92 protein-coding genes (2 of these 92 only partly in view) are annotated in these 115343 nt (G+C 71.8%); 33 read left to right on the top strand and 59 right to left on the bottom strand.

The window, feature by feature from the left end:
• Nucleotides 1-741 carry the 5' portion of an ArsR/SmtB family transcription factor gene (locus ACNNMR_RS31020; RefSeq protein WP_419997991.1) on the bottom strand. It extends 285 nt beyond the left edge of the window, so 741 of the gene's 1026 nt are visible here — the first part of the coding sequence; its start codon is at nt 739-741; the stop codon falls past the left edge of the window.
• A 199-nt stretch (nt 742-940) separates the two neighbouring features.
• On the opposite strand from ACNNMR_RS31020, the gene ACNNMR_RS31015 reads away from it, so the two are divergent.
• Nucleotides 941-2566, top strand: a complete 1626-nt coding sequence (locus ACNNMR_RS31015) for a helix-turn-helix domain-containing protein (RefSeq protein ID WP_419997990.1) — start codon at nt 941-943, stop codon at nt 2564-2566.
• A 12-nt stretch (nt 2567-2578) separates the two neighbouring features.
• Here ACNNMR_RS31015 and ACNNMR_RS31010 read toward each other — a convergent pair whose 3' ends face one another.
• The 3 genes from ACNNMR_RS31010 to ACNNMR_RS31000 are packed head-to-tail and all read right to left on the bottom strand — an operon-like array spanning nt 2579 to nt 4515.
• Nucleotides 2579-3058 carry a hypothetical protein gene (locus ACNNMR_RS31010; RefSeq protein ID WP_419997989.1) on the bottom strand — a complete coding sequence of 160 codons (480 nt, stop codon included), beginning with the start codon at nt 3056-3058 and terminating at the stop codon, nt 2579-2581.
• Between the two features lie 39 nt (nt 3059-3097).
• On the bottom strand, nt 3098-3559 hold the full coding sequence (locus tag ACNNMR_RS31005; protein ID WP_419997988.1) for a hypothetical protein: 462 nt from the start codon (nt 3557-3559) through the stop codon (nt 3098-3100).
• 32 nt (nt 3560-3591) lie between these two features.
• A complete protein-coding gene (locus ACNNMR_RS31000; RefSeq protein WP_419997987.1) occupies nt 3592-4515 on the bottom strand; it encodes a hypothetical protein in 924 nt (307 codons plus the stop codon).
• A gap of 234 nt (nt 4516-4749) precedes the next feature.
• On the opposite strand from ACNNMR_RS31000, the gene ACNNMR_RS30995 reads away from it, so the two are divergent.
• Genes ACNNMR_RS30995 through ACNNMR_RS30985 form a run of 3 tightly spaced genes read left to right on the top strand, consistent with a single transcriptional unit; the run spans nt 4750 to nt 14041 of the window.
• The gene (locus ACNNMR_RS30995) at nt 4750-5574 is read left to right on the top strand and encodes a hypothetical protein (protein ID WP_419997986.1); all 825 of its coding nucleotides are present in this window, start codon (nt 4750-4752) and stop codon (nt 5572-5574) included.
• Nucleotides 5571-7646 carry a CHAT domain-containing protein gene (locus tag ACNNMR_RS30990; protein WP_419997985.1) on the top strand — a complete coding sequence of 692 codons (2076 nt, stop codon included), beginning with the start codon at nt 5571-5573 and terminating at the stop codon, nt 7644-7646. The genes ACNNMR_RS30995 and ACNNMR_RS30990 overlap by 4 nt, the downstream gene beginning before the upstream one ends.
• A 26-nt stretch (nt 7647-7672) precedes the next feature.
• Entirely contained in the window at nt 7673-14041 is a 6369-nt protein-coding gene (locus ACNNMR_RS30985; RefSeq protein WP_419997984.1) for a hypothetical protein, read from the top strand.
• 6 nt (nt 14042-14047) lie between these two features.
• Here ACNNMR_RS30985 and ACNNMR_RS30980 read toward each other — a convergent pair whose 3' ends face one another.
• The 8 genes from ACNNMR_RS30980 to ACNNMR_RS30945 all read right to left on the bottom strand — a co-directional run bounded on the left by ACNNMR_RS30980 (nt 14048) and on the right by ACNNMR_RS30945 (nt 24888).
• Nucleotides 14048-15037 (bottom strand): twin-arginine translocation signal domain-containing protein, encoded by a 990-nt coding sequence (locus tag ACNNMR_RS30980; RefSeq protein WP_419997983.1) that lies wholly within the window; start codon nt 15035-15037, stop codon nt 14048-14050.
• Nucleotides 15038-15087: 50 nt separating this feature from the next.
• Nucleotides 15088-16371: a TRAP transporter large permease subunit gene (locus ACNNMR_RS30975; RefSeq protein ID WP_419997982.1), complete on the bottom strand. Its 1284-nt coding sequence runs from the start codon at nt 16369-16371 to the stop codon at nt 15088-15090.
• An 8-nt stretch (nt 16372-16379) separates the two neighbouring features.
• Nucleotides 16380-17039, bottom strand: a complete 660-nt coding sequence (locus ACNNMR_RS30970) for a hypothetical protein (RefSeq protein WP_419997981.1) — start codon at nt 17037-17039, stop codon at nt 16380-16382.
• Nucleotides 17036-19165: a hydantoinase/oxoprolinase family protein gene (locus ACNNMR_RS30965; RefSeq protein WP_419997980.1), complete on the bottom strand. Its 2130-nt coding sequence runs from the start codon at nt 19163-19165 to the stop codon at nt 17036-17038. The genes ACNNMR_RS30970 and ACNNMR_RS30965 overlap by 4 nt, the downstream gene beginning before the upstream one ends.
• A 105-nt stretch (nt 19166-19270) precedes the next feature.
• On the bottom strand, nt 19271-20899 hold the full coding sequence (locus tag ACNNMR_RS30960) for an FAD-dependent oxidoreductase (RefSeq protein ID WP_419997979.1): 1629 nt from the start codon (nt 20897-20899) through the stop codon (nt 19271-19273).
• Between the two features lie 124 nt (nt 20900-21023).
• The gene (locus ACNNMR_RS30955; protein WP_419997978.1) at nt 21024-22211 is read right to left on the bottom strand and encodes a LacI family DNA-binding transcriptional regulator; all 1188 of its coding nucleotides are present in this window, start codon (nt 22209-22211) and stop codon (nt 21024-21026) included.
• Between the two features lie 132 nt (nt 22212-22343).
• Nucleotides 22344-23603, bottom strand: coding sequence for an MFS transporter (locus ACNNMR_RS30950; protein ID WP_419997977.1), 1260 nt, complete (start codon nt 23601-23603; stop codon nt 22344-22346).
• Nucleotides 23604-23619: 16 nt separating this feature from the next.
• Entirely contained in the window at nt 23620-24888 is a 1269-nt protein-coding gene (locus ACNNMR_RS30945) for an MFS transporter (RefSeq protein ID WP_419997976.1), read from the bottom strand.
• A 26-nt stretch (nt 24889-24914) separates the two neighbouring features.
• Between ACNNMR_RS30945 and ACNNMR_RS30940 the strand changes: the two genes are divergently transcribed.
• Nucleotides 24915-25436 (top strand): CGNR zinc finger domain-containing protein, encoded by a 522-nt coding sequence (locus tag ACNNMR_RS30940; protein WP_419997975.1) that lies wholly within the window; start codon nt 24915-24917, stop codon nt 25434-25436.
• A gap of 1 nt (nt 25437) precedes the next feature.
• On the opposite strand, the gene mnhG is transcribed toward ACNNMR_RS30940, so the two are convergent.
• Genes mnhG through ACNNMR_RS30910 form a run of 6 tightly spaced genes read right to left on the bottom strand, consistent with a single transcriptional unit; the run spans nt 25438 to nt 31738 of the window.
• A complete protein-coding gene (mnhG, locus tag ACNNMR_RS30935) occupies nt 25438-25782 on the bottom strand; it encodes a monovalent cation/H(+) antiporter subunit G (protein WP_419997974.1) in 345 nt (114 codons plus the stop codon).
• Entirely contained in the window at nt 25779-26072 is a 294-nt protein-coding gene (locus ACNNMR_RS30930; RefSeq protein ID WP_419997973.1) for a monovalent cation/H+ antiporter complex subunit F, read from the bottom strand. The genes mnhG and ACNNMR_RS30930 overlap by 4 nt, the downstream gene beginning before the upstream one ends.
• Nucleotides 26069-26659: a Na+/H+ antiporter subunit E gene (locus tag ACNNMR_RS30925; protein ID WP_419997972.1), complete on the bottom strand. Its 591-nt coding sequence runs from the start codon at nt 26657-26659 to the stop codon at nt 26069-26071. Before ACNNMR_RS30925 ends, ACNNMR_RS30930 begins: the two co-directional genes overlap by 4 nt.
• 8 nt (nt 26660-26667) lie before the next feature.
• Complete coding sequence (locus tag ACNNMR_RS30920; RefSeq protein ID WP_419997971.1) at nt 26668-28287, bottom strand: Na+/H+ antiporter subunit D; 1620 nt, start codon at nt 28285-28287, stop codon at nt 26668-26670.
• Entirely contained in the window at nt 28284-28841 is a 558-nt protein-coding gene (locus tag ACNNMR_RS30915) for a Na(+)/H(+) antiporter subunit C (protein WP_419997970.1), read from the bottom strand. The genes ACNNMR_RS30920 and ACNNMR_RS30915 overlap by 4 nt, the downstream gene beginning before the upstream one ends.
• On the bottom strand, nt 28838-31738 hold the full coding sequence (locus ACNNMR_RS30910; RefSeq protein WP_419997969.1) for a Na+/H+ antiporter subunit A: 2901 nt from the start codon (nt 31736-31738) through the stop codon (nt 28838-28840). Before ACNNMR_RS30910 ends, ACNNMR_RS30915 begins: the two co-directional genes overlap by 4 nt.
• Nucleotides 31739-31799: 61 nt before the next feature.
• On the opposite strand from ACNNMR_RS30910, the gene ACNNMR_RS30905 reads away from it, so the two are divergent.
• Nucleotides 31800-32240 (top strand): SRPBCC family protein, encoded by a 441-nt coding sequence (locus ACNNMR_RS30905; RefSeq protein ID WP_419997968.1) that lies wholly within the window; start codon nt 31800-31802, stop codon nt 32238-32240.
• Nucleotides 32241-32330: 90 nt separating this feature from the next.
• Here the strand turns inward: ACNNMR_RS30905 and ACNNMR_RS30900 are convergent, their stop codons facing one another.
• Nucleotides 32331-33974: a GMC oxidoreductase gene (locus ACNNMR_RS30900; protein ID WP_419997967.1), complete on the bottom strand. Its 1644-nt coding sequence runs from the start codon at nt 33972-33974 to the stop codon at nt 32331-32333.
• Between the two features lie 224 nt (nt 33975-34198).
• On the opposite strand from ACNNMR_RS30900, the gene ACNNMR_RS30895 reads away from it, so the two are divergent.
• Nucleotides 34199-35062, top strand: a complete 864-nt coding sequence (locus ACNNMR_RS30895) for an AurF N-oxygenase family protein (RefSeq protein WP_419997966.1) — start codon at nt 34199-34201, stop codon at nt 35060-35062.
• Between the two features lie 24 nt (nt 35063-35086).
• Complete coding sequence (locus ACNNMR_RS30890) at nt 35087-36811, top strand: FAD-dependent oxidoreductase (protein ID WP_419997965.1); 1725 nt, start codon at nt 35087-35089, stop codon at nt 36809-36811.
• A gap of 1 nt (nt 36812) precedes the next feature.
• Here ACNNMR_RS30890 and ACNNMR_RS30885 read toward each other — a convergent pair whose 3' ends face one another.
• Nucleotides 36813-37388 carry a maltokinase N-terminal cap-like domain-containing protein gene (locus ACNNMR_RS30885; protein ID WP_419997964.1) on the bottom strand — a complete coding sequence of 192 codons (576 nt, stop codon included), beginning with the start codon at nt 37386-37388 and terminating at the stop codon, nt 36813-36815.
• A gap of 9 nt (nt 37389-37397) precedes the next feature.
• Nucleotides 37398-37952: an AAA family ATPase gene (locus ACNNMR_RS30880; protein ID WP_419997963.1), complete on the bottom strand. Its 555-nt coding sequence runs from the start codon at nt 37950-37952 to the stop codon at nt 37398-37400.
• 68 nt (nt 37953-38020) lie between these two features.
• Between ACNNMR_RS30880 and ACNNMR_RS30875 the strand changes: the two genes are divergently transcribed.
• The 3 genes from ACNNMR_RS30875 (at nt 38021) to ACNNMR_RS30865 (ending at nt 42679) form a co-directional block, all read left to right on the top strand.
• Nucleotides 38021-38467, top strand: a complete 447-nt coding sequence (locus ACNNMR_RS30875; RefSeq protein ID WP_419997962.1) for a GNAT family N-acetyltransferase — start codon at nt 38021-38023, stop codon at nt 38465-38467.
• Between the two features lie 18 nt (nt 38468-38485).
• A complete protein-coding gene (locus ACNNMR_RS30870) occupies nt 38486-41167 on the top strand; it encodes an ATP-binding protein (RefSeq protein ID WP_419997961.1) in 2682 nt (893 codons plus the stop codon).
• Between the two features lie 117 nt (nt 41168-41284).
• Nucleotides 41285-42679, top strand: a complete 1395-nt coding sequence (locus ACNNMR_RS30865) for an FAD-binding oxidoreductase (protein WP_419997960.1) — start codon at nt 41285-41287, stop codon at nt 42677-42679.
• 12 nt (nt 42680-42691) lie between these two features.
• Here the strand turns inward: ACNNMR_RS30865 and ACNNMR_RS30860 are convergent, their stop codons facing one another.
• The 8 genes from ACNNMR_RS30860 to ACNNMR_RS30825 form a co-directional block, all read right to left on the bottom strand.
• Nucleotides 42692-43549, bottom strand: coding sequence for an amidohydrolase family protein (locus ACNNMR_RS30860; protein WP_419997959.1), 858 nt, complete (start codon nt 43547-43549; stop codon nt 42692-42694).
• The gene (locus ACNNMR_RS30855; RefSeq protein WP_419997958.1) at nt 43546-44502 is read right to left on the bottom strand and encodes a LutC/YkgG family protein; all 957 of its coding nucleotides are present in this window, start codon (nt 44500-44502) and stop codon (nt 43546-43548) included. The genes ACNNMR_RS30860 and ACNNMR_RS30855 overlap by 4 nt, the downstream gene beginning before the upstream one ends.
• Nucleotides 44499-45971 (bottom strand): LutB/LldF family L-lactate oxidation iron-sulfur protein, encoded by a 1473-nt coding sequence (locus ACNNMR_RS30850; RefSeq protein WP_419997957.1) that lies wholly within the window; start codon nt 45969-45971, stop codon nt 44499-44501. The genes ACNNMR_RS30855 and ACNNMR_RS30850 overlap by 4 nt, the downstream gene beginning before the upstream one ends.
• The gene (locus ACNNMR_RS30845) at nt 45971-46675 is read right to left on the bottom strand and encodes a (Fe-S)-binding protein (protein ID WP_419997956.1); all 705 of its coding nucleotides are present in this window, start codon (nt 46673-46675) and stop codon (nt 45971-45973) included. Before ACNNMR_RS30845 ends, ACNNMR_RS30850 begins: the two co-directional genes overlap by 1 nt.
• 4 nt (nt 46676-46679) lie before the next feature.
• Complete coding sequence (locus ACNNMR_RS30840) at nt 46680-47669, bottom strand: aldo/keto reductase (protein ID WP_420000543.1); 990 nt, start codon at nt 47667-47669, stop codon at nt 46680-46682.
• A 29-nt stretch (nt 47670-47698) separates the two neighbouring features.
• Nucleotides 47699-48472, bottom strand: coding sequence for an SDR family NAD(P)-dependent oxidoreductase (locus ACNNMR_RS30835; RefSeq protein ID WP_419997955.1), 774 nt, complete (start codon nt 48470-48472; stop codon nt 47699-47701).
• A complete protein-coding gene (locus ACNNMR_RS30830; protein WP_419997954.1) occupies nt 48469-49812 on the bottom strand; it encodes an L-fuconate dehydratase in 1344 nt (447 codons plus the stop codon). Before ACNNMR_RS30830 ends, ACNNMR_RS30835 begins: the two co-directional genes overlap by 4 nt.
• Before the next feature lie 390 nt (nt 49813-50202).
• Nucleotides 50203-51426 carry an MFS transporter gene (locus ACNNMR_RS30825; RefSeq protein ID WP_419997953.1) on the bottom strand — a complete coding sequence of 408 codons (1224 nt, stop codon included), beginning with the start codon at nt 51424-51426 and terminating at the stop codon, nt 50203-50205.
• A gap of 58 nt (nt 51427-51484) precedes the next feature.
• Here ACNNMR_RS30825 and ACNNMR_RS30820 point away from each other — a divergent pair, with 58 nt between their 5' ends.
• Nucleotides 51485-51889 (top strand): MerR family transcriptional regulator, encoded by a 405-nt coding sequence (locus ACNNMR_RS30820; protein ID WP_419997952.1) that lies wholly within the window; start codon nt 51485-51487, stop codon nt 51887-51889.
• Here ACNNMR_RS30820 and ACNNMR_RS30815 read toward each other — a convergent pair.
• The 9 genes from ACNNMR_RS30815 to glgP form a co-directional block, all read right to left on the bottom strand.
• The gene (locus ACNNMR_RS30815; protein ID WP_419997951.1) at nt 51886-52467 is read right to left on the bottom strand and encodes a hypothetical protein; all 582 of its coding nucleotides are present in this window, start codon (nt 52465-52467) and stop codon (nt 51886-51888) included. The genes ACNNMR_RS30820 and ACNNMR_RS30815 overlap by 4 nt on opposite strands.
• A 64-nt stretch (nt 52468-52531) precedes the next feature.
• Nucleotides 52532-54229: a GAF domain-containing protein gene (locus ACNNMR_RS30810; RefSeq protein ID WP_419997950.1), complete on the bottom strand. Its 1698-nt coding sequence runs from the start codon at nt 54227-54229 to the stop codon at nt 52532-52534.
• A gap of 66 nt (nt 54230-54295) precedes the next feature.
• Complete coding sequence (locus tag ACNNMR_RS30805) at nt 54296-54799, bottom strand: ATP-binding protein (RefSeq protein WP_419997949.1); 504 nt, start codon at nt 54797-54799, stop codon at nt 54296-54298.
• Nucleotides 54800-55001: 202 nt separating this feature from the next.
• Nucleotides 55002-55775 carry an enoyl-CoA hydratase/isomerase family protein gene (locus ACNNMR_RS30800; protein WP_419997948.1) on the bottom strand — a complete coding sequence of 258 codons (774 nt, stop codon included), beginning with the start codon at nt 55773-55775 and terminating at the stop codon, nt 55002-55004.
• Between the two features lie 46 nt (nt 55776-55821).
• Nucleotides 55822-57018, bottom strand: coding sequence for a L,D-transpeptidase (locus ACNNMR_RS30795; protein WP_420000542.1), 1197 nt, complete (start codon nt 57016-57018; stop codon nt 55822-55824).
• Between the two features lie 165 nt (nt 57019-57183).
• The gene (locus tag ACNNMR_RS30790; protein ID WP_419997947.1) at nt 57184-59121 is read right to left on the bottom strand and encodes an ABC transporter ATP-binding protein; all 1938 of its coding nucleotides are present in this window, start codon (nt 59119-59121) and stop codon (nt 57184-57186) included.
• The gene (locus tag ACNNMR_RS30785) at nt 59118-60980 is read right to left on the bottom strand and encodes an ABC transporter ATP-binding protein (protein WP_419997946.1); all 1863 of its coding nucleotides are present in this window, start codon (nt 60978-60980) and stop codon (nt 59118-59120) included. Before ACNNMR_RS30785 ends, ACNNMR_RS30790 begins: the two co-directional genes overlap by 4 nt.
• A 35-nt stretch (nt 60981-61015) precedes the next feature.
• A complete protein-coding gene (glgX, locus tag ACNNMR_RS30780; RefSeq protein ID WP_419997945.1) occupies nt 61016-63250 on the bottom strand; it encodes a glycogen debranching protein GlgX in 2235 nt (744 codons plus the stop codon).
• A 175-nt stretch (nt 63251-63425) separates the two neighbouring features.
• The gene (glgP, locus tag ACNNMR_RS30775) at nt 63426-66086 is read right to left on the bottom strand and encodes an alpha-glucan family phosphorylase (protein WP_419997944.1); all 2661 of its coding nucleotides are present in this window, start codon (nt 66084-66086) and stop codon (nt 63426-63428) included.
• 95 nt (nt 66087-66181) lie between these two features.
• Between glgP and ACNNMR_RS30770 the strand changes: the two genes are divergently transcribed.
• From ACNNMR_RS30770 to glgB, 8 genes are all read left to right on the top strand, one after another.
• Nucleotides 66182-68287, top strand: coding sequence for a right-handed parallel beta-helix repeat-containing protein (locus tag ACNNMR_RS30770; protein ID WP_419997943.1), 2106 nt, complete (start codon nt 66182-66184; stop codon nt 68285-68287).
• A 239-nt stretch (nt 68288-68526) separates the two neighbouring features.
• Nucleotides 68527-68820, top strand: coding sequence for a hypothetical protein (locus tag ACNNMR_RS30765; RefSeq protein ID WP_419997942.1), 294 nt, complete (start codon nt 68527-68529; stop codon nt 68818-68820).
• On the top strand, nt 68820-70109 hold the full coding sequence (locus ACNNMR_RS30760) for a hypothetical protein (RefSeq protein WP_420000541.1): 1290 nt from the start codon (nt 68820-68822) through the stop codon (nt 70107-70109). Before ACNNMR_RS30765 ends, ACNNMR_RS30760 begins: the two co-directional genes overlap by 1 nt.
• Before the next feature lie 15 nt (nt 70110-70124).
• Nucleotides 70125-70742, top strand: a complete 618-nt coding sequence (locus ACNNMR_RS30755) for a TetR/AcrR family transcriptional regulator (protein ID WP_420000540.1) — start codon at nt 70125-70127, stop codon at nt 70740-70742.
• A gap of 280 nt (nt 70743-71022) precedes the next feature.
• The gene (locus ACNNMR_RS30750; RefSeq protein WP_419997941.1) at nt 71023-73002 is read left to right on the top strand and encodes an alpha-1,4-glucan--maltose-1-phosphate maltosyltransferase; all 1980 of its coding nucleotides are present in this window, start codon (nt 71023-71025) and stop codon (nt 73000-73002) included.
• The gene (gene treS / locus ACNNMR_RS30745; protein ID WP_420000539.1) at nt 72999-74711 is read left to right on the top strand and encodes a maltose alpha-D-glucosyltransferase; all 1713 of its coding nucleotides are present in this window, start codon (nt 72999-73001) and stop codon (nt 74709-74711) included. Before ACNNMR_RS30750 ends, treS begins: the two co-directional genes overlap by 4 nt.
• Nucleotides 74712-74740: 29 nt before the next feature.
• The gene (locus tag ACNNMR_RS30740; RefSeq protein ID WP_420000538.1) at nt 74741-76168 is read left to right on the top strand and encodes a maltokinase N-terminal cap-like domain-containing protein; all 1428 of its coding nucleotides are present in this window, start codon (nt 74741-74743) and stop codon (nt 76166-76168) included.
• 22 nt (nt 76169-76190) lie between these two features.
• The gene (glgB, locus tag ACNNMR_RS30735; RefSeq protein WP_419997940.1) at nt 76191-78620 is read left to right on the top strand and encodes a 1,4-alpha-glucan branching enzyme; all 2430 of its coding nucleotides are present in this window, start codon (nt 76191-76193) and stop codon (nt 78618-78620) included.
• Here glgB and bla read toward each other — a convergent pair.
• Entirely contained in the window at nt 78617-79540 is a 924-nt protein-coding gene (gene bla / locus ACNNMR_RS30730) for a class A beta-lactamase (protein WP_419997939.1), read from the bottom strand. The genes glgB and bla overlap by 4 nt on opposite strands.
• An 83-nt stretch (nt 79541-79623) precedes the next feature.
• Between bla and ACNNMR_RS30725 the strand changes: the two genes are divergently transcribed.
• Together ACNNMR_RS30725 and ACNNMR_RS30720 are read left to right on the top strand one after the other, a co-directional pair.
• Nucleotides 79624-80520, top strand: a complete 897-nt coding sequence (locus ACNNMR_RS30725) for a LysR family transcriptional regulator (protein WP_419997938.1) — start codon at nt 79624-79626, stop codon at nt 80518-80520.
• The gene (locus ACNNMR_RS30720) at nt 80517-81425 is read left to right on the top strand and encodes a serine hydrolase (protein WP_419997937.1); all 909 of its coding nucleotides are present in this window, start codon (nt 80517-80519) and stop codon (nt 81423-81425) included. Before ACNNMR_RS30725 ends, ACNNMR_RS30720 begins: the two co-directional genes overlap by 4 nt.
• On the opposite strand, the gene ACNNMR_RS30715 is transcribed toward ACNNMR_RS30720, so the two are convergent.
• Genes ACNNMR_RS30715 through ACNNMR_RS30705 form a run of 3 tightly spaced genes read right to left on the bottom strand, consistent with a single transcriptional unit; the run spans nt 81422 to nt 84524 of the window.
• Nucleotides 81422-82246, bottom strand: a complete 825-nt coding sequence (locus ACNNMR_RS30715; RefSeq protein ID WP_419997936.1) for a carbohydrate ABC transporter permease — start codon at nt 82244-82246, stop codon at nt 81422-81424. The genes ACNNMR_RS30720 and ACNNMR_RS30715 overlap by 4 nt on opposite strands.
• Before the next feature lies 1 nt (nt 82247).
• Nucleotides 82248-83186: a carbohydrate ABC transporter permease gene (locus ACNNMR_RS30710; RefSeq protein WP_419997935.1), complete on the bottom strand. Its 939-nt coding sequence runs from the start codon at nt 83184-83186 to the stop codon at nt 82248-82250.
• Between the two features lie 9 nt (nt 83187-83195).
• The gene (locus ACNNMR_RS30705) at nt 83196-84524 is read right to left on the bottom strand and encodes an extracellular solute-binding protein (protein ID WP_420000537.1); all 1329 of its coding nucleotides are present in this window, start codon (nt 84522-84524) and stop codon (nt 83196-83198) included.
• A 248-nt stretch (nt 84525-84772) separates the two neighbouring features.
• On the opposite strand from ACNNMR_RS30705, the gene ACNNMR_RS30700 reads away from it, so the two are divergent.
• From ACNNMR_RS30700 to ACNNMR_RS30690, 3 genes are all read left to right on the top strand, one after another.
• A complete protein-coding gene (locus ACNNMR_RS30700) occupies nt 84773-86170 on the top strand; it encodes a cation:dicarboxylate symporter family transporter (protein ID WP_419997934.1) in 1398 nt (465 codons plus the stop codon).
• A 933-nt stretch (nt 86171-87103) separates the two neighbouring features.
• Nucleotides 87104-87526, top strand: coding sequence for a pyridoxamine 5'-phosphate oxidase family protein (locus tag ACNNMR_RS30695; protein WP_419997933.1), 423 nt, complete (start codon nt 87104-87106; stop codon nt 87524-87526).
• Nucleotides 87527-87787: 261 nt separating this feature from the next.
• Nucleotides 87788-88903: a hypothetical protein gene (locus ACNNMR_RS30690; protein WP_419997932.1), complete on the top strand. Its 1116-nt coding sequence runs from the start codon at nt 87788-87790 to the stop codon at nt 88901-88903.
• 7 nt (nt 88904-88910) lie between these two features.
• Here ACNNMR_RS30690 and pyk read toward each other — a convergent pair whose 3' ends face one another.
• Genes pyk through pta form a run of 3 tightly spaced genes read right to left on the bottom strand, consistent with a single transcriptional unit; the run spans nt 88911 to nt 93681 of the window.
• Complete coding sequence (gene pyk, locus ACNNMR_RS30685; RefSeq protein ID WP_419997931.1) at nt 88911-90338, bottom strand: pyruvate kinase; 1428 nt, start codon at nt 90336-90338, stop codon at nt 88911-88913.
• 44 nt (nt 90339-90382) lie between these two features.
• On the bottom strand, nt 90383-91567 hold the full coding sequence (locus ACNNMR_RS30680; RefSeq protein ID WP_419997930.1) for an acetate kinase: 1185 nt from the start codon (nt 91565-91567) through the stop codon (nt 90383-90385).
• A complete protein-coding gene (gene pta, locus ACNNMR_RS30675) occupies nt 91564-93681 on the bottom strand; it encodes a phosphate acetyltransferase (RefSeq protein ID WP_419997929.1) in 2118 nt (705 codons plus the stop codon). Before pta ends, ACNNMR_RS30680 begins: the two co-directional genes overlap by 4 nt.
• Nucleotides 93682-93814: 133 nt before the next feature.
• On the opposite strand from pta, the gene ACNNMR_RS30670 reads away from it, so the two are divergent.
• Nucleotides 93815-94840 (top strand): 6-phosphofructokinase, encoded by a 1026-nt coding sequence (locus ACNNMR_RS30670; protein WP_419997928.1) that lies wholly within the window; start codon nt 93815-93817, stop codon nt 94838-94840.
• A 117-nt stretch (nt 94841-94957) separates the two neighbouring features.
• On the opposite strand, the gene ACNNMR_RS30665 is transcribed toward ACNNMR_RS30670, so the two are convergent.
• Together ACNNMR_RS30665 and ACNNMR_RS30660 are read right to left on the bottom strand one after the other, a co-directional pair.
• Nucleotides 94958-95134: an acyl-CoA carboxylase subunit epsilon gene (locus ACNNMR_RS30665; RefSeq protein WP_420000536.1), complete on the bottom strand. Its 177-nt coding sequence runs from the start codon at nt 95132-95134 to the stop codon at nt 94958-94960.
• Nucleotides 95135-95212: 78 nt separating this feature from the next.
• On the bottom strand, nt 95213-96823 hold the full coding sequence (locus ACNNMR_RS30660) for an acyl-CoA carboxylase subunit beta (protein WP_419997927.1): 1611 nt from the start codon (nt 96821-96823) through the stop codon (nt 95213-95215).
• A 277-nt stretch (nt 96824-97100) separates the two neighbouring features.
• Between ACNNMR_RS30660 and ACNNMR_RS30655 the strand changes: the two genes are divergently transcribed.
• From ACNNMR_RS30655 to ACNNMR_RS30640, 4 genes are all read left to right on the top strand, one after another.
• Nucleotides 97101-98147, top strand: a complete 1047-nt coding sequence (locus tag ACNNMR_RS30655; protein ID WP_419997926.1) for a type III polyketide synthase — start codon at nt 97101-97103, stop codon at nt 98145-98147.
• Entirely contained in the window at nt 98144-99373 is a 1230-nt protein-coding gene (locus ACNNMR_RS30650) for a cytochrome P450 (protein ID WP_419997925.1), read from the top strand. The genes ACNNMR_RS30655 and ACNNMR_RS30650 overlap by 4 nt, the downstream gene beginning before the upstream one ends.
• A 60-nt stretch (nt 99374-99433) precedes the next feature.
• Entirely contained in the window at nt 99434-100120 is a 687-nt protein-coding gene (locus ACNNMR_RS30645) for a TetR/AcrR family transcriptional regulator (RefSeq protein WP_419997924.1), read from the top strand.
• A 103-nt stretch (nt 100121-100223) separates the two neighbouring features.
• On the top strand, nt 100224-101372 hold the full coding sequence (locus tag ACNNMR_RS30640; RefSeq protein ID WP_419997923.1) for an FAD-dependent oxidoreductase: 1149 nt from the start codon (nt 100224-100226) through the stop codon (nt 101370-101372).
• 62 nt (nt 101373-101434) lie between these two features.
• Here the strand turns inward: ACNNMR_RS30640 and ACNNMR_RS30635 are convergent, their stop codons facing one another.
• From ACNNMR_RS30635 to ACNNMR_RS30615, 5 genes are all read right to left on the bottom strand, one after another.
• Nucleotides 101435-102136, bottom strand: a complete 702-nt coding sequence (locus ACNNMR_RS30635; RefSeq protein WP_419997922.1) for a helix-turn-helix domain-containing protein — start codon at nt 102134-102136, stop codon at nt 101435-101437.
• Nucleotides 102137-102277: 141 nt separating this feature from the next.
• The gene (locus tag ACNNMR_RS30630) at nt 102278-103522 is read right to left on the bottom strand and encodes a hypothetical protein (RefSeq protein ID WP_419997921.1); all 1245 of its coding nucleotides are present in this window, start codon (nt 103520-103522) and stop codon (nt 102278-102280) included.
• A complete protein-coding gene (locus ACNNMR_RS30625; RefSeq protein ID WP_419997920.1) occupies nt 103515-104078 on the bottom strand; it encodes a DUF6114 domain-containing protein in 564 nt (187 codons plus the stop codon). Before ACNNMR_RS30625 ends, ACNNMR_RS30630 begins: the two co-directional genes overlap by 8 nt.
• Before the next feature lie 124 nt (nt 104079-104202).
• Nucleotides 104203-104826 carry a DUF6230 family protein gene (locus ACNNMR_RS30620; protein WP_419997919.1) on the bottom strand — a complete coding sequence of 208 codons (624 nt, stop codon included), beginning with the start codon at nt 104824-104826 and terminating at the stop codon, nt 104203-104205.
• 558 nt (nt 104827-105384) lie between these two features.
• Nucleotides 105385-106362, bottom strand: coding sequence for a tetratricopeptide repeat protein (locus tag ACNNMR_RS30615; protein WP_419997918.1), 978 nt, complete (start codon nt 106360-106362; stop codon nt 105385-105387).
• Between the two features lie 205 nt (nt 106363-106567).
• Between ACNNMR_RS30615 and ACNNMR_RS30610 the strand changes: the two genes are divergently transcribed.
• Nucleotides 106568-107191 carry a TetR/AcrR family transcriptional regulator gene (locus tag ACNNMR_RS30610; RefSeq protein WP_419997917.1) on the top strand — a complete coding sequence of 208 codons (624 nt, stop codon included), beginning with the start codon at nt 106568-106570 and terminating at the stop codon, nt 107189-107191.
• Nucleotides 107192-107916: 725 nt separating this feature from the next.
• Here the strand turns inward: ACNNMR_RS30610 and ACNNMR_RS30605 are convergent.
• Together ACNNMR_RS30605 and ACNNMR_RS30600 are read right to left on the bottom strand one after the other, a co-directional pair.
• Nucleotides 107917-109617, bottom strand: a complete 1701-nt coding sequence (locus ACNNMR_RS30605; protein ID WP_419997916.1) for an acyl-CoA mutase large subunit family protein — start codon at nt 109615-109617, stop codon at nt 107917-107919.
• Between the two features lie 100 nt (nt 109618-109717).
• Entirely contained in the window at nt 109718-110446 is a 729-nt protein-coding gene (locus tag ACNNMR_RS30600) for a PP2C family protein-serine/threonine phosphatase (RefSeq protein WP_420000535.1), read from the bottom strand.
• A gap of 428 nt (nt 110447-110874) precedes the next feature.
• On the opposite strand from ACNNMR_RS30600, the gene ACNNMR_RS30595 reads away from it, so the two are divergent.
• On the top strand, nt 110875-111396 hold the full coding sequence (locus tag ACNNMR_RS30595; protein WP_419997915.1) for a hypothetical protein: 522 nt from the start codon (nt 110875-110877) through the stop codon (nt 111394-111396).
• 47 nt (nt 111397-111443) lie between these two features.
• On the opposite strand, the gene ACNNMR_RS30590 is transcribed toward ACNNMR_RS30595, so the two are convergent.
• The 3 genes from ACNNMR_RS30590 to ACNNMR_RS30580 are packed head-to-tail and all read right to left on the bottom strand — an operon-like array spanning nt 111444 to nt 113593.
• Nucleotides 111444-111782: a DUF3817 domain-containing protein gene (locus tag ACNNMR_RS30590; RefSeq protein ID WP_419997914.1), complete on the bottom strand. Its 339-nt coding sequence runs from the start codon at nt 111780-111782 to the stop codon at nt 111444-111446.
• Nucleotides 111783-111805: 23 nt separating this feature from the next.
• Nucleotides 111806-112315, bottom strand: coding sequence for a MarR family winged helix-turn-helix transcriptional regulator (locus ACNNMR_RS30585; protein WP_419997913.1), 510 nt, complete (start codon nt 112313-112315; stop codon nt 111806-111808).
• 21 nt (nt 112316-112336) lie between these two features.
• Nucleotides 112337-113593 (bottom strand): MFS transporter, encoded by a 1257-nt coding sequence (locus tag ACNNMR_RS30580; protein ID WP_419997912.1) that lies wholly within the window; start codon nt 113591-113593, stop codon nt 112337-112339.
• Nucleotides 113594-113664: 71 nt separating this feature from the next.
• Here ACNNMR_RS30580 and ACNNMR_RS30575 point away from each other — a divergent pair, with 71 nt between their 5' ends.
• The gene (locus tag ACNNMR_RS30575) at nt 113665-114666 is read left to right on the top strand and encodes a DUF5937 family protein (protein ID WP_419997911.1); all 1002 of its coding nucleotides are present in this window, start codon (nt 113665-113667) and stop codon (nt 114664-114666) included.
• Nucleotides 114667-114678: 12 nt separating this feature from the next.
• On the opposite strand, the gene ACNNMR_RS30570 is transcribed toward ACNNMR_RS30575, so the two are convergent.
• Together ACNNMR_RS30570 and ACNNMR_RS30565 are read right to left on the bottom strand one after the other, a co-directional pair.
• Nucleotides 114679-115137, bottom strand: coding sequence for a MarR family winged helix-turn-helix transcriptional regulator (locus ACNNMR_RS30570; RefSeq protein WP_419997910.1), 459 nt, complete (start codon nt 115135-115137; stop codon nt 114679-114681).
• Between the two features lie 56 nt (nt 115138-115193).
• Nucleotides 115194-115343 carry the 3' portion of an AIM24 family protein gene (locus ACNNMR_RS30565; RefSeq protein ID WP_419997909.1) on the bottom strand. It continues 576 nt past the right edge of the window, so 150 of the gene's 726 nt are visible here — the last part of the coding sequence; its start codon lies off the right edge, out of view; its stop codon occupies nt 115194-115196.

Genomic DNA, 115343 nt, shown 5'->3' with positions numbered 1-115343 from the left:
CGCGTCGCCGGGCGGCGGCCCGGGCGGCGCGGGGCGGTTGCGCGGCACCGGGTAGACCAGCGTCGGCGCCAGCGACGGGTCGGCGAGCGCGACCGGGCCGCGGCGGCAGAAGTACGACGGGACCAGCAGCAGTCCGCGGCCGTCCAGGTAGATGTCCTTGTCCACCGGATAGTCCGCCTCCAGCACCGGCGCCCGCCAGCGAATGCCGGGCCCGAAGGTGCGCAGCATGGCCTCCGTGCCGCCGTACCACTGGATGCGGGCGCGCCACGCCCGGTCGGGCTCGGTCCTGCTGCGGACCCGCTGCCAGGACCTGCCGAAGGCGATGCGGTGGTACTCGCGCAGCGCGTCACCGAGCCGCCGCAGCGTCGGCGCCCGGCCCTCCCCCACCGAACGCGCCCAGCCGCACGCCGGCGACCCGTCCGCCGCCAGCCGCCCGACCTGGCGGCGCAGTTCGCGCCGCGGCGTGGACAGCAGCGCTTCCAGCCCCGCCTCGAAGCCCTCGGCGCCGGCCGCGGGCGTCAGGAAGTCGGGGAAGTAGCCGCGGGCGGGCACCAGCGGCAGCAGCAGGCTGAGCGGCGCCTGCGCGTTTCTGACCACGCGCCCGCGCCAGCCGGTCAGGTCGGGCTGGGCGCGCCGCTCGCGCACCCGGTGCAGGCTCAGTACCGATTCCCACAAGAGGTCGGGCCCGTCCGCGATTCGCGTACGGGCGAGATCCCCCGCGCTGAAGTGCATGCGCAGCATGTTTGTCGTTTCCCCCGATGTGACGTGCAGGTGCGACACCACTCCCCCGTTTCCGAGTGGTGTACTGGCGACTCTGCGCTCCCCACTGGTTCCGTGGCAAGGACTTCTGGGGAGATGGGACGGTGGGACGGCGGTACGGGTTCCAGCTGCGGCTTTCCGCGAGCGTGGGACGTCCCGTACGCGAGGAGACAGGGGTGCGATGGCGGCCGAACTGGCGGAACTGCTGGAGGAGCTGAGGCTGCGCAGCGGACGCAGCTATGCGGCACTGGCCCATCGCACCGGCCTGAGCAGATCCACCCTGCACCGCTACTGCCAAGGCACCACCGTGCCGCCGACGTTCGGCGTGATCGAGCAAGTGGCACGGGTCAGCGGCGCGAGCCCGGCCGAGCTCGACCGGCTCTACCGCGCCTGGTGCCGGGCGACGGCCGGCGATACGGAGCCGGACGAGCCGCCGCGGCCGGCCGCCGACATGGTGCAGCGCGGGCACGAGCCGTCCCCCCGGCCGCCGTGGTGGCGCCGCCGCTGGGTCCGGCCCGCGGCGCTGCTGACCGTCCTCGTCCTCACCGCGGGCGGCGGCGCCCTCGCGTACGACGACAGCCCCAGCGCCCCTGAAGGCCGCCCGCCCGCCGCCGAGCAGCGCCCGGAGGGACCGGACTGGCACGAGTCCCCGCGCCGCATATCCCCCGAGTTCTTCGGCATGACGATCAATAGCGACACCGGCCTGATGCCCGGCTTCCGCACCGGCTCCGCGCGCCTGTGGAACAGCGAGACGCGCTGGGGCAACATCGAGCCGAAGCCGAACAAGTACCGCTGGCAGACCCTGGACCGGCTGGTGGAAGGCGCGGAACGGGACCGGCTGCCGGTCCTGTTCACCTTCGGCGGCACCCCCTGGTGGGCGGCCCCCGACGGCAAGAAGTCCGGCTTCGCCGACTCCTCCGCCTCGCCGCCCGACGACCTGAAGGTGTGGGAACGCTTCGTAAAAGAGGTGGCCACCCGCTATCGCGACCGCATCGAGTCGTACGAGCTGTGGGACTACCCGAGCCATCCGCTGATGTACGCGGGGAGCATGAAGTCGCTCGGCGAGATGGTCGAGCGGGCCGCGAAGATCATCCGCCGCATTGCCCCGGAGGCGCGGATCGCCTGCCCGTCGTTCGGGTCGCTGTGGAGCCGCGAGGGCCGGGAGCTGCTGCGGGAGTTCGCCGGGACGGGCGCGTACGAATGGTGTCACGCCGCCGCCCTGAAGATGCCGCCGCGCAAGGGGAACGGCCCGCCCGAGGACATCATCGAGCTCTCCCGGAACATGCGGAACCTCCTCCACGACGAGAACGTCAACGACGTCGAACTCTGGAACACGGGCCCGGAGTGGGACATCAACTCGGTGCCCCGCCTCGACGCCCGCCGCGCCCGCGACTACGCCGCCCGCTTCTATCTGGCCGGGCTCTACAGCAGGAAACACGGCGTGCGCCGGATGTACTTCTACAACTGGGGCAGCACCCATATCCCGATCATCGTGCAGGCCGTCGGCGGCCCCCCGGCCGAGCCGGGCAAGGCCGTCGGCCGGCTGACCGGATGGCTGGCCGGCGCCCGGATCAGCTCCTGCGGACAGGGCCCGCGCCTGGATCTGCCGCCGGGCGTGCACTCCTGCACCTTCGAGCGGGACGGCAAGCCCTTCACCGTCGACTGGTCCACCCGCGGCCGGGCCGAGGTGTCACCGGCCGCGGGCGCGTACCGGCTGCGTCACCTGGACGGCAGCACGGCACGCGCCCGGCCCGGCGACCCGATCAGCGTCGGAGGGGAGCCGGTGCTGATCGAGTACCGCGGGTGACCGCGCGGCGGGTCAGGTCAGGTAGGCGCCGCACCTGTCGGTGTTCTTGATCCAGCGGTGGGCGCTGATGGTGTCGTTGGCCTTCCTGCCGTTGGAGAGCTTGTTGTCGATGAGGTTGTCGGCGTACTTTTCGCCCTGCGACAGGCAGGCCGTGCCGCCGCGCCCGGGTAGGTCCGAGTTCCCCGGCAGCTGGTAGAACTTCACCTTGCTGTACGAGCCGACCCCCCTGTTGACGAGCGAGGACGCCTTGTTGTCGGACTTCGAGCTCCAGTTGCGGTCGTTGTCCTTGTCCCGGCCGATGAAGGTCCCGCAGTTCCAGTTCTTGAACGCGTAGACGTATCCGGACGGGATCAGTGGGTAGAGCCGGTCGCAGTTCGCGCTCCGCGCGCCCGCGTCGTCCGCGGGAGCCGCAGGCTCCGCGACGGCCGAAGGGGCGAAGGCCCCGAGGCTCAGGACGGCGGCCGTGGCGGCGGCCGCGAGTGACTTGCGCATGATGTTTCTCCCCGTAGTTGGTTCGGTTGCTCAGCCGCGTCAGGTCAGGTAGGCGCCGCACCTGTCGGTGTTCTTGATCCAGCGGTGGGCGCTGATGGTGTTGTTGGCCGTCCTGCCGTTCGAGAGGTAGTTGTCGCCGAGCTTGTCCGCATACTTCTCGCCCTGCGACAGACAGGCCGTGCCGCCGCGTCCGGGCGTGTTCGCGTTCCCCGGCAGCTGGTAGAACTTCACCTTGCTGTACTGCCCCACGCCCTTGTTGATCAGCGAGGACGCCAGGTTGTCGGTCCGCGAGCTCCAGTTGCGGTCGTTGTCCTTGTCCCTGCCGATGTAGTGATTGCAGAAGTAGCTCTTGTACGCCTCCACATAGCCGGCGTCGGCCTTCCGGTAGGCCTCGTCGCACTGCGCGTCCGCGGGAGCCGCAGGCTCCGCGACGGCCGAAGGGGCGAAGGCCCCGAGGCTCAGGACGGCGGCCGTGGCGGCGGCCGCGAGTGACTTGCGCATGGTGTTTCTCTCCCCCTGGTTGGTTCGGTTGCTCAGCCGCGCCCTTTGGTCACCGCCCGGGCCTTCGTGAGCGCCCGGTGCTGAAGCCGCAGATGGGTGTCGACCTCGTCCCGGTAGCGGGTGCCGATGGTCTTGTCGCGGTATTCCTGCTCCAGCCGGCGCGCGGTGTCCCCGAGGCCGCTGGAGCGGGCGCACTGCGCTTCGGCTACGGCGAGCCGTACCTCTGCGTCGTGTGCGCGATCCGGAGCCAGTCGTTCGGTCAGCTCCGGAAGCCGGTTACGGATTGCGGCGGGGGTGGCGTAGTCGTGCCCCTTGCCGCGCATGCAACGGGACCAGGTGCGCACCGCGCCCTTGAACCGCGGGTCATTCTTGAGGTCCTTGGCGTACAGGGGCGCGAGATTCTCGGCGGTCTTGCTCGCTCGGAACCATTGCGCGAGATCCCCGTACAGGGTGTCCCGCGCCTGTGCGACGCAGCCGTCGAGGCTGACGCCCGCCCGGCCGCCCGAGGGCAGCGTCACGCTGACGGTGCGGCCGTTCCCGCCGCCGAAGAAGGCCCGGTCCCAGCGGGTGTGCTCGCGCTTCGAAAGCCCGGCCAGGTAGGCGGAGTTCGGGTCCTTCCTCCGCTCCCGGTCCGCCTTGCGCTCGAATTCGCTGCCGTAGCCGTGCTCCCGGGCCCAGCGCACGTCGTCGAGGAACAACGTGGTGTTCTTGAGCTCGTCCGGATCCGCCGGCCGCCCCGGCCAGTACTTCAGGCCCTCGCGCTTCATGCACCGCTGCATGAGCAGCTGCTCGGCCCAGGCGAGCCTGGCTTCCTCTGCGTCCGTGAGCCGATCGAGCCCGGCTGCCCCGGCCGTCATCCGGTCCTGCGGTGCCCTGTCCGCCTGCGGTGCGCCGCAGGCGGACAGGGCGGCCAGGGCGGCGGTCACCGTCCCCAGCCGTGCGATGGTCCTGTGCATCAGGCCTTCCCCCGTACTTCATGGCCTCGTGATGTTGACCAAGCCAAGCAGGGTGGGGTGATGCACCGTGAGCTGTTCCGGCCGAGCCCGAAAGATCCGGGCCCGGCGGAACCGCTGCGACCAGCCGCGGGGCGGCGCGACAGCCGATGCCCTTTGGCCCTAACGGCCCACGTCGCGGGCCCGCTTGTGGAATTACGCTCCGTGTACCGGTCACGGCGAGCGGGGGGAGCTGCCATGAGCGACGGAGCTTACGAGGCGTACCGGGCAGCGCTGCGGGATGTCTTCGCCGGGTGGTGGCTGGCCTGGCCGCCGTCGCAGACGGTGAGCGTCGGCGAGGTGCGCAAGCTGCACAGCAAGGGGGCGGCGACGGCCGGCGACCTCGGCAAGTGGGGCATCGCGGTCGCGGCGGCGACCGGCGGGGCGCCGGGCGATGTCACGTACGACGCCGGGGGTTCGGTGTCCGTGCGCTTCAAGGCAGCGGGGAGCGCGCTGCCCGGCATCGACACGCTGCAGCTCGCGGAGGCGGGCGCGCTGGTGGAGTTCAAGAACGAGCGCAGCGCCCTCGTCGTCTACTCGGGTCTTGAGCAGCACGGGCTGCCGGATGTCGCCGGGCTCGCCGACGGGCTGATCCGGCGGATCTGGCGCGGGGAGTGGGATCCCGGGCTGCTCGTCGTCACGGATGTGATCCAGGCGCGGGCCGGGACCGCCATCACCTCCCAGCAGGCGGGAGCCGCCGCCGAGTTGCGGATGACCGCGGGCGGCGGCGGGCCGCTGCGGCTGATCGACCTCGCCGGCAGCGTCGCCTTCAGCCGGGCCAGCCACCTCGGGCTGAACTGGAGCGGCACCGACGTGACCCCGGTCTACAAGGTGCTGCGGATCCGTAAGCGCTGGTGGCGCGGCTTCAAGGCCGAGTACGGGACGCCCCAGCCCGGCCGCGGCGCGGCGGCGGAGCCCGTACCGCAGCTGCTGCTCGAGGAGGCGCGGGAGGATCCGGGGGCCGTGGTCGAGCAGGTGGACGGCGGCGAGCAGCCGCCCCCGGAGGCCGCGGAGGAGGCATGACCGACGTCGTCGTCACCATCACCGCGACCCAAGTGAGCCTGCAGAACGGCGACCGTACCGTCGACTGGCCGCTGGGCGCCGAGCTCGCCGCGGTCGCGCAGGATCCGGCGGGCGCCGGCGCCGCCGAGTTCCACCGGGCGCTGGAGCCGGAGGCGGACAGCGGGCAGCGGCGGGCCGTCGGACGGCGGCTGTACGACGCGGTGTTCGGCGGCGCGCCGGACGACAGCTGGCGGGCACTGGTCGCCGCCGCCACGCCCGAGAACCTGCTCCGGGTGATGGTCGACATCCAGGACCCGGTGCTCGACACGCTCCCCTGGGAGCTGATGCACGACGAAGGGCAGCACGCGCTGTGGCGCAACGGGCGGGTGCTGCTGCGCCGCGGGCGCGCGACAGGCAACCAGGTCTCGGCGGAGAAGGGACCGCTGCGGGCCCTGCTGGTCGTCTGCAACCCCGCCGACCACACGCTCCTCGCCGACCAGGAACTCGCCAAGATCGGCGCGGCGCTGGCCCGGCTGCCCGGCCGGATCCACACCGAGGTGGTCAACGGACCAAGCTCCACCGACCTGCGCGCCGAACTCATAGCCGTGAGGCCGCACATACTCCACTTCATCGGCCACGGCATGCGCGCCGTCGAGGGCGACGGCCCCGGCATCGACTTCAACCTGGAGCCCGAGAACGGGGCCAAGAACGGGGACGGCAACGGCCGCCCGCAGTGGGGCGGCCCGCCGAAGGGCCAGTGGACCCTGGACCGGGACGCCCTGGAGATCCTCCTCAGCGACGGCCGGGCGCCGCGGCTGGTGCTGTTCAACGTCTGCCGGCAGACCGGGGCCCCCTCGGCCGACTTCGGCAGCCTCGTCACCGCCTGCCTCGACCAGGGCGCGGGCGCGGTCGTCGCCATGCAGGGGGACATCGAATCGCCGGCGGCCGTCGAGTTCTCGTACGAGCTCTACCGGAATCTGTCCCGCGCCAGGCCGATAGACAAGGTCGTCACCGAGGTACGCAAGCATCTCTACCTCACCGACCCGGCCCGCTCCTCCTGGGCGCTGCCCGTACTGAAGTGCGCGGTGCCCGACCCGGACGCGGTGACCCGGCAGATCTGGGGGCATGCGGAGCCGGAGCTGTCCAGCCGGAACCGGCAGTGGCCGTTCGACGAACTGCCCATGTTCCTGGGCCGGGCCAAGGAGCGGCGCACCGGCTGGTGGCACCTGTGCGAGGGGGACAGCCCGGAGGCGGGCACCGGCGAGCGGCTGCTGGCGATCACCTCGGAGCAGGCGGGCTCCGGGAAGACCTGGCAGGCCAAGTGGTGCCTGCTCACCTGCATGCTGCTCGGCGAGGACGTCACGTACTGCGACCTCGCCGCTCACGCCGGGCGCGGCGACGCGGACGACCACATGACCCTCGACTGGCTGGCGGTGCTGCGCGCCCTGTGCAAGGCGTGCACCGACCCGCGGCAGCCCGATCCGATGACCGACGCCGACTTCGCCCGCTTCCACCAGATGCTGAACCGGGCCACCAGGGGCGGGCCCGAGTTCAGCCGCGGCCTGGAGGTGTCCGACGCCGACCAGAACTACCGCTTCGACGTGGAGGAGGGCCGCGCCGACGACCGGCACAAGGCGATCTTCCAGGAGTTCCTGAGCACGCTGAAGAACCGGGCCGCCGCCCGGCAGCGGCCGCATCTGCTGGCCCTCGACCACGCCGAGTGGATCATCGATTCGGATGTCGGCGGGGTGCTGAAGCCGCTGCTGTTCGACCCGGTCCGCAAGGTGCCGGAGCCGCCGGAGGAGTATCCGGTACGGATGCTGCTGGTGGCGTCGCAGAGCTGGCGGGGGTTCCGGCATCTGCAGGACGTGATGCCGGTCAGCCCCGTCGTGCTCGGCGACTTCCCGCCGCACGAATACCTGCGGCTGACCCGGGAGTTCTGGGAGCGCACCATCCAGGAGAAGCCCGCGCTGCGGGAGCTGCCGTACGAGGCGTTCGAGGGCGTCGCGCTGGCGGCCCGCCGCAACCGCGAAGGGCCCTTCCGGATCACCCTCTTCAAGATGATGCTGGAGCTGCTGCTCGCCTCGCAGTAGCGCCCTGACGCGTACCAGGAGCGCGCATGCCCGACCCCAAAGCGCTGGCCCAGGCGGCGGCGGAGCTGACCGCGAAGCTCAACCGCGGCGAGGCCCTCGACGACATCCGCCGCCAGCTGCTGCCCGACCACTGGACGGCGGCGCTGCAGGCCGCGTCGGTGGCGCGCTACTTCGACGCCAAGACGTACCGCTCGGTCATCGCGGAGTTCGCCGGCGACCGGCCCCCGGCGCTGTCCGAGCTGATCAAGGCGCAGGCGGTGGTGGAGCTCCCCCGCGGCCTGCTCCAGGTCCCGGACGCGCACCGGCTCGCGTACTTCCTGTCCTGGCTGGGCGAGAAGGGCGGCACCGGGCTCCCGGACCGGCTCGTCGGCCTGGAGCGGCGGCTGAGCGAGCACTGGCATGCCCGCGGCCGCCCGGCCGAGCGGCTGCGGCATCTGATCCTCGCCGACCCGGAGGCCGCGGGCGCCTACTTCGAGCGGCAGTTCGCGGCCGGCGACGCCCGCCGGGACTTCGGCCGCTGCCAGGACCTCATCCTCGTACTCGCCGACCCGGACCGGGCCCCCCTCGCCAAGCGCACCCTGCTCCGCCGGGCCGAGACCCGGGCCGGCTATCTGCGCGCCCGCACCCACTGGGCGCCGGACTACGCCCGCTCCGCGCAGTTCCTGGAGCCGGACGGGCTGTGGGGGCGCGCGAAGGAGCTTTTGTACGGGCCCGGGCCACGGGTGTGGCAGATGCACGGCCCGGCCGGGTCCGGGAAGACCATGCAGCTGCGCTGGCTGGTCGCCCGCCGGCTGGTCACCCCGGACCTGGACGTCACCTGCGCCCGCATCGACTTCGACCACGTCGATCCGCTGAACGGCGCCCGCTGGCCGTGGCTGCTGCTCCTCGAACTCGCCGACCAGCTGGAACTGCGGCTGCCCGCCCGCGCGTTCACCGGCCTCGACGAATACGCCGCCTACCGATCGCTGCTCTCCGACCCCAGCTCCCCGGCCGCCGCCGAGGCCGCCCGCGGCATCCGCACCCAGCACGAGCAGCGCATCCGCGACGAGGTGGTGGAGGCGTTCATCAGCCGCTTCAACCAGTCCTTCGCCGCCGACCTGCCCGTCCTCGTCGTCGTCGACACGATGGAGGAGGTGCTGCTGCGCAGCCCCTCGCACGCGGACGGGCTGCTGCGGCTGCTCGGCGAGGTCCTCGAACGCTGCCCGGCGATCCGGCTGATCGTCGCGGGCCGGGCGCCGCTGGCGGGCGGCCGGCACGACGCCGCGTTCGCCGCGCTGGGCCCGTACCGGGACGTGCCGGTGCTGCCGTTCAGCGAGGCGGAGGCGCGCCGCTATCTGCGCGAGATCCGCTCCATCAGCGACCCCGAACTGCTGCGCGTCGTCATCGAGCGCAGCGCGGGCATGCCCTTCCACCTGGCGCTCTTCGCCGACGACGTGGACCAGAACCCGGACGTCTCCCCCGAGGAGCTGCGCACCCTGCGCACCCCGCTGCTCAGCTATCTGGTCAACCGGGTGGTCCGCCGCATCGAGGACCCGGTGGTGCGCTGGCTGCTGCGGTACGGCGTGATCCCGCGCCGGCTGCGCCAGGAGCACGTGGAGTCCATCCTGCGCCCGCACCTGGAGCAGGTCACCGCCGACGACAGCCCGGAGCACGACGCGCACCATCTCCGCGGCCAGGAGGACGTGTTCCCCGCCATCGACCCGCCCAGCACCGAACAGCTGGAGACCGCCTGGCGCAAGCTCCTCGACTACGCCGCCACCTCCTCATGGATCACCGAGGTCACCGAGGACGAGCGGTCCGTCGTCTTCCACAGCGCCGTGCTGCAGCCGATGCGCGACCTCATCTCCGACCTGTCGGTCTTCGCGCGGCTGCACCGGGACTTCGCCGTGCAGTTCGAGCGGCTGGCCGCGGAGACCACCCAGCCGGAGCGCCGCATCCGCTTCCTGCGCGAGGCGCTCTACCACCGCTTCCAGATGCGCGACCCCCAGGCGCCGCGGCGCTGGCGGGAGGAGCTGGAGCACGCCTGGGCGGCCGGCGACACCCAGGGGCTGCGCGGGCTCGCCGAGGAGATCCTGGGCGACGAGTACGTGGAGCGGGACAGCCCGCGGCGGACCCCCGGCGGCGCCACCCTGATCACGTACGAGCTGATGGCCGAGGCGCAGCTGAACCTCGGCTACGCGCTGTTCCGCGAGGGCATGGCCGACGGGGTGCCGTCGGCGGCGCACGACCACATGTGGTCCGACGTCGAGCTGTGCCTCGCCAAGGCCGACGACCTGTTCAAGCAGGCCGGCGTCACCGAGCGCACCTATGCCGTACGGGAAGAGGTGCTGCGCGCCACCCTGCAGGCGCTGTACGGATCGCCCGGCGAGGCGGTGCTGCGGATCGAGCGCAAGGTGCTCGCCGACCGCGAGCTGCCCGAGCTGGAGCGGCTGTGGGGGCTGAGCATCCGGGCCGCGTCGCTGCGGCTGCTGCACTCCGCGGCCGCCGCGCAGGCGTATCAGGAGGTCGTGGCCTTCGCCCGTACCGTGAACCGCCCGGACATCGCCGCCACCGCGGCCGCCACCGGCGCGGGCGAGCACCGGCTGCTCGGCGAGGTCGACCAGGCGACGGAGCTGTACGCGCTGGCCGCCGGGTTGCGCGCCACCGCCGGGCTGCCGGTCTTCCCGGCCGTCGCCCAGCAGGCCGGGCTGCTGCTGCGCTGCCGCCGCCCCGCCGAGGCGCTCGCGATCCTCGACGCCGTCTCCCCCACCCCGCCCGCCGACCAGGCCGCGCTCGCCCGGCTGCAGGCCAAGGCGCAGCTGCAGCTGGGCCGGGAGGCCGAGGCGCTCGCCGCGCTGCAGCGCGCCGACGCGGTCGCCGAGCGGCTGCACGGCGCCCAGCGCTACCGGCAGCTGGCGCTCACCGCCCAGCTGCGCGGCGTCGCCCTCGGCGAACTGCAGGACATCGGCGCCGCCGACGACTGCTTCACCCGGGCCACCGGGCTGTGGACGGAGCTGGGCTATCTGGCGGGCGAGCCGGAGAGCCACTACCTGTACGCCCGCTTCCTGCTGCGCGACAGCCAGGACCTGCCGGCCGCCCGCCGGGTCCTCGAACCGCACGAAGCCCCCGGCCAGGAGCCGGAGTTCGCGCTGCGGCTGCAGCTGCTCATCCAGGAGTGGGCGGTCAGGTCGGGCGTCCCGCGCTCCGGCCAGGCGCCGCCGCTCCCGTACGAGACGCTGCCCGGTCTCGTACGGCCGCTGCACGCACTCTGCCGCATCGCCGCCGACGACTCCCCGGCCGCGCACCCGGACGCGGTACGGGAGCTGACGGGCGCCCTCGGCGGCATCCAGCCGGTGCAGGCCCGCCTCGCCACCCTGCGCGACCTGGCGGACAACCCGGCGCTGCAGGGCCGGGTGGACTGGGCCGACCTGGAGCCGTACTTCGGCGCCTGCGTCCCCGACCCCGGTGCGTACGGCCCCGACGACGCCCTCGCGCAGCTGCTGATCGCGCAGGTGCGCGGCCACGCCGACGCGGCCGGGGTGGACCGCGCCGCCCGCATCCTGATCGACGGTGCCGCCGGCAACCGTCTGACCGTCTGGCGCTGCGCCCGCACCGCCGCCCGGCTCGGCCATCCAGGGCTCGCCTGCACGTGGCTGGCCGAGGTGCCGTGGACGCAGCCGCCGCAGGCGGCCGGCGGTGCCCCGCGGCCCCCGCACGTGCGGCTCGCGCTGGCCGCGCTGGTGCTGGACGCGGGCGTGAACCCGCGCCCGCAGGCGGCCGAGCAGGCGCTGCTGCGGGCCATTCAACTGGCCGAGTCCGGCGGCGTGGTGCGGCACAGCGTGCCCGTGACGCTGCTGGACGTCGCCCGCCGGGTGCAGGTTCCCGGCGTCGCCGAGCGGGTGGCGGAGCTGCTGCGGCAGCTGCAGCGGCCGGCTTTCGACGGCCCCGACGCGGACGGCCAGCGGCTGTTCGTGGACTGGCCCGGCGAGCAGGCGCTGCAGCTGCACCGGCAGCCCGGCATCGACCCGGTCGACGACGCCGCCCCGCCGCGCCCCGCCAAGCTCGCCGACTGGCATGCCGGACAGCAGTCGCTGCGCGCCGAGTTGGCGGGGCCCGCGCTGCGCCGGCCCCGGTACGTACGCCTGGACTCCGAGGATCCGGAGGCGCACGCGCTGCCGTGGGAGATGACGCTGCAGCCGGCGCTCGACCTGGCGGGCAAGGACGAGCAGCCGGTCCTGTACCGGACGCTGCCGGGTGCCGCCCGGCAGGTCGACGTGTGCTGGCTGCAGCATCGGCTGAACCGGCTGTACCGGCTGAACCTCGACGTCGACGGCATCGTGGGCCCGGAGACCCGGCAGGCCCTCGACCGGCTGCAGCCGGGGGCGCTGACGGCCGGCTGGCCGCTCGTCGCGCCCGAGACCCGGCGCGAGCTGCAGCGGCTGCAGCCGCACGACCCGGGCCGGCACCGGGTGCTGGTGGTGTCCACCAAGCACGACGACCCCGCCTCCGGCGGCGCGGCCCCGCTGGCGTACTGGCTGCGCGGCCGGCGCCCCTCGCTGGGCGGCTATCCGGCGCGGCTGCTGACCTTCGAGCCGGACGCCGACCTGGCCGCGCAGCTCGGCCCGCCCCCCGAAGGCCTGGACGTGCTGCACCTGTCGGCGCCGCTGCGGCAGCGCGGCGGGATGCCGTACCTGGAGTTCGCGCCCGCCGGGCACGCCCGCCGGCTGGCCGGGAAGGCGCGCGGCTCCGACCTCTTCCCGCTGCATCTCTCCCGCTGGCTCGCCGACTTCGCGCCCGGCCGCACCCCCGTCGTCGTCCTCGACCCGCCGTACCCCGGCTCCGAGGTGGATACGACGGTGCAGCTGACGCTGCGCAATCTGTTCGCCGCGCACCTCTTCAGCCACGGCGGCTGCGCGGCCGTGGTGTGCACGGGCCTGTTCCCCGAGGGCGGCCTGGAGTATCTGCTCGGCTTCTACGCCGACCTCGACGGGCACGCGACCGTGGCCGACGCGACCCGCAGGCTGCGCGCCACCGCCCGCGGCTCCGGCACCACCGCCTTTACGGACGACGACGACGCCCGCCGCGCGACCGCCCTGTACGCGGCCGCGTCCTCGCTGCTGCACCGGCCGAAGGGCCCGCCGCCGGTCACGCCGGTGACGCCGGTGCGCACCACCGTCCGGCAGGCCGGCTTCCGCAATGTGACGGACGGGCTGAACCGCGAACTCGACACCTGGGTAGGGCTGTCGGTGGGCAAGGACGCGGTCCTGGAGAAGCACCACAGCCAGCTGCTGGCGGTGACCCGGATGCTCGGCTCCGGCCTCGACCGGGCCCGGGAGAGCCAGGAGCTGCCGCTGGTGCTCGACCTGCACCACGTGTGGGACTACTTCCGCGGCAAGTTCGCGCTGCGCCGGCTGCCGGAGTCCCGCGACTTCCTGGCCGCCGCCGACGAGCTGGCGTGGGCCTGCTACCGGCCGTCGCTGGAGGCGGCCGGGGCCGCGGCGGCCGGCCGTCCCGGGCTGCCGCCCGCGAAGGAGCCGCCGCTGGTGTCCTTCAGCCGCACCGCGGCGCCCCGCGCGCACCGGCGCGGCGACCAGTACCGGGAGCTGCTGCCGCGCGGCGGCATCCACACCGGGGAGGGCGCGCGGGCGGCCCGCAACCTGCCGTTCCCGGTGATCGACATCCCCTGGTACTACGCCTCCCACCTGCCCGCCCTGCTGACGGTGGCGCACGAGGTGGGCCACCACATAGAGGACGACTTCGGCCTCACCGACGAGATCACGGCCCGGCTGGCCGGCTGCGGCCTGCCCGCGGCCGAACTGCCGCGCTGGCAGGGCTGGCTCGGCGAGGTCTTCGCCGACGTGTGCGCGACGCTGGCGTGCGGGGTCGCGTATCCGCAGGTGCTCGGGGACGTACTGACGGCGCTCGAACCGCCGGAGGACGCGGGCACCGACGACGACGAAACGGCCGCCCACCCGCCGCCCGCGATCCGGCTGCGGGTGTGCAGGGCGACGCTGGCGGCGGCCGGGCAGCCGGCGGTGGACCTGGGAACCGACGAGGACGGCGCACCCGAGCAGGTGACGGAGGCACTGGTCGGGCCCGGCTATCCGCAGTTCGGCGGCAAACGCCTGCCCGAACTGCTGCCGTTCCCCGGCGACCTGCGCCTCCTGCGCGACCGCCTCCTCGCCGGCCGGGACACCGGCAGCCGCCAGGTCCCCGCCGTCCTCGCCGCGGCCGCCCTGGCCTTCGCCGCCGACCCGGACGGCTACGCCGCCCGCCGCGTCGCCGGACGCGCGGTCGCCGAGGTCAACGCCCTGCGCCCGAAGGGCCGCCGCACCACCACTCCCCCGGCGCCGGGGGCGACGGAGGAGCGGGACGCGGAGGCGGCCAGGCAGCTGCTGCTGGCCCTGGGCAGTTGAGGCTGGTCAGCCGCGGGCCAGCGCGATCGATCCGCCGAGGCGCTCGCCGGCCTCGTAGATCATGTACGGGACGCCGCCGTCGGTGCCGAAGACCGGCGCCGCGGCGCGGCCGTTCTCCGGGGCGGCGCTGCCCGAGTCGTAGAAGACGCCGAGGTGCTTGCGCTTGCTGAAGTCGTTGCCGACCTCGGTGATGAGGATGTTGCCGCCGCTCTCCTTGTCGGTGTGGTAGACGACGTAGGTGGTGCCGTTGCGGGAGAGCAGGTGCCCGCCGGAGATGTTCACCGCGCCCACGTCGGAGTGCTTGATCAGCGACTCCTGGGCGAAGGTCCAGTTGCGGCCGTCCTTCGACCAGCCCCAACCGATGTCCCGGTTGTTCGAGGTGTGGTTGCGCATGAAGACCATGACGTAGTGCGCGCCGCGGCTGCGCAGCTCGTGCGGGAAGACCCGGGCGTACGACGCCTCGGTGACGTTGTCCGGCAGCATCGCCGTCGTCAGCACCGTCTTGTCGTACGTGAAGTGGATGCCGTCCTTGGAGCGGGCCAGCCGGGTCGTGGTGTTCTCGCCGTGAAAGTACATCCACAGCTCCTTCTTGCCCTCATGCCACATCACATGCGGCGAGGCGACATGGCTGACGTCGTAGTGCGGCGCCCACTTGTTCTTGACGATCGGATTGTGCGGGTACTCCGTGAACGGCCCCTCCAGGCTGTCCCCGTAGGCGAGGCAGATGCCGCCGGGCGCGTCGTGCGGCCCGTAGTAGAGGTAGTAGCGGCCGAGCGGGTTGGCGAGCTTGTCGTAGACCCCCCGTATGGACGGGAAGATGATCTCGCCGGTGGGGTTGTACTTGAGGTTTTCCGGGGTCAGCAGGGTGCGTACGTACGTGTAGTCCGGGAATCCGCCGGGCGCGGCGAGCGCCTGCCGGGTGCCGAGGCCGCCGAGGGTGAGCGCGGCGCCGCCGGCGGTGGCGGTGCGCAGGAAGGCACGTCGGTTGAACTCCATGAGGTTGCGGCTCCTTATGGGGTGTGGGATGTGCGGTGTGGGGTGGTGGATTACAGGTACTGCGCGGCCGTCACGCACATGCCGCCGAGGCAGACGCACCACACGTACGGCATGGTGCGGATCATGACCTGCTGCGGGCTGACGCCTGAGTACTGCGCCGCCCACACGGTCTGGGTGCTGGTCGGGTCGGCGACGCCGAAGACCTGGTTGTACGAGGTGGTCATGCCGAGCACCGCGACGGCCGGGTAGATGCCGGCGGCGATGAGCACGCCGGCGATTCCGGCACCCAGCCCGTAGATGTTCAGCGGCCCGCGGTAGAGGCACAGCGGGGCGAGCAGGGTGAAGACCACGACGAAGACGATCGGGTTCTGCGGGGCGATGCCCTTCACGAGCGGTTCGAGCGCCTTGACGGAGTCGGGCAGCTGGACCGCGGCGAGCAGGATGCCGATCGCGATGAAGAGCACGATGGGTGCGGCCGCGACCTCGAAGGAGGCGTAAAGCGTGCGCAGCATCCGCTTGTTCATCGCGCGCGGCCTGGTCGTGGTGACGAGCGCGTAGAGCACGCCCGCCAGCATCGACGGGATGATCGCCAGCTCGAAGCCGAGCGCGAGGATCAGCGGAATGGCGGGGGCGAAGAGCGAGTACCAGGGCGCGTCGCCGAGCCGCTGCCGCTTGCTGGGGGTCTTGGGCCTGGCGGCGGCCGACAGCGACCAGGCGTGCTCAACGCCCTTGCGGCGGGTCTCGATGAGGACGTACGCGACGCCGGCGACGAGTGCGAAGGGGAACAGCTTCAGCATGAAGCTCTTGACGGTGTCGATCGGCAGGTCGAGCGCGGTGGAGAAGAACTGCCACACCGGCAGCTCGAACGGCACCCCGACCGCGATGCCCATCAGGATCGTCCCGGCCGCGGTCACCTTCGGCACGCCGACCGCGATCATCGCGGGGATCCCGATGATGCCGGCGAGCATGGCGGCGGGCGCGGAGCCGGTGACGGTGCCGACGAGCGCGGAGACGGCAAGGACACCGAGCGCGACGATCGTCGGCCGGTCACCGCCGAATTCGACGATCTTACGGACGAGCGTCCCGGCGATCCCGGTCTCTTCGAGCAGCTTCCCCAGCCACGAGCCCATCAGCACGGCGAGCATGGTGGCCGCGAGCATCACCGAGCCCTCCTGGAGCACGGTGTCGATGATGCTGTTCTTGCCCTTGAACGGGGCGCCCGTGACGACCGCGATGGCGAGGCCGATCAGCACCAGCGCAAACGCCGTCGGCAGCTTGCGGGCGAGGATCAGCCCGACCCCGGCCAGCATGAGCAGGAGTATGACGATTCCCATGGCGGGCCTCAGTTCTCTCTTACTATCTCGGCGGCGCGGGCGAGCGCGGCGGTGAGGAGGAGTGGCGAACGTTGCAGGCCGAGGGCCTGCTGGGCGGCGGCGTGCGCGGCGAGCTCATCGGCCCCGGCGACGTAGGCGGCCAGCCGGCCGCGCAGCACCCGATGCCCGACTCGCTGCTTCAGCGCCGCACGCAGCGCCTTGTCGTGGTGCAGCCGCTCGTGTGCTTCCTCGTGCACGATGGCCGCCTGCCGGGTGCTGCCCGGCGGGAACCAGGCCTGCCAGCCGAGGAGTTCGACGAGCTCGTCGGCGAGGGCGAGGGTGTCGGTGAAGAGCTCGACGGTGGGGGTGGGGCGGGAGCGGAAGCGGGCGAGGAGGAGCTGGTCGGGGTCGAGACCGCCGGTGAGCTCACGGATCGCGACTCCGTCGCGTGCACTCGCTGCCACTTCCGGACGGAGGGCTTCGGCGCCGAACTCCGTCGCCGCGGAAGCCCAGCGCCGCAGCACGGCCGGATCCCGGCCCTCATGCGTCGGAGTGTTGGCCAGCAGCCGTACGCCGAACTCGACATCATCCAGCGCCGCCAGGCTCCCGCACTCCGCGCGCAGCGCCTCCCGCTGCTCAGCGCTGAGCCTGCCCAGGCTCCCCGTGCGCGTACGAGCGACGGCCCTCATGCCCGTACCTCCACCACAGCCACCACCGGCTCATCCGCCGCCCGCGAGCGCAGCTCGCTCCGGGCCAAAGCCAGCAGCGGCTCTGCCTCCAGGACGCCGGACAGGTCCGCGATCCGGGAGCCCAGCAGCAGGCGCAGTGCCGGCGCGCGTACGCCGCCGTCGCCGTACGACGTGGACTGGCGCACCAGCTCCGACAGCAGCTCCGGCGCCGCGCCTACCGTCGTCGTCTCCACTCGCGCGTCCGACGCGTGCAGCCGTACGACGCCGTCCGCGTCGAGGACTCGCACCGGGTGCTGCGGCTTGCGGAAGCGGCGCCGCCGCTCCGCCCCGTAGACGGTGTGCGCCGGCGTCGACGCCAGCACCGAGACCGACGACTCCGGGGACTTCAGGCTCGCGGCGGCCGCCGTCAGGCGCTCCGCGTCGTCCGTGCGGTGCGCCCGGTCCTGGGTACGCAACTCCGTCGCCCCCGTGGCGATCGCGCGCACCGTATTCGTCTGCGGATCGACCGTGACCTCGACCTCGACCGCACCGGGCGCCGCGCCCTGCTCGACCACAGCCGCCTCCGCGTCATTCCGTACGCCGAGAATCTGCTCCTGCGTGGCCCCCGGAATGATCCGCTCGATCTGCTCCCGGACCAGCGCGAGCGCAACCCCGATCGGGCTGATCACCTCGGCATTGGCCGCGATCCGCCCGGTGAGCCCGGACACCACCGCCAGGTGCGGAGTCACCGACGCGGCGCCACCGCCGCCCCCGACCAACACCGCCGCGTCCTCGTCGAGCCGATAGTCGCGAATCATCGCGTCCACCGTCTTACGCACCTCGCGCACCCCCGCATCGAGCACCTGCGTCGCGGCCCCCGCGACATCCGTGCCGAGCGCCGCGGCGAGGGGCTCCAGCGCCAGCCGCGCCGACTCCGGGTCGCAGGCGGCGAAGTCGCCCTCCGGGACGCGGCCGAGGGCGTTTGCGGCGCAGGTCATCGTGACCGCGTAGCGGCCGCCGGCGGCGTCGATGACCGCGTAGTCCTGGGGGTCGCCGGCGAGCGGGCTGACGCTCGCCAGCTTTGCGTCCGCGAGGTCGGCCGCCGGTGCGAAGCACGCGTACGGCAGGCCCGCGATGTGCGCGCTGCGCGGCCCGGCGGCGATGACCTTGCCGCCGTCGATACGGACCATGGAGCCGCCGCCGACGCCTACCGTGCGCACGTCCAGCGCCGAGAGATAAGACGACTTGCCGAGAATCGTGGCGTGCCGGACGGCGACCTTGCCGCGCCGGATCACGCTGATGTCGGTCGACGTGCCACCGGTCTCCAGGAAGACCCCCTCGCTGACCCGCTCCTGCATCAGCGCCCCCGCGACCCCGGCCGCCGGTCCGGAAAGGACCGTGAGCAGCGGCCGCCGCCGCATCTCGTCCAGCGACATGACGCCGCCGTCGCAGCGCATCACCATCAGCGGCGAGGTGACGCCGGCGGACGCGATGGACGAGTCCACGAGATCGGCGGTGGCCAGCATCTTCGGCAGGATGGCCGCGTTGACGACCGCGGTGCGCGTCCGCTTGCGCAGCCCGTACAGCGAGGTGATCTGGTGCGCGGCGGTCATCGGCAGCCCGAAGTCCTCGGCGGTCGCGAGCACCGCCTCCTCCCCCTCGGGCGCATCCACGCTGAACGGCTCGCTGGCGACCAGCACCTCCGCCCCCTGCGCCCGCACCTGCTCCACGGCCGAGCGCACCGCCGGTGCGTTGTCCGGCTCGGCGATGTGCGCGTAGTGCAGCGGCAGCCGCTTGCCCGGGGTGAGCTCCAGGTTCGCGAGTCCCGCGAGCTTGCGGGTGGGTACGGCGCCGGGGCCGGTGCCGATGCCCAGCAGCCCGACGGGCGCGACATCGCCTTCGAGGAGGGCGTTCGTGGCCTGGGTGGTGCCGTGCGCCAGGAACGCGACATCCTCGGCCGCCCGGCCGGTCTCCTTCAGCAGCCGGTCGAGCGCCTCGACGATGCCGTGCGCGACGCCGTCCTCGTGGTGGTGGCTGGTGGGCACCTTCACCTGGCCGACGATCTCCAGGGTCGCGGAGTCGACCGCCACGGCGTCGGTGAAGGTACCGCCCACGTCGATGCCGACGCGGATGCGGGGTGGGGTCATGATGGGGACACCTCCTTGTGTCGTACGCAAGTCAGAGCGGGTGACGCGGGGGTGGTGCGCCGGGCGGGGCGGGTGCGACCGTCCCGCCCGGGTCTTGCTCTCGTGCTAGTAACCGCGGACGTCCGGCCAGTGGCGCTGCACGCCCGAGCGGTCGAGTACGCGGGCGAACTCCTCGAAGCGCTTGTCCTCCTCCTGCACCTGGTGCGGCTGCACGCCCTCGTCCAGGCAGTGCGCGGCGAGCGCGCCCGCGGCTTCGCCGGCGTTCCACTCGGAGGGGTGCAGGCGGTAGCAGCCGTTGGTGATGTGGGTGGTGCCGATGTTCTTGCCGGCCGGGAGGAGGTTGCGGACGCGGCGGGGGACGAGGGCGCCGAGCGGGATCTCGTACGGGACCGAGCCGATGTCGATGTAGTTGTCGCCGCCGGTGGAGGGGTGCAGGTCGATGCGGTAGCCGCCGACGCCGACCGAGTCGCGGTGCTTGGTGCCGCCGTGCGGGCCGACGAGGTCGATGGCGACGTCGTGCTCGGTGACGGTGGTGACCGCCTTGATGCGGCGGGCCTCTCGGACGTACGCCGCCTTGGCGAGGCCGTCGGCGGTGCCCATCACGTCCGGGCGGAGGCGCAGGCCCGGGAAGCCGGTGCCGCCGTCGGGGCGGGGGGCCTCGGTCTGCAGCCAGTACAGGACGGAGAGGGAGAGCTGCCGCGCCTCGGCGAGCGCCTGCTTCGAGGTCTCCTCGCCGGCGCCGATGAGGGGCTTCAGCCAGTAGTCGTTGAGCGGCCAGTTGACGAGGGTGATGTCGGAGTCGAAGGCGCCCGGGCGGTGGAGCTTGCGGGCGAGGATGCGGCGGAAGCCCCACAGCTCCTTGTCGCCCGCGTCGGCGCTCTGGTCGGCGTTGACGTCGAGCGGGTCGACGGTCGGGTTCGGCTCGAAGGTGCGCGGGACGGGCGCGAGGGAGCGCGGGTCGGGGGCGAGGAAGCCGAGGAGCGGGCCCGGCCAGAAGTCGGGCTTGTACTCGCGCCAGAAGCCGTAGTCGGCGGGGCGGTCGATGGTGTGGTCCTCGTCCTCGTGGTGCGAGAGGGCGAAGCAGACCGTGATGCCCTGCTGGTTGAGCGGGTCGGCGGTCTGGGGCGCGTGCGGCTCGTCGAACTCGCTCTGGGCTTCGGCGCCGAGGCCGTACTCCACGCCGGCGAGCTCGAGGAGCTCGCCGGTCTCGGTGGCGTCGATGACGTAGGTGGCCGAGATGGTGTGGCGGTCGCCGTCGCGGACGTCTTCGAGGGTGACGGCCCGTACGAAGTCGCCTTCGGTGTCGGCGGCTGTGGGGCGGTGGTCGGTGAGGACGGTGAGGCGGCCCGCGCTGCGGTGCGGGGCGAGCATCTCCTCGATGACGGCGAGTGCGACGCGCGGCTCGTGGCAGAGCTTGCTGACGCGGCCGGCGCCCGGGTTGAGCTGCGGGAGGTCGAGGGCTTCGGCGCGGAAGGGGTACGTGCGGCGGTAGCGCTCGCGGATGCCCTCGCGCAGGGCGCGGTAGGAGGCGGTGGTGCCGAACTGCTCCACCCACGGGTGCTCGTCCGGCGGCACGGCTTGCGACGTGAGCTGGCCCCCGAGCCAGTCGGTCTCCTCGGTGAGGACGACCCGGCATCCGGCCCGGCAGGCAGCGAGGGCGGCGGCCACGCCGCCGAGGCCGCCGCCCACGATGAGGACGTCGGTCTCGGTGGGGGTGGTTATGGGGGTGGGCATTGGGGTGAGCTCCTTGCGGGTTGGTGCGATTCGGCCTGCCGGCCGGGTCTGCGGTGAGTGAGTCGGGTGGGTTCAGGGGTCAGGGGCGGGATCGGGTGGCCGGGTGGGGAGCCTGGGCGGTGGGTCAGCCGGTGGGTGTCGGGGGTGGGCCCGCTGTCACTCCCGTGCGGAAGGTGCAGGCGACCAGTGACTCTGCGGCTTCCTTGCCGGCCAGTTCGGCGGCCAGCATGCGGACGGCGGCGGCGCCCAGTTCGGCGCGGGGGATGTCGAAGCCGGTGGGTACGGGGCGGGCAGCGAGGTCGGCGGGCGGGGAGCCGAGGAGAGCCAGGGAGAGGTCGCGGGGGGCCTCCAGGCCGGCGGCCTCCGTGGCGGCGAGCAGGGCGCGCCAGGCGGCGCCGGTGTCGGTCTCCTCGGCGACGAAGGCGGTGACGCCCTCGGCGCGGCGGGCGCGCAGCCAGTCGGCGGTGATGTCGGTGGCGGGGTCGGCGGTGCGGGTGACCGCCGCTGCGGCTGCGGAGCTCGCCGCTACTGAGCCCGCCCTCGCGGCACCGCCGCGCAGGCGCGTCTCGTCGCCGCCGCGCCGGGGCATCTCGCCGCCGCCGCGCCGAGGCATCTCGCCGCCGCCGGGCAGGCCCGCCGCCGCCAGGCCCGCGCGGAAGCCCTGCTCTCGGTCGCTCGACGCGGGAGCGTCATCGTCCTCGCGGACCAGGACGATCTTGCGGTGGCCGAGGCCCGCCAGGTGGCGGACCACCTCCGCGCTCGCGGCCACGTAGTCCGCGCCGACCCAGGCCAGGCCCTCCAGCTCGTCGCGGCGGCCGATGTGGACCGCCGGGTAGCCGTGGTCGACGAGTCTGCGGAGGTCTGCCTCCGGTATGTGGCGGCCTATGAAGAGGCAGCCGTCCGCCAGCCGGACCCGCTCCAGGGCCCGCGGGGCATCCGCCTGGGCGCCGCCTGAGCTGGAGCCGGTGAAGAGGACGAGGTCGTAGCCGCGGGCGGCGGCCTCCTGCTCGACGCCGACCAGGATCGGGTAGTACGAGTGCTCCACGGCGGTGGGGAAGGTGGCCGTGAAGCTGAAGACGCCGAGCAGGTTGTTGCGGGCGGCGGCCAGCCGGCGGGCGGCCGGATCCGGTACGTAGCCGAGCTCGCGTGCGGCGTCGAGCACCCGTCGCCGGGTGTCCTCGTGCAGGGCGATGCCTTGCTTGTTTCCTCCGAGCACCAGCGACACCGTCGTCTGCGACACCCCGGCCAGGCGCGCGACCTCCGCCTGCCGCGGCCGCCCGCGGCGGGCCTGCACCGGTCCCTTTTCAGCCATCCGTCAGCCCCTCTTGCTAATGCGCATTAGTCGCTGAGCCGGGTGGTGCCGTCCATGACTAATGCGGATTAGCGAGAACTCTGCCGCCGGGCTGGGAGCACGGTCAAGAGAGTCGGAGTGACTAATATTCGACTAATATCCGGGGGCCCTCGTGGCCACCGTTTTCGTGGTGGGAGCGGGAGCGGTCGCGGCCTCGGTGGCCGGTATCGGCGCCCGGCGCACTGCCCACGGGGCGGCCAGGCCCGTAAGCGCGAAGAGTGCGCCCACGACGTACCAGCCGGGACGGCCCCAGCTGATGCACAGCGAGATCAGCAGCGCCGGGCCGACCGCCTCGGCGAGGCCCGCACCGAGGCCGAAGACTCCCAGGTACTGGCCGGTGGCATGGCCCGGCGCCAGCGCGAACGACACCTCGAAGCCCGCCGCGGCATGCCACAGCTCGCCGACCGTATGCACCACCGCCCCGGTGAGCAGCAGCGTCGCCGCCGCCCATGCCGGGACGCCCGCCGCCAGCGAGATCAGCGAGCAGGAGGCGAGGAAGGCGACCCCGGCCCGGCGGTAGGCGCGGCCGCCCGCCGCCGGGGAGTCGACGTTACGGCCCGCCCTGACCTGGAAGGCGACGACGATCACTGTGCTGGCGAGCATGGTGCCGGAGATCAGCCACCGCGAGGCGGCCGTGTCCTGGACCAGCCACAGCGGGATGGCCACCGTGAGCACCTTGTACTGGATCGCCATGATCCCGTCGAGCATGGTCAGGAGGAGGTACGGGCGGTCGCGCAGGGCGATCCAACGGCGCCCGCCTTGGGTTGGGACGGGTGGCACCGGGGGCAGGAGGACGAGCACGGCCGCCGAGCCCGCGCAGCCGGCCGTCATCCCCACGACGAGGAGTTGGTACGCGCTCACGCTGCCCACCTGCACCGCCCACCCGGCCAGCACCGCGCCGACGGAGACCCCGACATTGGTCACCGCCCGCAGATAGCCCCGGAATTGCTGTGGCCGGTCACCCCCGTAATGCCTGATCAGCGGCGATCGCGCGGCAATCCCCGCCGCCTTCGCGCCGGTCGCCGCCACGACCACGACCAGGAAGGGCCAGAAGCTGTCCGCCAGCACGAAGGCGGCGGTGGCGAGGGCCTGCGCGATGAGCGTGGCCGCGTAGACGCCGCGGGCGCCGCGTCGGTCGGCGAGGTGTCCGACGCCGATGCCGAGCGCGAGTGAGATGCCGCCGGCGATGGCCAGACCGAGGCCGACCTGGGTGGCGGGGAGGTGGACGGCCTGGGTGAAGTACAGGACGCCGGCGGTGAGATAGAGGCCGCTGCCGAGGGTGTAGACGAAGTTGGAGGCGGCTAGCACACGTTGGGGGCCGGTGGGTGGGAGGAGGTGGGTGCGGTGGGGCATGCGGCTCCAGTCGGGATCAGGGGCGTATCGCGGCTGGGCGGGCCGTGGTCAGCAGGGCGATTGCGGTCATGGCGATCAGCAGGCCCCAGGCCGGTGCGAAGGTGCCCGTGGTGTCCTTGAGCAGGCCCAGCAGCGGCGGTACGAGGATGATCGCGACCTGGTTGACCGCCATTGCCAGGCCGAGGGCGAAGCCGGTGCGGCCAGGGGGTGCGGACTCCGCGACGTAGGCGACCCAGGGGCCGTACCAGCCGTAGCCGAAGAAGCCGAGCCAGATCAGGACCGCGGCCGCGGTCGCGGGCGATCGGCCCGCGGGGGTCAGCAGCACCGCCATCCCCGCGATCACAGCGACCATGCAGACGGCGACGGTGACGTAACGCCCGGACGCGGTGCGGTCGCTGACGGCCGCGAGCGTGATGCGGCCTGCCACGCCCGCCGCTTGAGCCGCGACCAGGACGAGCGCCGCCGGGCCGACGGCCAGGCCGGCCGCCTCGTGCAGATAGAGCACAGTCAGCACGGCCACGCCGTACTGCGTCGCGATCAGGCTCGTACCGGACAGCATGATCCGCACCATGGCGGGCGACCGGAGGAGGCGAAGCCTGCCGCTCGCGGCGGGGGCCGCCGCATGTGGCGCGCCAGGCGAAGGGTACGCCTCCGGCGACGGCAGTGCGGGCGGCCGCCGGTAGCAGCCCACGAAGACCCCCGCCCCCAGCAGCGCCACCACCCCGCCCGCCACCAGCGTCGACCGCCACCCGTACGCCTCCGCCAGGAAGGGCAGCACAGCCGAAGCCAGCGCCGCGCCCAGCGGCAGCCCCGCCTGCCTGATGCCCATCGCGAGCCCCCGCCGCGACGTGTCGAACCACGCCGCCACCGACTTGCTGCCGCCCGGCTGCACGGCGCTGTAGCCGACGCCCGCGAAGAACAAGACCGCCAGCAAGACCGGATAGCCGGGCGCCAGGCCACCCGCGGCCAGGCATACGGCGACCAGACCCGCGCCGAGGCCGACCACCCAGCGCTCGTGATAGCGGTCGAGGAGCTCGCCGGCCACCAACAGCCCGGCCAGCGGCGCCAGTTGCGCCGCCGATACCAGCAGGCCGAGCTCGGCCGTGCTCAGTCCCAGCCCCTCCTGCAGCTGGACGCCGATGGACCCGATGCCCTGCACGAAGAACCCGGCCGCCGCCTGCGTGAACGTCGCGACGCCCAGCACCACCCACCGGTATCGCCACGGGTCGCGCGGCGCCGTCTCAAGGGCCATCGGCGCCGGCTCGCTGCGGATGCGTTGCCTCATGCCGGTCACGATGCTGTAATGGTCTTATGCAGCTCAACCCTTACGGCGAAGACGTCGTGAACCTGGCCGCAGACCTCGCCAACCGGCGCCCTGCCGACCCTGCCGAGCTGACTGACCGCTGCCGCGCAGCCGGCCTCACCGTGGACGACGCCACCCCCGCCGACCTCGACCGCACCCTGTCCGCCCTGGACGACTGGGAGCGGGCCGTCGACGCCGACGGCGAAGAAGAACGCGCCGCCCTGGTCAACCAGATGCTCACGGCGACCGCCGCCTACCCCCGCCTCACCAACCACACCGGCGGCGGCTGGCACGTGCACTACCGCGACGAACACCAGCCGGTCGGCGCCATCCTGCACACCCTCATCGCCGTCGGCACCGCCTTCCACCTCGCGGGCCGCGGCATGCACCGCCTCCGCCGCTGCGCGGTCGCCGAGTGCTCCACGATCTTCGCCGACACCTCCCGTACGGGAAGACAGCGCTACTGCTCGCAGCGCTGCGCCAACCGCGACGCGGTCCGCCGACACCGGTCACGGGCGTCGGCCGCCTGACCTAGCGCTCGGCCTCTTCGGCGAGTTCGTCGTAAAGCAGCTGAGACCGGTCCGCCGCCCCCGTCCGATACGCCACCCGCGCCACCAAGTGCGCAGCGACCGCGCTCGTCAGCAGCTGGAAGAAGGCGACCAGCACCAGCGTCCCCGCGTCGACGCCCGTCCGCAGCCGCAGTGCGAGCCCCGCCAGCAGGAGCAGCATGCCGAAGGTCTGCGGATTCGTCGCCGCCGAGCTGCGGGTCAGGACATCGCGGAGCCGGAGCATGCCGATGACGCCGCTCAGGCAGGTCGCGGCGCCCAGAAACAGGAGTACGGCGCCGATTAGGTCGACGACCTCCCGCCAGCTCATCGGCGCTCCTTGCGCGTGACCCGGTCCCTGGTCGCGATGAAGCGGGCGATGCCGACCGAGCTGGTGAAGCCGAGGAAGGCCAGCACCAGCATGATCGAGAGGTAGTAGCGGGTGCGGGTCATCGCCGCGTCCACGGCGATGCCCGCGATGATGAGCACGGCGGCGACGTCGACCGAGACCGCGCGGTCCAGCATCGAGGGGCCGCGCCAGATGCGTACGAGCAGCAGGACTCCGGCTAGGACGAGCAGCGCCATCGCGGCGTTGAGGAGGATGTCGTCTGCTGTGGTCATGATTGCGGTGCCTCTCCGTCTGCGGGTGGCGGTCCTGTCGGCGGCTCGGCCTGCACCCGCTCGATCTCCTCCCGGGTGCCGAAGGCCCGTACCGTCATCGCCTCCAGCCGCCATACGTCCCGGCGGGTGCGCGCCACCACCGCCGGGTTGTCGGCGCCCGACAGGTGCAGATACAGCGTGGCCGTGCCGGCGTTGACCTCGACCAGCGCGCCGCCCGGCACGCTGGAGACGGCCACGGCGGTCGCGGCGATCATCAGGTCCGTACGGCAGCGCAGCGGTACCCGCACCACCGCGGCCGGAGTCCGCTTGCCGCTGAGCGCCAGCCGGGTCACCTCGACGCTGGAGGCGACCATGTCGTACAGCAGATAGCCCGCCAGGCGAAGGATGCCCAGCGGGTGCAGCCGCAGGTCCATGGCCACCGGCGGGAGCGGGAAGACCAGGCAGAGGATCACGGCGACGACGACGCCGCTGATCAGGTTGCCCCAGGTCACGCCGGACCACAGGAGCATCCAGATGATGGTGAGCCAGGCGATCAGGGGGAGGTCGAGGCGCTTGCGGCGGTGAGCCGGGGCGGGCCTGGGGGGCATGGAGGCGGTCACTTGGCGAGCACCGCCTCGATGTAGGGGGAACCGTCGAGGAGTTCGGCCGCCGAGCGGTCGGCGAGTCCGGTGAGCGGGGTCGCCAGGACCGTGTACGCGAGCGCGAGGGCCACGATGGCGGTGGTCGCGCCGATCATCAGGCCGGGGATCCGCGCGGGAGCGCGCGGTGGCGCGGCGGTCGCCGTGCCCACACCACCGGCGCCCGCACCACCTGCGCCCGCACTCCCCGCGCCCCTCGACCCAGCGCCCTCCCCTGACCCAGCGCCCCCCGCCGGCCCCGAGGCCGGCCGGCCGGTCGGTGCCGCCCGCCAGAAGGCCAGGTTCCACACCTTCGCCATCGCGTACAGCGTCAGCAGGCTCGTCACCGCCGCGGCGGCGAGCAGCAGATACGCCCACTCCCCGCCGTACGCGGCCCCCGCCCGCATCACCCCGAGCTTGCCGATGAAGCCGGACAGCGGCGGGATCCCGGCGAGGTTCATCGCGGGTACGAACCAGAGCGCCGCCAGCCACGGGGCGGTCCGCGCGGTCCCGCCGAGCCGCGTCAGCTCCGTGGTGCCGTACCGCCGCTCCAGCATCCCGGCGGCGAGGAACAGCGTGGTCTGCACGGTGATGTGGTGCGCCGTATAGACGATCGCGCCGCCGATTCCGGCCCGGGTGCCGAGCGCCACCCCGAACAGCATGAACCCGATATGGCTGACCAGGCAGAACGACAGCAGCCGCTTGAGGTCGGTCTGCGCGACCGCGCCGAGGATGCCGATGACCATCGACGCGCAGGCCACCGCCATCAGCACCGCGAACAGCCGGTTGCCGGGGAAGTACAGCGTCTCGGCTCGGATGATCGAGTACACCCCGACCTTGGTGAGCAGGCCCGCGAAGACGGCGGTCACCGGCGCGGGCGCCGTCGGGTACGAGTCCGGCAGCCAGGCCGCGACCGGGAAGGCCGCCGCCTTCACGCCGAAGACGGTCAGCAGCAGCACCTGGCTGAAGGTCCGTACGCCCAGCGGGACATCGGGCAGCCGGACGGCGAGCTGCGCGAAGTTCACCGTGCCGACGGCCGCGTAGGTGGCGGCGATGCCGGCGAGGAAGACGATGGACGAGACCAGGGAGACGATGACGTACGTGGATCCGGCCCGCAGCCGCGGCTGGGTGCCGCCGACGGTGAGCAGCACAAAGCTGGCCATCAGCATGATCTCGAAGCCGACGTAGAGGTTGACGAGGTCGCCGGCGAGGAAGCACAGCGAGACTCCGGCGACGAGGATCTGGTAGGCCGGATGGAAGAAGGAGAAGGGTGCCGTCTGCCCGCCCTCCGCGGTGTCCTGCCCGAAGGCGTACAACAGGACGATGAGGGTGACCAGCCCGGACACCAGCAGCATCAGCCCGGCCAGCCGGTCGGCGACCAGCGTGACGCCGAGCGGCGGCGCGTAGTCGCCGAGGTGGACGACGAGCGGGCCGTGCCGGTCGGCCTCGATCAGCAGGATCACGTCGACGGCGACCACCGCCGCGAGCATCACGACGGACAGCACCCGGTGCAGCCGGGTCTGCCGCGGCCCGAGCACCAGGGACCAGCCGCAGACGGCCAGCGGCAGCGCTACGGGCAGGGGGACGAGGTAGTTCATTTGCGCACCTCCGGGTCCGCGCCCAATACGTCGTCCCACAGGTCGTCGGAGGCGGCCGCCTCGCGGGCCTGGTAGGCGCGGGCGTCGCGGATCCGGCGGCGGAGCTCGCGGCGCAGGTCTCGGCGCAGGTCGCGGCGGGCCTGCGGGCGCTCCTCGCGCTCCCGGTCGCGGAGGCGGGCGCGCTCGGCGGAGAGCTGGGCGCGCAGCGCCACTTGGTGGTCGGCGAGGTCGTCGGGGACGAAGTCGGAGCCGGTCAGCTGGGTGCTGCGGTACGCCATGGCCAGCACGAAGGCCGTGGTGCCGAGGGTGATGACGACCGCGGTCAGGCAGATGGCCTGCGGCAGCGGATCGCTCATCGCGGACTGCCGGGTACCGGGGTACAGCAGCGGCGGGGCGCCGGCCGGGCCGCTGGAGGCCAGGAGGAAGAGGTTGACGCCGTTGCTGCACACGATGATCCCCATCAGCACCCGGGTGAGGCTGCGGGTGATGATGAGGGTGCCGCCGACGAACCACAGCACGGCGGCGCAGAACAGCAGGGTCGCGCTGACCGTCACGCGGGCTCCTTCCTGGTCCTGGCGGCGAGCTGGTAGCGCGCCCGCTCCTCGGTCTGCTGGTCGATCTCGCCGCCGAGCGCCCGCACCATGTCCAGCACCACGCCGACCACCAGCAGATAGACACCCAGGTCGAAGATGACGGCGGTGCCCGCGTGCCAGTCGCCGATCAGCGGCAGATGGCCTTTCCAAGTCCAGGCGTGCAGGACGGTGCCGCCGGCGAGGCCGGCGAGCGCGACGGTGGTGGACAGGGCCAGGCCGAGGCCGACGAAGAAGCCGGGGCGTACCGGAATGGCCGCGGTCAGCTCGTGCCGGCCGCCCGCCAGGTAACGGATCATCAGGCCGACGCCCGCGACCAGGCCGCCGACGAAGCCGCCGCCGGGCAGGTTCTCGGCGCACAGCAGCAGATACACCGACAGCATCAGGATCGGGTGGAAGGAGATGCGGGCGATCACCTCGAAGACCACCGAGCGGTGCTCGGGTGCGAGGGTGTCGCCGGCCGCCAGCCAACTGCCCTCCGGCGCCACCTGCCCGTACTCGCCGCCGGGCCGGATCCGCCGCCCGATCAGCGACCAGGCGGTCACCCCGCCGGGGAGCTGCCGGGCGGGCGGGCCGGCGGGCGGGCGCCGCCGCGGATACACGTACAGCAGGCTGGCCACGCCGAGCACCGCGGCGGCGAGCACCGCGGACTCCCCCATCGTGTCCCAGGCGCGGAAGTCCACCAGGATCGTCGCGACCACGTCCTTCAGCCCGTGGTGCGCGGTCTCCTCGGTCATCGCGGGCCCGGCGGGTTCCGCGCGCCGGGCGGCGGCGGCCAGCCACAGCACCGACGCCAGCACCAGCCCGCTGACCGCCCCGAACACCATGCCCGCCACCCGCTTGCGGTGCCCCGCGTCGCCGAAGAAGAGCGGCAGCCGCCGGAGTACGAGCACCAGCACCACCGTCGACACGGTCTCCACGCCGAACTGCGTCAGCGCCAGATCGGGCGCGCCGTGCACGACATACAGCAGCGCCGTCCCGTAACCGGTCAGCCCCACCAGCACGGCCGCCTTCATCCGCCGCTGCACCAGCAGGCACATCAGCGCGCACGCGCAGGTCAGCGCCCCGGCGGCGGCCTGCCACACGGAGTCCCAGGCGCGCGGCGCGGGCACGCCGTGCCAGGGGCGGTCGGTGGCGAGGACGGCGATCAGGCCGAGCAGCATGACGGCCATCAGCGTCACGACGTAGCTGGGCAGCGACCCCTTCTGCACGGTGCCGGTCACCTGCAGCGCGGCGCGCTCAAGCCCCAGCACCATCCGCCCGAAGACCTCGTCGGCGGTCGGCCAGGCCAGCCGCCGCCCGACCCGCACGACCGCCTTCCGCCCCGCGAAGAGTGCCACGCCACCGGCCCAGGCCAGCACCGAAAGCCCGAGCGCCGCCCCGAAGCCGTGCCACAGCGCGAGGTGGTACGGGTGCGCCGGCTCGGGGAACTGGCCCGCGTAGCTCTCGAAGAGCCCGGTCACCCACCCGACCCCCGGCCCCAGCAGCAGCCCCCCGAGCGCCAGCAGCGCGGCCGGCGCCAGAAAGGCGAACCCCACCCGGTGCACCCGGGTGTCCGCGACCCCCGGCTTCCGGGCGAACGCCCCCCACAGGAACCGCAGCGTGTACGCGGTGGTCAGCGCCGACCCCACGGTGATCAGCACCAGCGCCCACCGCTCGGCGGCAGTCCCGTCCAGCAGCGCCCCGAACGCCGCCTCCTTCGCCGCGAACCCGAACACCGGCGGCAGCCCCGCCATCGACACCCCGGCCACCACGGCGGTCGCACACACCCAGGGCAGCGCCCGCCCCACCCCCGAGAGCCGCCGCAGATCCCGGGTCCCGGCGGCATGGTCGACGATGCCGGTCACCAGGAACAGCGGCGCCTTGAACAGCGCATGCGCAAGGATCATCGTGATCGCCGCGAGCTCGGTGTTGTACGTCCCCGCGCCGGCGAGCGCGGTGAGAAAGCCCAGCTGGCTGACGGTCCCGTAGGCGAGCACCAGCTTGAGGTCGTTGAGCCGCAGCGCCCGCCACCCGCCGAGCAGCATCGTCGCGGTCCCCAGCGTCAGCAGCAGCGGCCGCCACTCCGGCACATCCGCGAAGCCGGGCGCCAGCCGCGCGATCAGATACACCCCGGCCTTCACCATGGCGGCAGCGTGCAGATAGGCGCTGACCGGCGTCGGCGCGGCCATCGCGCTGGGCAGCCACAGACTCAGCGGCCAGATCGCCGACTTGGCCAGCGCCCCGCACAACACCAGCACCACGGCGGCGGAGACGGTGTCGGTGGCGGCGGGCGGGTCGGCGAGGATGCGGGAGATCCGGTACGTCCCCGCGGCGTGCCCGAGCATCAGGAAGCCGACGAACATCGCCAGGCCGCCGACCGTGGTGACGGTCAGCGCCTGCAGCGCCGACCTGCGGCTGGCCCGCTTCTCGCTGTCGTACCCGATCAGCAGGAAGGACAGGACAGTGGTGAGCTCCCAGAAGAGATAGAGCAGGATGAGATCATCCGCCAGCACCAGCCCCAGCATCGCCCCGGCAAACCCGAGCAGCGTCCCCCCGAACTGCCCCAGCTGCCGCGACCCGCCCGCGAAATAGCTGACGCAGTAGAGCAGCACCAACGCCCCGATCCCGGCCGCCAGCAGCACCATCACCATCGCCAGCGCATCGAGCCGGAAGGCGACGTCGACCCCGTACGGCCCGATCCACGACCACGCCTCTGCGCGCGCCCCACCCTCCGCAACCGTCCCCCACTGCGCCAGCGCCCACCCAACCGCCACCGCAGGCGGCACCGCCAACAGCACGAAGCCGCGCGGCCCCACCCGCCGGATCAGCGGTGCGGCGCAGAACGCGACGACGAGGTGAGCGAGGACCAGCCAGGTCATTCCCTATGCATATCCGCACAATAGGGACACGGTGAACGGGCCACGCCGTAGCCTGGGCGCGATGGCGCACTTCCACCTCGAGCGGCAGGTCCCGCTGTCGGCCCCGGAGGCCTGGCGCCGGGTCACCGACTGGGACCGGCACGCGGACGGCATCCCGGCCACCCGCATCGTGCGGTCCGCCGCGCCGGCGGCAGGCGTGGGCGGGCGGTTCACGGCGCGCACGGGATGGCGGCGGGTGGGCTTCGACGACCCCATGGAGATCGTGGAATGGCGGCCGCCGGGGACCGGCGGGGCATCCGGCCGCTGCCGGCTGGAGAAGCGCGGCCGGCTGGTGCGCGGCTGGGCCGAGATCGAGGTGCACGCCGAAGGCCCGGCGGCGGCCCGTGTCGGCTGGTGGGAGGAGCTGCGGCCGCGCGGCCTGCCACGGCTGCTGGACCCGGCGCTGGCCCGCGTCGCGCGGGCGGTGTTCGGGCGGGCGCTCGATCGGCTGCTGCGCGGGTAGGGGGCCGGCCGCCGGAGCGCCGGGTGCGGACCCGCGGTGCGGGCGGGGGCGGCGCTGACGGGGGCGCGGATCAGGTGCGGGGTGCGCGGATCAGAGGTCGGTGCGCACGATCTGCTCGATATTGCGTTCGGCCAGCGCGGTGATGGTCACGAAGGGGTTCACCGTCGTGTTGCCCGGGATCAGGGCGCCGTCCATGACGTAGAGGCCGGGGTAGCCGTGCAGGCGGCCGTAGTTGTCGGTTGCCTTGTTCAGGACCGCACCGCCCAGCGGGTGGTACGTGAGGTGGTCGCCCCAGACCTTGCTGTTGTTGCCGAAGAGGTCGATCCGGTAGATCGTGCCCTCCTTCTGGTTGATCTTGTCGAAGATGGACTTCGCCATCGTGATCGAGTCCTGCTTCCACGCCGTCTGCCACGACAGGTCGACCTTGCCCGTGCCCGCGTTGTACGTGAACGCCGCCCGGTTCGGATTCCGCGTGATCGACAGATAGAAGGACGCGAAGGTCTCGATGCCCGTCGGCAGCGGGGCGACCTCGGCGAAGGCGCCGCCGGCGTCCCAGTTGTCGATGCCGGAGCACGGGATCGTGGACTGGACGTCGCCGGTGGGGTCCCACAGGTGGTTGGCGCGGCCGCACATGACGTTGCCGTTCTCGCCCCAGCCCTTGCCGACCTCGCTGTTGAGCTTCGGCAGCGCGCCGGTGGCCTTCAGCTTCACCAGCAGTTTGCTGGTGCCGACGCTGCCCGCGGCGAAGAAGACCTTGGCGGCCTGCACCGTCTTGGTGGCCACCGTGGCGCCCGCCGTGTCGAGCTGCCTGATGGTGACCGTGAAGCCGGTTGCCCCGCCCGCGGCCGGCGCGACCGCGGTGACCTCGTGCAGCGGCGAGATCGTGACCTTGCCGGTCGCCTTCGCCTTCTGCAGATACGTCTTGCCGAGCGTCTTCTTGCCGTAGTTGTTGCCGTAGAGAATCTCCTGCGCGAGCGCGGACTTGGGCACGGTGCCGTTGTCCTCGGCCTCCATGTACGCCCAGTCGTATACGTCGGGGACGAACGTCCACGCGAAGCCGGACCGCTGGGCGTGCTTCCGCCCCACCCGCGAGTACTGGTAGTACGACGTCCGCTCGAACCACTCCGGGTTCACCAGCCCCACCCCAAGCCCGGCGTTGGCCCGCGGGTAGTACGTGCCGTACATCTCGTCGGCGCTCACCGACGGCAGCACCGAGGCGAAGTTCGCGCGCTTCGGCGTGACCGCCATGCCGCCGTTGACCAGCGAGCCGCCGCCGACGCCGCGGCCCTGGTAGACGATGATCCCGGGGAACTCCTCCGCGTCCAGGATCCCGGCGTGCCTCGGCACCGCCTTGTCGAGCGGGAAGCCGAGGAAGTTGCTGAGCGGCGCCTTGGTCCTCGTACGCATCCAGAAGGAGCGGTAGTCCGGGGCGGTGACCTTCGGGTGGATCCGGCCGTCGGGGCCCGGGGCGACCGTCGCCCAGTCCTGGCCCATCTCCACCATGTGGACCGCGACCCCCGCCTCGGCGAGGCGCAGCGCGGCGACGGAGCCGCCATAGCCGGTGCCGATGACGAGCGCGGCGACCTGCTCGCCGTTCGCGATGGGACCGGCGGCCCGGGCCGGGGTGGCGTACGTGGCGACGGCGGCGGCTCCCAGAATGGAACTGGTTCCAGCGATGAATCTCCTGCGGGTCAGACGGGCCGAAGGGCCCATGTACTGCGGTGAGTTGCCCATGTGACATGCCTCACTCTCGGTCGGATGGAAACGGGTTCTACTGAGAGTGAGGTGAGATGTATACAGCAACGTTCCGGTAACTTCTGCGTGTTGGATGAACCTATGTGATATGCGAGGACGCTCGCGAAAGGTCGTTACCGGGGGGTAGGCGGCCGTGCATCCCTTGCTATACAGTCCGTCAGCAAGCAATGGAGCTGTCACGCGAGCCGAGGAGTAGTACCGGCATGGTCACCACCCGCTTGCTCGAATCGTCCGCGATCCTGTCGTACGACCCGGCGGTGGAAGTCGACTGGGAGACACCGCTCGACAAGGACTTCCACGGCGCCAGCCCCGAGTGGTCGACGCTGTACGGGACCCGCTACTGGGACGACATGACCGAGGCGCAGCAGAAGGAGCTGACCCGGCAGGAGGCGGCGTCCGTCGCCTGCACCGGCATCTGGTTCGAGATGATCCTGCAGCAGATGATCCTGCGGGACGTCTACGCCAAGGACGCCTCCTCCGACGACGTCCAGTGGGCGCTGACGGAGATCGCCGACGAGTGCCGGCACTCGATCATGTTCGCGCGCGGCGCCCGCAAGCTGCAGGCACCCCCGTACAAGCCGCACCGCGTCGCCATCGAACTCGGCCGAGCCTTCAAGACCATCGCCTTCGGCGAGGCGGCCTATGCCGCGATCCTCGTCGCCGAGGAGGTCCTCGACGTCATGCAGCGCGACTGGATGCGCGACGAGCGGGTGGTGCCCTTCGTCCGTACGATCAACAACATCCATGTCGTCGAGGAATCCCGGCACATGAAGTTCGCCCGGGACGAGACCAAGAAGCGGCTGGCGAAGGCCGGCTGGGTGCGGCGGCAGATCCACGCGCTGGTGATCTCCATCGCTTCGTACGTCATCGTCACCAGCATGGTGAACAAGAAGGTCTACAAGCGCGCGGGCCTGGACCAGGAGCGCGCGCTCGCCGAGGCGAAGGCCAACGAGCACCACAAGTCGATGATGCGCTCCAGCTGCGCAGGCCTGATGGAATTCCTGGCCTCGGCCAAGCTCCTCACGAAGCCCGCGCTGGTCTTCTACCGCCGCGCCAACCTGATCTGACCTCGTAGGGGACCAGCCGCACCCATGACGTACGCCATCACCCAGACCTGCTGCAACGACGCCACGTGCATCGCCGTCTGCCCGGTCAACTGCATCCACCCGACCCCCGAGGAACGCGCCTTCGGCAGCACCGAAATGCTGCACATCGACCCGAAGACATGCATCGACTGCGGTGCCTGCGCGGATGCCTGCCCGGTCGACGCGATCTTTCCGGTGGACGAGCTGACGGGGGCGAACCGGCAGTACGCGGCGTTGAACGCGGCGTACTACGCGGACGCGGGCGCGGGCTCCCAGCCGCAACTCGCCGCGGACAGCCCCAACTTCCACGCCTGGGGCCCGCCCTCCTTCGACCGCGTTCTCCCCTCGGACTTCCGCCGGCTGCGGGTCGCCGTCGTCGGGACCGGCCCCGCGGGCATGTACGCCGCCGAGGACCTGCTGCTGCACACCAGCGCCGAGGTCACCCTGATCGACCGGCTGCCGGTGGCGGGCGGCCTGGTCCGTTACGGGGTGGCGCCCGACCACCCCGGCACGAAGGGCATGGGCTCGGCCTTCGCCCGCTTCCACGACCACCCGCGGGTGCGGCTGCTGCTCGGGCTGCACGTGGGCGACGACGTGTCGGCGGAGGAGGTGGCGGCGCATCACGACGCCGTCGTGTACGCGGTGGGCGCCTCCACCGGGCGGCGGCTGGACATCCCGGGTGAGGACCGTACGGGCAGCATCGCGGCGACGGACTTCGTCGCCTGGTACAACGCGCATCCGGATGTGGCGCCGGACGCGATCGACCTGTCGGCGACGGAGCGGGTGGTGGTGGTCGGCAACGGCAACGTGGCGCTGGACGTCGCCCGCATCCTGGTCGCGGACCCGGCGGAGCTGGCGGGCACGGATATCGCGGACCATGCGCTGGCGGCGCTGCGGGCGAGCGCGGTACGGGAGGTGGTGCTGCTCGGCCGCCGCGGCCCGGAGCATCTGGCGTGCACGCGGCCGGAGTTGCTGGCGCTGAAGCACCTGCCGGGCGTCGAGCTGGCGGTGGACGACGCGGATGCGCGAGTCGGCGAGGCGATCGAGGCGGCGGGGCCGGACGACACGGCGGCGCTGCTGACCGGGCTGCCGCGGGTGGCGGTGGACTGGGCTGCGGCGCCGGCGGAGGGGCGGCGGATCGTGTTCCGCTTCCACTCGGCACCGGTTGAGGTGACGGGCGGGACGGCCGATGCCGCCGGAAGCGACGCGGGCGCCCGAAGGGGCGCGGATACGGGCGCCGGAAGCGGCGCGGGCGTGGCGGCCGTGCGGGTCACCGGCGACGGCGGCGGCGTGACGATCGCGGCCGGACTCCTCGTCCGCGCCATCGGCTACCGCGGCATCCCCGTCGCCGGGCTCCCCTTCGACGAGGCCACCGGCACGGTTCCGCACGCCGGCGGCCGCGTGGCCGGGCGCCCCGGCACGTACGTCGTCGGCTGGATCAAGCGCGGGCCCTCCGGCGGCATCGGCGCCAACCGGGCCTGCGCCGCCGAGACCATCGGCACGCTCCTCGCCGACGCGGTCGACGGCACGCTCACCGAACCCGCCCGCAGCGGACGCGAGTTCCGCCGTCTCGCCCGCCGCCGCAGCGCGGGCCTGGTCGACGCGCGCGGCCTCGCCGCCATCGACCGTACGGAACGGGCCAGGGGCGCCGCCGAAGGCCGTACGCGGGTCAAGCTCGCCACCGTGCCCGAGCTGGTCGCGGCCGCGCGGAAGCGGCGGGCCCGGGTCTGACTCAGCCGAGCACCACGAAGCGCCCCCGCGCCTCAGTGCCGTCCGGGAGCTTCCACCCGGCCGTGATGTCGCCGCGCGCGGCGCCCGCGTCCGCCGGGGCCGGGTGCAGGACGCGGCATACGGTGATCGCCCCCTCCCCCGCCTCGGCTCCGGCGTCGAGGCGGGCGGTCACCGTCGGGTCCGGCGTGTCGTTCACGCTCTGCATCTGCGCCACCGCCGTCCCCGCCAACAGCGCCCGCACCTCGGCGCGGAACACCGGGTCGGTCGTGGCGTCGTACAGCCGCCGCAGCCCGAGCACGCCGTGCTCCGACGTGCCCACCAGCGCGCCCCCGGGCAGCGGCTCGCTCCGATACGTCATCGGCACGTGATACGAAACCGGCCGCTCCCCCGCCGTGTCGTTGACCACCATGAACTCGATCCCGACGACCCCCGCCGGATCGTCCAGCCGAAAGCCCCCGGCCTTCGCCAGCTCCGGCCGCGCCCCCGGCTCCCCGACGTACCACGGCTGCTTCGGCAGCCACTCCGCGAGCAGCTCCAGCTTCGTCGGCTTCATCGTCGTGTGGTGAATGATCGCCATTGCTCCGGCTCAACCCTTTCCGAGTTTCTCCTCGATCGCCGCGACCGTCTCCGCGGCCGTCAGCTCGCTCGTATCCAGCCACAGCCCGACATCGCCAAGCTCGGCGCGCATGCCCCGATCCAGGTCGCCGAATTCGTACGGGACCCGCTCCCGCGCATCCCGCGTGGCATTGCGATGCGCGGCGACCTCCAGCGACGGCGCGAGCGTCACGAAGAACACCGGCCGCACCCGCAGGCTGTCCGTCATCAGCTCCAGCACCGCACGGTCCGGCACGACATGGTCCAGGACCGGCGTGAAGCCGGCCGCGGCAAAATTGTCCGCCAGCGAACAGATATTGCGCGCCCGCAGCAGCAGCTGCCGCTGCGCCTCCGCCCGCGGCTCGGAGACGACGCCGACCCGGCCGCTGACCATCATGTCGGCGACCGCGTCACCGGAGACGTACGCCGCCCGCGGCATCCGCGCGGCGAGCAGCCGGGCGACGGTGGTCTTCCCGGCGCCGGGGACGCCATTGAGGATGATGCAGCACGGGGCGGGCCCGTCGGTCGTACTCAGCGCCGTATTCATCGCGCCCGATCATGCCACCGGCAGCCGGGCGCCCGCTCCCCGATTTCCGCTCAGGCATACTCGGCGGTATGCACGAGATCACCATCCGGCGGGCCCAGCCCAAGGACGCCCGCCGGCTGACCGCGTTGATGCACGCCTCCAGCGCGTACGAGGGGCGCTACGCGTCGATCATCGAGGGCTACCGGGTCAGCGCGCAGTACATCCTCCGGCACGAGGTCTACGTGGCCGCCGACGACACCCGCGTCCTCGGCTTCTACGCCCTCGTCCTCGACCCGCCCGAGCTGGACCTGCTCTTCGTCGCGGACGCCGCCCAGGGCCTGGGCATCGGCCGCCGCCTGCTCGCCCACGCCCGCGAACAGGCCCGCGCCGCCGGCCTCGAAGGGCTGCGCATCGTCGCCCACCCGCCCGCGGGCGACTTCTATCTGAGCCAGGGCGCCCGCCGTACGGGCACGGTCCTGGCCAGGCCGCCGGCCGTCCAGTGGGACCGTCCCGAGCTGTGGCTGGATGCCGCCTAGCCTGTAAGAATCCTGCCCGTGGACCGGGGGATCCTCGAGCGCGACCGTGAAGTCGGGCAGCTCACGGTCGCCGCGCGGGAGGCGGCTGCCGGGGCCGGTTCCGTGGCGCTCGTTTTCGGCGAGGCCGGGATCGGCAAGTCCAGCCTGGTCAGGGCGCTGCCGCCGGCGCTCCCCGCGGACGCCCGCACCCTCGTCGGGCAGTGCGACGACCTCACCACCCGGCGCCCGCTGGGCCCGTTCACCGACCTCGTCGGAGCCGTCGGCCCCCACCTGACGAAGGCCCTGGCGGACGGCGGGGACCGCCAGAGGGTGTACGACGCCCTGCGTACCGAGCTGAGCGCGCCTCCGCACCCGGCCGTACTGGTCGTCGAGGACGTGCACTGGGCCGACGAGGCCACCCTCGACGCCCTCCGCTACCTGGTCCGGCGCATGCCGCAGCTGCCCGCGCTGCTCGTGCTCACCTACCGCGACGACGAGCTCGGCCGCGAGCACCCGCTGCGGCACCTGCTCGGCCAGATCCCGCGCGCCGACCGGCTGCACCGGCTGCCGCTGCCGCGGCTGAGCGAGGCGGCGGTACGCACCCTCGGCGCGGGCAGCCGCCTGGACCCCGCGGAGGTGTACGCGGTGACCTCGGGCAACCCGTTCTTCGTCACCGAAGTGCTCGCCGACGGGCAGGCGGGCGGAGTGCCCCCGACGGTCGTGGACGCCGTGCTGGCACGGCTGAGCGGGCTCGCCCCCGCCACCGTCGACGCCCTGGAGCAGCTCGCCGTCGTGCCGACGGCCCTGGAGCGGTGGCTCGTCGACGCCCTGGTGCCGGGCGGCATCCAGACACTCGCCGCGGCCGAGCAGCGCGGCCTGCTCGTCGTCGCCCCCGACCGGGCCGGCTTCCGGCACGAACTGATCCGCCGCGCGCTCGCCGACTCCCTCCCCGCCGCCCGTCGCATCGCGCTCAACCGCGTGGTGCTCACCGCCCTGCTGGAGTACCCGAAGTCGGCGTCCTGCGAGGGCGGCGGCTCCTGCGACCTCTCGCGCATCGTGCACCACGCCGCCGAGGCCGGCGACCTTGACGCCATCTCCCGGTACGGCCCCACCGCCGCGGCGGCCGCCTCCCGCGCGGGCGCGCACCGTGAGGCGGCCGCGCACCTCGCACTCGTACTGCGGCAGCGCGGGCGCTACGAGCCGCCGGAACTGGCCACGCTCCTGGAGCAGTACGCCATCGAGTGCTACACGCTCGGCGACTCGGAGCAGGCCGTCGCCGCCCAGCACGAGGCGGTGGCGCTGCGCCGCGAACTCGGCGACCACCGCAAGCTCGGCGCCGACCTGCGCTGGCTCTCCCGCATCCACTGGTGGGCGGGCGATGTGCCGCTCGCGGACCGGGCCGCCGCCGAAGCCATCGCCGTCCTCGAACGCGAGGGCGACCCCGAGCTGCTCGCCCTCGCCCTCAGCAACCAGGCCCAGCTGCACATGCTCGGCGACCGGCACGCGACCGCGATCGAGATCGGCGAACGCGCGGTGGCCCTCGCCCGCGAACTCGGCGACGCCGGGCTGCTGTCGCACGCCCTCAACAACGTCGGCTGCGCCCGCTGGCGCAGCGGCGACGCGGCGGCCGGGCGGCCGGTGCTGGAGGAATCGCTGGCGGTGGCGCTCGCCTCCGGCGAGGTGGAGCACGCCTGCCGGGCGTACGTGAACATCGTCTGGAGCCTGCTGGAGAACCTCAGGTACGCGGACGCCGACCACTTCCTCACCGCCGCCATGGACCTCGCCGACCAGGCCGAACACCTCGGCTTCCTCGGCTACATGTACGCGGAGCTCGCCATGCGCGAGCTCGCCGCCGCCCGCTGGGACGCGGCCGCCCGCGCCGCGGAGCTGGCCGTGGGCCTGCACGTCCCGGCCCGCTGCCCGGCGCTGACGGTGCTCGGCAGGATCCGGGTGCGCACGGGCCGCCCCGGCGGCGAGGAGCTGCTGGCGCAGGCCTGGGAGCTGGCCGTACGGACCGGGGAGCTGCAGCGGACCGGGCCGGTGGCGGCGGGGCTGGCGGAGGCGGCGGCGCTACGCGACGACCACGAGGCGGTGGTGGCAGCCGCCCGGCCGGTGTACGAGCAGGCACGGCGGCTGGGGGTCGCCCACCTGCGCGCTGAGCTGGGGTACTGGCTGCGGGTGGCGGAGGCGCCGACGGGCAGTCCGAGGGCGCCGGTGGCCACCGCGGGACAGCCCGTGGGCGGTTCTGCGGGCGGCCGGCCGCATCCCTACGACCTGCAGGCCGCCGGGCGGTGGCGGGAGGCCGCCGCCGCCTGGCAGGACGCCGGCTGCCCGTATGAGCGCGCCGCCGCCCTGGCCGAATCCCCGCTGCCCGAGGACCGGTTCGCCGCCCTGGCCCAGCTCGATGCCCTCGGCGCGCGGCCGCTTGCGCGGGTCGTGCGGGCAGGGCTCAAGGCAGAGGGCGTGCGCCACATTCCGCGCGGCCCGGCGCCGGCGACTCGGCGCAACGCCGCCGGGCTGACCGGCCGCCAGCTGGAGGTGACGCGCCTGCTGGCGCGGGGCCTGACGAACGCCGAGATCGCCGCCCGCCTGGTGTTGTCCGTACGCACCGTGGACCACCACGTCGCCGCGGTGCTGGAGAAGCTGGGCGCTCCGACCCGCCGCGACGTCCTCGCCCGCGCCGCAGATCTGGGTCTGCTCCCGGCCCGGCGACTCGACTAGGGAGCCGTCCCGCTCTAGGCAGCCCGCCGGCCCGGAATGGGCAATGGCCCCCGATACGCGCCCGCACTCTCCCCGCGTAGAACTGCCCCATCACAGCCGTTCGAGGGGGAACAGCCAATGACCACCACACCCGTCCAGGCCGCCCGCCGAGACCTCACCGGCTTCCGCGGCCGGCTCACCGGGCCCGGCGACGCGGGCTACGACGAGGCCCGCACCATCTACAACGCCATGCACGACAAGCGCCCGGCCGTGGTGGCCGGCTGCACCGATGCCGCCGACGTGGCCCGCGTTGTGCGGTTCGCCCGCGAGCGGCAGCTGCCGCTCGCGGTGCGCGGCGGCGGCCACCACGGCGCGGGTCTCGGCTCCGTGGACGACGGCGTCGTGCTCGACCTGTCGCCCATGAACTCGGTCAGCGTCGACCCGGACCGCCGCACGGTGCGGGCCGGCGGCGGCGCCGTCTGGGGCGAGGTGGACCGGGCCACGTACGAGCACGGCCTCGCCGTGCCCGCCGGGATCATCTCCACCACCGGCGTCGGCGGCCTCACCCTCGGCGGCGGGGTCGGGCACCTGACCAGGCGCTGCGGGCTGACCATCGACAGCCTCCTGGAGGCGGACGTGGTGCTGGCGTCCGGCGAGAGCGTACGGGCGAGCGCGGAGCAGAACCCGGAGCTGTTCTGGGCGCTGCGCGGCGGCGGCGGGAACTTCGGCGTCGTCACCTCCTTCACCTTCGCCTTGCACCAGGTCGGCGACGTCATCGCCGGGCCGACGTTCTGGCCGGTGGAGCGGACCGCCGAAGTCCTCACCGCCTACCGGGACTTCATCGGCTCCGCCCCGCGCGACCTCAACGCCTTCTTCCTCGTCGGCGCGGTGCCGCCGGCCCCGCCGTTCCCCGAGGACCTCTGGGGCGACAAGATCTGCGGCGTCGTCTGGCACTACGCCATACCCGACCTGGAGGCGGCCCAGCGGGAGATGCGGCCGCTGCTCAACGCCCTCCCTGCGCCGCTGCTGCACGGTCCGCACGAGGTGCCGCACCCCGGCATCCAGGCCGCCTTCGACGGCCTCTACCCGCCGGGCGACCAGTGGTACTGGCGCGCCGACTTCGTCCGCGACATCCCGCAGGAGGCGGCCGAGCTGCACGCCAAGTTCGCCGCCGAGCTGCCGACCGGCAAGTCGACGATGCACCTGTACCCGGTCGACGGGGCGGCGCACGACGTCTCCGCCGAGGACACGGCCTGGTCCTTCCGCGACGCCAAGTGGGCGTCGGTGTTCGCGGGCGTGGACGGCGATCCGGCCAACGCCGACCGGGTCAGCCGCTGGACGGTCGACTACTTCGACGCCCTGCACCCGTACTCGATGGGCGGCGCCTACGTGAACATGATGATGGACGAGGGCCAGGAACGGGTCCGCGCCAGCTACCGCGGCAACTACGCACGGCTGGCGCGCATCAAGGCCGAGTACGACCCGGAGAACGTCTTCCGCATCAACCAGAACATCGAGCCGTCGGCCGCCTAGAGCCGGGGGCGCCTAGACCGCCCGGTCCAGCCCGTACGCCCGCCCCGCCGTGCCCGACCAGAACGCGTCGCGCCCGGCGGGGCTCAGGCCTGCCGTCAGCGCCTGCGCTGCCTCCACCACCTCGCCGTACGAGGCCGCCAGCCGGCACACCGGCCAGTCCGAGCCGAACATCAGCCGGTCCGCGCCGAAGGCCTCCAGCGCCGTATCCGCGTACGGGCGCAGGTCCTTGACCGACCAGCGCCGCCAGTCGGCCTCGGTCACCAGGCCGGAGAGTTTGGCGACGGTGTTCGGCTGGGAGGCGAAGGTGCGGAGGTCGTCGGCCCACGGCTGGAGCTCGGCGTCGGCGATCGGGGGCTTGCCCAGGTGGTCGAGTACGAAGGTGAGCCCGGGCACCTCGCGGGCCGCGACGGCTGCCGCCGGGAGCTGATGGGCTCGCACCAGCACGTCGTACGCGAGGCCCGCCGCCTCGACCGCGCGCAGGCCGCGCAGCACGTCCGGGCGCTCCAGCCAGCGCGGGTCGGGCTCGGCCTGCACGCCGTGGCGGATGCCGACGAGGTGCTCGCCGCCGGGGAGTTCGCGCAGCCTGGCGAGCTCGTCGGCGACGGCGGGGGACGTCAGGTCGGTCCAGCCGACGACGCCCGCGACCAGGTCGCCGGCCGCGGCCAGCGACAGGAACTCCGGGGTCTCCGCCGCCACCGGCACGGTCTGCACGAGGACGGTGCGGGTCACGCCGTGCGCGCGGGCCTCCGGCTCCAGGTCGGCGAGCGCGAAGTCGCGGCGGATCGGGGCCATGTCGGGGCCGGTGATCCAGTCCTGGTCGCGTACGGACAGATCCCAGACGTGATGGTGGGCGTCGGTGACAGCGCTCACGGTCGCGGCTCCTCCACGATGACGACGTCGAGCGTGCGCGGCCCGTGCACGCCTTCGACCCGGTCCAGCTCGATGTCGCTGGTCGCGGACGGGCCGGAGATGAAGGTGAGCGGCCGGGTGGGATCCAGCCGCTCCAGCGCCTCGGGCACGTCCTCGGCGATCTGCGATGAACGCACCACGCACAGGTGATAGTCGGGCAGGAGTGTCAACGCCCGCCGCCCCTGCCCGGGGCCCGCGTCGAGCACGATGGTGCCGGTGACTGCGATGCCGACGGCGCAGGTGGTGAGCACGCCACCGGCGGCGTCCAGGGTCCGTACGGTCAGCGGCGGCTCATCGGTGAGCACCGCGAGATCGTCCTCGCCGGGCAGCAGGTCGCCGGGGAAGCCGTCGGGCACGACGAGACTGCGCACGCCGCGAGCGTCGAGGGCCCCCGCGATGACCTTGCGGGCTTCGCGGGCGCGGGTGCGGGTGACGGTGGCCCGGTAGTCGGCGACCCGCTCGGCGAAGAGCGCGATGCGGTCGGGGCCCGCGTGCGATCGCGCGTAGGCGCGCGGCACGGCGACATCCTCGGGCCGCTCGCCGTCCGGGACGTCGGCGAGAGCGGACCTGATCCGCCCGAGGATGGCGTCCCGGGCCGCGGGCGCGCGCTCGGCCGCGGGGGGCCGTCCGGCTGCGGGGTCCTGTCCGGCCGCGGGAGCCCGTCCGGCCGCGGGGTCGGTTCCGGGCGCGGGGTCGGTTCCGGGCGCGGGAGCCTGTCCGGCTGCGGGGTCCCGTCCGGCCGCGGGAGCCTGTCCGGCCGCGGCCGCGTCGGTGGTCGCCCGCTCAGCCGCGCCCGCGCTCACGTGCCCGTCCGCGCTCACGTGCCCGCCCGCACTCACCCGCCCGTCCCCGCTCCCAGGCGCGCCCGCCGCGCCCTGCGCGCCCTCCGCCTTCTCGTTCGCGTCGTCCGTCACGACTTCCCCTCCCCACGCGTCCGCCGCCACCACGCGCGGAAGCTCTCCTTCGCCGGCACCGGCGTGTCCCGCGTGTCCGACCAGCGCTTCAGCGGCCCGGGCAGCCGCCCGATCCGCCCGCCCCGCGCGACCACCCGCGCGCCCACCGCGCCCATCCGCTGCGCCCACCCCAGCCGCCGCGGCGAACTCAGCACCCCGGCCGCCGCCTTCATCGCCAGCGCCTCCGGCGACGGCACCGGGCCGCGCTTCTCCTCCACCGCCTGCGCTCGCAGGTGCACCAGCACCTCCGGGATGTTGATCTTCACGGGGCAGGCGTCGTAACACGCCCCGCACAGCGTCGAGGCGAAGGGCAGCGAGGCCGCCTGCTTGTCCGCGACTCCGACCAGTTGCGGTGTCAGCACCGCGCCGATCGGGCCGGGGTACACCGACCCGTACGCATGGCCGCCCGTCCGCTCGTACACCGGGCAGACATTCAGGCACGCCGAGCAGCGGATGCAGCCCAGCGCCTGCCGGCCCACCTCATCGGCCAGCGTCGACGTCCGGCCGTTGTCGAGCAGCACCAGGTGGAAGTCCGACGGGCCGTCGCCCTCCGTCGTGCCCGTCCACATGCTCGTGTACGGATTCATCCGCTCGCCGGTCGACGACCGCGGCAGCAGCTGCAGGAAGACCTCCAGGTCCGCGAAGGCCGGCAGCACCTTCTCGATGCCCATGACCGTGATCAGGGTCTCCGGCAGCGTCAGGCACATCCTCCCGTTGCCCTCGGACTCGACCACCCCCACCGTGCCGGTGTCGGCCGCCGCGAAGTTGGCGCCCGAAATCGCCACCTTCGCGCGTAGGAACTTCTCCCGCAGATGCAGCCGCGCCGCCTCCGCCAGATCCCGCGGCTCATCGGTCAGGTCGTCCGGCGCCGCCCGCCCCCACTCCCCCATCGCCCCGCGGAAGATCTCCCGGATCTCGGCGCGGTTCCGGTGGATCGCCGGGACCAGGATGTGCGAAGGCCGGTCGTCGCCCAGCTGCACGATGAGCTCGGCCAGGTCCGTCTCGTACGCATTGATGCCGGACTCTTCGAGCGCCTCGTTGAGCCCGATCTCCGCGGTCGCCATCGACTTGACCTTGACCACCTCGGTCTGCCCGGTGGCCTGCACCAGCGCGGTGACGATCCGGTTGGCCTCGGCGGCGTCCGCGGCCCAGTGGACCGTGCCGCCCGCCTTCGTCACCGCCCCCTCAAGGCGCGTCAGATGCGTGTCCAGGTGCCGCAGCGTCCGCCGCTTCAGCGCCGCGCCCGCGTCCCGCAGCTGCTCCCAGTCCGCGAGCTCGCCGGTGACCGCGAGCCGCTTGTCGCGGATCGTGCCGGTGGCCTTCCGCAAGTTGGTGCGGAGTTGCGTGTCGCCGAGGGCCGTACGGGCGGCTTCGGGGAAGGCGGGGGTGCCCAGCCAGGTGACGTTGTCGTGCTGTTTCTGCTCGGCCATCAGGCGTCTCCCTCCTGCGCAGCCAGGATCTCGGCAAGGTGCCGCGTGCCCACGCCCGTACGCAACCGGGAAAGGCCGCCGCCGATGTGCATCAGACACGAGTTGTCGCCCGCCGTCAGCACCTCGGCGCCGGTCGACTGCACGTGCCGCATCTTGTCGGCGAGCATCGCGTCCGACGTGTCGGCGTTCTTCAGCGCGAAGGTGCCGCCGAAGCCGCAGCACGACTCGGCGGCGGGCAGCTCGACCAGGTCGATGCCGCGGACCGCGCGCAGCAGCTTCAGCGGCTTGTCGCCGACGCGCAGCATGCGCAGCGAGTGGCAGGTCGGGTGGTACGTCACCCGGTGCGGGAAATACGCGCCGACGTCCGTCACGCCGAGGACGTCCACGAGCAGCTCGGACAGCTCGTACACGGGCGGCGGCTCGACCTCCGGATCAAGCACCCGGTGATAGTCGCGCACCATCCCGGCGCACGAACCGGACGGCGTCACCACGGCCTCGTAACCGGCGAAGGCCTCCGCGAAGCGGCCCACCATCGGCTTCGCCTCCCGGCGGTAGCCGGTGTTGAAGTGCATCTGCCCGCAGCAGGCCTGCCCGGCCGGGAAGTCCACGGTGTGACCCAGCCGTTCCAGCAGGCGGACGACCGCCTTGCCGGTGTCCGGGAACATCGTGTCGTTGAAGCACGTGATGAAGAGCGCTATCCGCATGGGGTCAATACTCTCCCGGGACCGGCACATCCGCTCCCAGCAGCCCCTCTTCCCGCAGCTGCCGCCACAACTGTCCCGGTATGGGATGCCGCATCGCCGCCGCGGCGTCCGCGGCCTCGGCCGTGGACCGGGCGCCCGCCAGCACGGTCGCGACCGCCGGGTGCCCGAAGGGGAAGTTCAGCGCGGCGGTGCGCAGCTGGACGCCGTACGACCTGGTGATCTCCTCCATGCGGCGGGCGCGCTGCCGGAGCTCGTCGCTCACGGGCGCGTAGTTGTACGTGGCGCCGGGGGCCGCCGGGTCGGCGAGCAGGCCGGAGTTGAAGACGCCGCCGATGATCACCGACTTGCCGCGGGCCGACGCGGCGGGCAGCAGCTCGGCGAGGGCGGGCTGCTCCAGGAGGGTGTAGCGGCCGGCGCACAGCACCGCGTCGACGTCGGTGTCCTTCATGAACCTGGCCAGCATCTCCGCCTGGTTCATGCCCGCGCCGATCGCTCCGACGACACCCTCGGCGCGCAGCCGCTCCAGCGCCGGGTAGGCCTCCCGGAAGGCGGCCTCCTCGTGCCGGTCGGGGTCGTGGATGAGCGCCACGTCGATACGGTCCAGGCCGAGCCGCTCCAGGCTCTCCTCGATCGAGCGGCGCACCCCGTCGGCGGAGAAGTCCCAGCGGCGGGTGTACGTGCCGGGGCTGGCGAAGCCGTGCCGCAGGTCGTCGCCGTCCCCGCCCGGGGGTACGAGGAGCCGGCCGACCTTGGTGGACAGGGTGTAGTCGGCGCGGGGCTTGGCGCGCAGCGCCTCGCCGAGGCGGCGCTCGGAGAGGCCTACGCCGTAGTGCGGCGCGGTGTCGTAGAAGCGGACGCCCTGCCGCCAGGCGGCCTCGACGGTCGCGGCGGCCGTGTCCGCGTCCACGGGCTCGTACAGGCCGGCTATCGAGGCGCCGCCGAAGCCGAGCGCGGTGACGGGGACGGTGCTGCGGCCGAGGGTGCGGACGCGCAGCGGGGAGGGGGGGTCGGTGGTCGTCATGGTCACTGCCCTGCCGGGCGCAGCCGCAGACCCTGCATGCCGCCGTCGACGGCGAGGGCGGTGCCGGTGACGGATGCGGCGGCCGGTCCGGCGAGATAGGCGATGGCCGCCGCCACCTCGTCGGCGCTGACCAGCCGGCCGAGCGGCTGTCTGGCGTTGAGTGCGGCCCGCTCCGCGTCCGGGTCGTCGGCGGCGTCCAGCAGCCGGCCGACCCACGGGGTGTCGGCGGTGCCGGGGTTGACGCAGTTGACGCGGATGCCCTCGCGGACGTGGTCGGCGGCCATGGCGAGGGTCAGCGACAGCACGGCGCCCTTGCTGGCGCTGTACAGGGCGCGCTGCGGCAGGCCCGCGGTGGCGGCGATGGAGCAGGTGTTGACGATCGCGGCAGTGCCCGGACGGGCAGTGGCAGCGCGGCGCAGGTGGCGGAGGGCGGCGCGGGTGGTGCGGACCATGCCGAGGACGTTGACGTCCAGGACCCGCTGCCATTCGGCGTCGTCGTTGTCCTCGACGGTGCCGGCGGCGCCGATGCCCGCGTTGTTGACCAGGATGTCCAGGCCGCGCAGGTCCCCGGCCGCCTCGCTGACGGCCGCCTGCACGGAGGCGTCGTCGGATACGTCGGCGGCGTAGGCGCGCAGCGGTGCCTCGGCCGCGTCCGGCTTCAGGTCGAGTACGGCGACGTCCGCGCCGCGGGCGGCGAGCAGCTGCGCCGTGGCCAGTCCGATGCCGCTGCCACCCCCGGTGACCAGCGCCTTCAGCCCTTCCAACTCGGCGCTCATCCGGCCGCCTCCTCGCTCTCGGCTTCCCAGTACGACCCGCCTGGATAACGGTACGTCGCGATCGACTCCGCTTTGAGCTCGGCGCCGAACCCGGGCTCCGCGGGCGGGAGATAGCGGGCGCGCTCGATCCGTACCGGCGTCTCGAAGTGCTCGTGGAGGTGGTCGACGTACTCGATGGCGCGGTCGTCCATGGTCCCGCTCAGCGCCACGTAGTCGAACATCGACAGGTGCTGCACCAGCTCGCACAGCCCCACCCCGCCCGCGTGCGGGCACACCGGCACCCCGAACTTGGCGGCGAGCAGCAGGATCGCGAGGTTCTCGTTCACGCCGCCGACGCGGGTGGCGTCGAGCTGCAGGATGTCGATGGCGCCGGCCTGCAGCAGCTGCTTGAAGACGATGCGGTTCTGGCAGTGCTCGCCGGTGGCGACCTTGACCGGGGCGACGCCCTCGCGGATCGCCGCGTGGCCGAGGACGTCGTCCGGGCTGGTGGGCTCCTCGATCCAGTACGGGTCGTACGGGGCGAGGGCCTTGACCCAGTCGACGGCCGGGGTGACGTCCCAGCGCTGGTTGGCGTCGATGGCGATGCGGATGTCAGGGCCGACGGCGGCGCGGGCGGCGCGCATGCGGCGCAGGTCGTCGTCGAGGTCGGCGCCGACCTTCAGCTTGATCTGGGTGAAGCCGTCGGCGACGGCCTGCTTGGCGAGGCGGGTGAGCTTCTCGTCGCTGTAGCCGAGCCAGCCGGGGGCGGTGGTGTACGCGGGGTAGCCGCGGTCGCGGAGGGTGGCGGCGCGGTCTTGGGCGCCCTCGCGGCCTTTGCGAAGCAGCTGCAGCGCGTCCTCGGGAGTCAGCGCGTCACTGAGGTAACGGAAGTCGATCTGCCGGACCAGCCACTCGGGTTCGGCGTCGGCGAGGAGCTGCCAGAGCGGCTTGCCCTGCCGCTTCGCGGCGAGGTCCCAGGCGGCGTTGACGGCCGCGCCGATCGCCATGTGCATCACGCCCTTCTCCGGGCCGAGCCAGCGCAGCTGGCTGTCGCCGTTGAGGTCGCGGGCGAGGGTGCCGGGGTCGGCGCAGAGGGCGGCGACGGATCTGCCGACGAGATACGGCCGCAGGGCGTCGATGGCGGCGACCTGGATGTCGTTGCCGCGGCCGATGGTGAAGGTGAAGCCGTGGCCTTCGAGCCCGTCCCCGGCGTCGGTGCGCAGCACCACGTAGGCGGCTGAGTAGTCGGGGTCGGGGTTCATGGCGTCGGAGCCGTCGAGTTCGCGGGAGGTGGGGAAGCGGACGTCGTACGTGTCGACGGAGGTGACGACGGCGGACGCGCTACCGGGGATCGCTGCCATAGGCGTGAATATTCATCAGACCAATCGCTCGCGTCAACAGGCGAAGTGCAAGAGACTCGACGCAGATGGGGCTCATTGCTCCGATGACTCGCGCATGACTGGCCGTTCGGTCGCGGAAGGGCCGTTCGGCCCCATGCGCCGGCCGACAACGCGGCGCAATCATGTGCTCACGCCTCGTCCCGCCGATCCGTGACGTGGGGCAGGGCACGTTGGGGGGAAGGAAGGCCGGCCCGGTTCTTTGAGCGGCGCCGGGCCGGCCCGAAACACCCAAGCCGCGGCGACCGGCGGCACCCCGGCATTTGACCTGGCTGCCGGGCTACCGCATCCCGAACGGTCGCCGCGGCTGCCCCTTGCGGGGCCGAGCGCTCCCACCCCAACTCGCGCCGCTTCTCAGCGCGACCCGTGCTCCTCCCGCTGTCGCGTCGGCTGCTCGCTCGCCGCCGAACCTTGGATGTGCCCACCCACCCGCCCGTTGCTGTGTGCGGGCAGGACCAGGTAGGTCAGCGCCAGGCCCGTCAGGCTCAGCGCCGCCCCAGCCAGGCCGGTGAAGCGCAGTGCGCCCGCGGACACAATCAGCCCGCCCAGAGCGGAGCCTGCAGCCGCGCCGAGGTTGAAGGCGCCGACGTTGACGGCGGTGGCCAAGGTGGGAGCGGCGCCGGCGTGGCGCATGATCAGGCCCTGCAGCGGGGCGATCGTGGCGGTGGCGAGGAGTCCCAGGACCAGGACGGCGAGCACCGCCGTGGGCTGCCACAGGACGGCGAACGGGACCGCGGCGAGGACGCCGGTCAGCCCGCCGAACACCCCGCGTACCGTCGCGGACATGGCCTTGTCGGTCAGCTTGCCGGCGGCCAGGTTGCCCAGGAAGCTGCCGGCTCCATAGGCGAGCAGCAACCCGGACACGGCGGCCGGCGAGAAGCCCGCGACGCGAGTGAGCAGCGGCGTGATGTAGGTGAAGACGACGGCGACGCCGGAGAAGCCGACCGCGGTCGTGGCGACCGCCAGCAGCACCGGCTTGCGCAGCACCACCCCGATCTCGTCCCGCAGCCGGGTGGCCGGCGCCTGCTGCCTGGGCAGCACCAGCGCCAGCAGCGCGATGGCCGCCAGGGTGAACACGGTGAGCACCGCGAACGGGGCACGCCACCCCGCGGCATGCCCCAGCAGCGACCCCAGGGGCACCCCGAGCAAGGTGGCCACGGTGAAGCCGGACGCCACGGTGGCAATGGCGGAGCCGGTCTTGTCCTCGTCCACCACACTCGTGGCCATCACCACCGCCAACGCCAGGAATGCGGCGTGGCTGAGCGAGGAAACCACCCGGCCGGCCAGCAGCACCGCGAACGTCGGCGCCAGGGCACTCAGCGCGCTGCCCGCGGCGAACAGCAGCATCAGCCCGATCGCCAGGCCTTTACGGGGCAGGCGGGCGGTCAGCATGGTCACCGCGGGACCGCCGACCACCACACCGAGGGCGTACGCGGTCACCGCCTGCCCGGCGGTGCCCTGCGACACATGAAGGTCCGCACCGACCTCGGGCAACAGGCCCGCGACCAGGTATTCGGACGTACCGACAACGAAGACGCTCGCGCAGAGGGCGGCGAGCCGGGTAAAGCTCTTGTCCATACCCGGACGCTAAAGTCTCACATCAATGTTAGAGTCAAGCGTCGCTGAGGAGGATCACATGCGGATCGGTGAGCTGTCCCGCAGGACCGGCGTCCACGAACGGCTGCTGCGCTATTACGAGGAGCAGCACCTGCTGTCCCCCGAGCGCCGGCCCAGCGGCTACCGCGAATACGGCGAGGCCGACGTCGAGACCGTGCGCCGCATCCGCAGCCTGCTCGCCGCCGGCCTCTCCACCGCCACCATCGCGACGATCCTGCCCTGCCTGCGCGAGGAGGAAGAGCGCCTGGTGCCCACCTGCGCCAACCTCATCGCCGACCTGCTCTCCGAACGCAAGCGCATCGACCAGGCCATCACCGACCTGCAGACCTCCCGGGCCGCGCTCGACCATGTCATCACCGCCGCACCCGCAGAGGTCGCCGAACGCGCCGCCGTCGTAAGCGACTTGCCGGCCGACGGCGCCTAAGCGTCGTTACGCCGCCACTCCGGCCCCACCCTGGCCCACTCCGCCGCCCACCACCGCTCCCGCGCCCGGTCGATACGGCGCTGCGCCAGGCGGCAGCCGAAGGCCACGACGCCGACCACGCCGAGGCCCGCCGCCGCGCCTGTGAAGCCGGATTGAAGGGCCGCCTGGCTGTTGGTGGCCGGGGCCGGGAGGGGGGTGCGGCCGGTGGGGTCGGTCCAGATCGACGTGGTGTCGCCGGTGCGCAGGTGCGAGGGCACGCGGGTCACCGCCCGGTGCGAGCGGCCGTCTTCGTCGGACCAGCGGACCCGGGCCCGCATGCGCTCGTTGTAGACCTCGTTCGTGCCGTCGACTCGCGGCGGGCGTTTCGGGTCCTGCACCAGGACCGCCGGCGTGCGTTGGCGCTGCAGGCGCTGGCGGTCCAGGTAGTCGTCGACGGCGCCCGCCGCCCGTACGCCCGCCAGCAAGCCGCCCACCGCCGCAAGGACTATCGCGGCGAGCAGCAGCCACCCCTCCGCCACATCGACCCCACGCCGTAGCGGGCTCTGCCGCCAACGCCACGACCACAACCTCTGCTTCATCGATCGCGCCCCTCAATGCCCCCCGGCCCTATCAGTGTCGCACCGGGTACCCCTTGAGGGGGGATCAGCTATCGGACAGTGGCATCCGCCACAACACCCGTACCCCACCGCCCGCTTGGGGCCGGACGGCCAGCTCCCCGCCCGCCGTCCCGACCCGCTCCTCCAGCCCCTCCAGGCGCAGCTCGGCGGGCGCGCCCCGGTCGCCCTCCACGGCGACGGTCAGCGCCAGCTCCCCGTCCGCCGCCATCAGCGCGACCCCGGCCGAGCCCACCGCCGCCTCGGCTATCGCCGTCAGCAGCGCGCCGAGCACGGCGACGGCCTCGTCCGCGAGCCGCGGGCCCACCGTCGTATCGACCAGGCCCTCCACCCGCAGCGACGGCGTGAAGCCCAGCGCGGGCACGGCCTCTTCCAGCGCCTCTACGACCCGTATCCGAAGGCCGCGCACCGCCGGACCCGACTCGTGCACCCGCAGCCCGAAGATCGTGGCGCGGATTATCTTGATCGTCTCGTCCAGGTCGTCCACCGCCCGCGCCAGCCGCTCCTGTCCCTCCTTCGCCTTGACGAAGCGGGTGGCCGACTGCAGCGTGATGCCGGTGGCGAACAGCCGCTGGATCGCCAGGTCGTGCAGGTCGCGGGCGATCCGGTCGCGGTCCGCGTACAGCCGCACCTGCTCGGCGTCGCGCCGCCGCCCGGCCAGTTCCAGCGCCAGCGCGGCCTGCCCGGTGAAGACGTGCAGCGGCGCCGTCTCGGCGGGGGTGAATGCGGGCTTGCCTTGGGTACGGGCGAGCAGCACCACGCCGCGTACGCCTTCGCCGGTGCCGATCGGGGCCGCCACCGCGGCGCCGATGCCCGAGTCGAGGAGCAGGCTCGCGGTGATCCGCGGGTCGCTGTCGACGTCGTCGCTCAGCGCCGGCTCGCCGGTGCGGAACGCGGTGCCGGTGAGGGTGCCGTGGACGGGTACGTCCTGGCCGAGCTGGTGCTCGGCGCCGTCGCCCGTCACCAGCGCCACCCGCAGAGATCCGTCCGTCCCCGCGGGCAGTGCCACGCTGCCCTGGTCGGCGTCGAGGATGGCGCACGCCCGCTGGGTGATCAGCTCCAGGACCGTGAGCTCGTCGGCGCCTGAGAGGAGGGAGTTGGTCACCTCCGCGGCGGCCTCCAGCCAGCGCTGGCGGCTGCGGGCCTCCTCGTACAACCGGGCGTTCTCGATGGCGACTCCGGCGGCGACGGCGAGGGTGGCGAGCACGGCCTCGTCCTCTACGTCGAACTCCTTCGCGCCGCGCTTCTCCGTCAGGTAGAGGATCCCGAACACCTCGTCGCGGACCCGGATGGGGACGCCGAGGAAGGAGTGCATCGGCGGATGGCCGGCCGGGAAGCCGTACGACGCCGGGTGCTGGGAGATCTCCTCAAGACGCAGCGGCTCGGGGTGGCGGATCAGCTCGCCGAGGATGCCGTGGCCCTTGGGCAGCGGCCCGATCACCCCCTGCGCCTGCTCGTCCACGCCCACCGGCAGGAACTGTGCCAGCCGCTGGCCCTCGCCGATGACGCCCAGCGCCCCGTACTCCGCGTCGACGAGCACCACCGCCGCCTCGACGATGCTGTGCAGCACCTGCAGCAGGTCCAGCTCGCGTCCGACGGTGAGCACCGCCTCCAGCAGCCCCTGCACCCGGTCGCGGGTGCCGCGCACCGCGTCGATACGCAACTGGAGCTCGTCGAGCAATTGATCCAACTGCAGCCGTGGCGGGGCCTCTTCGCTGTGCTCCATTACTCCACGGTACCGAGCAATCACACCCGGAAGGGTGAAGTCAGGCGCGGTGGCTCGATCAGCGCCCTACCGCTCGGCCACCCGCATCTCGAACCACGTCGACTTGCCGCGCGGCAGCAGGTCCACCCCCCAGCGGTCCGCGAGCTTGTCAACCAGGAACAAGCCGCGGCCGCTGGTGTCCATTTCGCGGACCGGCATCAGGCAGGGCAGGCCGCGCGACGGATCGCGGACCTCGATACGGATCCAGCCCCGGCGGCGCAGCATGCGCAGGCCGAAGGTGCGGGCGCCGGTGTGCCGGACGGCATTGCCGACGAGCTCGGAGACCAGCAGCACGGCATTCTCGGCGAGCTGCGCCGACAGGCCCCAGGTGCCGAGGCAGACCGACTCCGTCAGCCGCCTGGCGGTGGCCGCCGACTCCGGCCGGGAGGGCAGCCGGACCTCGTCCACGGACGGATTGCCGCACAAGTCAAGGGACTTGAGGTCGGTCTCGTCCGGAGCCCCGGGACGCGCCGCGGCGGCCCGCCGCTGCGACTGCTGCATTCCCTCGAGGCCCGCCATGCCCACCATCATGGCCTTGACGGGGCGAATTTGGAGGGGATCTGCCGGAATCAGTCCCCCGGAATTGACCGTTCCGGTGGTGGACGTTGTCATATGCCAGAAGCACTTAAGGCTCGCGGCGGCGACGTGGCCAGCAACTTTTCCCTGTATTCAGTTGATCACGCATCGTGTCGGGCCGGAATCGCTTAAGGTTCGCTTAAGGTACGGCTAACCCTCAGCGGAACTTGGCTTTACCGGGCCCCTGTTCGACAAAGCTGCGCATCCCGGTCTCCCGGTCCTCGGTGGCGAAGAGTCCGGCGAACCAGCTCCGCTCCAGCGCCAGCCCGGTCTCCAGATCCGTCTCAATGCCGCCGTCGACGCACTCCTTGGCCGCCCGCAGCGCGATCGCCGGGCCCTGCGCCAGCCGCGCGGCCCAGGCGTGCGCCTGCTCGTACACCTCGGCGTCCGGGACCACCTTCTCGACCAGGCCGATGTCGAGGGCCTCGGCGGCCTTGACCATCCGGCCGGTGAAGATCAGGTCCTTGGCCCGTCCCGGGCCGACGAGACGGGCGAGGCGCTGGGTGCCGCCGGCGCCCGGGATCAGCCCGAGCAGGATCTCCGGCTGGCCGAGCTTCGCGGACTCGCCCGCGATCCTGATGTCCGCGCACAGCGCCAGTTCGCAGCCGCCGCCCAGGGCGTAGCCCGTAACGGCCGCGACCACCGGCTTCGGGATCTTGGCCACCGCGCTGAAGGCGTCCTGCAGCCCGCGCGACCGCGCCACCATCGCGGCGTGGTCCATGTCCTGCATTTCCTTGATGTCCGCGCCGGCCGCGAAGACCTTCTCGCCGCCGTACACCACCACGGCGCGCACGTCGTCGCGGCGGGCGGCCTCGTCGGCGAGGTCGCGGATGCGGTCCTGGAGGGCGACGTCCAGGGCGTTCATGGGCGGCCGGTCGAGGCGGAGGGTGCCGACGCCGTCGGCCACGTCGAGGGTTGCAGCAGCAGTCATGGGGGCGAGGCTAGCCGCCCGCCCCCATGAGCCACACTCTTCCGCGTCAGTCCTGTGGCGCAGTCCACTCGTCCCAGGACATGTTCCAGCCGTTCAGACCGTTGTCCGGCTGGATGGTCTTGTCCTTGGAGTTCTTGACGACGACCACGTCGCCGATCATCGAGTTGCGGAAGAACCACGCGCCCGGCGTCGACTTGTCGCCACCGCCCCGCGCGTCGAAGAGGCCGACGCAGCCGTGGCTGGCGTTGACCGACCCGAAGGCCGCCCTGCCCGACCAGTAGTTGCCGTGGATGAAGGTGCCCGACGTGGACAGCCGCATCGCGTGCGGCACGTCCTTGATGTCGTACTCACCCTCGCCGTCGTCGTCCGTGAACCCGACCGTGGCGCCGTTCATGCGGGTGACCGGGAGCTTCTCGCTGATCACCATCTGGCCGTTGTACGTCGGGTTGGCCGGCGCGCCCGAGCTGATCGGGATGGTCTTGATGAGCTTGCCGTCGCGCTTGACCGTCATCTTCTTGGACTTGGCGTCGACGGTGGAGACCTGGCTGCGGCCGATGGTGAAGTTCACGTCCTTGGACTGCTTGCCGTAGACGCCGTCGGCGGCCTGCACGCCGTTCAGCCGGAGGCTGAGGTTGACCTTGGTGCCGGAGACCCAGTAGGTCTGCGGGCGGAAGTCGAGGCGCTGGCGGCCGAACCAGTGGCCCTCGATCTCGACGCCCGGGTCCGCGGTCACCTTGATCGCGTCCTCGACGGCCTGGCGGTCGGAGATCGGCCGGTTGAAGTTGATCGAGACCGGCATGCCCGCGCCGACGGTCTCGCCGTTCTCCGGCGTGAAGTAGCCGACGAAGGTGTTCTTCGGGACGATCGTGGTGAACGACGCGTGCTTGGCGGCCTTCAGGCCTTCCTTGTCCTCGGCGACGGCGTTCACGGTGTACTTGGTCTGAGTGGCCAGGTGGTCAGCCGGCTTCCACTCGGCCCCGTCCTTGGATATCTCGCCCTTGACCGCATTGCCCTTGGCGTCCGCGACCTTGACCGACGTGAGCTTGCCCTTGCTCGCGGTCACCTTCAGGGCGTCCTCGGTGGCGACGCCGTCGGCGCCGTTCTTCGGGGCTATGTCCACGACGGCCTGCGAGGCCTTCTTGCCGTCCTTGCCCTCTTTGCCGGACTTGCCCTTGTCGTCGTCCCCGTCGCCCCCGCCGCATGCCGCGACGAGCACCATGACGGCGCCGGCGAGCAGCGCCATCATGCTCCGTCCAGTACGCTTCCCCGCCATCAAGACCGAGATCTCCCCTCGCACGCCCCGTGTATCTACCCCCGCGCGCGATATGCGCACCTCAGATAGATAACCACACCAATCCGCGGGTCACCTCCGACGAATGTCACCGTTCAGTTCCAATCGCCTGCGGCGTCACACGACGCTCTCCCGCCACGCCTGATGCAGCTCGGCGAAGCGGCCACGGCCGGCGATCAGTTCCTCAGGAGAGCCGTCCTCAACAACCTTCCCGTCCGCCATCACGAGTACGCGGTCGGCGATCTCGACGGTGGACAGGCGGTGCGCGATCACCACGGCGGTACGGCCCCGCAGCACCGTGTGCATGGCGGCCTGCACCGCCCGTTCGCCCGGAATGTCCAGTGACGAGGTGGCCTCGTCGAGGATCAGCACCGCGGGGTCGGCGAGCAGCGCGCGGGCGAAGGCGACCAGCTGCCGCTGCCCGGCCGAGATGCGGCCGCCGCGCTTGCGGACGTCGGTGTCGTAACCCTCGGGGAGGCGGGTGATGAAGTCGTGCGCGCCGATGGCCTTGGCGGCCTGCTCGATCTCCTCCCGGGTGGCGTCGGGCCGGCCGATGGCGATGTTCTCGGCGACGGTGCCGGAGAACAGGAACGCCTCCTGCGTCACCATCACCACGCCGCGCCGCAGCTCGGCGATGGCCAGCTCGCGCAGGTCGACGCCGTCGAGGCGGACGGCGCCCGCCGTGGGGTCGTAGAACCGGGCCAGCAGCTTGGCGAGGGTCGACTTCCCGGCGCCGGTGGCGCCGACGACCGCGACCGTCTGCCCGGCCGGGAAGGTCAGGTCGAAGCGCGGCAGCACCTCGCCGCCGGTCCGGTAGCCGAAGCGGACGGCGTCGAAGACGACCTCGCGGCCCGGGGCGTCCGCGGCCCGCTCGGGCAGCGTCCGCGGGTCCGACGGCTCCGGTACGGACGGGGCCTGGGCGAGCAGCCCGGAGATCTTCTCCAGGGAAGCGGCCGCGGACTGATAGGAGTTGAGGAACATGCCGAGCCGGTCGATCGGGTCGTAGAGCCGCCGCAGATACAGCACCGCGGCCGCCAGCACGCCCAGCGCCAGCCCGCCCTCGGCCACCCGGTACGCGCCCCAGACGACCACCGCGGCGACGAAGGCGTTCGCGGTGAGCCGGGAGCCGACCACGTACCGCGCCATCTCCAGGATCGAGTCGCCGTTGATGCGCTCGTGGTGGCGGTTGAGGCGGTGGAAGTCGCCGTCGTTGGCGGGCTCGCGGCGGAAGGCCTGGACCGGGCGGATGCCGTTCATCGTCTCGACGAACTTCACGATCACGGCGGCGATGGCCGTGGACCGCTTCTTGTACAGCCGGTGGGAGCGCCGCTGGAAGAGCCGCACCCAGGCGAAGAGCGGCACGAACGACAGCAGCGCCGCCCCGCCGAGGCCGAGGTCCAGCCACAGCAGCATCGCGGCGATGTACACGGTGGAGAGGGCGACGACGATGAGCTCCTGCAGGCCCTCGTTGAGCAGCTCCCGCAGCGCCTCGACGTCGTTGGTCGAGCGGGAGATGAGCCGGCCGGACGTGTAGCGGTCGTGGAAGTCGACGCTGAGCGCCTGGGCGTGCCGGAAGATCCGGCCGCGGAGATCGACCAGCACGTCCTGGTTGACCCGGGCCGCGGACCGTACGAACAACAGCTGCAGCACGCCGCCCGCCAGGGCGCAGAGCGCATACCCGGCGGCGACGGCGGCCAGCGGGCCGGTCCAGGACCAGCCGTGGCTGCGGAAGTCGGGGACGGCGGAGTCGATGGCGTACGCGACGAGCAGCGGGCCGGCCTGCACGGCGGCCTGCTGCAGCAGGATGAGGACGGCCGTCAGCCACACCCTGGCCTTGCGCGGCGCGAGGAGGGAGGCGAGGAGACGGCGGGGGGCGCCCTTGGGGGCGGGGAGGATGTCCTGGTCGAAGGGGTCGCCCGGGCCGTCCGCGGCTGCGGGTGCGGGTGCCGGGACGTCGGCTCCGGGTCTGTCGTGGGAGCGGCGGTCGACGGCTTCCGCGGGTGCGGGGCGGGGGGCGTCGTCCCCCGCGGTGGTCGGTCCGGTCTGCGTCGTCATCGCGCCGCCCCCTCTGCGATCTTGGCCCGTTCGTCTCCGGTCCCCGACATCAACTCCCGGTATTCCGGGCTGCTGTGCAGCAGCTCCGCGTGCGTGCCGACGGCGGCGATCCGCCCCCCGGACAGCATCGCGACCCGGTCCGCGAGCAGCACCGTGGAAGGCCGGTGCGCCACGACGAGCGCGGTGGTCTCGGCCAGCACCCGTCTGAGCGCCGCCTCCACCAGCGCCTCGGTGTGCACGTCGAGCGCGGACAGCGGATCGTCGAGCACCAGGAAGCGCGGCCGCCCGACGATGGCCCGGGCGAGGGCCAGCCGCTGGCGCTGCCCGCCGGACAGGCTCAGCCCCTGCTCCCCGACCTGGGTAGCGGCCCCGTCGGGCAGGTCGTGTACGAACCCGGCCTGCGCCACGTCCAGCGCCCGCAGCAGGTCGTGCTCTTCAGCGCCGTCCGCGCCCATGAGCACGTTCTCGCCGGCCGCGGCGGAGAACAGCGTCGGCTCCTCGAACGCCACCGCCACGAGCTCGCGCAGCTCGTCGCGCGGCATGGCGGTGATGTCGCGCCCGTCGAGCGTGATCCGCCCGGCGGTCGGCTCGTACAGCCGCGGCACGAGCGCGGTGAGCGTGGTCTTGCCGGACCCGGTGGCGCCGACGAGCGCCATGGTCTCGCCGTGCCGGATGACCAGGTCGATGCCGTCGAGGGTGGCGGCGGAGTCGGGCGGCGCGTCGGGGTAGCGGAAGACGACGCGCTCGAAGACCATCCCGGAGCCGTCCCCGGTGCTCTGCTCGGCCGAGCGAGGCGCGGGAGCCTTGCCGTGCGCGGGGGCACCCGCCGCCGCCTTCGAACCGGTCGCCTTGTCCCCGACGTTCGCCGGCGTCTCGTCCATCACCTCGAAGAACCGGTCCGCCGCCGACGCCGCGTCATTGCTGATCGCCAGCAGGAAGCCGATCGACTCCACCGGCCACCGCAGCGCCAGCGCCGTCGACAGGAAGGCCACCAGCGTCCCCGCCGACAGATCGCCGTCCGCGACCTGTACGGACCCGAAGACCAGCGCGACCCCGATCGCCAGCTCCGGCAGCGTGGTGATCAGCGCCATGATCGCGCTGAGCAGCCGCGCCTTGGCCAGCTCCGTGCCCCGCAGCGTGCGGGTCAGCTCGCGGAAGGCGCGGGCCTGGCTGCGGTGGCGGCCGAAGCCCTTGATGATGCGGATGCCGAGCACCGACTCCTCGACGACCGTGGTGAGATCGCCGACCTGGTCCTGCGCCCGCCGCGCCACCTTGAAGTACTTCTTCTCGAAGAGGAAGCAGCCCGCCACCAGCGGCAGCACCGGCGCCAGCAGCACCAGCCCGAGCGACCACCGCTGGGACAGCAGAATGCCGAACCCGGCAATGATCGTGACTCCGTTGACCAGCAGAAAGGTCATCGGGAAGGCCAGGAACATGCGCAGCAGCATCAGATCCGTGGTGCCCCGCGACAGCAACTGCCCGGACGCCCACCGGTCATGGAAGGACACCGGCAGCCGCTGCAGATGCCGGTAGAGATCGGCGCGCATCGCCGCCTCCACCCCGGCCAGCGGCCGCGCCACCAGCCACCGCCGCAGCCCGAACAGCAGCGCCTCCGCCACCCCGAGCGCCAGCAGCATCCCGCCCCCGAACCACACCCCGGCCGGATCGCGGTCGGCGACCGGGCCGTCCACGATCCACTTCAGCACCAGGGGGAAGACAAGCCCCAGGCAGGAGGCGACGACGGCGACCGCGGCGGCGCCGAAAAGCCGTACCCGCACGGGCAGCACATACGGCCACAGACGGAGGAGTGAACGGACGGCGGAGCGGCTCTTACCGGCGGGAGTGGTTGCAGAAGGCATCAACGAACGAGACTACGTTCCGCTACTGACAGACCTCACCCGGTTTTCGTCAGCAGAACCACCGACCTCGCCGCCACCGGCAGCCGCTCCCCGCCCCGCACCCGCCGCCCCTCCGCCTCCTCCGCCGTGTCGACCACGACCTCGTACTCCCGCGCCCAGGGCGCCCCCGGCACGAGAAAGTCGGTCTCCGCACCCCCCGCGTGCAGCACCACCAGGAAGCTGTCGTCCACCACCGGCTCCCCCTGCGGCCCGCGCTGCGCGATGTCCGTACCGGACAGGAACATCCCGAAGGTGTCCCGCGGCGCGAACCAGTCCCCCTCGTTCATCTCGACGCCCCGCGCCGTGAACCACGCCAGATCGCGCAGCCCGCCGTCCCCGTGCGGCCGCCCCGCGAAGAAGGCCCGCCGCCGCAGTACGGGGTGCGTCCGCCGCAGCTCGACCAGCCGCCGGACGAGCCGGTGCACGGATCCCCACCCCGGATCGTCCAGCAGCCCCCAGTCGACCCAGCTGACCTCGTTGTCCTGGCAGTACGCATTGTTGTTGCCGCCCTGCGTACGGCCCATCTCATCGCCGGCCACCAGCATCGGCACTCCGGTGGAGAGCAGCAGCGTCGCCAGCAGGTTCTTCACCTGCCGCCGCCGCAGGGCCTGGATCCCGGGGCTGTCCGACTCGCCCTCGTGGCCGCAGTTCCAGGACCGGTTGTCGTTGGTCCCGTCCCGGTTCCCCTCCCCGTTGGCCTCGTTGTGCTTCCGCTCGTACGACACCAGGTCCCGGAGCGTGAAGCCGTCGTGCGCCGTGACGAAATTGACCGAGGCGTACGGGCGGCGCCCGCCCCAGCCGTACAGATCGCTGGACCCGGACAGCCGGTAGCCGAGGTCGCGTACGTCCGGCAGCGCACCCCGCCAGAAGTCCCGCACCGCGTCCCGGTAGCGGTCGTTCCACTCCGACCACAGCGGCGGAAAGCCGCCCACCTGATAGCCGCCCGCCGCCACATCCCACGGCTCGGCGATGAGCTTCACCCGCCGCAGCACCGGGTCCTGGCTGATGACGGCGAGAAACGGATGCAGCATGTCGAAGCCGTCGTCCCCGTCCCGCGCCACCCGCGCCAGCGCCGAGGCGAGGTCGAAGCGGAAGCCGTCCACGCCCATCTCGGTGACCCAGTAGCGCAGGCTGTCGGTGATCAGGCGGAGGACCTGAGGCTGAACGGCGTCCAGGGTGTTGCCGCAGCCCGTGTAGTCGGCGTAGCGGCGGGGATCGTGCCCCAGCCGGTAGTAGCCGCGATTGTCGATCCCGCGCAGCGAGAAGGTGGGCCCGAGCTCGCTCCCCTCCGCGGTGTGGTTGTAGACGACGTCGAGGATCACCTCGATGCCCGCGGCGTGCAGCGCCCGCACCATCTCCCGGAACTCGCCGACCTGCTCGCCGCGGGTGCCGGTGGCGGCGTAGCCGGCGTGCGGGGCGAAGTAGCCGATGGTGTTGTAGCCCCAGTAATTGCGCAGCCCGCGCCGCCCCAGCCCGTCCTCGTGCGCGAACTGATGCACCGGCAGCAGCTCGACGGCCGTCACCCCGAGCCCCGTCAGGTGCTCGATCGCCGCCGGATGCCCGAGCCCGGCGTACGTGCCGCGCAGCCGCTCCGGGATCCCCGGGTGCCGCATGGTGAAGCCGCGCACGTGCAGCTCGTAGACGACGGAGTCGGGCCACGGCGTCTTGGGCCGCCGGTCGTCGAGCCACTCGTCGGCGCCCACGTCGCCGCCGACGACGACGCCTTTCGGGACGTACGGGCCCGAGTCCCGCTCGTCCCGCACCGTGTCGGCCAGGTGCCGGTCGGGCCAGTCGCGCACATGGCCGTACACCTCGGCGGGGGTACTGCTGTAGCCATCAGCGGCTCCGCCGCGGGCGCCGTCGACGGCCCGTGCATACGGGTCGAGGAGCAGCTTGGCGGGGTTGAAGCGATGCCCGGTCCACGGGTCCCAGCGGCCGTGCACGCGATACCCGTACCGCACCCCGGGCCTGACGCCCGGAACGAAGCCGTGCCAGATCTCATGCGTCAGCTCGGCGAGCTCCAGCCGCCGCTCCCCGCCCCGCTCGTCGAACAGGCACAGCTCGACGGCCTCCGCGCCCCCGGCCCAGAGCGCGAAGTTGGTGCCTTCGACGGCGCCGTCGCCCGGCCGGCGGTACCGCGCCCCGAGCGGCTGCGGCGCGCCCGGCCAGACGGCTGCGGCCGGGCGTAAGTCCTTCTCTGGCAGTGCCTCCTGATCGGCGGCGCTCGACACGTATGGCCTCCGGCTGCTCGCGGCTCAAGAAATGAGGAGTCCCGTCCTCGAACGTGTTGTGCCCAGGGCAGGGCTACGCAACTCCGGGGGCAGGCGTCCCGCAGGGCGGGACGGGTGGGCCCGGGACGTTTCGCAAGCCGCCCCACCCAACCCGCACCGACGGTAAGCCGCGCCGCTAGCGCAGCAGCACACCCGCCTCCGACTCCGACACCCCGCCCTCCGCGGGTACGGCCACCAGCCCCAGCTCCGCGGCGGAAGCCAGCAGCCGGTGCGACGGCAGGACGCGCACCGTGTAGCCGAACGCGCCCGTCCGGTCCAGCGACAGCGGGCCCTCGTACACCCACCGGCCCTCCAGATCCGGTCCCGCCGCCGCCTTCAGCGCCACCGTCGCCGCCTCCGTGATGCGGTCCTCGCCGTCCACCCGCCCGGCGACGGCCTGCACCTCCACCTCGTCCGGTGCCAGCTCGCCGAGCGTCACCCGCACGCGCAGGTTCAGCGTCGAGCCGAGCTCCGCGGCGGCGGGCTGGGCGCTCGCCTCCACGTGCTCCACGGCGACTCGCGGCCAGGCCCCGCGCACTCGCGCCTTCCACTCCGCCAGCTCGGCGGCGACGTCGGGCGTCAGCGCCCGGTGCGCGCGCGCCGCGGGGGCGTACAGGCGCTCCACGTATTCGCGCACCATCCGCCCGGCGAGCACCTTCGGGCCGAGGTGGACGAGCGTCTGGCGCACCATGTCGATCCAGCGGCCGGGCAGGCCGCTGCCGGCCGTGCCGCCGGTGCCGGTGGTGTCGTAGAACCGTGGCGTCACCCGCTCCTCCAGCAGCGTGTAGATCGCCGCCGCCTCCAGCTCGTCCCGCCGCTCGTCATCCGTGGCGGAGCCGTCCGCGGTCGGGATCGCCCAGCCGAAGTCGGGCTCGTACCACTCGTCCCACCAGCCGTCGCGGATCGAGAGATTCAGGCAGCCGTTCAGCGCGGCCTTCATCCCGGACGTGCCGCATGCCTCCAGCGGGCGGAGCGGGTTGTTCAGCCAGACGTCGCAGCCGGTGTAGAGCTTCTGCGCCATCGTCATGCCGTAGTCGGGGAGGAAGACGATCCGGTGCCGCACCCGCGGGTCGTCCGCGAACCGCACCAGCTCCTGGATCAGCGCCTTCCCGCCGTCGTCGGCCGGGTGCGCCTTGCCCGCCACCACGATCTGTACGGGCCGGTCCGGGTGCAGCAGCAGGTCCATCAGCCGGTCGCGGTCGCGGAGCATCAGGGTGAGCCGCTTGTACGAGGGCACGCGGCGCGCGAAGCCGATCGTCAGCACGTCCGGGTCCAGCACCCCGTCGATCCAGCCCAGCTCCGCGCTGCCCGCGCCGCGCTCGCGCCACGAGGCGCGCAGCCGGGTCCGTACCTCCTCGACGAGCTGGGCGCGCAGCGACCTGCGCAGCTCCCAGACGTCGCGGTCCGGGATCTCCAGGACCGCGTCCCAGCGCTCGGAGGCGCCCACGCTGAGCGCGTCCTCGGTGCGCTGCGCGCCGATCTGCCGGGCGCCGAGGCGGAAGACCTCGGGGGCCACCCAGGTCGGCGCGTGTACGCCGTTCGTGACGGAGGCGATCGGCACCTCCTCCGGGTCGAAGCCCGGCCACAGGCCCGCGAACATGGCGCGGCTGACGCTTCCGTGCAGCGTCGAGACGCCGTTCGCGCGCTGGGCGAGGCGCAGGCCCATCACCGCCATGTTGAAGCAGTTCGGCTCGCCGCCCGGATACGACTCCATGCCGAGCCGCAGCACCTGTTCCGCGTCGATGCCGGGGAGCTCGCCGTCGTCGCCGAGGTGGCGGGCGACCAGCTCGCGGTCGAAGCGGTCGATGCCAGCCGGGACGGGGGTGTGGGTGGTGAAGACGGTGCCGGATCTGACCGCTTCGAGGGCCGCCTGGAAGCCGAGGGTGCCCTTGGCTTCCGCGGTCAGCTCCCGGATCCGCTCCAGGCCGAGGAAGCCGGCGTGGCCCTCGTTGGTGTGGAAGACCTCGGGTGTGGCGTGTCCGGTGAGCCGGCAGTACGCCCGTACCGCCCGGACGCCGCCGATGCCCAGCAGCATCTCCTGCAGCAGCCGGTGCTCGGAGCCGCCGCCGTACAGCCGGTCGGTGACGTCCCGTTCGCTGGGCGCGTTCTCGTCCACGTCGGAGTCGAGGAGCAGCAGCGGCACCCTGCCGACCGTCGCCACCCACACCTCGGCGCGCAGCGACCGGCCGCCGGGCAGGGCGAGGCGGAGCTGCACCGGGCGGCCGTCGTCCTCGGCGAGGCGGGCGAGGGGGAGCTCGTTGGGGTCGAGCACCGGGTAGTGCTCCTGCTGCCAGCCCTCGCGGGAGAGGGACTGGCGGAAGTAGCCGTGCCGGTAGAGCAGGCCGACGCCGATCAGCGGCACGCCGAGGTCGCTGGCCGCCTTGAGGTGGTCCCCGGCGAGGATGCCCAGGCCGCCGGAGTACTGCGGCAGCGCGCCCGTAATCCCGAACTCCGGCGAGAAGTACGCGATGCCGGCGGGCAGGTCGCCGCCGTCCTGCTGGGTCTGCTGGTACCAGCGCGGCCCGGTCGTGTAGTCGCGCAGATCCTCCCGTACGGCCTCGAGCCGGCGCAGAAAGCCGTCGTCGGCGGCGAGCGCGGTGAGGCGTTCGGTGGCTACGGAGCCGAGCAGCCGTACGGGATCGCCGCCGGTCTCGCGCCACCGGTCGGGGTCTACGGACTCGAACAGCTCGCGGGTTTCGGGGTGCCAGGACCACCGCAGATTCCGGCTCAGCTCGCTGAGTGGGCGGAGGGGTTCGGGGAGGACGGGACGGACGGTGAACCTACGAATCGCCTTCACGTAAACGAAGGTAGCGGCGGGCTGGGCGATTTGCCCAGAATGATGGTACGCCGATAGGGCTCACAAAAGATGAGGGTTGTTCTACTCTGCGGTCCATGTCGTGGACATGGTGCACGCGGAGGGGTCTCGCAGGTGTCGCTGCCCTGCTGTCTGTGCTGGTGCTCGGAGGGCTGCTGCTCGCCGCGCCTGCGGTGGCTCATGAGGAGCGGCCGGTGAAGTTCCCGGACGGGTCCGGGAGTGTGCCTACGTATCGGAAGGGCGAGCCGGACCTGCTGGTGTGCAAGACCGGGCGGGCCGGGCGGGCGGACTTCGAGCGGCGGATCGCCAGGTATCCGCGGGGGCTGAAGGAGCGGAATGAGCGGCTGTTCGCCCGGTGTGGGGGTAAGGACGGGTACCGCCACTTGCAGGCCGCTGTCGACGCCGTCGACCGGCCGGGGATGACCATCGCGATCCTGCCGGGTGTCTACAAGGAGGAGCCGACCCAGCCGAAGCCTTCGGGGGCGTGCGCGCGCCTGAAGGCGCGGGACTCGTCGCTCGGGTATCAGATCCTGTCGTACGCGCAGCAGAAGCGATGTCCGTCCAACCAGAATCTGGTCGCGATCATCGGCAAGAAGGATCTCCAGGTGGAGGGGACCGGGCTGTCGCGGTCGGACGTCATCATCGACGGGCAGTACAAGAAGCTGAACGTCATCCGCGCGGACGAGTCGGACGGCGTCTACTTCAAGAACTTCACGGCCCAGCGGTCGACCTTCAACTCGCTGTATGTGCTGGCGGGGGACGGCTTCGTCATCGATGACGTGCTGACGCGGTGGAACGACGAGTACGGGTTCCTGACCTTCGCGTCTGACCATGGGCTGTACAAGAACTGCGAGTCGTCCGGGAACGGGGACTCCGGGATCTACCCGGGCAGCGCGTCGGACATCAACAACGGGCGCGGGTACGACGTCCCGCGGTACTCGATCGAGATCACGGGCTGCTACAGCCACCACAACATGGTCGGGTACTCGGGAACGGCCGGGGACTCGGTTTATGTGCACGACAACGTCTTCGCGCAGAACATGGGCGGCGCGTCGATGGACAGCGCCTTCCCCGGCCATCCGGGGCTGCCGCAGAACCATGCGCGCTTCGAGCGCAATGAGATCCGCGACAACAACCAGAACTACTACCGGTACGTGCGGGATGGCACATGCGCCAAGCCGCCGGCGCGGCGGGGGTACGAGCGGGGGGTGGTGTGTCCGCAGATCTCCATGCCGCCGGGGACCGGGATCATCACCGCCGGCGGGAACTGGAACATCTACGAGGACAACTGGATCTCCGGGCATCAGCGGGCCGGGGTGTTCTTGAGTGCGGTGCCCGCCTTCATCCGGGGTGAGGGTGCGCTGGGGAAGCAGTTCGATACGTCTCATCACAATCGCTACGCGGGGAATCACTTCGGGGAGGACCGGGCTGGGCGGTCGCGGCCGAATGACACGGATGTGTGGTGGGACGGGCAGGGCGGGGGGAATTGCTGGCAGGCGAGCGCGGGGGCGTCCAGCCCGAGGTCGCTGCCGGAGTGCGGGGGCAGGCGGGGTGAGGTGTCCGGGGATACGGACCGGGTCGTCGGGGAGCCGGCGAAGCTCGCGCAGCTGATGGTGTGCTCGGAGTACGACGCGCGGGCGCGGAGGTTGCCGGCGGGGTGTGATTGGTATGGGGCGCGGGGGGTTGAGCGGGTCGAGGTGCAGATCGCTCTTGGTGTGGCTGTGGTGTTGGTGCTGGTCGGGGGCGTGCTGTGGTGGCGATTGCGGTCCAGCCTGGCGGCTGGTGGTGTGGCCGGGCGGGTCGCTGGAGGTGCGGCGGTGGCTGGCTTGCTGGGGCTGGTGCTGGACGTGGTCGGGTCTGCCGGGTCGTCTGCGGACACGCTGGTACCGGTGGCTGGGCTGGTGCTGCTCGGTGCGTGGTGGGCGGCGACCGGGTGGGTGTTGCGGGGTCAGCGGCGGGCGTTTGCGTGGGTCACCGTGGCCATGGGGGTGCTGACGCTGCTTGATGCCTTTGACAAGGCGGTGTTCATGATCCCGTGGGTTCCGGTGAGTCCGGCGTGGGTGCGGATGCTGGTCGGGGTGGTCTGGGTCGTGTGGGCGGTGGTGGTTGTGGCTCGCCTGCGAGTGCCCCTGCGGGGTGAGGCCGCTTCCGGGGAGCCGGCTTCTGCGGGGGCGGTGTCGTGAGCGCCGCGGGCCGGGGACGGGGTTCCGCGACACCACCGAAAAAACGCGGTGGTCAGCCGCCGCTGGGGACGCTGGGTTTTTTCGGCGGCGTTGCTCCACCCCGTCCCCTCCTCAGCGCTGCCGGGTGCGGTCGGGCGGGGGCCGCATTGCTTGTCGCCGGTGTGCTTGCCGTGGGCGGCTGTTCGTTGCCGACTACGCATCATCGGCCCGGGACCAGTCACGAGGAGGCGACCGGGTCCGTGGCGCCTGCTACGCAGCCTGCGCACGGTGGGGCGCGTGAGGTCATCATCCGTATCGCCGGCGGGAAGGTCAGTCCGAAGCCCGGGCGGACCGAGGTTGAGGTCGGGGCGCGGGTTGAGCTGACCGTCACCAGCGATGTGGCTGATGAGCTGCATGTGCATGGGTACGACAAGGCGGCTGCTCTGAAGCCGGGTAAGGCCGTCACGATTGCCTTTACCGCGGATCGGAGTGGGCTGTTTCAGGTCGAGACGCACTCTGCTCATCTGGTGCTGACCCAATTGCTCGTACGGTGATGCTCGCGCATGGGGTCGGGGATCGGCAGGACCTGCCGATCTCGGTCTTTTACGCGTATGCGGGGGCGTTTGCGGCGCTGTTCGTCTCCTTTCTGGCGCTGGGGCTGCTCTGGCCCGAGTCGCGGTTCTCGGGCTCGGCTGGGCGGCCGGTGGCGGCCGGAGTGCAGCGTGTCATCGACGGGCGGGTGCTGCGCTACACCCTGCGTGGGGTGGGGCTGGTCGGGACTTTCTTTGTCGTTGGGCATCTGCTGGTCGGGCCCGACGACCCCGATCGCAATCCGGCGCCCGGCGCGATCTACGTGGTGCTCTGGGTCGGGCTCGTGCCCGCCTCCGTCTTGTTCGGGCCCGTGTGGCGGCTGCTCAATCCGTTGCGGACGCTCCATCTCCTCGCGTGTCGGGTGTTGCGGCGCGATGCCGATGGTGGGCGGCCGCTGCCGGCCAGGCTTGGGTTCTGGCCCGCCGCGGTCGGGCTCGCTGTCTTTACCTGGCTTGAGCTTGTCTCTCCTGAGCCTGCGTCCCGGGGCACCCTGCTTTCGTTTGTTGTGGGCTACAGCGCCGTTCATCTCCTTGCCGCCGCCCGGTACGGCAGCGCCTGGTTCGGGCGTGGCGATGCCTTCGAGGTCTACTCCGCTCTGCTCGGGCATCTCTCGCCGCTCGGCCGTCGCGGGGGCGACGGGCGGCTTGTGCTGCGGCATCCTTTCCACAGCCTCGATGCCGTCCCCCAGCTCCCCGGGCTCGCCGCCACCGCCTGCGTGCTGCTCGGGTCCACCGCCTATGACGGGTACTCCGCCACCCCCTCCTGGATCGACACGCTGCAGACCTCAGCACTTGGTCGTACCGCCACCGGGACGCTCGGGCTCCTCGCCGCGATACTAGGCGCGGGTGCCCTCTTCGCCCTCTGCACCGCCGTCTCCCGGCTCATCTCCGGCGGCGGCCGGAATCGCGCCGGGGTGTCGTCACAACAGGCCTTCGCCCACTCCCTTCTGCCGATTGCCACCGGCTATCTCGTCGCCCACTACTTCTCACTCTTCGCCACCGAAGCCCCACGCACAGTCACCCTCGCATACGGCACTGACAATCCGGTTCCGGGCGATCCGCCGCTCTCCCCCTCCGGCCTCGCCACCCTCCAGGTAGCCGCCGTCGTCACCGGGCACGTCCTCGGCGTCGTCGCCGCCCACGATCGCGCCGTACGGCTCTTCCCGCCGCACCGGGCCGTCGCGGGCCAGCTGCCGCTGCTCGTGCTGATGATCTGCTACACCGTCGGCGGGCTCGCCCTCCTCCTCGCCTGACGGGACTGAGGCATGATGAAGCCGATGCCAAGCCGTCCGACGCCCGCCTCCCTGCGCCGCGTACCCGTGCAGCAGCGGAGCGCCGAGCGCCTCGCCCGGATCCTCGACGCCGCTGCCGGGCTGCTCGATGAGGCCGGTTACGAGGCGCTGACCACGCGCGCCGTGGCCGCGCGGGCGGGGGTGCCGATCGGTTCTGTCTACCGGTTCTTCGGGAATAAGCGGGAGCTCGCCGCGGCGCTCGCGCACCGGAATCTGACCGAGTTCACCGAGCGCATCGAGCGCGGGCTCGAGGGGCGTACGGACGACTGGCGGGCCGTCATCGATGTCATGCTCGACGAGTACGTGGCCATGAAGCGCACCGTCCCGGGCTTCGCGGTCGTCGACTTCGCCGGGAATGAGCTCGTCGCCGATCACCTCACCGGGCTGCTCGCCGAGCACACCGGGCGCGACCCGGAGCTGCTGCACCGCGCCGGCCGCGTCGCCCTCGAAGCCGCCGACGCCCTCCTCCAACTCGCCTTCCGCGAAGCCCCCGACGGTGATCCGGCCCTCATCGCAGAGACCCGGACACTGCTCACCGCGTATCTCGGCCGAACCCTTGCGGACCCCCTCGCCGACGCCCGACACGTCGGTTAACGTCCGAATGGAGCCAGCAGCCACCAGGTAGCTCGTTACGTACGAGTAGTTCATCTGCGGCCGGATTGCCCCTACTCCGACCGTGGAAGGCTCACCGCATCGCCAGGTCCCACCTCGCCCACATGAGTGAACGCGCGCAGGAGCGGCCATGCCCATGCCCCGGCATTCGTCTGCTGAGCAGATACAACTAGCGCAGAGCCGCAGTACAAAACGCACCACAAGGTCCCAACCGGGCGCCTTCGCATGCCCGGATCCCCAACGTCCTTCTGCAGGTGATCACATGATCGGCCGGATCCCGGTCCTGGACGTCCGTCCCGCCGTCGACTGCGGGCGCCGCCCCGCGAAGGCGGTGGCGGGGGAGACATTCCAGGTCACGGCGACCGTGTTCCGCGAAGGGCACGACGCCGTGGCGGCCAACGTGGTGCTGACCGACCCGTCCGGCCGGCCAGGACCGTGGACGCCGATGCGCGAACTCGCCCCGGGAACCGACCGGTGGGGCGCCGACGTCACCCCGGACGCCGAGGGCCTGTGGTCCTTCACCGTCGAGGCCTGGGGCGACCCCGTCGCCACCTGGCGCCACCACGCCAAAATCAAGATCCCGGCGGGCATCGACACCGATGTCGTATGCGAGGAAGGCGCGCTGCTGCACGAGCGGGCGGCGGCCGGGGTGCCCAAGGGCGGCGAGCGGGAGGCCGTGCTGCGGGTTGTCGATGCTCTGCGTGATCCTGACTGGCCCGTCGCCGAGCGGCTTGCGGCCGCCCTTGATCCGCACCTCCTCGACGTGCTCTCCAGGCATCCCTTACGTGAACTCGTCACCGCCGCCGAGCCGGTCCGGCTTCTCGTGGAGCGGCAGCGGGCGTTGTACGGGTCGTGGTACGAGCTCTTCCCCCGCTCCGAGGGCGCGGTCGTCGAGGAGGGCGCGCCGCCGGTCTCGGGCACCCTGCGGACCGCCGCCGAGCGGCTGCCGGCCGTAGCGGCCATGGGCTTCGACGTGGTGTATCTGCCGCCCGTCCACCCCATCGGGTCCTCGTACCGGAAGGGCCCCAACAACTCCCTCTCCCCCGGCCCGTACGACCCGGGCTCCCCCTGGGCCATCGGCTCGGCGGCGGGCGGGCACGATGCGATCCATCCGGATCTGGGCAGCCTCGATGACTTCGATCATTTCGTGGAGACGGCGCGCGGGCTGCGCATGGAGGTGGCGCTCGACTTCGCGCTGCAGTGTTCGCCCGATCATCCGTGGGTCGGCAAGCATCCGGAGTGGTTCCATCACCGGCCGGACGGGTCGATCGCGTACGCCGAGAATCCGCCGAAAAAGTACCAGGACATTTATCCGGTCGCCTTCGACGCCGACTTCGACGGCATCGTGCGCGAGACGCTGCGGGTGCTGCGGCACTGGATGGATCACGGCGTACGGATCTTCCGCGTCGACAATCCGCACACCAAGCCGGTGGTCTTCTGGGAGCAGGTGATCGCCGACATCAACGGCACCGATCCCGATGTCATCTTCCTCGCCGAGGCCTTCACCCGGCCGGCGATGATGCACACGCTTGGAAAGATCGGCTTCCAGCAGTCGTATACGTATTTCACCTGGCGGAACGCGAAGCAGGAGCTGATCGACTATCTGAGCGAGCTGTCCGGCGATGCCGCTTCCTATATGCGGCCGAATTTCTTCGTCAATACGCCGGATATTCTGCATGCCTATCTGCAGCACGGTGGCCCTCCTGCTTTTGCCGTACGGGCCGTGCTCGCCGCCACCCTCTCCCCCACCTGGGGCGTCTATGCCGGCTTTGAGCTGTGCGAGGGCACTCCGGTGCGGCCCGGGAGCGAGGAATACCTGGACTCCGAGAAGTACCAGCTGCGGCCCCGCGACTGGGCCAAGGGCGAGACCGACGGGCTCACCCCGCTCATCACCGCGCTCAACCGGCTGCGCCGTCGCCACCCGGCGCTGCAGAACCTGCGCTCGCTGCGCTTCCACCGCACCGACAACGATCAGATCCTCGCCTACTCCAAGCGCGAAGGCGACGACGTCGTGATCACGGTGGTCAACCTCGACCCGCACCACACCCACGAGACCACCGTGTCGTTGGACCTGGCGGAGCTCGGCGCAAGCCTCGGCCAGGAGGCGGGCAGCGAGCCCCTGTCGGTGCGCGACGAGCTCACCGGCGCCACGTACTCCTGGGGCCGGGACAACTACGTGCGGCTCGACCCGCAGCAGCCCCCCGCCCCCGCCCACATCCTCACCATGCGAGCGTGCCGATGACCGTCAACGACCCCGTGCCCGACACCTTCGAGGACACCCCGGCGCGCGACCGGGACCCGGACTGGTTCAAGCGGGCCGTCTTCTACGAGGTGCTGGTCCGCTCCTTCCAGGACAGCAATGGCGATGGCATCGGCGACCTCAAGGGCATCACCGCCAAGCTGGACTATCTGCAGTGGCTCGGCGTGGACTGCCTGTGGCTGCCGCCGTTCTTCCAGTCGCCGCTGCGCGACGGCGGATACGACGTGTCCAACTACACCGCCGTGCTGCCGGACTTCGGCGACCTGGCGGACTTCGTGGAGTTCGTGGACGCGGCCCACCAGCGCGGCATGCGCGTGATCATCGACTTCGTCATGAACCACACGAGCGATCAGCATCCGTGGTTCCAGGAGTCGCGGAGCGATCCGGACGGGCCGTACGGCGACTATTACGTCTGGGCTGATGATGACAAGCAGTATCAGGACGCGCGGATCATCTTCGTCGACACGGAGTCGTCCAACTGGACCTTCGATCCGGTGCGCAAGCAGTACTACTGGCATCGCTTCTTCTCCCACCAGCCGGATCTGAATTTCGAGAATCCGGCCGTCCAGGAGGAGATCCTGGCCGCCATCCGCTTCTGGCTGGACCTGGGCATCGACGGCTATCGCCTGGACGCGGTGCCGTATCTGTACGCCCAGGAGGGCACCAACTGCGAGAACCTCCCGGCCTCGCACGAGTTCCTGAAGCGCGTCCGCAAGGAGGTCGACGCCCAGTACCCCGACACGGTGCTGCTGGCCGAGGCCAATCAGTGGCCGGAGGATGTCGTCGACTACTTCGGGGACTTCGCGAGTGGCGGGGACGAGTGCCATATGGCGTTCCACTTCCCCGTCATGCCGCGGATCTTCATGGCGGTGCGGCGGGAGTCCAGGTATCCCGTCTCGGAGATTCTCGCCAAGACGCCCGCCATTCCTTCCGGCTGCCAGTGGGGCATCTTCCTGCGCAACCACGACGAGCTCACCCTCGAAATGGTCACGGACGAAGAGCGCGACTACATGTACGCGGAGTACGCCAAGGACCCGCGGATGCGCGCCAATATCGGCATCCGGCGGCGGCTGGCGCCGCTGCTGGACAACGACCGCAATCAGATCGAGCTGTTCACGGCCCTGCTGCTGTCGCTGCCCGGCACCCCGATTCTCTATTACGGCGATGAGATCGGCATGGGCGACAACATCTGGCTCGGCGACCGGGACGCCGTCCGTACGCCGATGCAGTGGACGCCCGACCGCAACGCCGGCTTCTCCTCCAGCGACCCGGGACGGCTCTACCTCCCCACGATCATGGATCCGGTCTACGGCTACCAGGTCACCAACGTCGAGGCGGCCATGTCGTCGCCGTCCTCGCTGCTGCACTGGACCCGTCGCATGATCGAGGTGCGCAAGCAGAACCGCGCCTTCGGCCTCGGCTCGTACCACGAGCTGAACTCCTCCAACCCGGCCGTCCTCGCCTTCCTCCGGGAGGCGCCGCCGGACGACGACGGCACCGACGACCTGGTGCTGTGCGTGTCCAACTTCTCCCGCCACGCCCAGCCCACCGAGCTCGACCTGCGCGCGTACGCGGGCCGCTACCCGGTGGAGCTGATGGGCGGGGTGCGCTTCCCGGCGATCGGGGAGCTGCCGTACCTGCTGACGCTGGCAGGGCACGGCTTCTACTGGTTCCGGCTGCGGCAGGAGTGATGATGAGCGCGAGGGGCACCCGCGAATCCATGCCGGAATCCGCTGCCGTCACCCGGCCGCGCACCGCCCCTGACCGCGCGCTCTTCGCCTCGCTCGCCCCGCTGCTGGCGGCGTGGCTGCCCGGCAGGCGGTGGTTCGCGGGGAAGGACCGGGCGATCACGGGCATGGAGCCGGTCTCCGCGACCGAACTGCTGCCGCCCGGCAGCTCAGCCCCGGGGCTGGTGCACCTGCTGCTCAGGGTGCGTCAGCCCGGGCCCGTAACGGACTGCTACCAGCTGCTGATCGGCAGCCGCCCCGCGCTGCCCGCGCGGCTCTCGGACGCGCTGATCGGCACGCCCGAGGACGGGCCGCTGCACGGGCAGGCGGTGTACGACGCGCTGCAGGACCCGCGGCTGGCGGCCGTGCTGCTGGAGCGGCTGCGGCTGCCGGGGCGGCTCGGGCCGCTGGCGTTCTCGCGGGCGCCGGGCGCGGTGATCGATCCGCGGCTGCCGGCGCGGATATTGCAGGCCGAGCAGTCGAATTCGTCCGTCGTGTACGGGGACGCGCTGATCCTCAAGGTCTTCCGCCGGGTGTACGCGGGGGTGAACCCCGACCTGGAGCTGCCGCTGGCGCTGGCGCGGGCCGGGAACACCAACGTGCCGCCGCCGGTCGCGTGGTTCGAGACGACGGCGCTGACCGGCGAGGACGGGACCGATGGCGGGCCCGCGACGCTGGGGGTGCTGCAGCCGTTCCTCGCCGGGTCCACGGACGGCTGGCAGCTGGCGCTCGACTCCATCGCGGCAGGCCGCGACTTCGCCGCCGAGGCGCGGTCGCTGGGGCGGGCGACCGCCGAGGTGCATACGGCGCTGGCCGCGGCGCTGCCGGTGACGGTGCTGCGGCGGGTGCAGATAGAGCATCTGACGGAGTTGATGGCGGAGCGGCTGGAGTCGACGTCGGTGGCGGTGCCGGGGCTTGCGGCGTACCGGGCGGCGCTTGCCTGTGCGTATGACGAGCTTGCCGAGCTCAGCCGGGCCGGCGGCAGCTGGCCCGCCCAGCGCATCCATGGCGATCTGCACCTGGGGCAGGCGCTGCGGACCGGGTCCGGCTGGTCGCTGATCGACTTCGAGGGCGAGCCCGCCCGGCCGCTCGCCGAGCGGCGGCGTCCGCAGCCGCCGGCGCGGGATGTGGCCGGGATGCTGCGGTCCTTCGACTACGCGTCCCGTACGGGCGGGTCCGAGGCGGGCTGGTCGCTCGCCGAGCAGGCGGCGTGGGCGGCGCGGTCGTCGGCGGCGTACTGCGCGGGGTACGCGGACGCCGCGGAGGCAGATCCGCGCGGTGACGCCGCGCTGCTGCGGGCGTACGAGACGGACAAGGCCGTCTACGAGGTCCTGTACGAGGCCCGCCACCGCCCGGACTGGCTTGACGTCCCCATGGCCGCGGTCCGCCGCCTCGCCACCCCACCGACCCCCCACGACTGAACCCCAACGAGGAGGCACCACCGTGCCAGAACGCCCCGCACACCGCGCTCCCGCGCAAGAGGACCCGCCGGTCCGGAGCGACGCCGCCGCCGGCGGCCCCGAGCGTGCGCCCGGGGATCCGGCGGTGCCGGAGGCCCGCGCGGGCGAGCGGCCCAGCGGGGCTGCTCGTGGTGGGAAGCGTTCCGCCAACGCGCGGGTGGCCGCGGCGCGGCGGGCGACCGAGAAGTCGGCCGACACAGCCCAGGCGCCGCCGCTCTCCGCGGCCGACCGGGCGCGGCTGCTCGCCGGGGCGCATCACGATCCGCATGCGCTGCTCGGCGCCCATCCGGTGCCCGGTGGCGTGGTCATCCGTACGCTGCGGCCGTATGCGCAGGCGGTGTCGGTGGTCGTGCGGCCCAAGGGGCGGCCCGCGCAGACGGTGGCCTTGCAGGACGACGGACACGGCCTCTTCTCCGTCCTCCTCCTCCGTAAGCGCACCATCCCCGACTACCAGCTCCGCATCACCTACGGCGCCGACGACATCGTCGAGACCGCCGACCCGTACCGCTGCGCCCCCACCCTCGGCGAGCTCGACCTGCACCTCATCCGTGAGGGGCGGCACGAAGAGCTGTGGCGGGCGCTCGGGGCGCATCCGACGACCGTGGACGGGGTCGCCGGGACGCGGTTCGCCGTCTGGGCGCCCAATGCGCGGGGGGTGCGCATTGCCGGGAGCTTCAACTACTGGGACGGCACCGCCTATCCGATGCGCTCGCTCGGGTCCTCCGGGATCTGGGAGCTGTTCGTGCCGGGCATCGGCGACGGGGATCTGTACAAGTTCGAGATCACCAAGGCGGACGGCGGCAAGACGCTGCGGGCCGATCCGATGGCCCGGCGCACCGAGACGCCGCCGGACACCGCGTCCGTCGTGACCTCGTCCGCGTACGAGTGGGGCGACGCCGACTGGATCGGCCGGCGCGCCGACCGGCCGGTCCACCAGGCGCCCTTCTCCGTCTACGAGGTCCATCTCCCGTCCTGGCGGCCTGGGCTGACCTACCGGCAGCTCGCCGAGCAGCTCCCCGGATACGTAAAAGATCTCGGCTTCACCCATGTCGAGCTGATGCCGGTCGCCGAGCACCCCTTCGGCGGCTCCTGGGGCTATCAGGTCACCGGCTTCTACGCCCCGACCGCCCGTCTCGGCACCCCCGACGACTTCCGGTATCTGATCGACACCCTCCACCAGGAGGGCATCGGCGTCCTGATGGACTGGGTCCCGGCGCACTTCCCGCGCGACGACTGGGCGCTCGCCGAGTTCGACGGCCGGCCGCTGTACGAGCACGAGGACCCGGCGCGGGCGGCGCACCCCGACTGGGGGACGCTGGAGTTCGACTACGGCCGTACCGAGGTGCGCAACTTCTTGGTCGCCAACGCGCTCTACTGGTGCGAGGAATTCCACATCGACGGCCTCCGGGTCGACGCCGTCGCCTCGATGCTCTACCTCGACTACTCGCGCGAGGCCGGCGAATGGACGCCGAATATCCACGGCGGTCGCGAGAACCTCGACGCCGTGGCCTTCCTCCAGGAGATGAACGCCACCGTCTACCGCCGCTGCCCCGGCGTCGTCACCGTCGCCGAGGAGTCCACGGCCTGGGACGGCGTCACCCGCGCCACCCACCACGTCGGCGAATCCGGCTTCGGCGGCCTCGGCTTCGGCCTGAAGTGGAACATGGGCTGGATGCACGACTCGCTCGGCTACATGGCGCACGAGCCGATACACCGCAAGTACCACCACGGGGAAATGACCTTCTCCATGGTCTACGCGTACAGCGAGAACTACGTCCTGCCCATCTCGCACGACGAGGTCGTCCACGGCAAGCGCTCCCTCGTCTCCAAGATGCCCGGCGACTGGTGGCAGCAGCGCGCCAACCACCGCGCCTATCTGGGCTTCATGTGGTCCCACCCGGGCAAGCAGCTGCTCTTCATGGGCCAGGAGTTCGCGCAGGGCGCGGAGTGGGCGGAGAGCCACGGCCCCGACTGGTGGCTGCTCGACCCGTCGTACGGGGCAGAGCCCGACCACCGGGGCGTCCGCGACCTGGTGCGCGAGCTGAACGCGGCGTACCGGACGACCCCGGCGCTGTGGGAGCAGGACACGGTCCCGGAGGGCTTCGCGTGGGTGGAGGGCGGGGCGGCGGAGGACGACGTGCTGGCGTTTCTGCGCTTCGGCGCGGACGGCACCCCGCCGCTGCTGTGCGTCTCCAACTTCTCGCCCGTCGTACGCAATGAATACCGGCTGGGGACCCCTGATCACTTCTCCGCCTGGCAGGAGATCCTCAATACCGACGACGAGCGCTGGGGCGGCAGCGGCGTCACGACGCCTGACCCGGTCAAGACGGAGCACGTCGGCTCGCACGGGCGGCCGACGTCGATCGCCCTGACCCTGCCGCCCCTTGCGACGGTGTGGCTGCGGCCGGTCTAGCCCATCTCGTCCGCGACCACGGATGCGGCGTCCGCGATCAGCTTGTCCGCGGGCTCCGCGTCCGGGTCGGTGCGGTTGGACAGGACCGCCATGACCAGGGGCGCGGCGTCGGGGCGCCAGACGACGGCGATGTCGTTGCGGCCGCCGTAGGTGGCGGCCGTGCCGGTCTTGTCGCCGACCTTCCAGTCCTCGGGCACGCCGGCCCTGATCACCTTGTCGCCGGTCTGGTTCTTGCGGAGCCACTCGGTGAGCTGCGCCCGCTCCGGCTTGCGCAGCTCGTCGCCGAGGACGAAGGCGCGCAGGCTGCGGGCCATCGCCTGCGGGGTGCTGGTGTCGCGGACCTGGCCGGGCTTCCAGACGCTGAGCTCGGGTTCCGCGTATTTCATCCGCGTCACCTTGTCACCGGCGGCCCGCAGGTCGGCCTGCAGTCCCGCGGGACCGCCGAGTTCCTCTTCGAGGAGCAGGTTGGCGGCGGCGTTGTCGCTGTAGCGGACGGCCGCGTCGCACAGCTCGCCCACGGTCATGCCATCGGCCACATGCTTCTCGGTCACCGGGGAGTTCTCGATCAGATCGCTCTTCGAGTACGTGATCTTCTTGTCCAGGCCGCCCATCTTCCGCTGCTTCAGCACCGCCCCGGCGGCCAGCGCCTTGAAGGTCGAGGCGTACGCGAACCGCTCCCCCTCGCGGTACGCCACCTCCTTGCCGGTCCCGGTGTCGATGGCGTACACCCCGAGACGGGCTTCGTAGTCCCGCTCAAGCTTCTTGAATTCCTTCGCCCCGAGCTGCTCCGCGCCCTTGGACGCGGAGGGAGTCGGCGAGGGCCGGTCGCCTTCGGCCTTGGTGTCGCCGCTGTCCCCGCACGCCGCGACCGGGAACACCACGAGCACGGCCGCGATGAGGTGATGCGTGAGTCGTCGCATACCGAGCCATGCTGCGGACCAGGAGTCATGCTGTCCAATACGGCCATGGGCCATTCGATGCACTTTGCGCATACACTCTGCTCATGGACCTCGTCGGAGCCTGCCGCGCCTTCGTCAGCGTCAGCACGCGCGAGAGCTTTACGGTCGGCGCCGCCGCCGCGGGCCTGTCGCAGCCGGTCGCCAGCCGCCGCATCGCAGCTCTGGAACAGCGCCTGCAGCAGCCGCTCTTCGAGCGCACCGCGCGCCGCCCCGAGCTCACCGCGTTCGGCCGCGATCTGCTCCCGGCCGCCCGCCGCCTGCTGGAGGCCGCCGACGCGCTGGAGCACGAGGCCCGGATCGCCGGCCGCCGGCCCTGGCGGCTCGCCGTACCCGCGATCCATCCGACCGCCGCCCTCGCCCGGCTGGTCGCCGACGCCCGGACGCTGGGCGTCGCCCTGGAGGTGCGCCCCGCCGCCCCGGCCGGGCGCACCGAGCTGCTGCACACCCAGCAGGTACGGGCCGCCCTGCAGGCCGTGCCGCCGGACGAGGCGGCCTGGACGCTGCCGCTCGGCCTCGCGGGGGACCACGACCCGGGCGTGCGGCGCGTACACCTTGACAGCCTGCGCCCGGGCCGCGGCAGCGAAGCGCCGCCCCGCCGGATATGGCTGCAGCCCGAGGACGACGTGCCGCACATCAGGGATCCGCTGGTCCGCCTCCGCGACGCCGCGGGACTGCAGCCCGCGCAGCTGGCCACCGCACCCGACCTCGCCACCGCCGCCGCCGAAGTCCTCGGCTCCCGCGACCTGCTGCTGTGCTCACCGCCCCAGGCCCGCGAGCTGGGCCTCGACTGGCGCCCCCTCGGCGAGCTCCCCCTGGCCCGCGGCTATGCCCTGATCACCGCCGACCACAGCAACCCGCAGCCCCTGCAGACCCGGCTGCACGACGCCATCGCCCGGTGCCTGGGCACGGAGCCCGCCGCCTCCCGCGGACCGGCCGCATGAACGCCCAGGCCCTCCAGCACCGCCTCCGCGAACAGCTCGCCGACGGCGGCCTCCGCGGCAGCTACCTCGTCCGCGACCTGCACACCGGCCAGGAGGTGAGCATCGACCCCGACACCCAGCTCCCCGCCGCCTCCCTCATCAAGGTCCCGCTCGCCCTGGCCACCATCGAGCGCATCCGCCGCGGCGAACTCGACGGCGCCGCCCCGGTCGAGGTGCCGCCGGGCCGCATCACCACCCCAGGCCCCACCGGGCTCGCCCGCTTCCGCCACCCGGCCCGCATAGCCGTCGACGACCTGATCTACCTCAGCACCTGCATCAGCGACGGCACCGCCGCCGACGCCCTCTTCGGCCTCACCCCGCCCGCCGAGGTCAACCGGCTGCTGCGGGAGTACGGCCTGCACGGCATCACCCTCCGGCACACCATGAGCGACCTCACCGACACCCCGGCGGAACACCTCGACCACCACGACACGGAGGGCCGGCTGGCCCTGACCCTGGCCGTGGACGCCGGCACCGAAGGCCGCGGCCACGCCGTCCGCCAGCTCGACAACGCCCGTACGAACACGGGCAGCGCCCGCGCCTGGACCGACCTACTCCAGGCGCTGTGGACGCCGTCCGCCATCCACCCCGCGACCGCGGAGCGGGTCCGTACGCTCATGGCGCACAACGTGCTGCGCCACCGCCTGGCGCCGGACTTCGCCTCCGACGCCAGCACCTGGTCGTCGAAGACCGGCACCCTGCTCAACCTCCGCCACGAGATCGGCGTGGTCGAGCACGCCGACGGCCAGGCCTACGCGGTCGCCGCGCTCACCGAATCCCGCGTCCCCGCCGCGCTCCAGCCGGCGGCGGAGGCGCTGATGGCCCGGGTGGCGCGCGCCCTCCGCGACCACCTGCGTCAGCTTTAGCCCTTTACGGCCCCGCTCAGCGCGAAGCCGCCGCCCAGCTTCCGCGACACCAGCACGTACAGCAGCACCGCCGGGGTCGAGTAGAGCATCGAGAAGGCGGCCAGCTGCCCGTAGACCACCGTGCCCTTGTTGCCGAAGAAGTCGTTGATCGCGACCGACGCCGGCATGTACTCCGGGCTGAGCAGCAGCATGAAGGGCACGAAGAAGTTGCCCCACATCATGACGAAGGAGAAGACCGTCACCACCGCGACGCCGGGGCCCATCAGCGGCAGCACGACCCGTACCAGCGACTGCATGGTCGAGGCGCCGTCCGTCCAGGCCGCCTCCTCCAGGGACTTGGGGACGCCGTCCATAAAGTTCTTCATCAGCCAGATCCCGAAGGGCAGCTGGCTGACCGCGAAGAAGAGGATCGTGCCGAGCATGGTGTCGATCAGGTTCACCTGTACGTACATGGCGTAGACCGGCACCATGATCGCCGTGATCGGCAGGCACGAGGAGAAGAGGATCGTCAGCATGAACGGGCGGTTCAGGCGCGTCTTGTAGCGCGACAGCGGATACGCCGCCAGCATCGAGCAGACCACCGTCACCAGCGTCGCCCCGCCGCACAGGATCAGGCTGTTGAGCAGCGGCGTGAAGGTGATGTCGGGCTTGAGGACCTCGCTGTAGTTGTCGAAGGTGAAGCCGTCCGGCAGCTTCACCTTCAGGTCGGCCTTGGGGTCGATGGACGACAGCACCACCCAGGCGAGCGGCAGGATGAAGGCGAGGATCACCACGAGCAGTCCGGCGTCGGCCGCCAGCCGGCGGCTGGTCCGTGCGGCCATGTCAGACCTCCTCGCGCAGCAGGCGCATATAGACCAGCGAGAACAGCGAGCCGAAGACCAGCAGCAGCAGCGCCACGGCGGTGCCGTACCCGATCATGGAATTCTGGATGGCCTGCTCGTACATGAACAGCGGCAGCGTCTGGGACTTGGTCCCGGGCCCGCCGCGCGTCATCACCCAGATCAGGCCGAAGACGCTCAGCGTCTGCAGCGTGATCAGCATCAGGTTGGTGCCGATCGAGCGGCGGATCATCGGCAGCGTGATGTGCCACAGCCGCCGCCAGCCGCCCGCGCCGTCCACCTGCGCGGCCTCGGTGATCTCCGAGGGGATCTCATTGAGCGCGGCCGAGTAGACCAGCATCGAAAAGGCCGTGCCGCGCCACACGTTGGCGAAGGAGACCGCCAGGATCGGCAGCGTGTACAGCCAGTTCTGGGATCCCAGATGGAGGAAGTCGAGGATGGCGTTGAGGGTGCCTTCCTTGCGGAAGAAGGCGTAGAGCAGGAAGCCCGCCACCACCTCGGGCAGCACCCAGGCGGAGATGACGACGGCGCCGGTGAGCGTACGGATCGGCTTCGACGCCTTCTGCATCAGCAGGGCCAGGCCGAGGCCCAGCGTGTTCTGCCCGATCAGCGCCGACACGACGGTGAACACCAGCGTCATCCACACGGCGTTCATGAAGTCGTCGTCGGCGAAGGCGTCCCTGAAGTTCTCCAGGCCGACGAAGCTCTCCTGGGCCTGGCCGGTCAGCTGCAGGTCCGTGAAGGCGATATAGACGCAGTAGCCGATCGGCCCGGCGAGGAAGAGCAGCAGCAGGATGACGGCCGGTGAGACGGGCAGCGCCCGTACCAGCGAGCGGAGGACGCCCGGCCGGGAGGACGGGCGGCCGGGGCCGGGCGGCGCCTTGACGACGCCGCCCGGCGATGCGGGAGGTGCGGTGGTCACAGACGTTCCTTACTTCTTGACGACCTTGCCGTCCGTGACGGAATCCAGCTGTTCGTCGTAGTCCTTGGCGGCGTCCGCGACCGACTTGTCGCCGTTCGTGACCGCGCCCATCGCCTCCTGGATGGCGGTGGAGACCTTCGGGTACGCGGGGTAGGCGGGCCGGTAGTAGGTGTACGGGACCAGGTCGGTGAAGAACTTCGTGCTCGCGTTGCCCTTCGAGTACGCCGGGTCGGCGGCGACGTCCTTGCGGACGGCGATGCCGGAGTTGGTGATGTACCACTTCTGCGAATTGGCCTTGTTCATCGCCAGGCTGGCGAACTTCCAGGCCAGGTCCGGGTTGTCGGCCTTCTGCGGGATCGCCCAGGTCCAGCCGCCGGACATGGAGACGCGGCCGGGCTTGGAGCCGTCCTGCGTCGGCATGTACGCGAGGCCGAGCTTCTTGTCCCAGCCCTTCCACTCGGTCTCTTTGCCCTCGCTCCAGTCCTGCGGCAGCCAGGAGCCGTCGAGGTTGATCCCGACCTTGCCCTTGCGCATGAACTCGTTGCGCATCCGGGTGCCGATGTTCGGGTCGGAGGCGTCGGACACATCGGGCCCGAGCTTCTCCTTGTAGACCGTCTCGACGAACTGCAGCGCGTCCTTGAAGCCCTTGCCGCCGGCCACCCACTTCTTGGCGGCGGGGTCGTAGAGCGGGTCCTCGCCCGTCCCGTACAGGAGCATCTCGAAGCCCTGCATGGTGGCCATCTCACCGGCGGGCTTGCCGGTGTAGACGTTCAGCGGGATGACGCCCGGGACCTTCTTCTTGATCGTACGGGCGGCGTCGAGGATCTCGTCCCAGTTCTTGGGCTGCCAGTCCTCCGGCAGTCCGGCCTTCTTCAGGATCGCCTTGTCGAACCACAGCCCGCGGGTGTCGGTGCCGTCCGGGATGCCGTACGTCTTGCCGTCCTCGGCCTTCGCCGCCGTCTTGGCGGTGTCGATGAACTGGTCCCAGTCCTTCCACTTGTCGAGGTACTTGTCGAGCGGCCGCAGATACCCGCTCGTAATGTCCGAGTTGATGAGGAAGGTGTCCTCGTAGACCAGATCGGGCGCGGTCTTCGGCGACCTGAGCATCTGCTGCAGCTTGGTGTAGTACTCCGAGTCCGGCGCCTTGATCGGCACCAGTTTGACCTTTTTGCCCGGATACTTCTTCTCGAACTGCTTCTTGACGTCGGCCAGGAAGTTGTCGGCGACCTTGACCTTGTTGTCGGTCGACTGCTTGAACTGGATCTCGACCGTGTCCGGGTCACTGCCGGAGCCCTGCCCGCACGCGGCAAGGGTCGTGGCGGCCACGGCCGCGGTCATGAGCAGGGGGAGGGTACGGCGTCGTCGCACGGGAAGGACCTCCTGGGCAGCGCTGGAGAGATGCGGCGAACGTAAGGCTGTGATGATGTCCGGTCAATGGCCTGGAAGTGACGTGACAACGTTGTTATTGCTGTCCCGTCCCGCCGCCTTTACGCGAACGCAATGAACACAAGGGTGACGCCCGTCACGAGGAAGGGCAGAGTCGCCCCGAACTTCCCCCCGATGACAGAGCCGTCAAGGAGGCAGCCGTGGCTGCACAGTCCCCACCCGAGCAGCAGTCGAGACGACGCGACCGCACTCACTACCTGTACATAGCGGTGATCGTCGCGGTGCTGGCCGGCATCGGCGTCGGCTTCGCGGCCCCGGACACGGCCGTGGAGCTCAAGCCCATCGGCGAGGGCTTCGTCAACCTCATCAAGATGATGATCTCCCCCGTCATCTTCTGCACGATCGTGCTCGGCATCGGCTCGGTCCGTAAGGCAGCAAAGGTCGGCGCGGTCGGCGGCCTCGCCCTCGGCTACTTCATGATCATGTCCACGGTGGCCCTGGCCATCGGCCTGATCGTCGGCAACCTGCTCGAGCCCGGCTCCGGCCTGCACCTCACCGACGAGACCAAGGGCGAGGGCGCGGCGCAGGCGAAGGACGCGAGCGAGTCGACGACCGACTTCCTGCTGGGCATCATCCCGAAAACACTGGTCTCCTCGCTTACGGAAGGCCAGGTGCTGCAGACCCTGCTGGTGGCCCTGCTGGTCGGCTTCGCACTGCAGGCGATGGGCCGCTCCGGCGAGCCGATCCTCAAGGGCGTCGAGCACATCCAGCGGCTGGTCTTCCGCGTGATGGCCATGATCATGTGGGCGGCGCCGGTGGGCGCGTTCGGCGCGATCGCCGGGGTCGTCGGCGAGACGGGCGTGGATGCCCTGAAGTCGCTCGCGGTGATTATGTTCGGGTTCTATGCGACGTGCATCATCTTCGTGTTTGTGGTGCTGGGCGCGCTGCTGTGGGTGGTGGCGCGCATCAACCTGCTCCTGCTGCTCCGCTACCTGGGCCGCGAGTTCCTGTTGATCGTGTCGACGTCGTCGTCGGAGTCGGCCCTCCCCCGCCTGATCGCGAAGATGGAACACCTCGGCGTCTCCCGCCCGGTGGCAGGCATCACGGTCCCGACGGGCTACTCCTTCAACCTCGACGGCACGGCGATTTACCTCACGATGGCGTCGATCTTCATCGCGGACGCGATGGACCAGCCGCTGAACATCGGCGAGCAGATCTCGCTGCTGCTGTTCATGATCATCGCGTCGAAGGGCGCGGCGGGTGTGACGGGCGCGGGCCTGGCGACGCTGGCCGGTGGTTTGCAGTCGCATCGGCCGGAGCTGCTGGACGGCGTCGGCTTGATCGTGGGCATCGACCGCTTCATGAGCGAGGCTCGGGCGCTGACGAACTTCGCGGGCAACTCGGTGGCGACGGTGCTGGTGGCCACGTGGACGAAGGAGCTGGATCGCGAGCGGGCCGAGGCGGTGCTGGCGGGTCAACTTCCCTTCGACGAGACGACCTTCGTGGATGAGGGGCATGGGGCGCCGCCGCCGAAGGATGCGCTGCCGGATCAGCGGGGGTCGGGATCGGGTGGCGGGAAGGAGACTGCGGACGTCTGACGCCTCTGCATGACGACGACTGGCCTCGGCGGCGTGGTCGTCACCATCCGGTCCGATAGTGGCTCGTCTCGTGCGCACGGGGCGGACAGCTTGGCATCGGATGGTGACGGCTGCGCCGCCGCCGTGCGTTGAGGGCGGTGCCGGAAACGGATGGCTGGCTGCGGAGGGGTTGGGGGCGGCTGGGCGCGAAGGGCTGCCGGGCGGCGGCGAGGCGCGATGCCCCTCCGGGGGCCGAGGAGGTGGGCGCAGCTGGGCGGGAGGCGCGGATGCGAAGGTGGGTGTAGGCGTGGATGCGAGGTGGAGATGGGCGCGGCTGCGAGGTGGGGATCGGCGCGGATACGGGGCGTGAATGCCCCACCAGGGGGCGCGTGATGGCTTGCTGCGCGCTCTTTTTCCTAGGGGTGTGTCGAGGGCGGCCGGGCTGGCCGCCCTGTAATGGGAGTGCCCGGCGCTCTCGCAGCCTCAGCCAAGGAGCTCGCCGCCCCGGGCGGACGGAAGGACGCCGCCTCGCCGCCCGACACACCCCCATCAAAAAGAGCGCGCGATGCCCCCTCGTGCGCCCCCCAGCCTGAGCGCACGCCTCCCGCACAGCCGCACCCACCTCCCCGGACCCCGGTGGGCCATTGCACCTCCCCGGACCCTGGTGGGGCATCGCACCTCCCCGGACCCTGGTGGGGCATCGCACCTCCCCGGACCCCGGCAGGGCATTGCACCTCTCCGCCGCCCGGCAGCCCTTCGTGCCCAGCCGCCCCCAACCCCTCCGCAGCCAGCCCTCCGTTTCTCGCACCGCCACCCAACACACGACGGCAGCCCGTCCGTCACCATCCGATGCCAACTCCCCCGCCCCCAACGAGGCCGTGTCTGGCGGCATCATTCCCCTGCTGTCGAGGGCAGGAAGGGCTCGTCGTCAGTGTCGTTTGCCACACTGCAGGGATGGCGACATGGCAGCAGTTCGAGAACGAGGCTGATGAGCTTGCATCCGTGATCAGAGCCAGGTTCGAGGCAGCCGAGACACACGTCCTGGCTACGTTGCGCAAGGACGGCTCGCCGCGGGTGAGTGGGAGCGAAGTCGAATTCAAGGGAGCCGACTTGTCGTTCGGCTCGATGCTCGGTGCCCGTAAAGCCCTGGACCTCCGACGAGACGGCCGGTGTGCGCTGCACGCCCATCCCCACGGAGGCGGTGACGCCAAGGTCGCCGGGATCGCAGTCGAGGTGACTGACCCGGCGGGCAAGGGCGGCTCCCACGCATTTCGGCTTGATCTGCGTGAGGCCGTGCTCACCGCGGTCGAAGGCGACGAGTTGGTCATCCGCCTCTGGCGTCCAGGCCGGCCGGTGGAGACATTCCGGCGCAAGTAGCGGCGCGACTAGGCGACAGGTTGACCGATCGGGGCTGGAGGGCAATCCGCCCCCGCGCCCCGAAGCAGGTCACCGCCTGGCCCCTCGGCGCCCAACTCGGCCTGTGGCCGCACGCGGACGCACCTGCAGGCGATCGCTAGGGACTCAACTACCCCCGTACTACCAATGGTTGGACCAGCACCAAGGCCTTCCCCACCCCTCCCGCGCCTTCTAGTCTCACGGGTGGCCTAGACCACACCCACACCATCGCGGGAGCCAGCCATGGGATCGGGATCGCAGCTCAGCCGCAGACGTCTCCTCCAGCTCGGCGGCGCCGCGGCCGGCACGGCGCTCGCCGGAGCCGGCGCGGCCACCGTCGCCGAGGGCGCGGAGCTACGCGCGGCGGCGCCGCTCGCCCTCCCCGTCTCCAAGGCCTTCGACCTCGACGACCCCTCCGACCCCGTCTTCATGCACAAGACCGCCTGGTGCCCCACCGTCATGCAGAGCGCCGGCTACGACCACCTGAACAAGCACTGGTACGTGGCACAGGTCATGTACAACCCGGGCGACGGCGTCGCGTACGCCACCCGCCTCGCCGAAGGCGACATCGCCCTCACCAAGCTCAGCGCCGACGGCGGCACGAAGCTCGCCCGGATGTATCTGCGCGGGTTCGGGCACGGCGCGCAGATCGGCGTGGAGCCGACGGGCGCCGGCAAGGCCCCGTACATCTGGATCGAATACGACGCGAAGACGAACTCCGACGGCGTCGGATTCGGGCAGCGGGTCTGCCGCATCAAGTACGCGGGCCCGGCCGCCGCCGACCCGCCGCGCAGCTTCCACTGGGACGACCCGGAGGACCGTACGGCGATGGACTTCAAGGACCGCACGCCCAACGCGAGCAAGCTGCCCGGCAGCGGCGCGCTGACCTCGCCGCGGCCCGTGGTCGACATCCACCACCGGCGCGTGCTGCTCCGTTACGACCGGGACGGCAGCCAGCAGGCCGCCGTGTACGGGCTCGATGACGCCATCGCGGCGCCGCTCGGCACGCCCCTCCACCACCGTTCCGGGCTGTACAAGCCCCCCGTGGCGCAAGGCTTCTGCCTGTACGGGTCGTTCATGTACATCTACGAGGGGACGGCGTACAAGAACGGCGGTCCTGCCGACCCCGACGACGTCGGGTCCACCTACATCACGCGCCTCGACCTCAACACCGGCGCGACCACCAAGGCGCTGACCCGCGCCCTCAAGTCCCTCGTCTACCGGGAGCCCGAGGGCATGAACATCATGCTGATCCCGGCCTCCGGAGGCGGCTACACCCCCCGCCTCACCTTCGGCTTCGCCTCAGGTGCGGAGGGGGATCGCCGCGTGAACATCGCGTACAAGGACGCGCTGACGTAAGACGTAACTATGCCGACTCGCCGCCCAGGTGATGCACCCGGACCATGTTCGTCGTGCCGGGCACACCGGGCGGGGACCCCGCCGTGATGATCATGCAGTCGCCCTTGGTGAAGCGGCCCAGCTTCGCCAACTCGCCGTCGACGAGGTCGACCATCGCGTCGGTGTTGTCGACGTGCGGCACGACGATGGGCTCGACGCCCCAGCTCAGCGTCAGCTGATTGCGCGTGGACGCGTCCGTGGTGAAGGCGAGGATCGGCTGGCAGGCGCGATAGCGCGAGAGGCGCTTCGCGGTGTCGCCGGACTGCGTGAAGGCGACGAGCGCCTTCGCGTCGAGGAAGTCCGCGATCTCGCAGGCGGCACGCGCGACCGAGCCGCCCTGCGTGCGCGGCTTCTTGCCCATGACGAGGGGCTGCAGGCCGCGGGAGAGGAGCTCCTCCTCGGCGGCCACCACGATCCGCGACATCGTCTTGACCGTCTCGATCGGGTACTTGCCAACCGAGGACTCGGCGGAGAGCATCACCGCGTCCGCGCCGTCGAGGATCGCGTTCGCGACGTCCGAGGCCTCCGCGCGCGTCGGCCGCGACGAGTTGATCATCGACTCCATCATCTGGGTCGCGACGATGACCGGCTTGGCGTTGCGGCGGCAGAGCTGGATGAGGCGCTTCTGCACCATCGGGACCTTCTCCAGCGGGTACTCCACCGCCAGGTCACCGCGGGCCACCATGACGCCGTCGAAGGCGAGGACGACCTCTTCCATGTTGTCGACGGCCTGCGGCTTCTCGACCTTGGCGATCACCGGCACCCGGCGGCCGACCTCGTCCATGATGCGGTGCACGTCGCGGACGTCGGCCGCGTCCCGTACGAAGGACAGCGCGACCATGTCGCAGCCCATCCGCAGCGAGAACTTCAGGTCCTCGATGTCCTTCTCGGACAGCGCGGGGACATTCACGGCCACACCGGGCAGGTTGATGCCCTTGTGGTCGGAGATGACGCCGCCCTCGATGACGATGCAGCGCACCTCGGGGCCCGCGACCTCGGTGACCTCGAGGGACACCGCGCCGTCGTTGATCAGGATGCGCTCGCCCTGCGAGACATCGCCGGGCAGGCCCTTGTACGTGGTGCCGCAGATGTGCTTGTCGCCCGGGACGTCCTCGGTGGTGATCGTGAACTCGTCGCCGCGCTCCAGCTCCACCGGACCTTCGGCGAAGGTCTCCAGGCGGATCTTCGGGCCCTGCAGGTCGGCGAGGACGCCGATCGGCCGGCCGGTCTCCTCGGCGGCCTTGCGCACCTTGGCGTAGCGCTCCTCGTGCTCCGGGTGCGAGCCGTGGCTCATGTTGAAGCGGGCCACGTTCATGCCCGCCTCGACCAGAGCCTTCAGCTGCTCGTAGGAGTCGACGGCTGGGCCCAGGGTGCAGACGATTTTGGCTCGGCGCATGTCGGCGATCCTATCCTTTTGTTCCTGAGGTGAATTTTCTGGGGTCATACGGCGCCTGCCGTGGCCCCGTTGCCTGCCGCGCCGACCAGAGCATACGTCTGCGTGGCGATCTCGAGTTCCTCGTCGGTCGGTACGACGGCCACGGCCACCCGGCTGTAGTCCGGGGAGATCAGCCGCGGGGACGAGCCGCGGACCGCGTTCTGCACCGGATCGATGGCGATGCCGAGCTCCTCGAGACCCTGCGTGGCCGCCTCCCGCACGGCCGCCGAGTTCTCGCCGACGCCGGCGGTGAAGGCGATGGCGTCGACCTTCCCGAGTACCGCGTAATACGCCCCGATGTACTTCTTCAGCCGGTGGACATACACGTCGAAAGCCAGCCGCGCCGCCGCGTCGCCCTCGCCGATGCGGCGGCCGATCTCGCGCATGTCGTTGTCGCCGCAGAGCCCGACCAGGCCGGACTTCTTGTTCAGCAGATTGTCGATCTCGTCCACGGACATCTCCCCCACCCGCGCCAGGTGGAAGATGACCGCCGGGTCGAGGTCACCGCTGCGAGTACCCATGACCAGGCCCTCAAGCGGGGTGAGACCCATCGATGTATCGACACAGCGACCGCGCTGGACCGCGGACGCGCTGGCGCCGTTCCCCAGGTGCAGGACGATGACGTTCACGTCCGCCGGCTCCTTGCCGAGCAGCTCGGCGGTGGCCCGGGACACGTACGCGTGCGAGGTCCCGTGGAACCCGTACCGCCGCACCGACAGCTTGTCCGCCGTCGCGGTGTCGATGGCATAGCGCGCGGCGGCCTCGGGGATCGTCGCGTGGAAGGCGGTGTCGAAGACCGCGACCTGCGGCAGGTCGGGGCGCAGCTGGCGGGCGACCTTGATGCCGGTGATGTTGGCGGGGTTGTGGAGCGGGGCCAGCGGCACCAGCTTCTCCATCGCCGCCACCACCGCGTCGTCGATGAGCGTCGGCTCGGTGAACTCCGTGCCGCCGTGCACCGCCCGGTGCCCGATCGCGGCCAGCTCGGGGTCGTCCAGGCCGTAGCCCGCGGCCTTCAGCTCCTCGCCGACGATCTTGAGGCCGTGCGCATGGTCGGCGACCGCGCCCTCCCCGGCCTCGCCGATCCGCTCCACGATGCCGCTCGCCAGGCGGCTGCCGTCGGCCATGTCGATCAGCTGGTACTTGAGCGAGGAGGAGCCCGAGTTGAGTACGAGTACGCGGGTCGCGGTCACGCCGGGTCCCCCTGTGCCTGGATCGCGGTGATCGCGACCGTGTTGATGATGTCCTGGACCAGCGCGCCGCGGGACAGGTCGTTGACCGGTTTGCGCAGGCCCTGCATGACGGGCCCGACGGCGATGGCGTTCGCCGAGCGCTGGACCGCCTTGTACGTGTTGTTGCCGGTGTTCAGGTCGGGGAAGATCAGCACGGTCGCCTGCCCGGCCACGGGCGACCCTGGTGCCTTGGTAGCAGCGACAGATGGATCCACGGCCGCGTCGTACTGGATCGGCCCCTCGATCAGCAGGTCAGGCCGCCGCTCCCGGACGAGCTCCGTCGCCTGCCGCACCTTGTCGACATCGGCGCCGGTCCCGGAGGTGCCGGTCGAGTACGAGAGCATCGCGACCCGCGGCTGCACCCCGAACTTCGCCGCGGTGTCGGCCGACTGGATCGCGATGTCGGCGAGCTGCTCGGCGTTCGGATCGGGATTGATGGCGCAGTCGCCGTAAACGAGCACCCGGTCGGCGAGGCACATGAAGAAGACGGACGAGACGATCGAGGCGCCGGGCGCGGTCTTGATGATCTCGAAGGCGGGCCGGACGGTGGCGGCCGTGGAGTGCACGGAACCCGACACCATGGAATCGGCGAGACCCTCCTGCACCATCAGCGTGCCGAAGTAGTTCACGTCCGCGACCACGTCGTGCGCCAGCTCCACCGAGACGCCCTTGTGCGCGCGGTACTTGGCGTACAGCTCGGCGAAGCGGTCGCGCAGCGGTGAGACGGTCGGGTCGATCACCCGGCAGAAGGCGTTGCCGGAGTCCGGCGGCGCCTCGTCGGGGCCGTGCAGCGGCAGGCTGATGCCCAGCTCGCCGATCTTCCTGCGGATCGCGGCCTCGTCGCCGAGCAGCGTGAGGTCGCAGACGTTACGTCGCAGCAGCACCTCGGCCGCCCGCAGCACCCGCTCCTCGGTGCCCTCCGGGAGGACCACGTGGCGACGCCGGCCGCGGGCCCGCTCGATGAGCATGTGCTCGAACATCATCGGGGTGATCCGGCCGCTCGGCGCCACATTCAGCCGCCCGGTGAGCTGCGCGGCATCGACGTGCGACTCGAAGAGGCCGAGCGCGATGTCGGCCTTGCGCGGGGTGGCGGCGTTGAGCTTGCCCTGCAGCGCGAAGATCTTCTCGGCGGTCGGGAAGGAAAGCCCGGAGACGCCCAGCACGGGGGTGCCGGGCGCGAGCCGCTCGGCCAGCGTCATGGTCTCGGCCCCGGGGTGCTCCCCGAGGGTGAGGACGACGCCCGCGATGGGCGGGGCGGCGGCGGAGTGCGCGGCGAGGGCGCCGACGATCAGGTCGGCGCGGTCGCCGGGGGTGACGACGAGGCAGCCCTCCTTCAGCGCGGGCAGGAAGCTCGGCAGCATGGCGCCGCCGAAGACGTAGTCGCGTACGTCCCGCGCCATCCCGGAGGCGTCCCCGAGCAGCACCTCGGCGCCGAGCTCGTCCTTTATCTGGCTGACGGTGGGGGCGGAGAGGGCCGGGTCCTCGGGGAGTACGTACACAGGCACGGGCAGGTGGCCGCCGAGCTCGCGGGCGGCGCGCTGGGCGTGGCTGTCGTCGACGCGATTGGCGATCATCGCGAGGACGTCGCAGCCGAGGGAGGTGTAGGCGTCGTGGGCGTTACGGACCTCGGCGACGACGGATTCGGCGGACTGGTTGAGGCCGCCGACGACGGGGATGACGACGGCGCCGAATTCATTCGCGAGGCGGGCGTTGAGGGTCAGTTCCGCCGGTATGTTCGTGTCCGCGTAGTCGCTGCCGAGCACGAGCACCGCCTCGAAGTCGGCGGCGATGTCGTGGAAGCGGTCGACCAGCCGGGACACCAGCTCATCCGTGCCGTGGGCGGCCTGGACGCCGCTGGCCTCCTCGTACGACATCCCGAGCACGGAGCCGGGCGCCTGGCCCAGCCGATAGCGGGCCCGCAGCAGGTCGAAGACGGGGTCGGTGCCGTCGTGGGCCAGCGGCCGGAAGACGCCGACGCGGTCCACCTGCCGGGTGAGCAGCTCCATCATTCCCAGATCGACGACCTGGCGGCCGTCACGGCGGCCCACCGAGGCCATGTAGACGCTGCGTGTCACGCGACACCCTCTCCGGCAATACGATCATCGGTCGATTCGTCCGTTTCGACACTTTACCCGTCACAGGTGCGCGGACGCGCGCGGGGATGGGCCGTGGAAGAATCGGTTCCGGGCGAGAAACGACAGGAGACACATGCGCATCGGAGTACTCACGGCAGGCGGCGACTGTCCCGGCCTGAACGCCGTGATCAGGTCGGTGGTGCACCGCGCCATGGCGGGTCACGGCGACGAGGTCATCGGCTTCGAGGACGGTTTCAAGGGCCTGCTCGAAGGCCGCTACCGCAAGCTCGACCTGAACGCCGTATCCGGCATCCTGGCCCGCGGCGGCACCATCCTCGGCTCCTCCCGCCTCGAACGCGCCCGCCTCCGCCAGGCCTGCGAGGAGACCGAGGACCTCAGCCGCGAGCTGGGCCTCGACGCGCTGATCCCGATCGGCGGCGAGGGCACGCTGACCGCGTCCGCGATGCTGGCGAAGGCCGGCCTCCCGGTGGTCGGCGTCCCGAAGACCATCGACAACGACATCTCCGCGACGGACCGCACCTTCGGCTTCGACACGGCGGTGGGCGTGGCGACGGAGGCGATCGACCGGCTGAAGACGACGGCGGAGTCGCACCAGCGCGTGATGGTCGTGGAGGTCATGGGCCGGCACGCCGGCTGGATCGCGCTGGAGTCCGGGATGGCGGGCGGCGCGCACGGCATCTGCCTGCCGGAGCGGCCGTTCTCGGTGGACCGGCTGTGCGAGATGGTCGAGGAGCGGTTTGCCCGCGGCAAGAAGTTCGCGGTCGTCTGCGTCGCCGAGGGCGCGCACCCCGCGGACGGCCAGATGGACTACCAGAAGGGCGAGATCGACCAGTACGGCCACGAGCGCTTCGCGGGCATCGGCAACCGCCTGGCGAACGAGCTGGAACACCGCCTGGGCAAGGAAGCCAAGCCGGTCATCCTCGGCCACGTCCAGCGCGGCGGCGTCCCGACGGCGTACGACCGCGTCCTGGCGACGCGCTTCGGCTGGCACGCGGTGGAGGCGGTGCACCGGGGCGACTTCGGCCAGATGACGGCGCTCCGGGGCACGGACATCGTGATGGCCCCGCTGGCGGACGCGGTGACGGAGCTCAAGACGGTCCCGACGGACCGGATGTCCGAGGCCGAGTCGGTCTTCTAGGCGCGGCCTGGGCAGGGACGCGCAGCCTGAGTGCGTGGCTCTCGCGCCTGCGGCGCGGACTTTCCCACCCGCCCGCCCGTTCCTGTCGCTCCCAGCAACGGGCGGGTGGGTGGGTGCTCAGGAGCGCCAGGAGCCTGCCGCGCGGTGCGCGCCCAAGCGCCCTCGCGCCCACCCCGCCCTCGGCGTCACCGGCCGGCAGGCCGACCGTGGTCTCCGGCCGGCGACGGCCGTCAGCACCGCCGTAACCGCCGCCACCTCATCCGCGTCAGGACACCCCCGTACCACCCGGAACATCGCATCCGGCGCATCAGCCGTATCCATCGCACACCAACCTCCCAACCCCCGAGCCGAAGGCCCGACAAACCACCAGGGTCAAGCCGGCGGATTCCCATGCTTCCGCGACGGCAGCTCAGCGTGCTTCGCGCGCAGCATCCCCAGCGCCCGGCACAGCACCATCCGCGTCTCGGCCGGATCGATCACGTCATCGACCAGCCCCCGCTCAGCCGCGTAATACGGATGCATCAGCTGCTGCCGGTACTGCGCCACCAGGCGCTCCCGCGCCGCCTCCGGATCATCCGACTCCGCGATCTCCCGCCGGAAGACGACATTCGCGGCGCCCTCGGCGCCCATCACGGCGACCTCATTCGTAGGCCACGCAAAGGCCAGATCAGCGCCGATGGACCGCGAGTCCATCACGATGTACGCCCCGCCGTACGCCTTCCGCAGCACCAGCGATATCCGCGGCACCGTCGCATTGCAGTACGCGTACAGCAGCTTCGCCCCATGCCGGATGATCCCGCCGTGCTCCTGCTCGACCCCTGGCAGAAACCCGGGCACATCGACCAGCGTCAGCAACGGCACGTTGAAGGCATCGCACAGCGTCACAAACCGCGCCGCCTTCTCCGACGCCTCGATGTCCAGCACCCCGGCCAGCGCCTGCGGCTGGCTGGCCACAATCCCCACCACATGGCCCTCCATCCGCGCCAGCGCGCAGACGACATTCCCGGCCCACCCCTCGTGCACCTCGAAGAAGTCGCCGTCATCGACGACCTCCTCGATCACATCCCGCATGTCGTACGCCTGCGCCGGATCCGCCGGCACCACGTCGATCAGCCCCTCGCACACCCGGTCCGCCGGGTCCTCGCACTCGACGACCGGCGCCAGCTCACGGTTGTTCGACGGCAGCAGCGACAGCAGCACGCGGACGTCCTCCAGACACGTCTCCTCGTCGTCGTACGCGAACCCGGCGACCCCGGACGTACGCGCGTGCACATCCGCCCCGCCCAGCTCCTCCAGCGACATCCGGGCGCCCGTCACGGCCTCCACCACATCGGGGCCCGTGATGAACATCTGCGACACGCCCCTGACCATGAAGACGAAGTCGGTCAGGGCCGGCGAGTAAGCCGCGCCCCCCGCACACGGCCCCAGGATCACGCTGATCTGCGGAATGACACCCGACGCCGCCGCATTCCGCCGGAAGATCCCGCCGTACCCCGCCAGCGCCGTCACCCCCTCCTGGATGCGCGCCCCCGCGCCATCGCAGAGCGCCACCAGCGGCGCCCCGGCCTCCTCGGCCAGGTCCATCACCTTGTGGATCTTCTCCGCGTGCGCCTCGCCCAGCGCGCCGCCGAAGATCCGGAAGTCATGGGCGTACACAAAGACGGTCCGGCCCTCCACGGTCCCCCAGCCGGTCACGACGCCGTCGGTGTACGGGCGCTTGTTCTCCATCCCGAAACCGGTGGCGCGGTGCCGGCGGAGCGGCTCGATCTCCGTGAAGGAGTCGTCGTCCATCAGCAGGGCGATGCGCTCGCGGGCCGTCAGCTTGCCGCGGTCGTGCTGGGCCTGGGTCGAGCCGGGGGCCGGGCCCTGGACGACCTCGTCCCTGATCCAGGCGAGTTCGGCGAGCCTGACCTGCTTCTCGGTGGGGGGCTGGGCCTTTGCGGCGTCGACGGACGCGGTGCTCGGGTCTTCAACTTCGGTCATGGCGGACCTCCCGCACCCCGCGAGGGGGTGACGTAGCTTGCCCATCCACCGTGCGCCGACCACCCAATTGGAGGCATCCGCTCGGGTCCCCCGTAGGGCCAGTCGGGTGACAACCCGTCCCGCCCCGGACCCCGCGTTTACGCCGCCTTACCTGCGGCAACCAGGCACAATCATCTCATTACCTACGCATTACCTTAATTGGCCGCGTATCGGCATCTATTGCGCGCCCTTCTCCGGTCGGTGAACCTTTGATCAAGGCGAGGAGAAAGGCATCACCATGGCGACTCTGTGCAGACCGGCCGTCTCCGTCCCGGAGCATGTGATCACCATGGCGGAGACATTGGATCTCGCCCGGGAGCATCACGAGGACCATCCACAACTGGATCTGGCGCTGCGGCTGATAGAGAACACCGGGGTCGAGAAGCGGCACATAGTGCAGCCCATCGAGGAGACGCTGAAGCACCCCGGCTTCGAGTTCCGTAACGCCTGCTACGAGGCCGAGGCCAAGGCCCGCGTCCCCGCGGTGATACGGGAGGCCCTCGACTCGGCGGAGCTCAGGCCCGCCGACATCGACACGATCATCTACGTGTCCTGCACCGGCTTCATGATGCCGTCGCTGACCGCCTGGCTGATCAACACGATGGGCTTCCCCAGCCACACCCGGCAGATACCGATCGCCCAGCTCGGCTGCGCGGCCGGCGGCGCCGCGGTGAACCGGGCGCACGACTTCTGCCAGGCGTATCCCGAGGCCAATGTCCTCATCGTCTCCTGCGAGTTCTGCTCGCTCTGCTACCAGCCGACCGACCTGGGCGTCGGCAATCTGCTCTCCAACGGCCTGTTCGGCGACGGCGTCGCCGCGGCCGTGATGCGCGGCCGCGGCGGCAGCGGCATGAACCTGGAGCTGAACGGCTCGTATCTGGTCCCGGAGACCGAGGACTGGATCTCGTACGCGGTCCGCTCCACCGGCTTCCACTTCCAGCTCGACAAGCGGGTGCCCGGCACCATGGAGCCGCTCGCGCCCGCCCTGAAGGAGCTGGCGGGGCGGCACGGCTGGGACGCCACCGACCTGGACTTCTACATCATCCACGCGGGCGGCCCGCGGATCCTGGACGACCTGAGCAAGTTCCTCCAGGTCCCGGCGGACGCCTTCCGCTTCAGCCGGGCGACGCTGACCGAGTACGGCAACATCGCCAGCGCCGTCGTCCTCGACGCGCTGCGCCGCCTCTTCGAGGAGGGCAGCGCCCGCCACGAGGGCAAGGGCATGCTGGCCGGCTTCGGGCCGGGAATTACGGCGGAGATGTCGCTGGGCAGGTGGATCTCATGACCACGGACACCGAGCGCGCCACGGCCACGGACGCTCACCCCATCCGCTTCTGGCCCGCCCTCGACCTCCTGCACGGCGTCGACTTCGACCCGGTGCTGGCCGCGCTGATGCGGGAGGGCCCGATCACCCGCATCCAGCTGCCGCACGGCAGCGGCTGGGCCTGGCTCGTCACCCGCTACGACGACGTGAAGGCGGTGACCAACGACGACCGCTTCAGCCGCGAGCGGGTCGTCGCCGCGGATGTCACCCGCCTCGCCCCGCACTTCATCCCCGTCCCCGGCGCCCCCGGCTTCGCCGACCCGCCGGACCACACCCGGCTGCGCCGCGCGGTCGCCCCGGCCTTCAACGCCAAGGGCGTGGAGCGCATCCGCGAGCGGGCCAGGGCGCGGCTCGACGAGCTGGTCGACGCGGCGGTGGCGGGCGGGCCGCCGGCCGACCTGACCGAGCAGGTGCTGATGCCGTTCCCGCTCGCGGTGATCTGCGACGTGATGGGCGTACGGCCGCAGGATCAGCCGCGGGTGCACGCGTGGACGTACGACATCCTCTCCTCGTCCAAGGGCGCCGACCGCAGCGAGCAGGCGAAGCGGGAGATGACCGGCTACTTCGAGGAGCTCATCGCCGAGCGCCGCGGCAGCGGCGAGGACGACGTCTGCTCCGCCCTCGCCGCCGCCGTCGACAGCGGCGACATCTCCGGCGAGGAGGCCCTCGGCCTCGCCCTGCTGATCCAGATCGGCGGCGAGGCGGTCACCAACAACAGCGGCAACATGGCGTACATCCTCCTCACCCACCGCGAGCACGCCGCCCGGCTCCGCGCCGAGCCCGGCATCCGCCCGCAGGCCATCGAGGAGCTGCTGCGCTTCATCCCGCACCACCGCGCGGTCGGGCTGTCCCGGGTGGCGAAGGAGGACGTCGAGGTCTGCGGCGTGACGATCAGGACGGGCGAGGCGGTCTACAACTCGTACGCCACCGCCAACCGCGACCCGGCGGTCTTCGCGCACCCGGACGAGCTCGACTTCGACCGCACCCCGAACCCGCATGTCAGCTTCGGCCACGGCCCGCACTACTGCGTGGGCAGCCAGCTGGCCCGCCTGGAGTCCGAGCTGCTGGTCGACGCCCTCCTGGACCGCTTTCCGCCGTCCCTGCGCCTGGCGGTGGCCGACGAGGACGTCCCGTTCCGCGCGGGCGCCCTGATCCGCGGTCCGGCGGCGCTGCCGGTCACCTGGTGATGCCGTACGGGAGGAGCCCACGCCCGCGCCGCCCCTGACCGGTGCCGATAGGGTGCCGCCATGCCCGATACGCCAGGCCGCCCCGCCCGCACCCCGGTCAGCAGGCGCGACCGGCCGGCGAAGGCGCCGCTGAGCCAGGAGGCCATCGTCTCCGCCGCCCTCGACCTGCTGAGCAGGGAGGGCCTGCCGGGCCTGAGCCTCCGCAAGATCGCCACGGCCCTCGATACGGGTCCGGCGTCGCTGTACGTCTACGTCGCCAACCTCGACGAGCTCCGCGCCCTGGTCCTGGACCGTGCCCTGGCCGAGGTGGACGTCGCGGCGGGCCACGGCAGGCCGCCACGCGAGCGCCTGAAGGCCGTGCTGCGCTCGTACCAGGACGTGCTGCTCTCCCGCCCGGGCCTGGCGAGGCTGGCGTCGACGACCATGGCCCGCGGCGCCGGCGCACTGCGCCTGGCCGAGACGCTGCTGGACTGCCTGGCCGAGGCCGGGGTGGCGGGCCGGGCCGGGGCGTGGGGCGCGGACCTGCTGCTGCTCCAGGTCACCGCGAATGCCGCGGAGAAGAGCGCGTGGGACGCGCAGGGCGATGTGATGGCCCAGGTCAGGCAGGCCTACGAGCAGGCGCCCGCCGCCGACTATCCGCGCATCCACGCGCTCGGCGAGGAGGTCTTCAGCGGCCAGGGCGAGCGCTGGGAGTGGGCGCTGGACGTGGTCATCGAGGGCATCTCGCGGGTCTCCCCCAAGGCCTGAACGAACACTGTTTTTGACGAACACCATTCGTTCGCGTTACCGTGAACGAACACCATTCGTTACGAACGCGATTCGCAGCTCACCCGGAAAGGCAGGTGCCACCATGACCACCCCCACGAAGCACCACCACCCCATAGCCATCATCGGCGCCGGCCTCGGCGGCCTGACCCTCGCCCGCGTCCTGCACGTCCACGGCATCGAGGCGGCCGTCTTCGACCTCGAGGCCGGCCGCGAAGCCCGTACCCAGGGCGGCATGCTCGACATCCACGAGGAGAACGGCCAGCTCGCCCTCCGCGCCGCCGGCCTCTACGACGGCTTCCGCGCCCTGATCCTCCCCGGCGGCGAGGCCACCCGCGTGATGGACAAGCGGGCCACCGTCCGTTACGAGGACCTCGCCGAAGGCGGCCGCCCCGAGGTCGAACGCGGCCAGCTGCGCGACCTGCTCCTCGACTCCCTCCCGGACGGCACCGTCCACTGGGGCCGCAAGGCCACCGCCGCCCGCCCCCTCGGCGACGGCCGCCACGAAGCCACCTTCGCCGGCGGCGAGACCATCACCACCGACCTGCTCATCGGCGCCGACGGCGCTTGGTCCAGGATCCGCCCGCTGCTCTCCGCCGCCCGCCCGTCGTACACGGGCATCTCCTTCGTCGAGTCCGACCTGCACGACGCCGACACCAGGCACCCCCGCTCGGCGGCCGTCGTCGGCGGCGGCTCCCTGATGGCCCTCAGCGACCGCAAGGGCGTCCTCGCCCACCGCGAGACGGACGGCAGCCTGCACATCTACACGGCGGTGCAGACCGTCGAGCACTGGCTCGACGGCATCGACTTCACCGATACGGAGGCCGCGAAGGCGGCGGTCCTGACGCAGTTCGAGGACTGGGACGACTCGCTCCGCGCCCTGATCGCCGACTCGGACACCCCGCTCGTACCGCGAAAGCTCAACGCCCTGCCGGTCGACCACCGCTGGGACCGCGTCCCGGGCGTGACGCTGCTGGGCGACGCGGCGCATGTGATGTCCCCGTTCGCGGGCGAGGGCGCCAACCTGGCGATGCAGGACGGCGCGCTGCTCGGCGAGGCCATCGCGGAGCACCCGGGCGAGGTGGAGAAGGCGCTGACGGTGTACGAGGAGGCGCTCTTCCCGCGGAGCGCGGAGAAGGCGCGGGAGTCGGCGGACGGCGTGGAGAGGTGCTTCAACGAGGCGGCGCCGGCAGCGCTGGTGGCGATGTTCAAGTCAAGCCCGGCCGGCGTTTGAGGCCGAGCGCCGCAGGCGCGATATCCGGCGGGGGTACGGGGGCGGAGCCCCCGCAATGCGTGTCAGCCGAGCCGCGCCCAGAAGTGGTCGAGGATGTCCGCAAGGAACTCCTCGCCCGCGCCCGAGTCCGCCGCCCGCTCACCCCCGGGCGACCCCCAGTTGAGCGTGCTCACCATGCTCCCCTGGTACTCGTCGTGCAGCCCCTGCAGCGCCCCCTCGATGCGATGCCGCGGCAGCGGCACCAGCTTCGCCACCTGCCGTACATACGCCTGCCACCGCGTGGTCGCGGCATCGCGCAGCAGCCCCGCAAGCTTCTCCGTCCGCCCGGTCATATCCATCAGCACCGGCAGCGGCAGCCGCAGCAGCGCCGCAAGATCCGCCGCCTGCCGGTCGGTACCGGCCCAGTCACCGCTGGCCTCCATCGCGGCATACGCCTCCGGCTCCACACCGATCCGCCGCGCCACATCCTCGACCGCGAGCCCCGCCGCCATCCGATGCTCACGCAGCCGGCTCTCCCCGCCCATCAGATCGGCGGGCGCGCACCACAGCGCACCCGCGAGCGCGGCGAGCTCCTCATGCGTGGGGCCGCCGTGTCCGGCTTCCCAGGCGGCGATGGTACGGGCGTCGACGCGGCGGCCGTACGCGGCCTGGATGCCGTACGCGACATGCTCGTACCCCATGCCGAGGGCCTCGCGCAGCCGGCGCGCGGCTACGGGATCGAAGGGCGGCGGCAGCGGGCCGTCAGTGGGCGAGGGCGAGGACACTTCAGGCACGCTAGAGGCCGCCCGGCCTGGTGACCATAGGTCGGACAGCCGAAGCCGACTGCCGTAGGAACGTACAAAAGGACACGGGCCCGGCCCCGTGAAAGGGTCGGACCCGCATCCGTTGCGGCCCCCGGAGAGGTCTCAGTTCGGGGTGCTGTACTGCTGCAGCCCCGGCACGGTCAGCGTGCCGCCGAACTGCGCGGCCAGCGTGACCTTGGCGTCCGTGACGACCGAGATCGGCAGCGGGATGGGCGGCAGCGGCAGATCCACGTTGAACTTGACCGGGATCAGGCCGAAGAGCTTGCCCTCCAGCTCCTCCACGTACAGCGTGACCTTGCCGCCACGGAACTTGGAGGTGGTGCCGGGCCCGCCGTCGACGTGGCCGACGGTGCCGTCCGGGTTCTTGAACTCCTGCTTCATGTTCTCGATGTCGATCGTGTCGCACTCGATCTTCATCACCGGCTTGATCTTGCCGCTGGCCGTACGGACCTTGACGATGCCCTTGTAGACCTGGTTGGTGTTCGTGAGCTTCGTCGTGTCGAGCGTGTACGGGGTGTCCGACAGCGCCGGGATGCCCTGCTCGACGTCCGCGTCGGCGAGCGCCTTCGGGTCGGGCGTCGGGCACGGGAACGGCTCCTTGCCGTTCGCCGGGTTGCCGTCGGCCTCCTTGGTGGCGTCCGGCTTCGGCTTCGCCTTGTCCAGCAGGTCCTTCGCCGGGTTCGACGACTCCTCCGCCTTCGGCTCCGAGGACTCGTCGGCCTTCGGCTCCGGCTTCGGCTTCGGCGACTCGGTGGTCGGCTCCGGCTCGGGCTCGTCGGCCTCCGGCGAGGAGGTGGACGGGCTCGGCGAGGGCGACTCCTTGTCGTCCGGGGTGAAGAAGTCCTTGATCTTGTCGCCGACGCCCAGCGGGTCCAGCGGGTTCTTGGTCTCGGACGCCGACGGCTCCGGCTTCGGCTCGGACGAGGACGACGAAGCCTCCGGCTCGGGCTCGTCGGCCTTGGGCTCGTCCTGCTCGCCGGTGGCGTCCGGCTTGGGCAGCAGGCCGCCGGCCTTCTCGCTCTCCGACGGGCTGGGCTTCGCGGACGGCGAGGAGTCCTTCTCGTCGGCCTTCTTCTTCTCGTCCTTCTTGGCGTCCGCGTCCGGCTTCTTCTCGTCCTGCTTGACGCACTCGTCGCCGGAGAAGGGGTTCTCGATGCCCTCGGCGGCCGGCGACTTCTTGCCGGCGTCGTCGGCCGACGCCAGCCGCGGCGTCATCGTCATCATCGTGAACACCGCCGTCGGCATCGCCGCCAGCGCTATCGCCTTACCGGCCGGCAGCTTGGCCTTGGCCAGCACCGACTGCCGGGGCGCGGCGTGCCGCGGCCCGCTGCTGCGCTGGTCAGCCACGATGCCTTCCCCCCACCGCGTTGACGGTACGGGGGCCGTCGTCGAGCGGCGGGAAGGGGTCCCCGTCGGCCGAGTCGGTACGCCCCAGGAGGTCGTCGATGTTGGTGTCCGGCTCGGTCTGCGGCGACCGGCCCTCCGGCTCCGCCGGGTCCTCGCCGCTCTCCTTGCCCGGCGCCCACGCGACGGCGAGGGCGCCACCGCTCATGGACAGCAGGAAGCCGAGCAGGAACCCGCCCAGGTTGGAGATCGGGATGGACACAAGGGCCAGCACGATCGAGGCGACGCCGGCGAAGACCCGTACGACATGGTGGAACCACATCGTCAGCCCGAGAGTGATCAGCAGAATCCCGATGATCAGTGCCCCGGCGCCCGCGGTGGTCGCCATCCGCACGGTCATCTGGCCGATCTTCAGGTCGGCGTAGGGGAAGTAGGCGATCGGCACGCCGCCCAGAATGGTCAGCAGTCCCGCCCAGAACGGCCTGGTGCCGCGCCAGCCGCGGAACGCAAGCCGCCAGCCGCGGAGGCGCTCGCGCAGCGCTGGAGACTCGTCGGTCATGGAGAACAGCTCCCTGGAACCCGCGTGCACGCGCGGGAAGTCGGTGTGGCCGGGTCAGGCGTCAAAGCCAGGTCCGAGGGTCCGGGGGTCCACAAAGGCAGAGCCCCCGGAACCCGTCATCGGCTCAGTAGCACTCGTTGTCGCCCTTGTGCAGGCGCACGCTGAGGTTGCTGAGCTTGAAGGTCCCGGCCGTGGTGGCCCAGATCTTCTGCTTGGCACCGGAGAAGACGGCCCGGTCGGCCTCCTGGGCAAAGCTGCCCTTGCTGGTGTGGTCCCCGGGGCTGATGCCCGGGCCCTTGGCGCTGCTGCCCGCCGCCACACCGATGTTGATGTTGGTGAAGGTGGCGTCGGCGTCCGCCTCCGCCGTGTCGATGTAGAGGTTCTTGCCCTCGACCGGCTTGCCGGCCTTGGTGCCCGCGGTCAGCTTCAGCGACACCGTGCCGATCAGCGGGACGTCCGGGGTGACGACCGACTGGCAGAGGTTGTTGATCTTGGCGTTCTTGAAGCCAAGCACCGCCACCGGGACGTTCTTCCCGTCGACCTTCTTCTCGTACGAGCCGTACTGGACGAAGCCCTGACCGTCGAGCTTCCCGGCCGTGACCTTGGCCTGCTGGCCGGACACGCTGAACGATGCGGCAAGCGCGCCCTGCGACATCGCGACGCCTATCGCCGCCGTCGCGGCAACGCTGGGCACCATGACCACAGCGAACCGCTTCCACCTGGTCCCGCCACGCGTCTGGGACGCCATTCCCATCCTCCTTCTCGGACGTACATCTCACGCCCCGGCCCGCCCTGACTGAGCGGAAGGGTCCCGGCGCGGAGATGGGAGAAGTGCTCACGTCCTCGGAAGGAGACGCCAAGGCGTTCCTCCGAGCGACAACCGCTGGCCGCACGGTGTGCGGCCAAAAGGACAGGCACCTCCGAAGCGGTGGTGACCCCCCTGCCCCTGACCGGTCCCCGGTGGGTTCCGGCCACTCGGCGGGGTTCCTGCGCCGCGGCTCTCAGCTGGGGACTGAACTGTGGCGGCAGGTCCGAGCACAGGCGATCGTGGTGCATGGGAGAGGTGACGCACAAGGGGTTCTTTACTGGCGAGTAACGCGACGGTGTCGGGAGCGCGTTCGAGCGCCAAAAAACGGCCACGGACGGTCGTCGCGAGAAGCGGCAAATCGCCGGGATCAAGGACCGCATTCCGGACATTAGACAGATCGTCAATTACCCGCAGTAACAGCGGCCGCGATGGTCAAGTTTTGGCAAAGCGACGGCCGCCGTTACTGGATGGTTATCAGTCGGTGAGCAGGTCTTGCCCTTAGAACAGCACCCGGGCGAGCGCCGCCCGCGCCTGCACGACGCGCGGGTCGTCACCGCCGATGACCTCGAACAGTTCGAGCAGCCGCACCCGGGCCGCCTGCCGGTCGTCGCCGGCGGTGCGGCCGACGGTCTCGACGAGCCGGCCGAAGGCGTCCTCGACATGCCCGCCGGCCAGGTCCAGGTCGGCGGCGGCGATCTGCGCCTGCGCATCCGCGGGATTGTCGGCGGCGCTCTTGCGCACCTCCTGCGGGTCGAGACCCTGCACCCGCTCCAGCAGCCGCGCCTGGGCGAGGCCCAGGGTGGCTTCGGTGTTGCCCGGGTCGTCGGCGAGGACGTTCTCGTACGCGCGGATGGCACCGCCGAGATCACCGCTGTCGAGCGCGTCACCGGCCGCGGCGAGCACGCCGTCGTACGGACCCTCGGGCTCGGGGATCTCCTCCTGGCCCTCCTCGCCCGGGGCCACCGGCGCCTGGGTACCGCCGACGATGCCGAACTGCTGCTCGGCGGCCTGAATCAGCTGGTCGAGGACCTGGCGGATCTGCGCCGCGGGGGCCGCGCCCTGGAACAGCGGCACGGGCTGCCCGGCGACGACGGCGAACACCGCCGGGATGCCCTGCACGCCGAACTGCTGGAAGAGCAGCTGGTTCTTGTCGACATCGATCTTCGCGAGGACGAACTTGCCCGCGTACTCCTGGGCGAGACCCTCCAGGATCGGGCTCAGCTGCTTGCACGGCTCGCACCACTCGGCCCAGAAGTCGATGACCACCGGCACCTCGGTGGACCGCTGCAGGACCTCCTCCTGGAAGCCCGCCTCGTCGACATCGAAAACGAGGGACCCCGCGGCTGCGGCGGCGGCCTCGGGGTTCTTGGCCCGTTCCGCCCGCGCCTGCTCGGCCTTCTCCTTGGCCTCCGCGGCCGCCTTCACCGCGGCCAGGTCGACCGCTCCGCTCATGGACATATTGCTGCGTGGCTGCATGTGTCCATACTCCCCGATACGTAGGCGGTCAGGCCCGCGCCCCCTTGGATTGCGCTTATAGCTGTGCGTCATGCGTCGCGCGGGACGCCCGGGTCCCCACCCGGGCGAGTACGCCCGGGTCCCCACCCGGGCGCGCGGTTGCCGCTCGTTTCGCTACGGGTAGTAGCGTAACCGATGGAAGTGACTGACGAGTAGGGTCCCCGCTATGAGCCGCACCACCCCCACACCGTCGCCCCGCCGGGGCGGACGCCCGCGCAGTGCCGCCGCGGATCGCGCGATCCTGGATGCCACGCGGGCGGCGCTGGTCGAGCTCGGCTGGGGTGGGCTGACGATGAGCGATGTCGCGGCGCGGGCGGGGGTCGCGAAGACGACGCTCTACCGGCGGTGGCCGGGTAAGAACGAGCTGGTCGTCGAAGCCGTCGCGGCGCTCTTCGAGGAGCTGACGCTGCCGGATCTGGGGAGTCTGGAGGCGGATGTGCGTGGGGTGGTGCTGCAGTTCGCGGGGTTGCTGTCGCGGCCTGAGGCGCGGACGTCGTTGATGGCGGTGGTGGCGGAGGGGGCGCATGACGCTGCCCTGCGGGCTCGCATTCGCGAGGCGATTGTCGATCGGCAGAAGGGGCTGGTGCTGGCGGGGAGGGCGCGGGCGTATGCGCGGGGGGAGTTGGTGCCGGATGCGGATCCGGTGGTGGCTGCTCGTAACGCGGATCTGATTTTTGATGTGATCGCGGGCACGGTGGTGCATCGGACGCTGGTGAGTGATGAGCCGGTGGATGAGGCTTGGGCGGCGTCGTTTGCGGGCCTGGTGGCTGCTGGTCTTCGGGGGGCGTAGGCGCCCACCCACCCGTTGCTGTGTCTTTGGCCGCTGGAGCGGCGGGGGGGCTTGGCAACGGATGGTGACGGCCGCGTCGCCGGCTTCGGCCTTGGGCCCGGTGCCAGTGGGTTGGCTGGCTGCGGAGGAGTGGGGGCCGGGGGGCGTTGGGCTGCCGGGCGGCGGCCCGTCTCCGAGGGAGGGCAGTGCTCCGCCTCCGGGAGGCGGCAGTGCTCCGCCTTCGGGAGGCGGCGGTTTGTTCCCGGCAGGAACGTGACGGGCCTGGCTGCCGGATGCCGGGTGACGGGTGACGGGTGGGGGCGTGAAAGCTGGGACTGGGGCGTGCGAGGAGTTGGCGCGCGCTCTTTTTCATAGGGGTGTGTCGGGGGAGGCATCCTTCCGCAGGCCCGGCGACAGGTGGCGCCCAGCCCAACACGTCCATACGAAAAAGGGCGCGCGCCAACCCCTCGTACGCCCCCAGGCCTGGCACGCGCGCCCCACACCGCCGCCCGGCAGCCCAGGCCAACCAACCGCTACCGGGACCGCCTCCCGAGACGGACCGCCGCCCGGCAGGCCAAGGCCGACCACCGCCCCCACTCCCTCCGTAGCCAGCCAACCCGCTCGCACCGGACCAAGGGCGAAGACGGCAGCGCTGCCGTCACCATCCGATGCCAAGCCATCCGTGGCAGCAGCGCGAGTCAGTCCTCAGCAGGCGCAAGCACAGGCGGCCAACGCGCGTCAGAAGGTCAGAAGCCCGCCGGCTCCGTATACACACCCCACTCATCCCGCAGGACATTGCAGATCTCGCCCAGCGTCGCCTCCGCCCGCACGGCGTCCAGCATCGGCTCGATCATGTTGGAGCCATCCCGGGCCGACGCCAGCATCCCGTCCAGCGCCGCCCGTACCGCCGCCTCGTCCCGGGCCGCCTTCCGGCCGCTCAACTCCCGTACCTGCTCCCGCTCCACCTCATGGCTGACCCGCAGGATCTCCAGGTCACCGGTGACCGACCCATGGTGGGCGTTGACGCCGACGACGCGCTTGTCGCCCTTCTCCAGCGCCTGCTGATAACGGAAGGCCGACTCGGCGATCTCGCCCGTGAACCAGCCGTCCTCGATGCCGCGCAGGATGCCGGACGTGATCGGCCCGATGGGGTGCCGCCCGTCAGGGTGCGCCCGCAGGCCGCGCTCCTTGATCTGCTCGAAGATCTTCTCCGCATCCGCCTCGATGCGGTCCGTCAGCTGCTCCAGGTACCAGGAACCGCCCAGCGGGTCGGCCACATTGGCGACGCCCGTCTCCTCCATCAGCACCTGCTGCGTGCGCAGCGCGATCTCCGCCGCCTGCTCGGAGGGGAGGGCCAAGGTCTCGTCCAGGGCGTTGGTGTGGAGCGAGTTCGTGCCGCCCAGCACCGCCGCCAGTGCCTCGACCGCCGTCCGCACCACGTTGTTGTACGGCTGCTGCGCCGTCAGCGAGACACCCGCCGTCTGCGTGTGGAAGCGCAGCCATTGCGCCTTCTCGCTCGTCGCCCCGTACACATCGCGCACCCAGCGCGCCCAGATCCGCCGCGCCGCCCGGAACTTGGCGATCTCCTCGAAGAAGTCGACGTGCGCGTCGAAGAAGAAGGACAGCCCAGGAGCGAAGTGATCCACGTCCAGCCCCCGCGACAGCCCCAGCTCCACATACCCGAAGCCGTCCGCCAGCGTGTAGGCCAGCTCCTGCGCGGCCGTCGCCCCCGCCTCGCGGATGTGGTAGCCGGATACGGACAGCGGCTTGTACGCGGGGATGCCGGCCGCGCAGTGCTCCATCAGGTCGCCGATGAGGCGGAGGTGCGGCTCGGGGGTGAAGAGCCACTCCTTCTGGGCGATGTACTCCTTGAAGATGTCGGTCTGGAGCGTGCCGTTGAGGACCGCCGGGTCCACGCCCTGGCGCTCCGCCGCGACCAGGTACATGCAGAAGACCGGGACCGCCGGGCCCGAGATCGTCATCGACGTCGTGACGTCGCCGAGCGGGATGTCCTTGAACAGGACCTCCATGTCCGCCGCCGAGTCGATCGCCACCCCGCAATGCCCGACCTCACCCAGCGAGCGCGGGTCATCCGAGTCGCGGCCCATCAGCGTCGGCATGTCGAAGGCGACCGACAGACCGCCGCCGCCCGCCTTGAGGATCATCTTGTAGCGCTCGTTCGTCTGCTCCGCGTTTCCGAAGCCGGCGAACTGCCGGATGGTCCAGGTGCGGCCGCGGTAGCCGGTCGGGTACAGGCCGCGGGTGAAGGGATACTCCCCCGGCCAGCCGATGCGCTCGAAGCCTTCGTACGTGTCGCCGGGGCGAGGCCCATACACCGGCTCGACCGCATCGCCCGACAGCGTCGTGAAGTCCGCGTCCCGCTTGCGGGCGGCGTCGTACCGCTCCTGCCAGCGCTTGCGGCCTGCCCCGATCTGCTCGGCGTCCATGCCGTACCGCCTCTCCCCGTCCGGGGATCACCCGGATCGTATTACTAGGACGTCCTAGTAATTGTCTCCGGCCAGCGGGCGCTCACGCAAGGAGCCCAGGTCAGGACGGTGCGGCCGCGGCCGAGCGGCGCAGGGCGAGGAGGGTGGCGTCGTCGCTGCGGTGCGGGCCGTCCAGCCGCCCGACGATGGCCTCCGCGTAGCGCCGCAGCCCCTCGTGGCCGAGGCCGGGCGGGGCGGGATCGTAAGCCTGCCGGGCCGCGGTCAGGAAGCGGCGGAGGTCCTCGTCGGGGTCGGTGTCGCGGCGCTCGGTGAGCCCGTCCGAGTACATCAGCACGATGTCGCCGGGGCGCAGCGCCGTCTCGGTGGCTTCGTATCCGGCGCCGGGCAGCACGCCGAGCGGGAGGCCGGGGCCGCCCTCGGGAGGCGGCAGTGGCCCGGGGTGGCCGTCGCGGACCAGGACCGGGCGCGGGTGTCCGGCGCAGGTCCAGCGGAGCAGGGAGCGGTCCGGGTGGTAGCGGGCGACGATCGCGGTCGCGGTGGACTCGATACCGTCGGCGCAGGCCAGCTCGTTCAGCCAGTGAGTGAGGCGCTCGACGCGTTCCTCGGTGTACGCCAGGCCCGCCAGGGCGTAGCGCAGCTTGGCCATGAGCGTGGCCGCCGCGAGGCCGTGGCCGCGGGCGTCCCCGAGCGCGACGAGGAGCCGGCCGTCGGGCAGCCCGCGGGCCTTGTACCAGTCGCCGCCGACGCCGGCCTCCCGGGCGTCGGGCCGGTAAATCGCCGCCGCCTCGAGGCCGTACGGTGCGAGCTCGTCCTCCAGGTGCGGGAGCACCGCCTCGCGCAGCACGCCTGCGACCTCCGCGATCGCCTCGGCGCGCTCGCGCTGGCGGCGGGCCTCGCGCTCGGCGCGCTCGGCGGTCTCGCGGTCATCCGGAAGACCCGGTCGCCGCCGTTGCGCAGGGCCAGCTCGCAGTCCGCCGGGTGCTTGCGCAGGATGACCTCGTACAGCGTCCGGTACAGGTCCGGCAGGCTGTCCGCCGTCACCGCGCCGGCCAGCCCTGACAGACTGGGCAGCGGGGCGTCCTCGGTCAGGCCGAGGACCTGGCGGAAGCCGCGGGACGGCTCGACGCCATCGTCGCCGAGGTTCCACTCCGCCCAGCAGGTGCGCACCAACTGCTGGGCGGCGGCCGCCATCACCAGCCGGTGGCCGCGCTCGAAGGTGAACAGCAGGTATGCGCCGCAGGGGGTGATCTGCACCTCGTGGTTGACGCGGACCGGTCCCGCGTCGGTGCGTACGACCCACTCGACCGTCTCCGGGCCCTGCGGCTCGCGGTCGTGGAAGGCGCGCTCCAGCATGCCGGGGACGGCGGTCTCCGCCAGGCCGGGGAAGCGCGCGTACAGCGGCACCGGGCCCGACCACGGCGGCAGCCCGCCCTGCGGGAGGCGGTCATCGGCGTACGCGAGGGCCGCCGCGTTCCGGTCCACGTACAACACCTCCCGGATCCCGCCGCCTTCGCAGGGGACGGGGCGCAGCAGCAGCGCCGGGGCCGGGACGGCGTCGAGCATCTCGCGGCCGGAGGGCAGCGGCGGGTCAGGCAAGCCGGCTGCGGGAGCCGCGGCGGGGGCCGTGGCCTGCGGGACCGGGCGGTGCCGTTCCGCGTAGTCCCTGATCCGGCGGCGCTGGGCCGCCAGCAGCTCCAGGATCGCCCGCAGTTCCAGGCGGGCGCGCGCGTCGGGCATGCGACCAGTGTCTCCGGCGGGCTGCACAGCGGCCACCGGTGATGCGCCGGACGCCGCCGGCCGCGCTCAAGGCTTGCGAAGGGCCGCGATCAGGCCTTCGCCAGGTCCCCGTCGTCCGCCGCGACCTTCGACTCCAGCTCGCGGCTCACCTTGCGCTCCACGAAGAACGCCGCGGTCGGAATCGTGCCGGCGAGCAGCACCCACAGCTGCTTGCCGACCGGCCACTTCGCCTTGGAGCCCAGGTCGAAGGCGAAGACCAGGTAGACGATGTACAGCCAGCCGTGGGCAATGCTGACGACCTTGGTGAAGCCGTCCGCCCCGGAGAGGTCCAGGGCGTACTTGCCAATCATCCCCAGGCACAGCAGGGCCAGCAGCACACCGGTCACGTAGGCCATGGTCCGGTACCGGGTCAGCACGCTCTTTTTCATGCCTACGAGACTAACTGCCCGCCTCAGCGCTCCTCGAAGTCCCCCGCACTCACCCGCAGCGGCCGCAGCATCGCAAAGATCTCGGCGCACTCCTCGGCGTCGTACGCGCCCAGGCCGAAGTCCATGTCCATCAGGTCCTGGGTGGCCCGTTCGACCACTTCACGGCCCTTGTCCGTAATGGAGGCCAGGGTGCCGCGGCCGTCGTTGGGGTTGGGGCGCTTGTCGACATAGCCGGACGTCACCAGGCGGTCGATGGTGTTCGTCACCGACGTCGGGTGCACCATCAGGCGCTCGCCGATCTTGGACATCGGGAGCTCGCCGGCCTTGGAGAAGGTGAGCAGGACCAGCGCCTCGTAGCGCGCGAAGGTCAGGCCGTACGGCTTCACCACCGCGTCGACCTGGGACAGCAGGATCTGGTGGGCGCGCATCACGGACGTGATCGCGGACATCGACGGCACGGCGCCCCAGCGCTGCTCCCACAGGTCGGAGGCGCGTGCGATCGGGTCGAACGACAGGCTGAGCGGCTTCGGCACGAGGCCGACCCTACCGGCTGGTCATATCGTGGTCAGCCCCGTCTCGCTCTTCGGCCGAGTACGCACCACCGCAACCGCCGCGAGCGCCGAACATGTCGTACCCACGACGCCGATCACCGCCACCGCCTGATGCACCGGCAGCCACTCCGCCACCGCCCCCGCGCCCGCCATGCCCAGGCCCTGGAAGGTCATCAGCCCCGCGGTCTGCAGCGTCATCGCCCGGCCGCGCAGCTCGGGCGGGACGGCGGCGATGAACCACTGGTCGAGGCCGAGGGAGTACGAGATGCCGAAGCCGGTCAGCACCAGGAGGGGCAATGCCCAGGCGAAGGACGGGTGCGTTACGTACCCGATCGCCGGGACCGTCGCCAGGATCCCGACCGGCAGCACGATCCGGGACCGGCCGCGCGGGCCGAGCAGCGACCCCGCCAGCGCCTCGCTGACCAGCGCGCCCACCGGCATCCCGCACAGCATCAGCCCGAGGCCAACGGCGCTGAGCCCGAGTTCGTCCGAGTACGCCGTGGCCAGCGCCTCCGGCGCGACCACGAAGGTCGGCGGGACCCAGAGGAAGACCATTAGCGCGCGGATGCGCCGGTTGGCGAGGAGGCCGCGGGCGGCGGTCAGGGAGGCGAGCACGGCTCCGGACCGCACCTCTCCCGCAGCCGTGGCGCGGGCCGGGCGGGCCCGCGTGCCCAGGCGCAGCACCAGCGCCGAGCCGAGCAGGCCCGCCACCGTGAACAGCAGCGTGGCGCGCGGCGAGATGGCGGCCAGCACGCCGCCGAGCGCGAAGCCGGCGAGCTGCGCGCTCTGTGCCGTCAGCCGGATCACGGAGCGGCCGAGGACGAAGCGGTCGCCTTCGCCGAGGATGTCGGAGAGGGTGGCGGCCCGGGTGCCGGCGAAGACCGGCGAGACGGTGCCGCCCAGCAGCCGCAGCCCCAGCAGCGCGGCCACCGGCATCCCGGGCAGCACCATCGCCGCGAAGCAGCAGGCGGCTAGCAGGTCGCAGGTCACCAGCACCCGGCGGGCCGGGTAGCGGTCGGCGACCTCGGAGAGCAGCAGGCCGCCGAGGACGTACGGGAGCAGTCCGGCGCCGAAGGTGAGGGCGCTGAGCAGCGGGGATGAGGTCCGCTCGTAGACCAGCACGGTCAGTGCGATGGCGGCCACGACCTCGCCGAGGATGGACATCACGTGCGCGGCGAAGACGTAGCGGAACTCGCGGACGGCGAAGACGGCGCGATAGCCGACGGACTTCGGGCCGGCGGCGGCGGTGCTCGTGGTCATGCGGGCACGGTGTCGCCAAGCGGCGACGGCGCTCTAGTCTTTCGGCTGGTGCCGAATCTCAGGGGGTGGCCATGCCGGTGCTGCTGCGCGTCGGGCCCGATGACCTGCTGCGCTGCCGGTTCGCGGTCTCGCCGGTCTTCGAGACCCACGAGGCGGTCCGTACGCTGCGGCGGGCGGACCGGCACGGGTATCACCTGCCGTGGCTGCGGCAGCTGGGCGGGGCGGCGGCCGGGCTCGACCTGGAGCCGCTGTGGATCTTCATGCCGGGCGACCGGCCCGGGTATACGCCGGACTTCCTCGGCGGGCCGCCGCGGGGCGCGTACACCTCCCCCGAGGAGGGCATCGCCCGGCTGCGGGCGACCGATCCCGGTCTGGCGCGGGCGGAGATGGAGATGTCGTTCGCGACGATTCCGGGAGCGGGCGAGTCCGCGCTCGGGCGGGAGCTGCTGGCCGATCCGGCGGCCGCGGTGCAGCGGCTCGCGGATCTTACGGAGCGGGCGTGGCACACGCTCGTCGAGCCGTACTGGCCGCGGCTGCGGGAGCTGCTGGAGGCGGAGATCGCCTACCGGGCGCGGCAGTTGGCGGCCGGTGGCCTCGCCGGCCTGTTCGCGGGGTTGCACGAGCGGCTGTCGTACGCGGACGGGACGCTGACCGTACGCACCAGGGACCAGCAGCTGATGGAGCGGGAGCTCGGCGGCGAGGGGCTGCTGCTGATGCCGAGCGCCTTCGTGTGGCCGGATGTGGTGAGTGGCTTCCAGCCGCCGTGGCAGCCGACGGTGATCTATCCGGCGCGCGGCGTCGGCGGCCTGTGGGTACGGGACGCCGCGCCGGAGGCGGCGCGGACCCTGGAGCGGCTGCTGGGTGCGGGCCGGGCGCGGGTGCTGGCGGCGCTGGCCGAGCCGGCGTCCACCAGCGCGCTCGCCACGCGGCTGGAGCTGGCGCCGTCGTCCGTGTCGGCGCACCTGAAGGTGCTCAGGGCTGCGGGCCTGCTGTCCGCGCGGCGGGCGCGGCACGAGGTGTTGTACGAGCGGACGCCGCTGGGGATGGCGCTGGTGGGCGGCGTGGTGGCGTAGGACGCGTAAGAGCTAGGGCCTGAGGTCGCGCAGGTGGCAGGACACCGGCTTCAGGCCGTCGTGCAGGTTCTCCAGTTGGTCCGGGGTCAGCAGGTCGACGAAGTGCCGCCGGACCGACTCCACGTGGTGCGGAGCCACCCGCTGTATCGTCTGCCAGCCCTGGTCGGTCAGGCACGCGTACAGGCCGCGGCGGTCCGACTCGCAGTGCTCGCGCCTGACCAGCCCGGTCGCCTCCATCCTGGTGATCTGGTGCGAGAGCCGGCTCTTGGACTGCAGCGTGGCGGCCGCCAGGTCGCTCATGCGCATCCGGCGGCCGTCCGACTCGGAGAGGTTGACCAGGATTTCGTAGTCGTTGTTGGTCAGGCCGTAGGGCTGCAGGTCCCGTTCCAGCTGGTTCATCAGCATGCGGCTCACCTCGAGATGGGTGCGCCAGGCACGCTGTTCCGATTCGCTCAGCCATCGGATCTTCATGGTTACGGAGGCACCTACACAGCGGTCTTGGGGGACGGAATGCCGCCGAGTATGGCTCAGAAATCGGAGAGGTTGCCGAGCCCGCCCCGCTGCCGTGGAACGCCTTGTTGACCCGGTCCCGCCCCCGTCGGCCGCTCCGCCAGCACCTGCTCGGACGACTGGATCAGCACCGTCCCGGCGCCCACGAACTCGTACTGGTGCTCCTC

It is taken from the genome of Streptomyces boninensis (assembly GCF_048572725.1).
GTDB lineage: Bacteria > Actinomycetota > Actinomycetes > Streptomycetales > Streptomycetaceae > Streptomyces > Streptomyces boninensis.
The sequence above is the reverse complement of the archived record's forward strand: the minus strand, read 5'-3'. Positions and strand labels throughout refer to the sequence as shown.

Excerpts from the sequence above, each read along its gene's own strand:
- ACNNMR_RS30655 (WP_419997926.1), top strand. The coding sequence starts at position 97,101 with ATGGCGACTCTGTGCAGACCGGCCGTCTCCGTCCCGGAGCATGTGATC.
- ACNNMR_RS30580 (WP_419997912.1), bottom strand. The coding sequence starts at position 113,593 with ATGACCACGAGCACCGCCGCCGCCGGCCCGAAGTCCGTCGGCTATCGC.
- ACNNMR_RS30805 (WP_419997949.1), bottom strand. The coding sequence starts at position 54,799 with ATGATGGTGGGCATGGCGGGCCTCGAGGGAATGCAGCAGTCGCAGCGG.
- ACNNMR_RS30985 (WP_419997984.1), top strand. The coding sequence starts at position 7,673 with ATGCCCGACCCCAAAGCGCTGGCCCAGGCGGCGGCGGAGCTGACCGCG.
- ACNNMR_RS30795 (WP_420000542.1), bottom strand. The coding sequence starts at position 57,018 with ATGGCGCTGCTCGCCGGCGCCGTCATGGTGCTCGTCGCGGCATGCGGC.
- ACNNMR_RS30705 (WP_420000537.1), bottom strand. The coding sequence starts at position 84,524 with ATGACCGCGGCCGTGGCCGCCACGACCCTTGCCGCGTGCGGGCAGGGC.
- bla (WP_419997939.1), bottom strand. The coding sequence starts at position 79,540 with ATGCGACGACTCACGCATCACCTCATCGCGGCCGTGCTCGTGGTGTTC.
- ACNNMR_RS30875 (WP_419997962.1), top strand. The coding sequence starts at position 38,021 with ATGCACGAGATCACCATCCGGCGGGCCCAGCCCAAGGACGCCCGCCGG.
- ACNNMR_RS30645 (WP_419997924.1), top strand. The coding sequence starts at position 99,434 with ATGCCCGATACGCCAGGCCGCCCCGCCCGCACCCCGGTCAGCAGGCGC.
- ACNNMR_RS30810 (WP_419997950.1), bottom strand. The coding sequence starts at position 54,229 with ATGGAGCACAGCGAAGAGGCCCCGCCACGGCTGCAGTTGGATCAATTG.
- ACNNMR_RS30670 (WP_419997928.1), top strand. The coding sequence starts at position 93,815 with ATGCGCATCGGAGTACTCACGGCAGGCGGCGACTGTCCCGGCCTGAAC.
- ACNNMR_RS30940 (WP_419997975.1), top strand. The coding sequence starts at position 24,915 with ATGCAGCTCAACCCTTACGGCGAAGACGTCGTGAACCTGGCCGCAGAC.
- ACNNMR_RS30590 (WP_419997914.1), bottom strand. The coding sequence starts at position 111,782 with ATGAAAAAGAGCGTGCTGACCCGGTACCGGACCATGGCCTACGTGACC.
- ACNNMR_RS30760 (WP_420000541.1), top strand. The coding sequence starts at position 68,820 with ATGCTCGCGCATGGGGTCGGGGATCGGCAGGACCTGCCGATCTCGGTC.
- ACNNMR_RS30845 (WP_419997956.1), bottom strand. The coding sequence starts at position 46,675 with ATGCGGATAGCGCTCTTCATCACGTGCTTCAACGACACGATGTTCCCG.
- ACNNMR_RS30980 (WP_419997983.1), bottom strand. The coding sequence starts at position 15,037 with ATGGAGTTCAACCGACGTGCCTTCCTGCGCACCGCCACCGCCGGCGGC.
- ACNNMR_RS30965 (WP_419997980.1), bottom strand. The coding sequence starts at position 19,165 with ATGACCCCACCCCGCATCCGCGTCGGCATCGACGTGGGCGGTACCTTC.
- ACNNMR_RS30930 (WP_419997973.1), bottom strand. The coding sequence starts at position 26,072 with ATGACCACAGCAGACGACATCCTCCTCAACGCCGCGATGGCGCTGCTC.
- ACNNMR_RS30715 (WP_419997936.1), bottom strand. The coding sequence starts at position 82,246 with ATGGCCGCACGGACCAGCCGCCGGCTGGCGGCCGACGCCGGACTGCTC.
- ACNNMR_RS30850 (WP_419997957.1), bottom strand. The coding sequence starts at position 45,971 with ATGGCCGAGCAGAAACAGCACGACAACGTCACCTGGCTGGGCACCCCC.
- ACNNMR_RS30905 (WP_419997968.1), top strand. The coding sequence starts at position 31,800 with ATGGCGCACTTCCACCTCGAGCGGCAGGTCCCGCTGTCGGCCCCGGAG.
- ACNNMR_RS30790 (WP_419997947.1), bottom strand. The coding sequence starts at position 59,121 with ATGACGACGCAGACCGGACCGACCACCGCGGGGGACGACGCCCCCCGC.
- ACNNMR_RS30770 (WP_419997943.1), top strand. The coding sequence starts at position 66,182 with ATGTCGTGGACATGGTGCACGCGGAGGGGTCTCGCAGGTGTCGCTGCC.
- ACNNMR_RS30835 (WP_419997955.1), bottom strand. The coding sequence starts at position 48,472 with ATGAGCGCCGAGTTGGAAGGGCTGAAGGCGCTGGTCACCGGGGGTGGC.
- ACNNMR_RS30990 (WP_419997985.1), top strand. The coding sequence starts at position 5,571 with ATGACCGACGTCGTCGTCACCATCACCGCGACCCAAGTGAGCCTGCAG.
- ACNNMR_RS30695 (WP_419997933.1), top strand. The coding sequence starts at position 87,104 with ATGGCGACATGGCAGCAGTTCGAGAACGAGGCTGATGAGCTTGCATCC.
- ACNNMR_RS30620 (WP_419997919.1), bottom strand. The coding sequence starts at position 104,826 with ATGGCGTCCCAGACGCGTGGCGGGACCAGGTGGAAGCGGTTCGCTGTG.
- ACNNMR_RS30610 (WP_419997917.1), top strand. The coding sequence starts at position 106,568 with ATGAGCCGCACCACCCCCACACCGTCGCCCCGCCGGGGCGGACGCCCG.
- ACNNMR_RS30665 (WP_420000536.1), bottom strand. The coding sequence starts at position 95,134 with ATGTTCCGGGTGGTACGGGGGTGTCCTGACGCGGATGAGGTGGCGGCG.
- ACNNMR_RS30865 (WP_419997960.1), top strand. The coding sequence starts at position 41,285 with ATGACCACCACACCCGTCCAGGCCGCCCGCCGAGACCTCACCGGCTTC.
- ACNNMR_RS30890 (WP_419997965.1), top strand. The coding sequence starts at position 35,087 with ATGACGTACGCCATCACCCAGACCTGCTGCAACGACGCCACGTGCATC.
- ACNNMR_RS30740 (WP_420000538.1), top strand. The coding sequence starts at position 74,741 with ATGCCGGAATCCGCTGCCGTCACCCGGCCGCGCACCGCCCCTGACCGC.
- ACNNMR_RS30820 (WP_419997952.1), top strand. The coding sequence starts at position 51,485 with ATGCGGATCGGTGAGCTGTCCCGCAGGACCGGCGTCCACGAACGGCTG.
- treS (WP_420000539.1), top strand. The coding sequence starts at position 72,999 with ATGACCGTCAACGACCCCGTGCCCGACACCTTCGAGGACACCCCGGCG.
- ACNNMR_RS30575 (WP_419997911.1), top strand. The coding sequence starts at position 113,665 with ATGCCGGTGCTGCTGCGCGTCGGGCCCGATGACCTGCTGCGCTGCCGG.
- ACNNMR_RS30895 (WP_419997966.1), top strand. The coding sequence starts at position 34,199 with ATGGTCACCACCCGCTTGCTCGAATCGTCCGCGATCCTGTCGTACGAC.
- ACNNMR_RS30910 (WP_419997969.1), bottom strand. The coding sequence starts at position 31,738 with ATGACCTGGCTGGTCCTCGCTCACCTCGTCGTCGCGTTCTGCGCCGCA.
- ACNNMR_RS30750 (WP_419997941.1), top strand. The coding sequence starts at position 71,023 with ATGATCGGCCGGATCCCGGTCCTGGACGTCCGTCCCGCCGTCGACTGC.
- pyk (WP_419997931.1), bottom strand. The coding sequence starts at position 90,338 with ATGCGCCGAGCCAAAATCGTCTGCACCCTGGGCCCAGCCGTCGACTCC.
- ACNNMR_RS30950 (WP_419997977.1), bottom strand. The coding sequence starts at position 23,603 with ATGCCCCACCGCACCCACCTCCTCCCACCCACCGGCCCCCAACGTGTG.
- ACNNMR_RS30955 (WP_419997978.1), bottom strand. The coding sequence starts at position 22,211 with ATGGCTGAAAAGGGACCGGTGCAGGCCCGCCGCGGGCGGCCGCGGCAG.
- ACNNMR_RS30660 (WP_419997927.1), bottom strand. The coding sequence starts at position 96,823 with ATGACCGAAGTTGAAGACCCGAGCACCGCGTCCGTCGACGCCGCAAAG.
- ACNNMR_RS30920 (WP_419997971.1), bottom strand. The coding sequence starts at position 28,287 with ATGAACTACCTCGTCCCCCTGCCCGTAGCGCTGCCGCTGGCCGTCTGC.
- ACNNMR_RS30885 (WP_419997964.1), bottom strand. The coding sequence starts at position 37,388 with ATGGCGATCATTCACCACACGACGATGAAGCCGACGAAGCTGGAGCTG.
- ACNNMR_RS30640 (WP_419997923.1), top strand. The coding sequence starts at position 100,224 with ATGACCACCCCCACGAAGCACCACCACCCCATAGCCATCATCGGCGCC.
- ACNNMR_RS30815 (WP_419997951.1), bottom strand. The coding sequence starts at position 52,467 with ATGAAGCAGAGGTTGTGGTCGTGGCGTTGGCGGCAGAGCCCGCTACGG.
- ACNNMR_RS30690 (WP_419997932.1), top strand. The coding sequence starts at position 87,788 with ATGGGATCGGGATCGCAGCTCAGCCGCAGACGTCTCCTCCAGCTCGGC.
- ACNNMR_RS31000 (WP_419997987.1), bottom strand. The coding sequence starts at position 4,515 with ATGCACAGGACCATCGCACGGCTGGGGACGGTGACCGCCGCCCTGGCC.
- ACNNMR_RS30825 (WP_419997953.1), bottom strand. The coding sequence starts at position 51,426 with ATGGACAAGAGCTTTACCCGGCTCGCCGCCCTCTGCGCGAGCGTCTTC.
- ACNNMR_RS31005 (WP_419997988.1), bottom strand. The coding sequence starts at position 3,559 with ATGCGCAAGTCACTCGCGGCCGCCGCCACGGCCGCCGTCCTGAGCCTC.
- ACNNMR_RS30970 (WP_419997981.1), bottom strand. The coding sequence starts at position 17,039 with ATGAGGGCCGTCGCTCGTACGCGCACGGGGAGCCTGGGCAGGCTCAGC.
- ACNNMR_RS30900 (WP_419997967.1), bottom strand. The coding sequence starts at position 33,974 with ATGGGCAACTCACCGCAGTACATGGGCCCTTCGGCCCGTCTGACCCGC.
- ACNNMR_RS30650 (WP_419997925.1), top strand. The coding sequence starts at position 98,144 with ATGACCACGGACACCGAGCGCGCCACGGCCACGGACGCTCACCCCATC.
- ACNNMR_RS30720 (WP_419997937.1), top strand. The coding sequence starts at position 80,517 with ATGAACGCCCAGGCCCTCCAGCACCGCCTCCGCGAACAGCTCGCCGAC.
- ACNNMR_RS30785 (WP_419997946.1), bottom strand. The coding sequence starts at position 60,980 with ATGCCTTCTGCAACCACTCCCGCCGGTAAGAGCCGCTCCGCCGTCCGT.
- ACNNMR_RS31015 (WP_419997990.1), top strand. The coding sequence starts at position 941 with ATGGCGGCCGAACTGGCGGAACTGCTGGAGGAGCTGAGGCTGCGCAGC.
- ACNNMR_RS30755 (WP_420000540.1), top strand. The coding sequence starts at position 70,125 with ATGAAGCCGATGCCAAGCCGTCCGACGCCCGCCTCCCTGCGCCGCGTA.
- ACNNMR_RS30880 (WP_419997963.1), bottom strand. The coding sequence starts at position 37,952 with ATGAATACGGCGCTGAGTACGACCGACGGGCCCGCCCCGTGCTGCATC.
- ACNNMR_RS30615 (WP_419997918.1), bottom strand. The coding sequence starts at position 106,362 with ATGCAGCCACGCAGCAATATGTCCATGAGCGGAGCGGTCGACCTGGCC.
- ACNNMR_RS30925 (WP_419997972.1), bottom strand. The coding sequence starts at position 26,659 with ATGCCCCCCAGGCCCGCCCCGGCTCACCGCCGCAAGCGCCTCGACCTC.
- ACNNMR_RS30995 (WP_419997986.1), top strand. The coding sequence starts at position 4,750 with ATGAGCGACGGAGCTTACGAGGCGTACCGGGCAGCGCTGCGGGATGTC.
- ACNNMR_RS30725 (WP_419997938.1), top strand. The coding sequence starts at position 79,624 with ATGGACCTCGTCGGAGCCTGCCGCGCCTTCGTCAGCGTCAGCACGCGC.
- ACNNMR_RS30570 (WP_419997910.1), bottom strand. The coding sequence starts at position 115,137 with ATGAAGATCCGATGGCTGAGCGAATCGGAACAGCGTGCCTGGCGCACC.
- mnhG (WP_419997974.1), bottom strand. The coding sequence starts at position 25,782 with ATGAGCTGGCGGGAGGTCGTCGACCTAATCGGCGCCGTACTCCTGTTT.
- ACNNMR_RS30945 (WP_419997976.1), bottom strand. The coding sequence starts at position 24,888 with ATGAGGCAACGCATCCGCAGCGAGCCGGCGCCGATGGCCCTTGAGACG.
- ACNNMR_RS30830 (WP_419997954.1), bottom strand. The coding sequence starts at position 49,812 with ATGGCAGCGATCCCCGGTAGCGCGTCCGCCGTCGTCACCTCCGTCGAC.
- ACNNMR_RS30975 (WP_419997982.1), bottom strand. The coding sequence starts at position 16,371 with ATGGGAATCGTCATACTCCTGCTCATGCTGGCCGGGGTCGGGCTGATC.
- ACNNMR_RS31010 (WP_419997989.1), bottom strand. The coding sequence starts at position 3,058 with ATGCGCAAGTCACTCGCGGCCGCCGCCACGGCCGCCGTCCTGAGCCTC.
- ACNNMR_RS30605 (WP_419997916.1), bottom strand. The coding sequence starts at position 109,617 with ATGGACGCCGAGCAGATCGGGGCAGGCCGCAAGCGCTGGCAGGAGCGG.
- ACNNMR_RS30800 (WP_419997948.1), bottom strand. The coding sequence starts at position 55,775 with ATGACTGCTGCTGCAACCCTCGACGTGGCCGACGGCGTCGGCACCCTC.
- ACNNMR_RS30960 (WP_419997979.1), bottom strand. The coding sequence starts at position 20,899 with ATGCCCACCCCCATAACCACCCCCACCGAGACCGACGTCCTCATCGTG.
- ACNNMR_RS30625 (WP_419997920.1), bottom strand. The coding sequence starts at position 104,078 with ATGACCGACGAGTCTCCAGCGCTGCGCGAGCGCCTCCGCGGCTGGCGG.